Consider the following 114,288-nt stretch of genomic DNA (forward strand, 5'->3'; position numbering starts at 1 on the left):
CGGAGTCGTACACGGCCACCACAGCGTGGTGGTTGAGACCGGCGACGGACTGCGCCTCACGGGTGAAGCGGGCCTTGGAGACCGGGTCCTCGGCGAGGTCGGAGCGGAGCAGTTTGACCGCGACCGTACGTCCCAGACGTACGTCCTCGGCCGCGAACACCTCGGCCATGCCGCCCCGGCCGAGCCTGTGCGTCAGTCGGTACCGGCCGTCGCCGACGAGCCCGCCATTGCCCCACAACTCAGGCGCGTCAGACATACCGCCGCCAGTCGCCTCGGGGTCGGACGGGCCCTGAGCGCGCTGCGTCTGTGCCATCAGTCCTCGCCGTCGTTTCTGGTCGTGGTACTTAGGTACCGGGTACATCGCGATACGGGGTACTCCGTCGGCCACGCTACAGCCTTCGAACCACCCCCTGATTCGAGGTGGACCGGTCATCAAAGCCTTCCCGGGGGCTCATGCGCAAACTTGTAACGCTTCCGAGACGCTTCTTGCGCGTACGGTCACGGAACGGGCACCGAGCTTGACGTGGCATCGCCCTCGGGCAGACTTGGCCTGGAATAGCGGTAATCGATCACCAGCCGCGGAGCCGTCCGGCACCCGCGCCGATGGGGGACGCACGAGATGAGCAGCCAGGACGGCGCACAGGGGCGGTACGCGGGGCGTTCGCTGGCCGGTGGCCGCTACCAACTGCGCGACCTGCTCGGCGAGGGCGGCATGGCCTCGGTGCACCTGGCGTACGACGCCGTTCTCGATCGCCAAGTCGCGATCAAGACGCTTCACACCGAGCTCGGCCGCGAACAGTCCTTCCGTGAACGCTTCCGCCGCGAGGCCCAGTCGGTGGCGAAGCTCACTCACACGAATATCGTGTCGGTCTTCGACACGGGCGAGGACACGCTGGCCGACGGCTCCGGCGCGGCGGACGGCGGCCCGATGCCGTACATCGTCATGGAGTACGTCGAGGGCCAGCCGCTCGGCTCGGTGCTCGACACGGCGGTCCGCCAGTACGGCGCGATGCCGACCGACCAGGCGCTGAAGATCACCGCGGATGTGCTCGCGGCGCTGGAGATCAGCCACGAGATGGGCCTGGTCCACCGCGACATCAAGCCCGGCAACGTCATGATGACCAAGCGCAACGTCGTCAAGGTCATGGACTTCGGCATCGCCCGCGCCATGCAGTCGGGCGTCACGTCGATGACGCAGACCGGCATGGTCGTCGGCACCCCGCAGTACCTCTCGCCCGAACAGGCGCTCGGCCGCGGCGTCGACGCGCGCTCCGACCTCTACTCGGTCGGCATCATGCTCTTCCAACTGGTCACCGGGCGGCTGCCGTTCGAGGCGGACTCGCCGCTGGCCATAGCGTACGCACACGTCCAGGAGGAGCCGGTCGCTCCCTCCTCGATCAACCGTTCGCTGCCCCCGGCGGTCGACGCGATCGTCGCCCGCGCGCTCAAGAAGAACCCGAACGAGCGTTTCCCGACCGCCGAGTCCATGCGGGACGAGTGCCTGCGCGTGGCCCAGTCCTTCCAGGCGGCGGCCCCCAGCATCGTCCCCGGCGCCCCGACGGCGAGCGGCGCGGGCGTCGGCTCCGCGGTCTTCCCGCCGGTCGACTCCTCGCTCCCGCAGCAGGGCGGCTCGGTCCAGACCCCGTACCAGCCGAATCCTTACGGCCCGTCCACGCCGGCGCCCACGCCGGGCTACGGCTACCCGCAGCAGGGCTACCAGACCCCGACGCCGGTCAACGCCTACGCCCCCCAGCAGGGCGCGCACACCCCGCCGCCGTACAACCTCTCGCCGCAGCCCCCCACGGCAGCGTCCCCGTCGAACGGCTCGCCTGGCTCCTCCGGTTCCTCCGGCGCGTCCGGCTCGGGCAAGAAGAACATGCCGGTGGTCATCGGCTCCATCGTCGTCGCCCTCCTGGCCATCGGCGGCCTGATCACGGCGATCTCCCTCAACGGCGACGACGGCGGCAAGGAAGCCTCGGACGACAAGTCGAAGCAGCCGGTGGCGGGTTACAAGGGCCCCGACCGTAACCAGGTCATCGACAAGGAAAAGTGCACCGAGCCCGACGTGGGCTACAACGACGAGAACAAGATCAAGGTCCCCGACTTCACCTTCAGGGACTGGAAGTCGGTGCTGTCCTGCCTCCAGGCCGCCGGGTGGAACTACGACAAGCGCAAGGTCGACGAGAACGCCTACGGCAAGGACACCGTGATGCGGCAGGTCCCGAAGGAAGGCACGGAGGTCGACCCCAAGGGTCTGGACATCCAGTTCGACGTGTCCTCGGGTAATCCGGCCTAGGGCTTCGTACGTGGAAGGGCCCGGCACGCGTGACGCGTGCCGGGCCCTTCCACGTACGGATGTCCGGCCCAGGCGGCCAAGCGGACCAGACGGCCCACGTGTTCTACAGGTAGGGACCGCCCGTGCGGCCCGCGAGGCCGCCCTCGTCGTCGTCCTCGCCGCCGCCCACGCCGGGCGGCAGCGCGCGGCGCATCGACTCCAGCTGGGCCCGCGCGGCCATCTGCTGGGCGAACAGCGTCGTCTGGATCCCGTGGAAAAGGCCCTCCAGCCAGCCGACCAACTGTGCCTGCGCGATCCGCAGTTCCGCGTCGCTCGGCGTCGAGTCGTCGGTGAACGGCAGCGAGAGCCGCTCCAGCTCCTCGACGAGCTCAGGGGCCAGCCCGTCCTCCAGCTCCTTGACCGAACTTGCGTGGATTTCCTTGAGGCGGACCCTGCTCGCCTCGTCGAGAGGAGCCGCCCGCACCTCCTCGAGAAGCTGCTTGATCATGCTCCCGATGCGCATGACCTTGGCCGGCTGTTCGACCATCTCCGTCACCGGAACCTCGCGGGATTCGTCGTCTCCGCCGCCACCGAGAGCCATCCCGTCCTGGCCCACGACCAGGACCTGGGGGCTCTCCGACGACCGTTCGCTCCTCGGCATCTCCATGCCGCCATTCTCTCGTACCCGTCCCTCACTTACCGGTGGTGCCCCCATACGAAGGTGATCCACCCTCAGCCGCGCCTCAGCCGCGCCTCAGCCGCGCCGCAGCCGCAGCCCGAGGAAGCCGAGGCCGAGGCCGATGAGGAACAGGCCGCCGCCGAGCGGCAGGACGCGGAGACCGGGCAGTACGGGCCCGGCCGGCTCCCGTTCCGTGCCGCCGGGGACGGCGTCCCGGTGCGCCGCGGCGGCCGGCGGCATCTCGTGCGGGGGCACGTACGGGGACGGTTCGGGGGGCGGTGGCGGCGGATCGGGGAGCTGCGGGTTCACGCCGCCCGGCCGTTCACGGCCCTCGCCGGGGCGGCTGCCCGCACGGGCCGTCTCGTCGACGAATGTGAGCGGGCCGACGGGCGTGGGCGCGACGGCCCGCTCGGCCGGCCGCACAGCCGCTTGGGCTACCGGTTCGGTCGCGGTGGACGCGAGCACGGCGAGCAGCATGGCTGTCGCCACGGACGAGCCCCTGGCGTAGCGCATCGCGCCGACCCCCTCCCGCTGAATGGGTCGCATGGGCCGCATGGTCCATCGCGTTGGACCCTGCACCAGGATCAAGCGTCACATGACGGGATGAATCCGGCATCTTGGTCCGTCCATACGGGCGGGCGGGCAGGCGGCCGAGGGGCCGGCGCTAACGGCGGCGGGCGATCCGCTAGCGCTATCGCTGGAGCAGGACCTTCCCGATGTGGCTGCTCTCCTCAAGGATCCGGTGCGCGGCCGCCGCGTCACGCATCGGCACCGTACGGTCGACGATCGGCCGTACGTGCCCCGCGCTGATCAGCGGCCAGACGTGTTCCCGTACCGCCGCGATGATCGATGCCTTCTCGGCGGTGGGGCGGGCGCGGAGCGAGGTGGCGGTGACGGCGGCACGCTTGCTGAGCAGCGCGCCGATGTTCAGCTCACCCTTGGCCCCGCCCTGCATGCCGATGATGGCGAGCCGGCCGTTGACGGCGAGGGCCTGCACGTTGCGGTCCAGGTACTTGGCGCCCATGTTGTCGAGGATGACGTCCGCGCCGGCCCCGTCCGTGGCCCGCTCGATCTCCTCGACGAAGTCCTGCTCGCGGTAGTTGATGAGGATGTCGGCGCCCAGTTCCCCGCAGTACGCCAGCTTCTCCTTGCTGCCCGCCGTGACGGCGACCTTCGCGCCGACGGCCTTGGCCAGCTGGATGGCCATGGTGCCGATGCCGCTGGAACCGCCGTGCGCGAGCAGCGTCTCGCCGGGCCGCAGGTGAGAAATCATGAAGACGTTGGACCATACGGTCGACGTGACCTCGGGCAGCGCGGCCGCCGTCACGAGGTCGACGCCCTCGGGCACGGGAAGCAGCTGGCCTGCCGGCACGGCGACCTGCTCGGCGTAGCCACCGCCGGAGAGCAGCGCGCACACCTCGTCGCCCACCGCCCAGCCGGAGACGCCGGGGCCGAGCGCGGTGATCCGGCCGGAGCATTCGAGTCCGGGGTAGGGGGACGCGCCGGGCGGCGGGTTGTAGAAGCCCTGCCGCTGCAGCAGATCGGCGCGGTTCACGGCACCGGCCACCACCTCGACCAGCACCTCGCCCTCACCGGGCACGGGATCGGGCACCTCCGCCCACACCAGCGCTTCGGGCCCACCGGGTTCGGGGATCGTGATCGCATACATAGCTTCGAGGCTACTCCGGAGCCGGAAACCCGGGAGGGCGAGCCAAGGCGAGCCGAGGCGGGCCAGGGAGGCCCAGGACGGTTCAGGGGCGCGGGGTACCGCGCACAGAGCCACGACTCCGGGCGAGGGCCGGGAGGGACGGCGCCCAAAGCCCCCTCAGCAATCCCCTCCGTCCCCCCAGTCCCCTAAGTCCCCTCAGTCCCCCCGCAAAGGCTTGACGTCAGGCGCGACCACAGCCGTAGGCGTCGCCCTGACGATCGTGATCAGCCGGTCGGTCAACTGCAGCTTCCCGACGGCCGGATCGTCGTACCCCAGCACCCGATGCCCCCGCACCACACTCACGACGAGATCGTCCGTCTCCCGGACCCCCCGCCCCGCCTCGGCCTTTATGACCGGCCGCTCAACGAGATCGAGCCCCGTGCCCTGCTGAATGAGGTCCTCCATGACCATGCCCGCACTGGGACTGAGCACGGAAAGCCCGAGCAGCCGCCCAGCCGCACTCGCACTGGTGATGACGGCGTCGGCCCCGCTCTGCCGAAGGAGCGGCGCGTTCTCCTCCTCGCGCACCGCCGCCACGATCTTCGCGCCACGGTTCAACTGCCGCGCCGTGAGCGCGACAAGCACCGCCGTGTCGTCCCGCTGCGTCGCGATGATGATCTGCCGGGCGCGCTGCACCTCGGCCCGGAGCAGCACATCACTGCGCGTCGCGTCGCCGAGGACCCCGGCGAACCCCTCCGCCGTAGCCGCGTCGATCACCTTCGCGCTCGGGTCGACCACCACGATCTGCTCCGGCTTCAGGCCGGTCGCGCAGACGGTCTGGATCGCCGACCGGCCCTTCGTGCCGAAGCCGACGACAACAGTGTGTTCACGCAAGTTGGACCTCCAGCGGGACAGACGCCATTCCTCGCGCGTCCGTTCCGTCAGCACTTCGAGAGTGGTGCCGACCAGAATGATCAGGAAGAGCACGCGCAGCGGCGTGATCAGCAGAATGTTGGTGAGCCGCGCGCTGTCGCTGTACGGGACGATGTCGCCGTATCCCGTGGTGGAGAGCGTGACCGTCGCGTAGTAGGCGGCGTCGAGGAAGTCGACGCTCCCGTCGGAGTTGTCGTGGTACCCGCTGCGGTCCACCCACACTATGAACGTCGTCAGGGCGAGCACCAGCAAGGCCATCGCCAGACGCCGCGTGACCTGCCGCAACGGCCGCTCGACCACACGCTGCGGCAACTTGATCCGATGCGTCGTGTGGTGCTCGGCGGGGTCGCGGGCGATGGCGTCGTGTCCGGGAAGTTTCACGTGAAACACTCCGTGCCGAGCTCGCTGAGCTCGCCGAGTTCGCCGGTCACGGCCCACGGCAGGTCCAGGATCTCCAGTTCCTGCCCCTGCCGCGCCCCACCGGACGGGACCACCGCGAGCCCGTCGGCCGCCGCGATGCCCCGCAGCATGGCGGGACCGTTGAAGCGCAGGGGTACGGCGACCTCGCCGCGCAGCGTGACGGGCACGAGCCGGGTGTCGTACGGGTGACCCTGCACGGCTTCACGCACCGGAGCGGTGAACATGGCGGGGCCGCCATGTCCGAACGCCCGTCCGGTCAGCGTACGCAGCAGGGGTTCGGCCAGCGTGAGCAGACCGGAGACCGCGGCGAGCGGGTTGCCCGGCAGCCCGACGAGGTGCTGGTCCGTCCTGATACGGGCGAGCAGCATGGGGTGCCCGGGGCGTACCGCGACACCGTCCACGAGCAGCTCGGCACCGATACGGCTCAGCGTGGGGTGGACGTGGTCGACGGGACCGGCCGCGGTGCCGCCCGTCGTGACGATGAGGTCGGCCGTGGACTTCGTGATCGCCTCGTACAGCGCCTTGGCGTCATCGCCGAGCCGCCGGACCTCGGTGACCTCGGCGCCGAGCGCCCGCAGCCACGGCGGCAGCATCGGGCCGAGCGCGTCCCGGATGAGCCCTTCGTGCGGCAGCCCTTCGGTCAGCAACTCGTCACCGAGTACGAGGACTTCGGCGCGGGGCCGGCGGACGGTGGCGAGCGTGTCGTATCCGGCGGCCGCCGCCAGGCCGAGCACGGCGGGCGTGACCAGGGACCCGGACGGCAGCAGATGGTCGCCGGAACGGCACTCCTGGCCGCGTGGGCGGATGTCCTGGCCCTGCACCAGGTCACGCCGTGCGAACAGCCTGTTCTTGTCGTCGATGTGGCCGTGCTCGGTGCGCAGGACCGCGGTGGCGTCCCTCGGGATACCGGCACCCGTCGCGATGCGCACCGCCTCGCCGTCACCGAGCGGCACCGACTGACCGTCCCCGGCGAGAACCCCGTCGGCGCGTACGTCCCAGGGGCCCGGACCCGCCACCGCCCAGCCGTCCATGGCGGAGGTGTCGAAGGAGGGCAGATCGGTGAGGGCGGTGAGCGGGGTGGCCAGAACCATCCCGAGCGCCTGGGTCAGGGGCACCGAAGCGGCCTCCCCCTCGGGCGCCCGAGCGGCTCGCGCAGCCCGCGCGCGGGCCACGTCCCAGGGAGTGATGTCGCGGTGCTTGTCCTCGCCGGGGGCGTTGGGCATGGCTCCGTGCGGCGCGGGGGCTGCGGACGCCGCCCCCGCCGCCGACCCGCCCGCAGCCGATCCGCCCGCAGCCGATCCGCCCGCAGCCGTGGCGTGCGGAATGCTCCCGTGCCCCTCTCCATGCCCTCCAGGCCCGCGGTCTCCCTTCCGCCCCTCGTTCACCAGGGCAAGAGCCTGATCAAGCTCGGCATCCGCCGCCGACTGCCCACTCATTCGACGTCCGAAGGGGTCTGGGGGGTCTGGGGGGCCTGCGCCTGTGGGGCGTGGGGGGCCTGAGGGTTGCGTGGGGCCTCTGGGTCTCGCGGAGCTCGGGGCGCTTCGGGGTCCCGCGGAGCGCGCGGGGGTCGGGGCGCCTCGGGGTCTCGCGGAGCTCGGCTCGCCTCAGGGCCTGGGAACGCCTGGGAGGCTCGGGGCGCCTCAGGGTCTGGGGTCGCCTGGGGTGATGGTGGCACTTGAGGGTCCCGCCGCGCCTGGGGGCCCTGTGCTGCCTGGGAGCCTTGTGCTGCCTGGGGAGCCGACGGCGCCTGAGGGTCCCGTGGCGCCTGAGGGTCCCGTGGCGCCTGAGGCGCCGACGACGCCTGGGGTGCCGACGGCCCCTGGGGGCCCCGCGGTGCCTGCGGGTCCCGCGGCGCCTGCGGGTCCCGCGGCGCCTGCGCCTGAAGGTTTCGGGGGGCCTGCGGAGCGGCGGAGCCCGGCTTCGGGTCCTGCTGGTCCTCGTCCGCCCAGCGGGCCGCCAGCGCCGCGGCCTTGCGCGCCGCCTCGGCCACGGCTTCGGGACCGGCCGCGGGGCCGCCCCGCATGGCCGCCTGCGCCGCCGCGTAGCCGACGAGGAAGGTGGTCAGCGGTGCCGCGGGCCTGGCAACGCCGTGCGCGGCGTCGCGAGCGAGGTCGAGGAGGGTGCCGGTATCGACGTCGAGATCGATGCCCAGTTCGTCCTTGACTGCGGAAATCCATTCATCCAACACGTGCCCATGCTCCCTGATCCGCGCCCGCGCGGCGGCGATGTCGTCCCAGGTGTCGCAGTCGAAGCCCGCGACGGGGTCCGCCACCCGGGCCAGATCGAGCCGCGCGGTGAGCAACCGAAGCGGCAACCCGGAGACCCCACTCCCCTCGCCCGACCCCGCGAGCACCGCGATCTCCCGCCGCAGCGCCCCGCTCCGGTAGGCCGCGACCAGCGGCTGCTCGCGCCCCCCGGCGTCGACGAGTACGGCCCCGTCCACAGCGCCCTCGCGCGCGACGGTCAGCAACTGTCGTACCGTCCGCTCCCCGACGAACGGCAGGTCGGCGGAGAGCACCACCACGTACTCGGCCGCCGTACACCGCAGCCCCGCGTCCAGCGCGGCCAGCGGCCCGCCCCCCGGCGGCTCCTCGCGCGCCCACATCACGGGCCGCGCGGTCGGTCTCGGCTCGGCCACCACGACCGTGGTCCCCGCGCCGGAACAGGCGGCGAGGACCCGGTCGAGCAGCGCACGCCCGCCCACGCGCACGCCGGGCTTGTCGGCGCCGCCGAGCCGCGCGGCACCGCCCCCGGCGAGCACGACGACGTCGTACGCGGCACCTTCGTTCGCGGTCACCCCCCGAGTATGGGCGTACGGGGGATCATTGCCACCCCGCGGAGGGCGCTTCCGACGAGGGAGTTACATCAGCCGACCCCCGTCACACCGACCGCAGGAGCACCGCCGGCTGTTCGACGCAGTCCGCCACGTAGCGCAGGAACCCGCCCGCCGTACCGCCGTCACACACCCGGTGGTCGAAGGTGAGCGACAGCTGAACCACGTGCCGCACCGCCAACTCGCCCTGGTGCACCCACGGCTTGGGCACGATCCGGCCCACGCCCAGCATCGCGGCCTCGGGGTGGTTGATGATCGGCGTGGATCCGTCGACCCCGAACACCCCGTAGTTGTTCAGCGTGAACGTGCCCCCAGTGAGCTCGCCGGGCGTGAGCGTCCCGGCACGCGCCTCCTCCGTGAGCCGGATCAGCTCGGCGTTGATCGAGGCGGTCGTCCGCGACTGCGTGTGCCGCACCACGGGGACGACGAGCCCCCGCTCGGTCTGCGCGGCGAACCCCAGGTGGATGTCGGCGAAGCACCGCACCGCCCGCTCCTCCATGTCCACGCTGGAGTTCAGCATCGGGTAGCGCGCGAGGGCGGCCACGGTGATGCGGGCGAAGAGCGCGAGCAGCGACACCTTCTGGCCCCCGTGCCCCGGCACCGCCGCGTTCATGGCGGTGCGCGCCGCGAGCAGTTCGGTGGCGTCGGCGTCGACCCAGCAGGTGGCCTCCGGTATCTCGCGCCTGCTGCGGGACATCTTGTCCGCGACGAGGCCCCGGATACCGGTCAACGCATGCCGGGACTCGCTGCCCGCGCGCGTGGGCTCCTCTCCTGCCGCCACCTGGCGGCGCGCCTCGGCCTGCCCCAGGCGGATCAGCTCGTCGTCCTCGCGAGCCGCCGCGCCGAGCGCCGCGGCCCTGCGTGTCTCGGCCCTGTGCGTCTCGGCCCTGTGCGTCTCGGCCCTGCCCGTTTCGGCCGCCGCCTCGCTCGTCCGGCTCGATGCCGTACCGGCCTGGCGCGCGACCGAACCGCTGCCGACGCGCTCGCTCCCCGCCACGGGCGTCTGCCCCGCCGCGATGGCGGACTCCACGTCGGCCCGCGTGATCAGCCCGTCCGGTCCCGAGCCCAGGAGCTCGCGCAGCTCCACGCCGTGCTCACGGGCCAGCTTGCGTACCAGCGGAGAGATCACCGGAACCGGGCCGTCCGCGCGCGCGGGAACGGCGGGCCCACCGGCTTGCCCGGTCACCCGCGCCGTGCCGGAGGCGGTGGATGCCACAGCAGGCCGCTGCTGTCGCTGAACCGCGGCCCGCGCGGGCCGCAGCCTCCTGCGGCGGGCCGGAGCGGCTGCCGTGCCGTATCCGACCAGGACGTTGCCGGAGGAGTCCGCTGCCGCCGTCCGCAGCGCACGCTCGGCCGGCTCCTCCGGGGCAGGCACCTCGGCGGGAGCGCCCACCGCGACGGTCAGCAGAGGCGCCCCGACGGGCAGCTCGCTGCCCTCCTCGCCGAACCGGGCCGTCACCACGCCGCCGTAGGGGCAGGGCACCTCCACCATCGCCTTGGCCGTCTCGACCTCGACGACCGGCTGGTCCACCGCGACGACGTCCCCGACCTGGACGAGCCAGCGGACGATCTCGGCCTCGGTCAGTCCCTCACCGAGGTCGGGCAGCTTGAACTCAAGGACCTGCGCCATCAGCTCTCCGCCTCCCACTGCAATCGCGCCACCGTGTCGAGGATCCGGTCGACGCCCGGGAGGTGGTGCTTCTCGAGCATCGGCGGGGGATACGGGATGTCGAAGCCCGCGACCCGCAGCACCGGCGCCTCCAGGTGGTGGAAGCACCGCTCGGTGACCCGCGCGGCGATCTCTCCCCCGGGACCGCCGAAGCCGTTCGACTCGTGGACGACGACCGCCCGGCCCGTGCGCCGGACGGACGCGGCGACCGTCTCGTCGTCGAAAGGCACCAGGGAGCGCAGATCGACCACTTCGAGGTCCCAGCCCTCGGCACGCGCCGCCTCGGCGGCCTCCAGGCAGACGGGCACGGAGGGTCCGTACGTGATCAGCGTGGCGCTGCGGCCGGAGCGCCGCACCACCGCGCGTCCTATCGGTTCAACGGTCCCGGGGCTCTCCGGGTTCCAGTCGGCCTTCGACCAGTACAGCCTCTTCGGCTCCAGGAACACGACGGGGTCGTCGGAGGCGATGGACGCCCGCAGCAGGCCGTAGGCGTCGGCGACCGTGGCCGGCGTGACGACGTGCAGGCCCGGGGTCGCCATGTAGTACGCCTCGGAGGAGTCGCTGTGGTGCTCGACGCCGCCGATCCCACCGCCGTAGGGCACCCGGACGGTGATGGGCAGCGGCATCGCGCCACGGGTGCGGTTGCGCATCTTCGACACGTGCGAGAGCAGCTGCTCGAAGGCCGGGTAGGCGAACGCGTCGAACTGCATCTCGACGACGGGCCGCAGGCCGTACATCGCCATGCCCACGGCCGCCCCGAGGATGCCCGCCTCGGCGAGCGGTGTGTCCGTACAGCGGTCCTCGCCGAACTCCGCGGTGAGTCCGTCGGTGACCCGGAAGACACCGCCGAGCGCGCCGACGTCCTCCCCCAGGACATGGACGGAAGGGTCCTCGGCCATGGAGTCGCGCAGGGCGCGTCCGAGCGCCTGGGCCATGGTGGCCGGTTTGGTGGCCGGCTTCGCCGCGACCGTGGTCATCGGGCTTCCTCCCCGGCCTCTTCGGAGGCCGCTTCCAGCTCGGCCCGCAACTGTGCCGCCTGCTCGCGCAGTTGCGAGGTCTGCTCGGCGTACACGTGCGAGAAGAGGTCCATGGGGTCGAGCACGGGGTCCTGGTTCATGCCTGCGCGCAGGTCGGCCGCCATGGCCTCGGCGTCCTCGCCCACCTGCCGCTTCGTGTCGTCGTCCAGGAGCCCCCGCTCCGTCATCTCCCGCTCCAGGAGCGTGATCGGATCGTGGTCGCGCCAGGCGTCGACCTCCGCGTCGTGGCGGTACCGCGTGGCGTCGTCGGCGTTCGTGTGCGCCTCCATGCGGTAGGTGACCGCCTCGACGAGGGTCGGGCCGCCGCCCCGCCGCGCGCGGGACACCGCTTCGCTCAGGACCTCGTGCATCGCCGCCGCGTCGTTGCCGTCGACCAGGCGTCCCGGCATGCCGTACCCGACGGCCTTGTGGGCCAGGGAGGGTGCCGCGGTCTGCTTGGCGAGCGGCACGGAGATCGCGAAGCCGTTGTTCTGCACGAGGAAGACCACGGGCGCCTGCCACACGGCGGCGAAGTTCAGCGCCTCGTGGAAGTCGCCCTCGCTGGTGCCGCCGTCGCCGACCATGGCCAGCGCCACCACGTCGTCGCCCTTGAGACGCGCGGCGTGCGCGAGGCCCACGGCATGCGGGAGCTGGGTGGCGAGAGGCGTGCTCAGCGGCGCTATGCGGTGCTCACGCGGGTCGTAACCGGTGTGCCAGTCGCCGCGGAGAAGCGTCAGGGCGCGTACGGGGTCCAGGCCGCGGGCGACCACGGCGAGCGTGTCGCGGTAGCTGGGAAAGAGCCAGTCCCGCTCCTCCAGGGCCAGGGCGGCCGCCACCTCGCAGGCCTCCTGACCGGTGCTGGAGGGGTAGACCGCCAGCCTGCCCTGCTTCGTCAGAGCCGTGGCCTGCGTGTTGTAGCGGCGGCCGCGCACCAGCTCCGCGTACAGGCGGCGCAGCAGCTCGGGATCGGCCTTCGCGGCGGCCTCGGTGCCCAGGACGCGGTACGGCTCCGGGTCCGGCAGCAGCGGCACGGGGTCGGTCCTCGGTCGCCAAGCTGGGGGCGGGGTCGGCCGGTAGGCGCCCCGCTGCTCCATGACCGTCATGACGGCACCTCCTGGGGGGAAGCGGTCTCCTCGTGGGAGCGGCAATGAGGCGCAGAGCTGTGATGCGCCTCACCTACCGATTGTTCGGTCGTCAGCACATTTTGGCTACAGGCACCTCCAGGCTGTGGACAAACGGTTCTCCACAGCCTGGGATGGATGCAGTACGTCCATGGTAGGGAGGCGGGGGGACATGGCATCTGAACGAATGGCCGACCGGCCCGAGAGCGATCGCCCGGAACCGCAGCCGCCGGAACCCCGGCCTCTGGACGCCATCGACCGGGACATCCTCCAGATCCTGCATACGGACGGTCGCGCGTCGATACGGTCCGTGTCCGAGCGTGTCCACGTCTCCCGCGCCAACGCCTACGCACGCATCAACCGCCTCATCGACGACGGCGTCATCCGGGGCTTCGGGGCGCGCATCAACCACGAGCGCGCCGGGCAGGGCGCGTCCGCGTACATCACGCTCAAGATCGTCCAGAACACCTGGCGCACGGTGCGCGAGCAGTTGCGCGCACTTCCCGGTGCGTCCCACATCGCACTGGTCAGCGGTGACTTCGACGTACTGCTCCTGGTGCACACGCCGGACAACCGCGCCCTGCGGGAGCTGGTGCTCACCCGGCTCCAGTCCATCCCCGAAGTCCTCAGCACGCGTACGTTGCTGGTCTTCGAGGAGGACGACCTGGAGGCGGAGAACTAGACCCGTCGGCGGGCCACGGGCGGCCGGGCGTCCTCCGGCAGGGGGTGTACCAACGGGCGGTGTGTCAGCGGATGGTGTGTCAGCGGATGGTGCGCAGGCCCGCGAAGGCCAGTTGCACCACGGCGTCGGCGATCTGTTCGCCGTTCGCCGCGCCCCGGCTCTCCGGCCGGTACCACTCCACGATGGAGTTGATCATTCCGAAGAGCAGCCTGGTGGCGAGGCGCAGCTCGACGTCGGAGCGCAGATCTCCGTCCGCGACGGCTTCCTTCAGGAGCTCGGCCACCTGCTGGTCGAAGTCCCGCCGCCGCTCGAGGGCCCACCGCTCGGTGTCCGTGTTGCCGCGCACCCGCAGCAGCAGCGTCACGTACGGCAGTTCGGCGACGAGGACCTCCACGGTGCGGCGCGTGACGTACTCCAGACGCTCGACCGCACTGCCCACGCGCGCGTGCTCCTCGGCGAGGATGCCGAAGAGGCCGTCGATCGCCCGGCTCACCGCACGGCGCAGCAGCTCTTCCTTGCCCGTCACGTGGTGGTAGATGGAGGACTTGGAGATGCCGGCCGCCTTGGAGAGGTGCTCCATGGACGTACCGTCGTAACCGCGCTCGTTGAAGACCCGGACGGCCACGTTCAGCAGTGTCTCCGGGGTGTAGGTGTCCCGCCGGGCGGTGGTCATGAGTGTTCCTCTCGCACGGCCTGGCGCCGCAGGGCCTGGGACGGGGCGTAGCGCCCTGTGGGGTACTCCTCGTGCAACAGCTCCAGCGACCCGGCCACCCGGTACGTGGTGAGCCTGCGGCCCCATTCGACCGGGCCGAGCGGGTAGTTCACACCGAGGCGCATGGCGGTGTCGACGTCCTCGGCGTCCGCCACCCCGCGCCCGACGGCGTCCATGGCGAAGTCCACGAGCATCCATACGGTGCGGGCCACGATCATCCCCGGGGCGTACCCGATGACGCTGACCTTCTTGCCGAGCGCCTGGAAGAGGCCGATCGCCTCCTTCAGGCCCTGTTCACCCACCCTGCTCGACGGGGAGAGCGCGATGCGGGCCGCTTCCCGGTAGTCGAGCGCGAGGTCGAAGTGGATGGTCGGTTCCGCCTCGGTGTCCGCGCCGGAACCGTCCGCCAGGGCGAGCCGCGCACCGCTGGGCAGCTCGATGTGGCCGGGGTGGCTCGGCGCGTCCTCCCCGTGCCGGACCTGGATGCCCGCCTTCTCGATCAGGTCGGCCAGGGCGTCCGCGGGAAAGAGGTCGCCGTGCACGGTGATGGAGCGGGGGGCTTCGGCGGGCTCCGCGGTGTGCGGCTGCGCGTGCGGGGCGTCGTCCCCGTACGCGTACCAGCCCCGGCCCGACTTGCGTCCCAGGCGCCGCGACTCGACCAGGCGCCGCTGGGCGAGGGAGGGGGTGAACTTGGGGTCCTGGAAGAACGACTCCCACACGGAGCGCGTGACGGCTTCGTTGACGTCCTGCCCGATGAGGTCGGTGAGCTCGAAGGGGCCCATCTTGAAGCCGCCGCACTCACGCAGGACCGCGTCGATCGTGGCGGGATCCGCGACCCGCTCCTCGTACAGGCGCAGCGCTTCGGCGTAGAAGGGCCTGGCGACGCGGTTCACGATGAAGCCGGGGGTGTCCGTGCAGCGCACCGGAGTCTTGCCCCACGCCTTCGCCGTCGCGTACGCGCGCGTGGCCGCCTTCTGATCGGTCGCGAAGCCGGTGACGACCTCGACGAGGGGAAGCAGCGGCGCGGGGTTGAAGAAATGCAGTCCCACGAAGCGGCCGGGCTCCCGCAGGGCGCCGGCGATGGCGGTCACGGAGAGGGATGAGGTGTTGGTGGCCAGCAGGCAGTCCTCGGCGACGACGTCTTCGAGCTCCCGGAACAGTTGTTGCTTGACGTCCAGCTGTTCCAGTACCGCCTCGATGACCAGTCCGCAGTCGGCGAGCTCCGCGAGGTCACCGGCAGGGGTGAGCCGGGCGCCCGCGGCGGCGCGGTCCCCGGCCGTGAGCCTGCCCTTCTCGACGAGGCGGTCGAGGCGGGCACCGATCGCGTCGGCCGCCGCTTCGGCGCGGCCCGGCACGGCGTCGTACAGCCGCACGGGGTGGCCCGCCACCAGGGCGACCTGTGCGATGCCCTGCCCCATGGTTCCGGTGCCGACGACGGCAACGGCGCTGCTGAGCTCGAGTGCTGTCATGCTCGCGATCCTCCCGCACGGTCCGCCGGCCGGCGTTCCTGGGGTGGCGTGGAGAAGTTGTCCACAGGTTTGACGGACCCTCTTGTCCCGACCGATCGTTCGGTTACTCTAGCCCTGACAGACAGTCCCTGCCCACTGTTCCTGCCCCAGCTCGCCAGCTCGATGGAGAGCTGACCGACGAGGAGTTGGTCCTGCCATGGCCGTCGAACTCACCGCGCAACAGCTGATCGCGAAGCACCGGCCCACGCTCGATCAGGCGCTGGAGACCATCCGCACGCGCGCGTACTGGTCCCCCCACCCCGAGCACCCCAAGGCCTACGGCGAGGACGGCAGCCTGAGCCTGCCCGAGGGCAAGGCCGCCTTCGACGCCCTCCAGGGCGCTCGCTTCGAGCTCGACCAGCCCGGCACCGACGACTGGGTGGGCGGCGAAGTCTCGCCGTACGGACCGGAGCTGGGCATCACGTACCCCCACCCGGACATCGACACCCTGCTGCCGGCGATGCGCGCCGGAATGCGCGCCTGGCGGGACGCGGGCCCGCAGACGCGCGCGGTGGTCTGCCTGGAGATCCTGGCGCGGATCAGCGCCCGCACCCACGAGTTCGCGCACGCGGTCATGCACACCAGCGGCCAGGCCTTCATGATGGCCTTCCAGGCGGGCGGCCCGCACGCCCAGGACCGCGGCCTCGAAGCGGTTGCGTACGCGTATGCGGAGCAGGCACGCACCCCCGGCACCGCCGAGTGGAACAAGCCGCAGGGCAAGCGCGACCCCCTCGCGATGACCAAGCGGTTCACGCCCGTGGCGCGCGGCATCTCGCTCCTGATCGGCTGCAACACCTTCCCGACGTGGAATGGCTACCCCGGCCTCTTCGCCTCGCTCGCGACCGGCAACCCCGTCCTGGTCAAGCCGCACCCGCGCGCGGTGCTGCCGCTCGCCCTCACGGTGCGGATCGCCCGCGAGGTCCTCGCCGAGGCCGGTTTCGACGCGAACCTCGTGTGCCTGGCCGCGGAGCGGCGGGACGAGGGCATCGCCAAGACGCTCGCCACCCGCCCCGAAATCAAGATCATCGACTACACCGGGTCGTCGGCCTTCGGCGACTGGCTGGAGACCAACGCCCGCCAGGCGCAGGTCTACACCGAGAAGGCCGGGGTCAACACGGTCGTCGTCGAGTCGACCGACGACTACAAGGGGATGCTGGCGAACCTCGCCTTCTCCCTGTCGCTGTACAGCGGGCAGATGTGCACCACCCCGCAGAACCTGCTGATCCCGCGCGACGGCATCCAGACGGACGCCGGGGCCAAGTCCTACGACGCGGTGGTGTCCGACCTGGCCGCCTCGGTCAGCGGCCTGCTCGGCGACGACGCCCGGGCGAACGGCATCCTCGGCGCCCTGGTCAACCCGGACGTGAAGGCCCGCCTCGAAGCGGCCTCCGGGCTCGGCGAGGTGGCCCTCTCCTCCAAGGAGATCACCAACCCCGACTTCCCGGACGCCGTGGTCCGCACCCCGGTGATCGTCAAGCTGGACGGCGCGAAGCCCGACGCCGAGGCGGCCTACCTCAGCGAGTGCTTCGGCCCGGTCTCCTTCGCGGTCGCCGTCGACTCGGCGGCGGACGCGGTGCGGCTGCTCGGCCGGACGGTGCGCACCAAGGGAGCGATGACCGTGGGCGCGTACACCACGTCGGAAGAGGTCGCATCGGCCGTGGAGGAGACCTGCCTGGAGGAGTGCGCCCAGCTGTCGCTGAACCTCACGGGCGGCGTCTATGTGAACCAGACGGCGGCGTTCTCGGACTTCCACGGCTCGGGCGGCAACCCGGCGGCGAACGCCGCGCTGTGCGACAGCGCGTTCGTGGCCAACCGCTTCCGCGTGGTGGAGATCCGCAAGGACGCGTGACGCCGCCGCCGTCCGGGCCCGCGATCGGCAGGCCCGGCCGGCGGCGGGTTCAGGCCTCCGATCCGGGAGGCCTGCCCGCCGACCAGTGGAACAGCGTCATGCCCACGCTCGTCGCCAGGTTGTAGCTGGAGACCTGCGGACGCATCGGCAGCGACACCAGATGGTCCGCGCGCTCGCGCAGCGCCGCCGAAAGGCCGCTGCGTTCGGACCCGAAGGCGAGCACGGCGTCGTCGGGGAGCTTCAGTCCCCGGATGTCCTCGCCCTCGGCGTCCAGCGCGAACACCGGCCCCGGCGGCAGCGCGGTGACCTCCATCCGCTCCACGGCCGTCGCGAAGTGCAGACCCGCGCCACCGCGTACGACGGTCGGGTGCCAGGGGTCGAGCGTTCCGGTGGTGACGACACCGGTCGCCCCGAATCCGGCGGCGAGCCGGATCACGGCGCCCGCGTTGCCGAGGTTGCGGGGATCGTCGAGCACGATGACCGGCGCGGCCCTCGGCAGGCGCCCCAGCGCCTCCAGGTTGTCGGCACGTGGCGGGCGCTCGGCGAGGGCGGCGACCGCCGTGGGGTGCAGACGCGGCACCAGCGCGCGCAGCCGCTCGTCCTCGACCGGCACCACAAGGGTCTCCAGCGCCCGCCGCACATCCGGCGCCAGCTCGTCCGCGAGGGCCAGCACACCGGCCCTGTCGCTGGTCAGCGCGGCCGGAATCCGCGCGCCGAAGCGCAGTGCGTGCTTGATCGCGTGGAAGCCGTCGAGCAGCACACAGGTGTCCGCGAGCCCGCGCCAGGTACGCACGGCGTCGCCCGGGTCCGCCCCGGAAGTGCTGTTCATGGAGTGAAGCCTACGCGCGCGTGCTCAAGTGAAGCCTACGCGCGCGTGTTCAGCGGATTCCGTGCCCTGCGACCGATTCCGTGCCCTGCGACCGGTCGCCGGCCCGCTGCTCGGGCACGGCGTCACGGCGCGGAAGACGGGACGAGACACGGTCCTTCACCCCGTCACGCGCGCGTGCCGCCCAGCCGCCCAGGCGCCGCAGGAACGACGTCGGCAGGAACACCGCGTCGGCGGTGATCATCGCGAGCGAGAAGAACGGCAGCCCCAGGACGACCGCGATGACGGCGTGCTCGAACATCATCGCCGCGAGCAGGACGTTCTTGACCCGGCGGTTGAAGAGGGTGAAGGGGAAGGCCACCTGCACGATGACCGTCCCGTATGTCACGGCCAGCAGGATCAAGCCGTGGGAGGCGAGCAGCCCGGACAGGGCGGGCCACGGGGAGAAGTAGTCGAGGTTCAGCGGGTAGTAGACGGCCGTGCCGTCCTGCCAGCGGCTGCCCTGGACCTTGTACCAGCCGGCCGTCGCGTAGATGAGGCAGGCCTCGACCATGATGATGAGCAGCCCCGCGTTGTGGACGAGGTTGGCGACGACGTCGAGGAGCTTGCGGAGCTCACCGTGCGGGGCGCGCCGCCCCACGGCCCACCACAGGCCGTGCACCGCGAGGATCCCCCAGAAGATGACCAGCCAGCGGCCGCTCAGCTCGCCCATGAAGGTCACGACCGCCAGCGTGAGGCCCAGCACCGACCACAGAACGGGCCCCACCCGGTCGACCGGCACTCCGGCAGCTCGCCCAACCGCCGCCGCGTCCGTGTCCCCCTCAGCCCCCTCGTCCCGTATACGTACATGGACGCGTACACGCGCGCGTGCGGCACGCCGCGCGTCCAGGGACCAGACCTGACCGCACCGGGTGAGCACCAGGTAGGTGGCCATGAGGTGGATGACGTTGTCACCGCCGTCACCGATGAAGATGCTGCGGTTCTGCAGCGACAGCACACCGACCATGAAGAGAACGGACATGGCGCGCGTGTGCCAGCCGAGCATCAGCAGCGCACTGCTCAGCACCGCGACCGCGTAGACGATCTCGAACCAGACGCGCCCGTCCGACCACATCAGCGCGGTGAAGGCACCGTTGCCCGCGATGAGCTGCTGCGCCATGTCCCATTTCCAGGGGCTGTCCGGCCCGTACAACTCATGGCGGTGGGGGAGTTCGCGCAGCAGGAAGAAGAGCCAGGTGGCGGCGAAGCCGATGCGCACGATCGCCGTCTGGTACGGACCCAGGGCGAACCCGGTGACATTGCCGATTCCGCGCGCGAGGGGGCGTTCGATACGGGTCACCGGCCGACTCCCTTCGCAGCCGCGCGCCCACCGTCAGCGGCGTCCCTGTCGCCTGCCCCATCGGTGAGCGGCAGGTCGTCCGGGGTCACCGTCCACCACGGAAGCTGGCGGTAGACCGGCTTCGTGGACACCTTCTCCTCGCTCCACTTCGGGGGCCGCACGTTCGTCGTCCTGGAGCGCACCTGCACGCGCACGATCTTGTCGCCCTCGCCGCCCGGGCGTTCGCGGTCGAGCCGCATGTACGCGATACGGCGGACGTAGTCCTCCGAGAGCTGCCCGCGCAGGCCAAGGGGGCGATTCTGCGTGTCGTGCGAGCCGACGTAGAAGTCCCAGGCGCGGCGCAGCTCGTTCTGCTGCGTGTGGCTGGGCAGCAGATTGCCGTCGATGGCGGCGCCGTCCTGCGCCGAGAGGTCGTACCAGTCGGTGGTCGCCACCGTCCCCTCCGCCGTGTCGAGCTCCGCCCTGACCTGCACGGCGACGTTCTGCTGGAGGGGGTTGGGAGCGAACAGCTTCCAGTTCTGCTCGAACTCGGGATAGATCCACTCGTCGATCACATCGCCGTGCTGCTTGGTCGCGGTGTTCGAGGGGGCTACGTGGAGGAAGAGCATCGCCACGTGGACGCACGCGGCCACGGCGATCAACGCGAGGGCACAGGCGGCGGCGATCTGATGGCCGAGCTTGAGGCCGGCGATGCCTATGCGGGGCGGGGGGACCGGGTCAGGGGCTGGGTCTGGGCCAAGGGCTTGGGCTGGGCCTGCGGGCGGGTACGGGTGCGGGGGTTCAGGTTCCGGTTTTGAGCGCCCCACCGCCACCCATTCGGCGGACGCGCTCGACGTGGAAGCCGGTCGTGGCTCATTCGCCGAACCGGGCCCGTCAGGTCCGGCGGACCCACCGCCGGAGTCCTTGTCGTACCCGCTCATTCCGCCCCGTTCCCCGAATCCGCTCCACACCCTGCCGCCGGAACGGTACTCAGGCCTGCCCGCCGCGCACAGCGTCCGTGAAGTTATCCACAGGGTTGACACCTTATGGCGCCGCGCCGCACCATTGAATCCAACGAACCGAACGATCGGTCGGGCGGTTCGCTCAGGTCGAGGGGGACCGAAATGGTCACAGCAGCCGCACAGAAAGCGGCCGAGACGGAGCCCGCCGGGGCCGGGTCGACGGCCGCGCGCACGGCGGAGCAGCAGGCCGCCTTCGACGAGGCGGTCGCCGCCGACGAGCGCATCGAGCCGCGCGACTGGATGCCGGATGCCTACCGCGCGTCCCTGGTCAGGCAGATCGCACAGCACGCGCACTCAGAGATCATCGGCATGCAGCCGGAGGCGAACTGGATCACGCGCGCCCCCTCCCTGCGGCGCAAGGCGATCCTCATGGCCAAGGTGCAGGACGAGGCCGGACACGGCCTGTATCTCTACAGCGCGGCCGAAACCCTCGGCACCAGCCGCGACGAACTGCTCGACAAGCTGCACTCGGGCCGCCAGAAGTACTCCTCGATCTTCAACTACCCCACGCTGACCTGGGCCGACGTAGGCGCGATCGGCTGGCTCGTGGACGGCGCCGCGATCACCAACCAGGTCCCCCTGTGCCGCTGCTCGTACGGCCCCTACGCACGCGCGATGATCCGCGTCTGCAAGGAGGAGTCCTTCCACCAGCGCCAGGGGTACGAATCGCTGCTCGCCCTCAGCCGTGGCACCGAGGCCCAGCACGAGATGGCGCAGGACGCGGTGAACCGCTGGTGGTGGCCCTCGCTGATGATGTTCGGCCCGCCCGACGACGAGTCGTCGCACTCCGAGCAGTCGATGACATGGAAGATCAAACGCCACTCGAACGACGAGCTGCGCCAGCGCTTCGTGGACATATGCGTTCCCCAGGCCGAGTCGCTCGGCCTGACCCTCCCGGACCCGGACCTGGCGTGGAACGAGGCACGGGGGCACCACGACTTCGGACCCATCGACTGGACCGAGTTCTGGGACGTCCTCAAGGGCAACGGCCCCTGCAACGACCAGCGCATCACCCAGCGCAGGCAGGCCCATGAGGAAGGCGCATGGGTCAGGGATGCCGCGGCCGCGTACGCCACGAAGAAAGCGAGCGCCGCGGGTGCGGCCGCAGCCGTCATCACGCACGGAGAGGCGACAGCATGAACAGCTCGACCGACTGGCCGCTGTGGGAGGTCTTCGTCCGCTCCCGCCGAGGCCTCTCCCACACCCACGCGGGCAGCCTGCACGCGCCGGACGCCGAGATGGCCCTGCGCAACGCCCGCGACCTCTACACCCGCAGGAGCGAAGGCGTCTCCCTGTGGGTCGTGCCCTCCACCGCGATCACCGCCTCCTCGCCCGACGAGAAGGACTCCTTCTTCGAGCCGGCGGGCGACAAGCCCTACCGCCACCCGACGTTCTACGACATCCCGGAGGGAGTGAAGCACCTGTGACCACCACATCGACTCCGACGGACAGCCGGGCCGAGGCCGCAGCCCTCGCCCTGGGAGACGACGCCCTGGTGCTCTCGCACCGCCTGGGGGAGTGGGCGGGACACGCCCCCGTCCTCGAAGAAGAGGTCGCCCTGGCGAACATCGCCCTGGACCTCCTGGGCCAGGCCCGCATCCTGCTCTCCTCGGTCGGCGACGAGGACGAGCTGGCATACCTCCGCGAGGAGCGCGCCTTCCGCAACCTCCAGCTCGTCGAGCAGCCGAACGGCGACTTCGCCCACACCATCGCCCGCCAGCTCTACTTCTCCACCTACCAAACGCTGCTGTACGGGCAGTTGGCGGCTTCGGACGGCGAGCTGGCACCCCTGGCCGCGAAGGCCGTCAAAGAAGTGGCCTACCACCAGGACCACGCCGAGCAGTGGACCCTGCGCCTCGGCGACGGCACCGCCGAGAGCCACGCCCGCATGCAGCGCGGCCTCGACGCCCTGTGGCGGTTCACCGGCGAGATGTTCCAGCCCATAGCCGGCCTGGACGTCGACAGCACGGCACTGCAAGAAAGCTGGACGGCTTCGGTGACAGCGGTCATCGAGCGGGCGACACTCACCGTGCCCCCCGGACCGCAGAGCGGCGCATGGACGGCCGGCGCCGGACGCCAGGGCCTGCACACCGAGCCGTTCGGACGCATGCTCGCCGAGATGCAGCACCTGCACCGCAGCCACCCGGGGGCGTCATGGTGACCACCACGCCCACGCCCACCGCCCTGGAGGCGGAGCTCTTCGCCCTCGCGGGATCGGTGCCCGACCCGGAGCTGCCCGTGCTGTCCCTCGCCGACCTCGGCGTGGTGCGCGGAGTCAGGATCGTCGCGCCCGGCAAGGTCGACGTCGAGCTGACCCCGACGTACACCGGCTGCCCGGCGATCGAAGCCATGTCCTCCGACATCGAGCAAGTGCTGCACGAGCACGGCGTGGCCGAGGTCACGGTGCGCACCGTGCTCTCCCCCGCCTGGTCGACGGACGACATCAGCACCGAAGGCCGCCGCAAACTCGCGGAGTTCGGCATAGCGCCTCCCCGCCCGCACCCGGCGGACGGCCCCGTGCCGCTCAGCCTCTCGATCCGCTGCCCGCACTGCGGCTCCACCGACACCGAGCTGCTCAGCCGCTTCTCCTCCACCGCCTGCAAGGCGCTGCGCCGCTGCACCTCCTGCCGCGAGCCCTTCGACCACTTCAAGGAGCTGTGATGGCCCGCTTCCACCCGCTGCGGGTAGCGGCCGTCGACCGGCTCACCGACGACTCCGTGACGCTGACCTTCGACGTGCCGCCACCGCTGCGCGAGGAGTTCCGCTTCACCCCGGGCCAGCACCTCGCCCTGCGCCGCACCGCCGACGGCACGGAGATCCGGCGTACGTACTCGATCTGTTCCCCCGCCCCTCGCGCCGACGCCCCCGGCCCCGGGACACTGAAGGTCGGCGTGCGGCTCGTCGAGGACGGCGCCTTCTCCACGTACGCCTTCAAGGAGCTCGTCGTCGGCGACGAGCTGGAAGTGATGACCCCCGCGGGCCGCTTCACGCTCGACCCGGCACCCGGCCGCTATGCGGCGATAGTCGGCGGCAGCGGCATCACACCCGTGCTCTCCATCGTCACGACGCTTCTGGAGCGCGAACCGCAAGCCCAGTTCTGTCTCATACGCAGCGACCGCACCACCGCCTCGACGATGTTCCTCGAGGAGGTGGCCGACCTCAAGGACCGCTGGCCAGGACGGTTCCAACTGGTGACCGTGCTCTCCCGCGAGGAACAACAGGCGGGCCTCGACTCCGGTCGGCTCGATGAGCAGCGCCTCGCACGGCTCCTGCCGGCACTGCTGCCCGTGGCGGAGGTCGACGGCTGGTTCCTGTGCGGCCCGCTCGGCCTGGTGCAGGGCGCGGAGCGCGCTCTGCGTGATCTCGGCGTGGCCCGTCGACGCATCCACGAGGAGATATTCCACGTGGACGGAGGCGTAGCCACCGCGTCCCCCACCGCGTCGCTGACCACCGCACCCGCGCACAGCACGGTGACCGTGACCCTCGACGGCCGCTCGGGCACCTGGCCCGTCCAGGGCGGCGAGACCCTGCTCGAAACGGTGCTGCGCAACCGCGCCGACGCGCCCTACGCCTGCAAGGGCGGAGTCTGCGGGACCTGCCGTGCCTTCCGGGTCTCGGGTGAGGTCCGGATGGACCACAACTACGCACTGGAACCGGAGGAGACCGAAGCCGGGTACGTACTGGCCTGCCAGTCCCGTCCGACCACGGACACCGTGGAGCTGGACTTCGACCGCTGAACCCACCGGCCGGCGGACACGGCGGCGGTGTTCCCTTCCTCTAGAACCTGTTCTATCTTGACGACCCATCAGATAGAGGCCGGTGCGCGGAAGGACAGGCTGTGGACTTCACCTTCACCGAGGAACAGCAGGCCGTGGTCGAAGCGGCCAAAGCGGTCTTCACCGACGTCGCGCCGGACAGGGTGCCGAGCCCGGCCCTCACCCCCGGCGCCGTCGCCGAGGACTTCGACCGCGCCCTGTGGGCCAAGCTCGCCGACTCCGACCTGCTCGGCCTGCTCATCGGCACGGACCACGGCGGCGTGGACCTCGACGTCATCGCCCTGTGCCTGGCACTCCGCGAATCGGCGAAAGTACTGGCACGGATTCCGCTGCTGGAGAGCAGCGCCGCCGCGGCGACCGTACAAGCACACGGCAACGCCGAATCGCGGCAGCGGATCCTGCCCCGGGCGGCCCGCGGGGAAATCATCCTGACCGTCGCGGCCAACGGCAGTACCGGCCACGACCCGGCAGAACTCGCCACCACCGCCCAGCGCGACGGCGACACCTGGACCCTGAACGGACTACAGACAGCCGTGCCCTGGGCACACAACGCCGACCTCATCCTCACCCCCGCCCACACACCCGACGGCCACACCGTCGTCGCGCTCATCCCCCGCGACTGCGAAGGCCTCACCCTCGGCGAACAGATCTCCACCAGTGGCGAGCGCCTCGGCGAACTCCACCTGGAGGCCGTACGCCTCGGCCCCGCCGACATCATCGAAGCGGAAGGAGCCTGGGACCGGCTGCGCGACCTGCTCGCCACAGGCACCTGCGCGCTCGCCCTGGGCCTCGGCGAAGGCGTGCTCGGCATGACCAGCGCCTACACCAGCAAGCGCGAACAGTTCGGCCACCCCATCGCCACATTCCAGGCAGTAGCGGTGCAGGCCGCCGACCGCTACATCGACCTACGGGCCATGGAAGCCACCCTCTGGCAGGCCGCCTGGCGCATCAGTACCGGAGCGGACAGCGCCCTGCCCACCGCCGGAGACGTGGCGGTCGCCAAGATCTGGGCATCGGACGGCGTACGAAGAGTCGTACAGACGGCGCAACACCTGCACGGAGGCTTCGGCGCCGACACCGACTACCCCCTGCACCGCTACCACGCCTGGGCCAAACAGCTGGAGCTGTCCCTCGGCCCCGCAGCGGCCCACGAAGAAGCCCTGGGCGACCTGCTCGCCGCCCACGCACTCAGCTGACCAGCAGCCGAACTAGACGACCGAACCCGGCTCACCCTTGGCATCGACCACCGGGCGGCCCGCGGCGACCCAGGCCTCCATGCCGCCCGCGACATTCGCGGCGTCGATGCCCTGCTGCGCCAGATACATCGTGACCTGGGCGGAGCGGCCACCGGACCGGCAGATCACATTGACCCTGCCGTCCTGCGGGGCGGCCTCGGTCAACTCGCCGTAGCGGGACACGAACTCGCTCATCGGAATGTGCAGCGCACCCGCGGCGTGACCCGCCCGCCATTCGTCGTCCTCACGGACATCCAGCAGAAAATCGCCGTCCGCGAGATCGTCGACACCGACCGTGGGCACACCTGATCCAAAAGCCATACCCCGACGCTACCCGACCGAAGCCGAGCCCCGGGCAGCACTGCGCCCGAAGAAACCCACGAGCGCCGCGCTATGCGGTCAGCCGCTCCAGCTCGGTCTCGCGCTCGGCGACCTGAGCGAGGAGCTGCTCGGCGATCTCATCGAGCAGCGCGTCCGGGTCATCCGGAGCCAGCCGCAGCATCCCGCCGATCGCGCTCTCCTCCAGCTCCTTGGCGAGAACGGACAGCAGTTCCTTGCGCTGGGCGAGCCACTCCAGGCGCGCGTACAGCTCCTCACTGCGGGTGAGCCGCATCTCCTCCGGAACGGGCCCTGCGGCCCACTCCTCGGACAGCTCCCGCAGCAGCGCCGCGTCACCCCGGGCATACGCGGCGTTGACACGGGTGATGAACTCCTCGCGCCGCTGCCGCTCGTCCTCCTCCTGCGCCAGGTCGGGGTGGGCCTTGCGGGCCAGCTCGCGGTAGAGCTTGCGGGCCTCCTCGCCGGGGCGCACCCGCTGCGGCGGCCGCACGGACTGGTCGGTGAGCATCGCGGCGGCCTCGGGGTAGAGCCCCTCGCCGTCCATCCAGCCGTGGAACAGCTCCTCGACACCCGGCATGGGCATCACCCGCGCCCGCGCCTCCTCCGCCTGGCGCACGTCCTCGGGATCGCCGGTGCGCTCGGCGGTCACCTCGGCGATCCGTGCGTCCAGCTCGTCGAGGCGCGCGTACATCGGGCCGAGCTTCTGGTGGTGCAGGCGGGAGAAGTTCTCGACCTCCACCCGGAAGGTCTCCAACGCGATCTCGTACTCGATCAACGCCTGCTCAGCGGCGCGCACCGCCCGCTCCAGCCGCGCCTCAGGCCGCTCGACGGGCTCCTCCGCAGGCTCAGCCCCGGACGCGGCGGCCTGCTCCCGGCGCTCCTCGGAGCGTGCCCTGAGCCGTTCCTTGAGCTGGTCCTTGAGCCGCCCATCAGCACCCAGCTGCCGCGCTCCCTCGGTGGAGGTCTCGGGCGTCTCAGGCTGCGTAGGCTCGGCTTCCGGCGTCGTCACTCGTCCAGCCTAGGCCACGCGGCGCCCCGCCCCGGAAACACGGCCACGACAGCCGTGCAACGGCGATTGCCATCGGCGGCTGCGGCCAGCCGCAGCACCACACCGCACCACATGCGCTGGGGGGGGCTCCCCCCTCCCTCCCCCCCACCCCGTCCCCCCACCCCCATCGCGCCCTCAAACCCCCGCCTCAGCCGCCACCCGCCCTTCCTTGACGGCGCGGACGAGCAGCGTGTGGTCCTTCTCCGTGCGGTCCGCGTATGCCTTGGCGAAGCGGGTCATCGCTTCGTCCAGTTCGTCGTTCTTGCCGCAGTAGCCGGCTATGAGCCGTGGGTCCGCGCTGTGCGCGTGGGCGCGGGCCAACAGGGCTCCTGTCATGCGGCCGTAGTCGTCCACCTGGTCGGCGGACAGGGCCGCCGGGTCGACGCTGCCCTTGCGGTTCCTGAACTGCCGTACCTGGTAGGGCAGGCCGTCCACTGTGGTCCAGCCGAGCAGGAAGTCGCTGACGACCTGCATCCGCTTCTGGCCGAGCACCACGCGGTGCCCCTCGTGCATCGCCTCGGGTGCCTTGAAGCCGGCCTCGGGCAGATGCGGGGCCAGTGCTGACGTCCGCGCCTCCTTGACCTGGAGCACCAGCGGCTCGCCCCGGTGGTCGAGCAGCAGGACCACGTAGGACCGCAGGCCGACACTGCCTGTGCCCACGACGCGGAATGCCACGTCCTGTATCGCGTACCGAGCGAGCAGCGGCAGCCGGTCCTCCGTCAGCGTGCGCAGATACTCCCCGAGCGAGCCGGCCACGGCGGCGGCTTCCGCGTCCGGGACGCGTCGCAGCACGGGCGGGGCGTCGATGAAGCGCCGTCCCTCGGAACCGTCGGCGCCTTCGACCCGCTCGGTCGCTTTGGCGGCGAACCGGGCGCTCGTGTTCTGCCTGGCCTTTCCCGCGACCTTCTCCAGGGTGCCGAGCAGGTCACGAGCGTCGGTGTGCGAGACCAACTCCTCGTCGGCGATGGCGTTCCACGCGTCCAGGGCGGGGAGTTTCGCGAGCAGGCGCATGGTGCGGCGGTAGGCGCCGACGGCGTCCCGTGCGGCGGCCTCGCAGACGTCGTCGCCCGCGCCCGCCTCGCGCCCGGCCAGGACCAGGGAGGCGGCGAGGCGCTTGAGGTCCCATTCCCAGGGGCCGTGCGCCGTTTCGTCGAAGTCGTTCAGGTCGATGATGAGGCCGCCGCGCGCGTCTCCGTAGAGCCCGAAGTTCCCGGCGTGCGCGTCTCCGCATATCTGCGTGCCTATGCCGGTGTGGGGCGTGGCCACCAGGTCGTGCGCCATGAGACCGGCGGAGCCGCGCAGGAAGGCGAAAGGAGAGGCGGCCATCCTGCCGGTCCTGATGGGGGTGAGCTCGGGGAGTCTGCCGCGGTTGGTCTTCTGCACGGCGGTCACGGGGTCGGGCCGTCCGTCACGGATCTGGAACTCCGCGTGCGCACCGCGGGGCACCCGCGCTCGTATCGTTTTGCCCTCGCTCTTGGGCGACCCGGTCCCGGGTGCCGATTGCGCGGGCCACTGCGCGAACCCCGGCACGCTCGGCAGCCGTCCTGCTCGCCGCCCCCGCGGACCGGGCACCGCCCTGCCCGACCCGGTCCCGCCCGACTCGGTCCCGCCCGCCCCAGTCCCACTCGGCTCGGTCCCGGTCAACCCGGTGCCATTCACCCCGGCCCTGCTTCCGGACCCGTCCTGCTTCGCCATGTCATCGCCCCCCGCCGATCGTCCGTCGACCTGGCTTTGAAGGTACCGCCGGGCTCCGACGGCCGTCAGAGCCTGTGGATAACTCGGGTGACATACATCACGACGCCCCCGGAGGGAAGTGGCCGGGCCGTCACGAGCCCCGCCGAAGGGGCAGCCGCAGACACAAAAAGAAGCGGTCCTCCCCGGATCTTCATCCGGGGAGGACCGCTTCCTCATGGTGCGCGAGGGGGGAGTTGAACCCCCACGCCCTTTCGGGCACTGGAACCTGAATCCAGCGCGTCTGCCTATTCCGCCACCCGCGCATGGGTGTTGCCTTTGGGCCTCTCGCGGTGTGCTGCGAGCGCCTTCCGACATCCAGAAGATTAGCACGCTGCTCCGGGTGGATTCACATCCGTTCGGGGCGGGCACCTGCATCAAGGGTCCCGGCCGCGACGCGGCGGAGATGCGGCGGAGATGCGGCTCCGACCACGCCCGACGGTCCGTACTCGTCGAAAAATGTGCGAGAGATCCACACCCCCGGCCACACCTCCGACCACACCCCCGACCACAGCCCCGTCCAGAGCCACATCCGTACCTGCCTCGCCCCCTGCCCCGCCGACGGAAGGGCGCGGGACCGGCTCCACGGCCAGGTGCGGGACACTGACTCTGAGCCCCCTCTACGATCCCGGGTAAGAGGAAGCTCGAGCAGGCGTACCGAGCAGCTGCCCGGAAGGGTTCCCGGGCCCGAAAATCAGGGTTCCGTCAGGGTCCTGGGAGGATCTTCGGGGCAGGTGCGGGGAGTTCTTGTGAGAGGCGACACTCGTCGACCGTGCGGACAGGGGGAACCAGCCGATTTCCCGGCGCGTGGATACGATCAGTAAGCAGTACCAGGATGACTACGACGGAGGAGGTGCCCCATGGGAGTCCTGAAGAAGTTCGAACAGCGACTTGAAGGTCTGGTCAACGGCACCTTCGCCAAGGTGTTCAAGTCCGAGGTCCAGCCCGTCGAGATCGCCGGCGCCCTCCAGCGGGAGTGCGACAACAACGCCACGATCTGGAACCGCGAGCGGACCGTCGTCCCCAACGATTTCATCGTGGAGCTCAGCGCGCCCGACTTCGAGCGTCTCAGCCCCTACTCCGGGCAGCTCGGCGACGAGCTCTCCAGCATGGTGCGCGACTACGCCAAGCAGCAGCGCTACAGCTTCATGGGGCCCATCAAGGTCCACCTGGAGAAGGCCGACGACCTCGACACCGGTCTGTACCGCGTGCGGAGCCGGACGCTCGCCTCCAGCTCCTCCCAGTCTCCCGAGAGCCCCGCGGGCCCCGTGCCCGGCGGCGCCGCGGCCCCCGGCCGTGGTGCCGGTGGCGGCGCGGGCGGCGGCTATGGCTATCCGCAGCCGCCTTCCGGCGCTCCCGGCGCTCCTGGTGCTCCCGGCGCCGGTGCTCCTCCCATGCCGGCGGCACCGCCGCCCGGCGCGGGCCGCCCCGGCGGCCAGTCCCCGGTTCCGAGCAGGCCCGCGGGCCCCGGAGCCGGCCCCCTTCCGGGCGCCCAGGTGCGGCGCTGGATCGAGATCAACGGCAACCGCCATCAGATCTCCCGCCCGACGCTGGTGCTGGGACGCAGCACCGACGCCGATGTGCGGATCGACGACCCCGGCGTATCGCGTCGGCACTGTGAGATCCGGACCGGAACGCCCTCGACGATCCAGGATCTCGGGTCTACCAACGGCATCGTGGTAGACGGGCAGCACACCACCCGCGCTACGCTCCGCGACGGCTCGCGGATCGTCGTGGGCCAAACCACCATCGTTTATCGGCAAGCCGAAGGGTGAAGCGGGGGCAATGTCAGAGCTGACCCTGACGGTCATGCGGCTAGGTTTCCTGGCCGTTCTGTGGCTGTTCGTGATCGTGGCCGTCCAGGTCATTCGCAGCGACCTGTTCGGAACGCGTGTCACACAGCGCGGTTCGCGCCGCGAGCGGCCGCAGCAGGCCGCTCGCCAACAACAGCAAGCGGCACCAGCGCCGCAGCGCCAGCAGCAGAGCGGTGGCGGCCGCCAGCGTCGTGGCGCTCCCAGCAAGCTCGTCGTCTCCGAGGGCATCCTCGCCGGGACGACGGTCGCGCTGCAGGGGCAGACCATCACGCTGGGCCGTGCGCACGACTCCACGATCGTGCTGGACGACGACTACGCCTCCAGCAGGCATGCCAGGATCTATCCGGACCGTGACGGCCAGTGGATCGTCGAGGATCTCGGGTCCACCAACGGCACCTATCTGGACCGGACCCGACTCACCACCCCGACGCCCGTTCCGCTGGGCGCGCCGATCCGCATCGGCAAGACCGTCATCGAGCTGCGGAAGTAGTACGACAATGAGCGAGCGGAGCGAGCGAGCCGAAGCGGCTGTCCAGGCACTGGACGCCGGCGCGCTCCCGACCGGAGGGTGGGCACCGTGCGGATGTACCCGGAGCCGACGGGCGAGGTGCGCATGAGTCTGTCTTTGCGCTTCGCCGCCGGATCGCACAAAGGCATGATCCGGGAGGGGAACGAGGATTCCGGTTACGCCGGCCCTCGTCTCCTCGCCATTGCTGACGGCATGGGGGGTCAGGCCGCCGGTGAGGTGGCGAGCTCCGAGGTGATCTCGACGCTCGTCACGCTCGACGACGACGTACCGGGCTCGGACATCCTGACGTCCCTCGGCACGGCCGTGCAGCGGGCCAACGACCAGTTGCGGCTGATGGTCGAGGAGGACCCGCAGCTCGAGGGCATGGGGACGACCCTGACCGCCCTCCTGTGGACGGGGCAGCGGCTGGGCCTCGTACACGTCGGTGACTCGCGCGCGTACCTGCTGCGGGACGGGGTGCTCACGCAGATCACCCAGGACCACACCTGGGTGCAGCGTCTGGTCGACGAGGGCCGGATCACCGAGGAAGAGGCCACGACCCATCCGCAGCGCTCCTTGCTGATGCGCGCGCTGGGCAGCGGTGATCATGTCGAGCCCGATCTCTCCATCCGTGAGGTCCGCGCCGGTGACCGTTACCTGATCTGTTCGGACGGCCTCTCCGGGGTCGTTTCGCACCAGACCATGGAGGACACCCTCGCGTCCTACCAGGGCCCGCAGGAGACCGTGCAGGAGCTGATCCAGCTCGCGCTGCGCGGTGGCGGCCCCGACAACATCACTGTGATCGTCGCCGATGTCCTGGACATCGACAGTGGCGACACCCTCGCGGGCCAGCTCTCCGACACTCCGGTGGTGGTCGGCGCGGTCGCGGAGAACCAGCTCCAGTCGCAGGACGACGGCGCCATGCAGACGCCGGCGGGCCGCGCGTCCGGGCTCGGCCGTCCGGTGCCGCCGCAGCCCTCCGGAGGAGGCGGCTTCGGGCCGCCCGGAAGCGGCGACCCCGCGGGGTATGTCCCCGAGGGCAGCTTCGGGGCGTACGACGACGACGATTTCGTGAAGCCCCGCGGCGGCCGCAAGTGGATCAAGAGATCGCTCTACGCGGTACTGGCCCTTGCCGTCATCGGCGGTGGTCTCTACGGCGGCTATCGCTGGACGCAGACCCAGTACTACGTGGGTACGAAGGACGAGCACATCGCGCTCTACCGGGGCATCGACCAGGACCTGGCCTGGGTCAGTCTTTCGAAGGTCGAGAAGGACCACCCCGAGATCGAACTCAAGTACCTGCCGCCCTACCAGCGCAAGCAGGTCGAGGCCACCATTCCCGGGGGCGATCTGAGCGGGGCGCAGGGCAAGATCGACGAGCTGGGCCTTCAGGCGTCCGCGTGCAAGAAGGACGCCGAGCGCCGCGAGGTCGAGCGCGAGAACAACGCCAAGACCGGCGAGGGCGAGGCGGGTGGCTCGACCGGGCTGCGCACGGCGCCGACCCCGGACCCGACCGTCCCGTCGTCCGGCACGAACAAGGACGACAAGAACAGCACGACCGACAAGAACAAGTCCAAGACCGCACCGACTCCCACACCCGGCCCCAGCCTCTCCGAGGATGAGCAGAAGCTGGTCCCGCTGTGCGGTAAGCAGTAAGCAGCCGTTGGGGGCCTCTGCACGCCATGAGCAGTACTACACACACGTCGACGATCGGCGCGATCGGGGCGCCGAGCCGGCGCAACACCGAGCTCGCGCTGCTCGCGTTCGCGGTCGTCATCCCGCTGTTCGCCTACATCAACGTAGGCCTCGCTCTTGATGGCAAGCTGCCGTCCGGCATGCTCGGGTACGGGATGGGCCTCGGCCTGCTCGCAGGCGTCGGCCACATCGTCGTACGCAAGTTCGCCGCGTATGCGGACCCGTTGCTGCTGCCGCTGGCCACCGTGCTCAACGGCCTCGGTCTCGTGGTGATCTGGCGGCTCGACCAGTCGGAGAGGTTGCAACAGCGCGACAACTTCGTCCAGGCGGCGCCGAACCAGCTCATGTACTCGGCGATCGGCATCGCGCTCTTCGTGGCCGTGCTGATCTTCCTGAAGGACCACCGCGTCCTTCAGCGGTACACGTACATCTCCATGGTCGGCGCGATCGTCCTGCTGCTCCTGCCGCTCGTGCCGGGCCTCGGTATGAACGTGTTCGGCGCGAAGATCTGGATCAGCGTCGGCGGCTTCTCCATCCAGCCCGGTGAGTTCGCGAAGATCGTCATCGCCGTCTTCTTCGCCGGCTATCTGATGGTGAAGCGTGACGCGCTCGCTCTCGCCAGCCGCCGCTTCATGGGCCTCTACCTGCCGCGTGGCCGCGACCTCGGCCCGATCATCGTCGTCTGGGCGATGTCGATCCTCATCCTGGTCTTCGAGACCGACCTCGGTACGTCGCTGCTGTTCTTCGGCATGTTCGTCGTGATGCTGTACGTCGCCACGGAGCGCACCAGTTGGATCGTCTTCGGTCTGCTGATGTCCGCCGTCGGCGCGGTGAGTGTGGCCTCCTTCGAGCCGCACGTGCAGCAGCGTGTGGACGCCTGGCTGAACCCGTTCTCGGACACCGTGATCCAGAACAACAGTGACCAGATCGCCCAGTCCCTGATGGCCTTCGGCTCCGGCGGTGTCCTCGGCACCGGCCTCGGCCAGGGCAACTCCGACCTCATCGGCTTCGCCGCCAACTCCGACTTCATCCTCGCCACGTTCGGCGAGGAGATGGGTCTGGCCGGTGTCATGGCGATCCTGCTGATCTACGGGCTGATCGTCGAGCGCGGTGTCCGCACGGCTCTCGCCGCCCGCGACCCGTTCGGCAAGCTCCTCGCGATCGGCCTCTCCGGGGCCTTCGCCATCCAGGTCTTCGTCGTCTCCGGCGGCGTCATGGGCCTGATCCCGCTGACCGGTATGACCATGCCCTTCCTGGCGTACGGCGGTTCCTCCGTGATCGCCAACTGGGCCCTGGTCGGCATCCTGATCCGGATCAGTGACACCGCGCGCCGCCCCGCCCCGTCCCCCGCCCCGAGCCCCGATGCTGAGATGACCCAGGTGGTCCGACCGTGAACAAGCCCCTGCGCCGGATCGCGATCTTCTGCGGGCTGCTCGTCTTCGCCCTGCTCGCCCGGGACAACTGGCTCCAGTACGTCCAGGCCGACAGCCTCGCCAAGCACGAGAAGAACCGCCGCGTCACCATCGAGCGCTACTCCCAGCCGCGCGGCGACATCATCGTCGACGGCAAGCCGATCACCGGCTCCAAGGCGACGCCGGGCAGCGACCTGGAGTACAAGCGGACCTGGAAGGACGGGCCCATGTGGGCCCCCGTCACCGGTTACTCCTCGCAGCGCATAGGCGCCAACCAGCTGGAGTACATCGACGACGGCATCCTCACCGGCAACGACGACCGGCTCTTCTTCCGCCGCACGCTCGACATGCTGACCGGCGAGAAGAAGGAGGGCGGCAATGTCGTCACCACTCTCAACGGTGCCGCGCAGAAGGCGGCGTACGACGGTCTGAAGGGCCGCGGCAAGGGTGCCGTCGCCGCGCTCGACCCGTCCACGGGCGCGATCCTGGCGCTGGCCTCCACCCCTTCGTACGACCCGGGGGACTTCGCCGGCAACACCAACGACGAGGCCCAGAAGTTCCTCGACCTGGACAAGGACAAGGACAAGCCGCTGGTCAACCGCGCGCTGCGCGAGACCTACCCGCCCGGTTCCACCTTCAAGGTGGTCACGGCGGCGGCCGCCCTGGAGCACGGTCTGTACGACGACATCGACAGCAAGACGGATTCGCCGCTGCCCTGGACGATGCCGAACACCACGACGCCGCTGCCGAACGAGGGCAACATCCCCTGCAAGAACGCCTCGCTGCGTGAGGCGCTGCGGGTGTCCTGCAACACCGTCTTCGGCAAGATCGGTTCCGATCTCGGCAAGGACAAGATGCTGGAGACCGCGAAGGAGTTCGGCTTCAACTCCGAGCAGTTCGTGCCGGTCCGCTCCAACGCGTCCAACTTCCCCGAGGACATGGACAAGCCGCAGACCGCGCTGTCCTCCATCGGCCAGTTCGAGACGGCCGCGACGCCGCTGCAGATGGCCATGGTCGCCTCCGCTATCGCCAACGACGGCACGCTCATGGAGCCGTACATGGTCGATGAGCTGCAGGCCCGGAACCTGGACACCGTCGAGAAGCACTCGCCCAAGGAGATGAGCGAGCCGCTGTCGAAGGAGAACGCCCAGAAGCTCCAGGACATGATGGAGACGGTCGTCAGCGAGGGCACGGGAACCAACGCCAAGATCCCGAACGTCACTGTCGGAGGCAAGACCGGTACGGCACAGCACGGCGTCGCCAACAGCAAGAACCCCTACGCCTGGTTCATCTCGTATGCCAAGACGGATTCCGGTTCGCCGGTCGCCGTCGCCGTGGTCGTCGAGGACAGCAAGGCCAGCCGTCAGGACATCTCCGGTGGTGGCCTCGCCGCGCCCATCGCCAGGGACGTGATGAAGGCAGTCATCGACAGCAAGAAGTGACCCCTGTCACGGCGACTCCCCATCGGTGCACGTTGCGGTACCGGTCCGGTATCGGCTGACGGTGGTGTCCGGGTCACGTAAGTCGAGCCGGGTACCGTATGCCCGGACAGCACACCGCCGGACCACACAACGGTGCGGTCGGGACCGACGGAGAGGGCTGGATTAGCTATGGAAGAGCCGCGTCGCCTCGGCGGCCGGTACGAGCTGGGTCAGGTGCTCGGCCGCGGTGGGATGGCGGAGGTTTACCTCGCGCACGACACCCGCCTCGGCCGCACCGTGGCGGTGAAGACGCTGCGAGTCGACCTCGCCCGCGATCCGTCGTTCCAGGCCCGGTTCCGCCGTGAGGCCCAGTCTGCCGCCTCACTCAACCACCCGGCGATCGTCGCGGTCTACGACACCGGCGAGGACTACGTGGACGGGGTCTCCATCCCGTACATCGTGATGGAGTACGTCGACGGCTCGACCCTGCGTGAGCTGCTGCACTCCGGCCGCAAGCTGCTGCCGGAGCGGGCCATGGAGATGACGATCGGCATCCTCCAGGCCCTGGAGTACTCCCACCGCAGCGGCATCGTCCACCGTGACATCAAGCCCGCGAACGTCATGCTGACGCGCAACGGCCAGGTCAAGGTCATGGACTTCGGCATCGCCCGCGCCATGGGTGATTCCGGCATGACCATGACGCAGACGGCCGCGGTCATCGGCACGGCGCAGTACCTCTCGCCCGAGCAGGCCAAGGGCGAGCAGGTCGACGCCCGCTCCGACCTCTACTCCACGGGCTGTCTCCTCTACGAGCTGCTCACCGTGCGGCCGCCGTTCGTCGGGGACTCCCCGGTCGCGGTCGCCTACCAGCACGTACGCGAGGAGCCGCAGGCCCCCAGCGTCTTCGACGGAGAGATCACTCCGGAGATGGACGCCATCGTCCTGAAGGCCCTCACCAAGGACCCGGACTACCGCTACCAGTCGGCCGACGAGATGCGCGCCGACATCGAGGCCTGCCTGGACGGCCAGCCGGTCGCCGCCACCGCCGCCATGGGCGCGGTCGGCTACGGCGGCCACGGGGACGACCAGCAGACGGCGATGCTGCGTTCGCAGGGCGGCGGCGCCCAGACGTCCATGCTGCCGCCGGTCAACCCGGACGACGGGGGCTACGGCTACGACGAGAACGGCCGGGGCCGCCGCCAGAAGAAGAGCAACACGTCGACGTGGCTGCTGGTCATCGCGGGCATCCTCGTCCTGGTGGGCGCGATCCTCATCGGCAAGTGGGCCTTCACCGGGGACGGGGGCGGCGACGGCACGACCAAGGCCCCCGACTTCGTCGGTGAGACGGTGAAGGAGGCCAAGGAGTCGGCGAACAACGTCGGCGTCAAGATCGAGGTCGGCGAGCGCGAGCCCTGCGAGAAGTACCCGAAGGGCGAGATCTGCGAGCAGGACCCCGGAGCCCACACGAAGGTCGACAAGGGCGACACCATCACGGTGACGGTGTCGACGGGCGCGCCCAAGGTGGCGGTGCCGAACGTGATCAACACGCCGGTCGCCGAGGCCACCGAGAAGCTGAAGAGCGACAAGTACCAGTTCAACGTCGAGACGAAGTCCCGGGAGTCCACCGAGGAGAAGGGCACGGTGCTCGAAACGGACCCGGTCTTCGGTGCCGAGGTGCAGAAGGGCAGCTCGATCACGCTCTTCGTCGCCAAGGAGAAGGCACAGTCCGTCGTTCCCAGCGTCACCGGCAAGACGTGGGCAGAGGCCAAGCAGCAGATCGAGGACAGCAACCTCGTGCCGAGCCGCGAGGACGTCGCCAGTGGTGACGTCGAGGAGGGCAAGGTCATCCAGACCACGCCCACCGCCGGCTCGTCGGTCGATCCCGGTTCCACCGTGACCGTCCAGGTCGCCAAGGAGCCGGAGGAGGCCACCGTTCCGCCCCTCGCCGGGCAGAAGCTCAAGGACGCGCGCAAGGCCATCGAGGACGCCGGTCTGACGGTCGGCAACATCACCGGGCCCCAGGACGACGACGCCCTCGTGCTCATGCCCCAGCCCAACGCGGGAGAGAAGGTCGCCCCGGGCACCGCGGTCAACCTGACCACCGCGGGAGGCAACGGCAACGGTGGCGGCAACAACGGTGGCGGCGGAGACGACGGAGGCGGCGGCTTCATCGGCGGCATGTCGAACCGCGACAACAACCGCGACAAGCACGGCTGGGACGACTGACGAACCCCCGCCGAGCACGGGCACAGGCCCCGTGAGCACGACGAAGCCCCGGTGACCGCTCAGCGGCGGTCACCGGGGCTTCGTCGTACGCGGGAGGCTCCGCCGGCGGGGCGCCGCGGCTCCGCCGGCCGGCTACCGCAGCTCCGCAGGCGGCGTCCGCTTGTTGTCGACCTTCTCGATCCGCTCCAGCTCGCCCCACACGACGTAGCGGTAGTTCGAGGTGTAGACCGGCGTGCACGTCGTCAGCGTGATGTAGCGGCCCGGCTTCTTCGCGCCCGACTCCTTGGGGATGGGCTTGAGGACCTTCACGTTGTACTTCGAGGTCTCGGGCAGCGTCGCGTACACCTTGTACACGTACCACTTGTCCCGCGACTCGTAGATGATCGCGTCGCCCTTCTTGATCTTGTCTATCTTGTGGAACTTCGCGCCGTGCCCGTCGCGGTGCGCGGCCAGCGTGAAGTTGCCCTCCTTGTCCTCGGGGAGAGCGGACTTGATCGGGTCCTTGTAGTAGCCGGCGACGCCGTCGTTGAGCACCTTGTGGCTGGTGCCCTCCTTGACCAGCACCTCTCCGCCGCCCATCGCGGGTACGTGGAGGAAGCCGATGCCGTCCTTGGTGTCGATGCTGCCGGGGCCGCCCGCCCAGCGGTCGCGGACCCGGTCGCCCTGCTTGTGCGCCTCGCGGTCGGCGATGACGTTGGTCCACCACAGGGAGTAGACGACGAAGAGGCCGAGGACGATGCCCGCGGTGATGAGGAGTTCACCGAAGACGCTGACCGCCAGGGCCAGGGGACCGCGGCCCCGGCGTCGCGGCGCGGGCGCCGGAGCGGGTTCCGGTGCGGGCGCCTCGGCCTGCTTCTCGTCGTCGTCGGTCGTGGCTGCCACTGGTTCTGCCCCGTTCTCACACTTCTAGTTGACGAGCGCGCTCGGCTTGCCCTTGCTGCGCGGCCGTTCCTCGGCCATCTTGCCCCAGACGATCATCCGGTACTTACTGGTGAACTCCGGGGTGCAAGTGGTCAGTGTGATGTAGCGGCCGGGTTTCGTGAAGCCCGATCCGGGCGGGACGGGGCCGATCACCCCGGTGTTGCCCGGGCTCGTCTGCGGCAGGATGCTCGCCATCTTGTAGACGAAGTACTTGTCCTGCGTCTCGACGACGATGGGGTCGCCCGGTTCGAGGCGGTTGATGTAGCGGAACGGTTCGCCGTGGGTGTTGCGGTGGCCCGCCACCGCGAAGTTGCCCTGCTCGGCGTCCGGCATCGCCGTCTTCGTGGCGCCCTCGTTGTAGTGGCCGACCATGCCTCGGTCGAGGACGCCGTGCTTGTCGATGCCCTCGGCGACCGGCACGACGACGTCCAGCTTCGGGATGTGCAGCAGGGCGAAGCCCTGGCCCGGTTCGAACGTGCCCGGCTTGCCCTTGCCCTTGGCCCACTCGTTCTGGAGGTCCCGGGCCGCGCCGTCGGCCTGCTGGTGGGCCCGGATGTTCGTCCACCAGAGCTGGTAGGTGACGAAGAGCAGCATCAGCAGGCCCAGGGTGATGAAGACCTCGCCGAGCCCTCGGCTGATCACCGTGCCGGCCGACGGCCTGCGGGCCCGCTCGGCGCGTCGGGCCTCCACGCGGGAAAGAGGAGCGCCAGGGCTCGAACCGGCCTGTACGGGCCGTCCACCGCCCTTCTTGGCCGCCTTACGGCGCGCCGCCCGGCCTCCCGTGGGGCCGACGGTCTCCGTGAGGCGGACGGTCTCCGTGGGGCGGTCGCTCGCCGGCTCGGCCGCTCGGCGCGTGTCGGCGGTGCGCAGGCCCACCGTCTCGTCGTCGGCAGGTATCGGATCGTACGAGGCCGTCCGCGCAGGCGAGGGCGAGGGCGAGGGCGGTGTGGCGGCGGCCGGGGAGGCCTGCTGCGGGGCGTAGGCGCCGTAGAGCTGCTCGTACGTCGGTTCGGGCGTGCCCTGCGGCTCCCGCGTCCCTCGCGCCCCCCGCGGCGCCCTGGGGCGCTGATCCCCGTACCGGTCGTGCCCGTCCGGCTCCGGCGGCTCCTGCCCCTCCCCGGCCGGCTCGGGGGGCCGCGGCGCCTTGGGCGGTGGCTCCGCCGGGCCGCTGCGGAACCACGGGGAAGGGTGCTGCCCCGGCAGCGGGTCGGTCAGCGGATCGGCGAGGTCCCCGACGGCGGCTTCGAGAGCCTCGTCGTCCTGCGCGGCAGCCGCGGCGCCCCCTCGCGCACCGCCGGTGTCCCCGTACGCGGCGTTCGCGTCGTACGGGGCTCCGGAGGAGTCGCGCTCGGGGCGCAGGGCGGTCACGCCGTGGCCCTGCCCACCACCGGGGCGAGCCCGCTCGATCGCCCGACGGCACCGGTGTCGCCGCACTCCGCCAGCCAGTTGGCCAGCATGAGGTGGCCGTGCTCGGTCAGCACGGACTCCGGGTGGAACTGCACGCCTTCGACGGGGAACTCCCGGTGGCGCACGCCCATGATGATGCCGTCCTCGGTGCGCGCCGTGACCTCAAGATCGGCCGGGACGGTGGCGGGCTCCGCGGCGAGCGAGTGGTAGCGGGTGGCGGTGAACGGTGTCGGCAGGCCCGCGAAGACGCCCTTGCCCTCGTGGCGTACGAGGGAGGTCTTGCCGTGCAGCAGCTCCGGGGCGCGGCCGACCACGCCGCCGTACGCCACGGCCATCGACTGCATGCCGAGGCAGACCCCGAAGACGGGCACACCGGTGGCCGCGCAGTGGCGCACCATCTCCACGCAGACGCCCGCCTGCTCGGGGGTGCCGGGGCCCGGCGAGAGCAGGACGCCGTCGAAGCCGTCCTGCGCGTGCCTGAGCTCGACCTCGTCGTTGCGCAGGACCTCGCACTCGGCACCGAGCTGGTAGAGGTACTGGACGAGGTTGAAGACGAAGCTGTCGTAGTTGTCGACGACGAGGATGCGGCTGCGGGTGCCGCCGGCGGTGCTCACTGGCCGTCCACGGTGACGTCGTTGAAGGGCAGCAGCGGCTCGGCCCAGGGGAAGACGTACTGGAACAGCACATAGACCACGGCGAAGACGAGCATCAGCGAAATCACTGCCCTCACCCATGCGTTTCCCGGCAGATGCCGCCAGATCCAGCCGTACATGCCGTCCCTTCCGTCGCGTACGGCATCAGTCCTCCCTTGCCGTACGGCAACAGACTAACGGCGCAGTGCCTCCGGTTTCCCGGCCTCCACGGGCCGGGTCGCGTCCAGATGCGCCCAGACGATCAGCCGGTGGCTGTGGCCCCACTCCGGTTCGCAGGTGGTGAGGGTGAGGTAGCGGCCGGGGCCGTCGAAGCCGGATTTGCGCGGCACGGCGTCGATGACCCCGATGTCGCCCGGGAGCGTCCTGTAGGGCTTCCTGTCGATGCGGTACGTGAACCACGTGGCGCCGTCGGTGAGGACGACGGGGTCGCCCGGCCGCAGCTTCGGGAAGTCCTTGAAGGGGTCGCCGTAGGTGCGGCGGTGGCCGGCCACGGAGAAATTGCCCTTCTGTCCGAGGCGGGCGGTGGAGGCGTAGTGGCCGAGGCCCTTCTTCAGCACGTCGGTGCCGGTGCCCTGGAGCACGGGCTTGTTCCACGTGAAACCGAACCGCGGGATGTACATGACGGCGAAGGCCTTGCCGTCCTTGTACGGGGCGGGCTCTCCCGGGGGCCCGTCGGCGCCCCGGGTGTCCGTGGGGGCCTGGCCCCGCGCCCACCGGTCGTGCAGCTCGTCGATCTGGCTGTTCATGGCGCTGTCGGCCTTCACGCCGGTCCAGTGGACGACGTACGCCACGAAGAGCACGATGACGGCGCCGACGGTGATGCACAGCTCGCTGAACGTCCTGACCAGCACGCGCACGGACACGGGCTCCCCCAGGGGCGGCTACTCCACGGGCTTCGCGTAGTGGAGATCCACTGTGCCCGAGTAGCCGGGAAGAGTCACCGCCGAGTCGTCGTCGACTTTCCAGCCGAGCCCGTAGGCGTTGACGTACAGCATGTAGTTCTGGATCTCGGGGGAGGCGGTGAGGGCGCTCTTGAGCTTGTCGGGGTCGCCCACGGCGGTCACCTTGTACGGCGGGGAGTAGACGCGGCCCTGGAGGATGAGCGTGTTGCCGACGCAGCGCACCGCGCTCGTCGAGATCAGCCGCTGGTCCATGACCTTGATGCCCTTGGCGCCGCCCTGCCAGAGGGCGTTGACCACGGCTTGCAGGTCCTGCTGGTGGATGACCAGGTCGTTCGGCTGGGGCTCGGGGTAGCCGGGCAGCTTGGGGCCTGCGTCGGGCGGGGCGTCGGCGAGGGTGACGGTGACCGCCTGGCCGCTGAGTTTCTTGGTCCCCGCGTTCTCCTCGAGCGCCTTGAGGCGGGCGTCGTCGGCCTTGGTGCCGCCGCTGTCGCGCTGGGCCAGCGACTCGACGTCGTCGCGCAGGGATCCGTTGGACTCGTCGAGCGCGCCGTTCTTGTGGCTGCGCTCCTGAATGAGGTCGGAGAGTTTCAGCAGGGAGGCATCGGTACGGATGTTGGTGCCCTTGGCCGTGTTGAAACTGGTGAAGAAAATCAGCCCGGCGAGGGCGAAAACGGCACCCGTAAGCACCCGAACCGGACGCCACCGGGGGCGGCGACCGGCACTGTTCGGGGGGTCGGCAGAATTGCTCAACGTACCCTTATCTCCTTCAGCGCCGCGGAAGCACTACGCTAACGGACGCCTGGGGGAGGCCTCAGCTTCCCGTGGAGTCCCCGCCCGGCGCCCTATGACAGTTACCTGCGCGGCCACGCAGCGCATCGACAGGAGAGACCCTCGTGCCGAAGTCACGTATCCGCAAGAAGGCTGACGACTACACGCCTCCGCCCGCGAAGCAGGCGACGAGCATCAAGCTGACGAACCGCAGCTGGGTGGCTCCGGTGATGCTGGCGATGTTCCTCATCGGCCTCGCCTGGATCGTCGTTTTCTATGTCACCGACGGCAAGCTGCCGATCGATCCGCTCGGCAACTGGAACATCGTGGTCGGCTTCGGCTTCATCGCCGCCGGGTTCGGTGTCTCCACGCAGTGGAAGTAGGTGGTGCCGTGTGAGGCGCGTCCGCGCCTCACACACAAGGCATGGCCTTAGTTATCCACAGCGCTATCCACATGGGGAAAAGGTCTGAAGATCTGTGGATAACTCTCGGCCGGTTGACGCCGGTGTGACTGGCCCACCGGATCTTCGTCCTCCCGCACGCCCCTTGTCCTTCCTGGGGAAACCCAGGTCAGTGACAAGGGGCACTGTTGTTCCCCACAGCTTGCACAGGATCCGGTACACGCTGTGGACAACGGGGTCACCTCAGACGAGCTGGCCGGTCCGGATGACTACCATGACCACAGCCACGACCAGTACCAGAGCACAGCTTCCGTACTGGATGACGTTCCGCCGCTCGCGCGGCGCGTGCACCATGGCGTAGCCGACGATCAGGCCGCCGACGAGCCCGCCCACGTGCGCCTGCCACGCGATGTTGGGCCAGAACACCGTGATGAGCAGGTTGATCGCCAGCAGGACGAGGACCGGCCGCATGTCGTAGTTCAGCCGCCGCATCAGGATGGCGGTGGCGCCGAACAGACCGAACACGGCGCCGGACGCCCCGAGCGAGGGCTGGTTCTGCTCGGCCAGCAGGTAGGTCAGGGCGCTGCCCGCCACACCCGACGCCAGATACAGCGCGACATAACGGACCCGGCCGAGCGCCGCTTCGAGCGGGCCGCCGATCCACCACAGGCTCAGCATGTTGAAGACGACGTGCATGACGCTGCCGTGCAGGAACATCGCCGTGACCAGGCGGTAGTACTGCCCCTCGGCCACGCCCTCGATGGAACCCAGCTCGGGCACGAAGGCCCGCCCGATCAGGTCGTACTGATCGGTGAAGCGGTCCCCGACCGCCATCTGCACCAGGAACAGCACGACGTTGAGACCGACGAGGATCTTGGTGACGAGACGCGGGTCGGCGGTGACCGTGCCGCCGGCGACCGTGCGCGGCTGATTGGCCCCCGGCGCGTGCCCCGTGCCCGAGCCACCGCTGACGCACTCCGGGCACTGGAAGCCGACCGAGGCGCTGATCATGCACTCGGGGCAGATGGGACGCTCGCAGCGGGTGCACGTTATACCGGTCTCGCGGTCGGGATGCCGGTAGCAACCGCGTGGGCCCGGTGCCCCCTGCGGCTCCTGCGGGCTGCCTGGCGCCTGGTCCATGGGGTCCCCTCAATCTCCGTACGAAGGCACTGCGACGGCACACGTGGCAACGCGCCGCCCCGCCCTTCCTTTACGGACGGGCGGGGCGGTTTGGTTCCCTCGCGGGCAAGCGCTCGGGATGCGCTGACAACGCGTGGATCAGGCGTCGCGGGTCTCGATGACCACGGACTCGATGACCACGTCGTTGACCGGGCGGTCGGTGCGCGGGTTGGTCTGGGCGGCCGCGATGGCGTCCACGACCTTCTTGCCGGCCTCTCCGGTGACCTCACCGAAGATCGTGTGCTTGCCGGTCAGCCACGCGGTCGGCGACACAGTCACGAAGAACTGCGAGCCGTTGGTGCCCGGGCCGGCGTTGGCCATGGCGAGGAGGTACGGCTTGTTGAAGGCGAGGTCCGGGTGGAACTCGTCCTCGAACTCGTAGCCCGGGCCGCCGGTGCCGTTGCCCAGCGGGTCGCCGCCCTGGATCATGAAACCGCTGATGACGCGGTGGAAGACAGTGCCGTCGTAGAGACGGTCCTTGGTCTTCTGGCCGGTCTGCGGGTGGGTCCACTCGCGCTCGCCCTGGGCGAGCTCCACAAAGTTCTTGACCGTCTTCGGCGCGTGATTCGGCAGCAGCCGCACCTCGATGTCGCCGTTGTTGGTCTTCAGGGTGGCGTAAAGCTGCTCAGCCACGATCTGCCTTCCGTTGTCTTCTGTGACACCCCGATCCTGCCACGGACCGGATTGGGACGAGTAGCCGCCGAGTGGGCGCGCGCCGCGACGATCCGTGGCATTGTCGGCGAAGAGCTCATCTTGCACCGAATCAAGCGAATTGATCACCACTGCCCCACAACACCGATTGGCCGGGGTCAGGGATGACCCGGATGCCCGCCCTCTCGTGCCCGATGGCGAGCCAGAAGGCATGATCCTTGAAAGGGTGGAAAGGTGACATACGTATACGCCACCGAGGAGGAGGATCACGTGACCCGCATCGACAGCGTGTGCGCCGCGACCGGCTCGGCCAAGGACAGCGTGCGGCACGCCGCGGACGCGGTGGCACCATACGCCGACACGGCCAAGGACCGGGCCACGCAGTACGCCCATGAGGCGCGCGTACGGCTCGCACCCAAGGTGTCACTGGCGGCCGAGCAGGCCCGTGTCCAGTACGGCGCCCATGTCGCCCCCCGGATCGAGCAGGCGCGCACGCACGTGCCGCCGAAGGTCGACCACGCCGCACACGAGGCCGCCGCCCGCACCCGCAAGGCCGCGCGACAGGCCGCCGACTACTCGAAGCCCCGCATCGAGCACGCGGTGGCCGTGGCGCAGCCCGTACGGGAAGAGGCCGCGGCCCGCAGCACGGCGGCCATGGCCGCGCTGCGCGGTCAAGTCTCGCCCAAGGACGTCCACCGCCTGATCCGCAAGCAGGAGCGCCGGGCCAGGAACGGACGCGTCGCCAAGAAGGTCATTCTGCTCGGCCTGCTCGCCGGCGGAGCCGTCGCCGCCTGGAAGTGGTGGGACAAGCAGGCCAACCCGGACTGGCTCGTCGAGCCGCCCGAGGCCACCGAGGTCCCCGCCTCCACGACGCTGACCTCCGTCGACGGCAGCAGCACCCAGGACGCCCTCGACCCCGAGGTCCAGGCCAAGCAGGCCGAAGCCGAGGCCGAGGCGGCGGACCGCGACAAGCGGGGCTGACGCGCGGGGCCACCCAGCCCGTTCACCGAGTACGACGCCGTGGGGCGGGAGATCTCTACCGGTCTCCCGCCCCACGGCGTTCTCGCGTCCTCATGCCGCGATGTTTCACGTGAAACGGTGGCCGCTCCGGTCGGCCCCTTGAGAGCGCAGGGGCGCGGAGGCGGGGCCGGCCCGTTCAGGCGACGACAACAGGTTCGCCGCTCAGCGCGACGCCGGCCCGCCGCAGCTCGTCGAGTGCGGTACGCGTGGTGTCGGCGGCGACGCCGGCGGTGTAGTCGAGCAGGACCCGCACGGCGAAGCCCGCGCGGACTCCGTCCAGCGCGGTGGCCTTCACGCAGTGATCGGTTGCGATGCCGACGACGTCGATGTCGGTGACATCGCGGGCCTTCAGCCAGTCGGACAGTGCCGTGCCGTCCTGGGTGAAGCCCTCGAACCCGCTCTTCGAAGCGGAGTGCGCTCCCTTGAAGACGACCTCGTCGACGTGACCGGAGTCGACGGCGAGTGCGAAATCCGGATGGAATTCCCCTCCCTCACTGCCGACGACGCAATGCACGGGGAACGATTCCTGGAAGTCGGGATTCTCCGAGAAGTGAGCCCCCGGGTCGATGTGGTGGTCGCGGGTGGCGACGACGACGCCGTACTCCCCGTCGGACCGCTGGATCAGCTCGGCGATGGCCGCGGCCCGGCCCGCGCCGCCCTTCACCGGAATGCTTCCGCCCTCGCAGAAATCCTTCTGCACATCGACGATGATCAGTGCGCGCCGCATGGAGTGCCCTTTCCTCGGGTGAACCTCGCTTCGATGATCACCGTTCCGCTGATGGCTGTGCGCGCATCAGGCTCCGTGTCACCCGTTCGGGACGCTTATTGATCTTGACGTACCTGAAAAGCGTGAACACGGATATTGCTTCCGTTCCCTTTTCCGCCGCGCTCGTTGGCCGGGTGCGGCGTCCGCACCGGGTTCTCCTCGTGCCGTCCTCGCCGCACACATCACGTCGTCACCGCAGGAAGGAGAACCCGCATGCATCTGACGCCGCATGAGCAGGAGCGGCTCATGATCCGTGCCGCGGCCGATCTGGTCGAGCGACGCCTCATCCGGGAGCCCACCCTCGAGCTGAACTACCCGGAGGTCATGGCGCTGTTCTCGGCCTATGTACTGGAGGAGGCCCGCCACGGCACGAAGACGGTGGCCGAGCTCATGGACACCAATCTGAGTGATGTGGCGGAGCAGCTCGAAAAGCGCAGCAGCGACCTCAACGTCGCCCTCGCCTTGCCGAGAACGACGAGTACACCGGGTACGACGACCATGCCGGCCACGCAGAAGGTCCTGGGATCGTCGACCACAGCGCCCCCGGCGCCGCCGGCGTCCAGGCCGACCATCAACGTCATGCCGGGCGTGCGGGAGATGATCGGCGATGTGCAGGTCGAGGCGACGTTCAAGGACGGAACGAAGCTGGTGACCATCCCGTATCCGCTCGGCACGACGGACGACAAGAATCCGCCGTCGGTGCACCCGGGGAAATACGAACACCCGGACCGGACCCCTGTGCCGTACAACCTGGCAGGGAATCCTCCTCAGTTCCCGGCCGGGGAGAAGCTGTGGGCGGAGAACACCGCGGACCGCCCGATCCAGGTCGGCTCCCATTACCACTTGGACGACGTCAACGATTTCCTCCATTTCTACGAGGACGACAATGGCCGGCCGTCGTCCCGGAAAGCCGTCGTGACGGGTAAGCGGCTGCATATCGCGGCCGGTACTTCGGAGCGATTCGGCCCCAGCGACAAGCGTGCGGTATGGGTGGTGCCCATCCGGGGGCTGCGGCAGGTAAAGGGCCTTCGGGTCGGCAAGAACTCATCGAATTGGACGGTGTGATGATGGGCGGCCCCACCAACCGGACGGCCGGCATCGTCGGTTCGCAGCCGCCGCGTCCCAGTTTCCTCACGCGTCCCCCGGTCGAACTGGAGCGGGAGGACTACGCGACGCTGTACGGTCCGACGACCGGTGACCGGGTCAGGCTCGCCGACACCGATCTCGTCGTCGAGATCGAGGAGGACTGGTGCGGCGGCCCTGAACGCAGCGGCGACGAGATGCTTTTCGGCGGCGGCAAGGTCATGCGCGAGTCGATGGGCCAGTCACACCGCGCGCGGGACAACGACCCCGACACCCGGCCGGGCGAGGAACCGGTGGACACGGTGATCACCGGTGCGCTGATCATCGACCACTGGGGCGTGGTGAAGGCCGACGTCGGCCTGCGCGACGGGGTGATCAAGGCGATCGGCCAGGCCTACAACCCGGAGACGATGTCGCCGAAGGCCCAGAATTCGGCCAAGTCGTATGCCTCGAACTTCGTGGTGGGGCCGGAGACCGAGGCGATCTCCGGGAACGGGAAGATCCTGACCGCGGGCGGCATCGACACCCATGTGCATTTCCTGGGCCCCGGGCAGATCCACGAGGCGCTCGCCTCGGGAGTGACCACGCTCATCGGCGGCGGTACCGGCCCCGCGGACGGCAGCAGGGCCACCACCATGACGCCCGGCTGCTGGCACCTGGAGCAGACCTTCAAGGCACTGGACGCCTATCCGGTCAACATCGGTCTGTTCGGCAAGGGCGGCACGACGAACGAGAAGGCGCTGGAGGCGCAGATCAAGGCCGGCGCCATCGGTCTCAAGGTCCACGAGGACTGGGGTGCCACGCCCGGGACCATCGACGCGGCCCTGACGGTCTGCGGCACCATGGGCGCCCAAGTGGCCCTGCACGCCGACTCGATGAACGAGTCCGGTTTCGTCGAGGACACCTTCGCGGCGACCAAGGGCCGGGGCATTCACGTCTTCCATGTCGAGGGCGCCGGTGGCGGCCACGCCCCGGACATCATGAAGCTGGCCGGCAGGGACAAGGACACGGGCACGGGCGCGAACAGGGTCAGGGGCAAGGAGTACAAGAACGTGCTGCCCGCGTCGACCAACCCGACCCGGCCCCTGACGGTCAACACCGTCGCCGAGCACATGTACATGATGGTCGTCTGCCATCACCTCAACCTCAACGTCCCCGCGGACGAGGCGTACGCCGACTCGCGCATCCGGCCCTCGACCATGGCCGCTGAGGACGTGCTGCACGACATCGGCGCCATCTCGATGATGTCGTCCGACTCGCAGGCCATGGGACGCATCGGCGAGATGATCACGCGGACCTGGCAGACCGCGCACGTCATGAAGGGCCGCCGCGTTCAGCCCCTGCCCGGTGACACCGCGCGAACGGACAACTTCCGTGTCAAGCGCTACATCGCCAAGTACACGATCAACCCGGCCATCGCCCACGGCATCGACAAGTACGTCGGCTCCGTCGAGGTACCCCGCAGCGGTGAGCTCAAGATCGCGGACCTGGTGCTGTGGGAGCCGAAGTTCTTCGGCGTCAAGCCGCACATGATCATCAAGGGCGGGCAGATCGCCTACGCGCAGCTCGGTGACGCCAACGCGTCCATCCCGACACCGCAGCCGTACTTCCCCCGCCCCGTGTGGGGAGCGTGCGGCACGGCTCCGGGAGGCAACTCCTTCAACTTCGTCGTGCCCAAGGCCAACGACATCAAGAAGGACTACGCGCTGACCAAGGAGTCGAAACCGATCACGGACACCCGCGGTAGGACCAAGGCGGACATGGTGCACAACGATCAGTCACCGGAACTCGTGATCAACACCGCCACCTTCGAGATCACCATCGGTGAGGGCGGCGGCACGTACACGCGCACACCCGGAGACCCGAAGACGGGGAGAATCCCGCCCAACGCTCCGGGCGCGTACAGGGGCACGACCACGGATGCCTACACCGAGGTAGAGGGCGACCAGATGTTCGACGTGTCGAACCCGGCCCCGAAGGCGGTCCCGGCCTCGCGGCCGCCACAGGGTGATGGTCTCTACGAGACGGAACTGCCCATGGCGCAGCGGTACTTCCTCTTCTGAGCACGGCCCCGGGACGTCCCTCGCCCCGCACTCCGTACCTGCGAAAGGCAGGCCACCCATGAGCCATGCCGCCCTGCTCGTCCTGGCCGACGGCCGTTTCCCCGCCGGTGGGCACGCCCACTCCGGCGGGGTGGAGGCCGCGGTGGCCTCGGGCGGTGTCCACGACGCCGCAAGCCTGGAGGCGTTCTGCCGGGGACGCCTGCACACCGCCGGGCTGACCGCGGCCGGCCTCGCCGCCGCGGCCGCCACCGGGTACGACCCGGTGGCACTGGACGAGGCCGCCGACGCGCGCACCCCCGTACCGGCACTGCGCCAGGTCGCCCGCAAGCTCGGCCGGCAGATGCTGCGTGCGGCCCGGGCCGCCTGGCCCTGCCCCGAGCTCGACCGGATCGCCCGCTGTCTGCCGCAGGGCGCACACCAGCCCGTGGTCCTCGGCGTCGCCGCCCGCGCCGCGGGCCTGGCCCCGGCGGATGCCGCCCGGTGCGCCGCGTACGAGAGCGTCGGCGGCCCCGCGACGGCCGCGGTGCGGCTGCTGAGCCTCGACCCGCTCGACGCGACCGCCCTGCTGGCGCGCCTCGCCGGGGAGCTCGACGACGTCGCCGCCACCGCCGACCGGGCGGCGGCGCAGCTTGCCACCGACGGTGTCGGCGTCCTGCCCGCCGCGTCCTCGCCGCTGCTCGACATCACCGGTGAACAGCACGCCGCCTGGCCCATGCGGCTCTTCGCCTCCTGACCCGTCACACCACCCCCTGCCCCCCCCGCACCGATCGGATCGATCGCCCATGCACCTCGACCACGACACGACCAGGCCGCACCACCACACCCCCGGCGCCGAGGCGCTGCGCCCCGACGGCAGCCGACGTGCCCTGCGCATCGGCCTGGGCGGGCCCGTCGGATCCGGCAAGACCGCCACTGTCGCCGCGCTGTGCCGCGCACTGCGCGACCAGTTGTCCATCGCGGTCGTCACCAACGACATCTACACCCGCGAAGACGCCGAGTTCCTGCTCCGCGAAGCCGTACTGCCGCCGGAGCGCATCACCGCCGTGGAGACCGGTGCCTGTCCGCACACCGCCATCCGCGACGACATCTCCGCCAACCTCGAAGCGGTCGAACAGCTGGAGGAGACGCTGCACCCGCTGGACCTCATCCTCATCGAGTCCGGTGGCGACAACCTCACCGCGACCTTCTCCCGCGGGCTCGTCGACAACCAGGTGTTCGTCATCGACGTCTCCAGCGGTGACGACATCCCCCGCAAGGGCGGCCCCGGCATCACCACCGCCGATCTCCTCGTCATCAACAAGACCGACCTCGCCCCGTACGTCGGCGCCGACCTGGCCGCCATGGCCGCCGACGCGCACAAGCAGCGCGGCGGGCTCCCCGTCGCCTTCACCTGCCTGACCTCGGACGACGGCATCCGGCCGGTCGTCGACTGGGTCAACGGATGCCTGTCCGCCTGGCTCGCCGAGGCGGCCGCGTGACAGCCACGGCAGCCACCGCACCGAGCGGGGGCCCCGCATCCACAGCGGAACACCCCGCGTCGGCGTCGGCGCCGGTCGCCGAAGAGGGCGGGACGGGCGGCGGTCGGACGCAGGCGACACCCACCGCCGGGCGGACGCACGCCACGGACCCCGCACTCTCCGGAGTACGGGCCACCGCCTTCATCAGGGCCGTCCACGACGGCTCCACCACCACCGTCCCGCTTCTGCGCAACAGCGGCCCCTTCCACCTGAACCAGAAGCGGCCCCACGGCGACTGGGCCCGGGTCAGCGTGCTCAGCTCCATGTGCGCGCCACTCGGCGGAGACCGCCTCGCCCTCGACATCACTGTCGAGGAACACGCCAAGCTGGAGGTGTCCACGGCCACCGCCGCCATCGCGCTGCCCGGTGCCACCGCCGCCCCCGCCACCTACGACGTCCGTCTCACCGTCGCCGACCACGCCATGCTGACGTGGCTCCCCAAAGCCCTGACCAGCACCCAGGGCAGCACCCTGCACCAGACCTGCACCGTCGACCTCGCGGCCACCGCCGGCGTCATCCTGCGCGAGGAGCAACTCCTCGGGCGCATCCCCGAGCCCCCCGGCCACCTCACCACCCGCCTCACCGTGCGCCGGGGCGGCCGTCCCGTCATCGACCAGCGGACGGCCTACGGCGGGACGGCACCGGCATGGGACGGCCCCGCCGTGCTGGGCGGACACCGTGCCACCGGGCAGCTCCTCGTCGTGGACCCCCACCTCACCCCCGGACGCCCGACGGTCCTCATCGGCGAGGACCCCGAGAAGGGCCACGCCGTCCTCACCCCGCTCGCCCGGCACCCCGCCTACCTGGCCACCGCCACCGCCCCGGCCCTCCACCACGTGAGCGAGCTCCTGGACACGGCCCTCGAACACATCAGGAGCATGTAGCCGGGACCGACGTACCCGGGACCGACGTGCCCGCCGCCGGGCATGAAAAATGCCCTCCGAAACTGCGTATCCGCAGGTCGGAGGGCATTTGATAAGTGGAGCCTAGGGGAGTCGAACCCCTGACATCTGCCATGCAAAGACAGCGCTCTACCAACTGAGCTAAGGCCCCGCTAACGACGCGACCACCGGAAGAATCACTTCCCCGGCGTGCACCGGGGACCAGAGTACCGGGTCTCCCCCCTGATCCCGCAAAAGGATTGGGGCTCCCGGTCAACGACCACGCTCCGTAAGATGCACGACGTGGTTCGCGGCAGCGAAGCACGGTCTTAGGGGAAGCGATGGGGAGACGCAATGGACGCCGCACAGCAGGACACCACCGCGAGAGCACGGGAGCTCCAGCGGAACTGGTACGGGGAGCCGCTGGGGGCGCTCTTCCGTCGACTCATCGATGATCTGGGCCTGAATCAGGCGCGTCTCGCCGGAGTACTCGGTCTCTCCGCACCCATGCTGTCCCAGCTGATGAGCGGTCAGCGGGCCAAGATCGGCAACCCCGCGGTCGTCCAGCGCGTACAGCTCCTCCAGGAGCTGTCGGGCCAGGTGGCGGACGGCAGCGTGAGCGCCGCCGAGGCCACCGACCGCATGGACGAGATCAAGAAGTCCCAGGGCGGTTCCGTACTGACCAACACCTCGCAGACGGCGACCGGTTCGGGCGCGCCCACGGTCAAGCGCGTGGTGCGCGAGATCCAGTCACTGCTGCGCTCGGTGTCGGCCGCCGGTGACATCATCGATGCCGCGGACTCCCTCGCCCCCACCCACCCGGAGCTGGCAGAGTTCCTCAGGGTGTACGGCGCCGGGCGCACCGCGGACGCGGTGGCCCACTACGAGGCGCATCAGAGCTGATCCGTCGACCGGGCCACCGCGCGGCCCGGAAGGGGAGCGGAACGCGACCATGGGTGAGGTCTTCGCCGGCCGGTACGAACTGGTCGATCCGATCGGACACGGGGGAGTCGGATCGGTCTGGCGCGCCTGGGACCACCGGCGGCGCCGCTACGTGGCCGCCAAGGTGCTGCGGCAGAGCGACGCGCACTCCCTGTTGCGGTTCGTCCGGGAGCAGGCCATGCGGATCGACCATCCGCATGTGCTCGCCCCCGCCAGTTGGGCCGCCGACGACGACAAGGTCCTGTTCACCATGGACCTGGTCGCCGGCGGCTCGCTGGCGCACGTCATCGGGGACTACGGCCCGCTGCCGCTCCGCTTCGCCTGCGCACTCCTCGACCAGCTCCTCTCGGGGCTCGCGGCCGTCCATGCCGAGGGGGTCGTGCACCGCGACATCAAACCGGCCAACATCCTGCTCGAAGCCACCGGCACCGGGCGCCCGCATCTGCGCCTGTCGGACTTCGGCATATCGATGCGCAAGGGCGAGCCGCGGCTGACCGAGACCGACTATGTCGTGGGAACGCCCGGGTACTTCGCCCCCGAGCAGATGCTGGGCGCCGAACCGGACTTCACGGCGGATCTCTTCGCCGTGGGCCTTGTCGCCCTGTATCTCCTGGAGGGAGGCAAGCCGGACGCCAAGGCGTTGATCGAACGCTTTGCCGAGCAGGGGACTCCGAGCGCTCCACGGGGCGTCCCTGAGCCACTGTGGCAAGTCCTCGCCACGCTGCTCCAGCCGGACCCGCAGACCCGCTTCCGCACCGCCACCGGGGCCCGCAAGGCCCTCGCGTCGGCCGCGGAGATGCTGCCGGAGCCGGGCCCGGACGACGAACTCGTCGAAATCTTCGACCAGCTCGGACCGCTGCCCGCGAGATTCGGCCCCGCCGGCCCTCTGACCTCCACTCCCCGGCCGCCGGGAGCCACGCCCGGCCACCTGCGCACTCATCAGGCGTACGAGGTCTCCGACATGTCCTCGGTCGGACCACCGAAGCCGCCCTGGGGCCCGGCGGCGGCTGATCATGGCTCGACCTCGGGTGACGGTTTCGGCCCGGCTTCGGGCAACGGCTCGGGCAAGGCTTCGGCTGACGGTCATGGCCCGGCTTCGGGTGACGGTTTCGGCGCGGCTTCGGCTGGCGGTTCCGGTGCGGCTTCGGGTGATGGTTCTGGTGCGGCTTCGGCCGCCGGCTATGGCGCGGCTTCAGCCAGCGGCTCCGGCTCGGCTTCGGCCAACGGTCCTGGCGCAGCTCCGGCCAACGGCTCCGGCCCGGCTCCGGCTGCCGTTCATGGCGCGGCTTCGGCTACCGGATTCGACCCCGCTTCGGCACCAGCTTCGGCTCCGGCTCCGGCTGCTGGTCATGGCCCGGCCCACGCTCACGGTCACGCTCCCGGCCACGGCCACGCTCCCGGTCACGGCCCGACGCCAGGTCCCGCTCATATCCAGGCGCCCCCCACGCCTCCTACTACGCCCCCCGCACCCACGGCATCCCCAGCGGCTTCGGCTCCTGCGGCGCTTCCGGCGCAGACGACGTCACCGGTCGGCCCGGTCGGCTCCGCCAGCTCCGTCGGCTCCGATACGGGCAGCTTTCGTCTGCCTCCGCCCCTCCAGCCCCCTCGGCAACCCGATCAGCACCCCCCTCAGTGCTCCGCTCAGTGCTCCCCTCAGCAACCGCCGCAGCCAGCCACTCCCCCCGCACCGCTGCCCCTCTCGGCATCCGCCTCGGCGCCCGCGCCCGAACCCACGTACGTGCCCACCCCCCGGGTCCCCCAGGCTCCCCTCGCAGGCACGCCCTACGCCCCCGCCCCGCGTCGCCGCCCGGGACCGCCCGCGAAGGTCGCGATTCCGATGCTGCTCGCCGCGCTGGTGTGCCTCACCGTCGGTGTCTGGGCCCTGACGCGGCTCTGACCGGCGCGTCCGAAGTGGGGGCCGAAGCAGCCCCCGACGCCGCGCCCCCGGCGGCTCTGCGGCGAGCCGTCAGCGTCCACACGCCGAGTACCGCGAGCAGCGCCACCCCGGTTCCGATGCCCCCGGCCGCGACGGCCGCCATGACCGGGTCGTCACCGTCACCCGTGCCCGCGTCGTCCCCCGCAGCCGTCTCCCCCCGCCTCGCGGCCTCCGTGTCCCTTTCCGTGACGCCGAACTCCTCGGCGGGCAGCGGCGAACCCGCGTAGGAAGGGCCCGGCAGCGGGTCTCCGGCGACGTCCACGCGCAGCGTGAGCTCCAGCGGGGCCTCGCCGAACTTCTCCGCGACCTCCGGGCTGAGGTGGATCGACACGTAGTACCAGCCGGCGAACCGCATCGCGGACACCGCGTCCGCCGTGGCGAAGCGGTTCTCGTAGGCGACCGGTGCCAGCGGCTCCAGAGCCGCCGACTTCTGCTTCCCGTCGTACGCCGTATCCGCGTCTTCAACCTCGGCGCGCACCGGATTGGCCAGCGTCATGACGAGCCCGGGCGAGACGTACCCCCTCCCGCGAGGGGTCGCGGGGCCCGCTGTGCCGCGCCGGCCGCCGTCCGAGGTGCCCAGCTCCGCGCTGACGGAGAGCTGCTGTCCCCAGTCGACCGGCACGCGGTAGTAGAGGGTCTGGCCCGGCGTGACGCTGTCCCCCCATACGCCGTTCTCCAGCGCACGCGCCGTGTTGTAACTCGTGCCGCCCGCACGCCGTTTCCGCTCGCCGGACGGCGGCACGGGGGTCGCGGAGTTCCAGGTCCGCGGTGGCGCCGTCGCGCCCGGCGCTCGCAGCGCGGGTTCCGACGCGACGCGCAGCTCCAGGTCCCAGTCCTCCCGGGAGGACTCCGGAGCGCCGGTCCGCTCGACGAGCACGTAGTAGGTGCCGCCTCCCGCACAGCTCGGCTCGTCGGGCCCGGTCCGGCGCGCGGCCGTGGCCGTGATGGGGCGCGGGCTCTCCGAGGCCCCGAAGCGCGCCTTCTGCGCCTCCACGGGGCTGCAATTGTTGCCGTCGGCGTCCTGTACGGACACTTCGATGCCGTCGGCGTACGAGACGCGGGTACCGAGCCGTGGCACCGCGGTCGCCGAGACGTACGCGCTCTCCGTGGCCTTGAGGTCCATGCGGTAATAGAGCTGTCCCGCGCGCGGGAGGGAGCTTCTGTACGTGCTCCCCGGGCGCAGCCGGTGCCCCTCGACGTTGCTGCTCGCACCGTCGACCGTCTCCGCCCCCTCGGCAAAGACATACGGGCTGGGCGCCCCCACGGCCACGGCCTGCCCCGGAAACGCTGCCCCCGCGGCGAACCGCCCTGGAAACGCCGACCCCGCAGCCAGGGACCGTCCTGGAGGAACCGCCCCTGCGGCCATGGCCCGCCCTGGGAACGCCGCCCCTGCGACCACGGCCTGTCCTGAAGGAACGACCCCCGTAGCCACGGCCTGCCCCTGAAACCCCACCGCCAAGGCAGCCGACGCCACCACGACCCCCACCGACGCCACCGACGAAACCGCCCGGCTGCCCCGGCCCCCCTCAGCCGCTCCCCGGCCTCCGCCAGGCCCTCGCGCCCGACCCCGCCCCCGCCACATCACGCGCCACCCCTCGTCGCGACATCAGCTGTCCCACCCATCCCGAGCGTCCTGCCCGCCCGAACCGGCACGGACACCACCACGAGGCCGCCGACACCGCAACCGGACCCCGTCACCCATTCGCTAACGCAACCAACCAATTCGCGCCAGTGAATCCGGCTACCTCAGAAGCCCCGAGCCCGCAACACGGCCCCCGGAGCAACACAAAGCCCCGGCCGCAGAAGCGACCGGGGCTCGTGAAGTAACGGTTGTTGCTGACTCAAGAACCCGTGGGCACGGAGTCAGTCGCCTCCGTCCACAGATCCTGCTCGGCGCGATCCGCCTGGATCTGGCGGTACACGAGGAGCCCGCCGATGGCGGCCAGTGCGACCAGGAGAAGCTTCTTCACCGCGCGACCTCGTCTTTCCTTGACGTAGGAGACTTCTGGCGCCCGACTATACACACCGATCGATATCGATCGGTGACCTGGATCCACCCCCAACTACCGCACCCCGGGCAGCGATCCAAGTGGACCTCAGGACTCCGTGCGGACCGCACCCCATGTGACTTTCGCCGCTCCTGGTGCCTTTTCTCCGCCTATGGGTCCATACGGGTGGTGTTCATCGGAACATCCATGCGCCACGAGCGTCGGTCCACCGTTATCGACCCCACATACACATCATGAGGAAAGTACGCAAATCGCCCAACCCGAATTGAGGGGTCATGACCGGAAACAAGCCCATGAAGCTGTGGACCACGATCGTCACCGCCTTCCTCGCGCTCTTCGCCGCGCTGGGATTCACCACGACGGCCACGGCGGCGACGCCGGTACAGGAGGCCACGAACGAGCGCAACGCGACGGTGTGTGCGCCCACTCCGGCAATGGCCGCCATCTGGAAGGCGGCGTACGAACGGTCTCTGCCCCCGACGATGAAGCAGCGGATCCGCGCCGAGGCGCACGGTTCCTCCCCCAGCTGCCGGCACCTGCCCGCCACGGACATGGAAGCCGAGGCTGACACCAGCACACATGGGCCAGGCCTGGCGCCAGAGCCGTAACCCGCGGCCGAGCGCCCGCCTCCCAGGCCCACACAACTTCCCGAGGCCCCCAGCCACCCGGCTGGGGGCCTTCGTCGATTCACGGCGCCCCGCCCCCGTACCGCCACGGCGCCCCGCCCCCGTACCGCCTCACAAGCGCCAAACACCAAGCACCAAGCACGTCAGCACCTCACCCACAACGCAACGCAAGAACCCCCAGTCTCGGAAGACTGGGGGTTCTGATGCTGTGGGGCTAACAGGATTTGAACCTGTGGCCTCATCCTTATCAGGGATGCGCTCTAACCAACTGAGCTATAGCCCCGCCGCGCCTGCGGTGTATGTCCCGCGCGCTGACCTCTGAAGATTAGCGCACGTCCCTGCCAGTCCCAAAATCGATACCCGCGCGAGGAGAACGGCGGGCGTACAGACAGACGAAAAGGCCGCACGCAGGACGGTCGCAACCGCCGCGCACGGCCTCTACCGAGCAGAGCCTCTGCTACCTCGACCTCAGCCAAAGCCTCCGCTGCTCGACCCCAGCCAGAGCCTCCGCTACCCGCCTCGGCCGAAGCCTCCGCGCCGCGACCCCAGCCAAAGCCTCCGCTACTCGTCCTCCGCCAGCGTCAGCTCGACGCCGCCCACGAAGCCCGCGGAGAGGTTGTAGATGAAGGCGCCGAGCGTCGCCAGGGCCGTCGCCAGGATGACGTCGATGACGGCGATGATCGACGTGAACATCAGGACGCGCGGCAGCGACAGGAAGGACTGCAGGTCGAAGCCGTTGGACTCGTTCGAGCCCGTCGCCTCGGAGATCGTGCCGCCGACGGTCGAGAAGACGCCCATCGCGTCCATGACCATCCACAGGACGGCGGCCGCGACGATCGTGCAGATGCCGAGCGCGATGGAGAGCAGGAAGCTGACCTTCATCACCGACCACGGGTCGGCCTTGGCCACCCGCAGCCGCGCCTTGCGGGTGCGCGGCACCGTGCTCGCCCCCGTCCGCGGCCTGCGCACCGCGCCGGTCTTGGCCTCCTGCTGGTACGCCTGCGGCGGGTGGTACGGCTGGGACGACTGCTGCGGCTGGCGCTCCCCGGGGAGCGCACCTCCGCCGTCCTGTACGCCCTTCGCCGACCCTCGGGTGTCCGTCACAGTTCCCCCCTGGGATCCATGAGACTCATGGGAGCTCTGTGCATCAGTGGCGGAGCCACGGGCACCCTTTGTGCCGGTCGTACCGGTCCGATTCGCCCCGGCACCCGTGGCTCCACTCACGATGACTCACTCCTCGCGCTACTCGGCCGAGGAATCCGTGCCCTCGTCCGTACCGGCGACCGGCTCGCCGCCGTCCGAGTCGTCGACGACGATGTCTCCGTCGACTTCCTCGGCCTCGCGCCCGGCCTCGGCGTTACGAGCGATACCGACCACGGCATCGCGCTTGCCCAGGTTGATCAGTTGGACGCCCATGGTGTCACGGCCCGTCTCCCTGACCTCGTTGACTCGCGTACGAATCACACCGCCGCCCAGCGTGATGGCGAGAATCTCGTCCGTTTCCTCGACCACCAGGGCGCCCACGAGCTCGCCGCGGTCCTCCACGATCTTGGCGGCCTTGATACCGAGGCCACCGCGACCCTGGACGCGGTACTCGTCGACGTTGGTGCGCTTCGCGTACCCACCGTCGGTGGCGGTGAAGACGAACGTACCTGGACGGACGACATTCATCGAGAGCAGTTCGTCGCCGTCGCGGAAACTCATTCCCTTGACGCCCGACGTGGCGCGGCCCATCGGGCGCAGCGCGTCGTCCGTCGCGGTGAACCTGATCGACTGGGCCTTCTTGCTGATGAGCAGGATGTCGTCCTCGGAGGAGACCAGCTCGGCGCCAATCAGCTCGTCGTCCGAACCGTCCGCCGTCTCACGGAGGTTGATCGCGATGACACCGCCCGAGCGGGGCGAGTCGTAGTCCTTGAGCGATGTCTTCTTCACGAGGCCGCCCTTGGTGGCGAGCACCAGGTAGGGCACCGCTTCGTAGTCACGGATCGCGAGGATCTCGGCGATCTGCTCGTCCGGCTGGAAGGCGAGGAGGTTGGCCACGTGCTGGCCGCGCGCGTCGCGGCCGGCGTCGGGCAGTTCGTACGCCTTGGCGCGGTAGACGCGGCCCTTGTTCGTGAAGAACAGCAGCCAGTGGTGCGTCGTCGACACGAAGAAGTGGTCGACGATGTCGTCCTGCTTCAGCTTCGTGCCGCGCACGCCCTTGCCGCCGCGCTTCTGCGAGCGGTAGTCCTCGGTCTTGGTGCGCTTGATGTAGCCACCGCGCGTGATGGTGACGACGATGTCCTCTTCGGCGATCAGGTCCTCCATGGACATGTCGCCGTCGAAGGGCACGAGCGCCGAGCGACGGTCCTCGCCGAACTTGTCGACGATCGCCGCGAGCTCCTCGCTGATGATCTGGCGCTGCCTCTCGGGCGAGGCCAGGATCGCGTTGTACTCGTTGATCTTCGCCTGGAGCTCGTCGTGCTCGGCGACGATCTTCTGGCGCTCCAGGGCGGCGAGCCGGCGCAGCTGCATCTCGAGGATGGCGTTGGCCTGGATCTCGTCGATCGAGAGCAGGCCCATCAGGCCCTCGCGCGCGACGTCGACGGTCTGGCTGGCCCGGATGAGCGCGATGACCTCGTCGATGGCGTCCAGGGCCTTGAGGAGGCCGCGCAGGATGTGCGCCCGCTCCTCGGCCTTGCGCAGCCGGTACTTCGTGCGCCGGACGATGACCTCGACCTGGTGCGTGACCCAGTGCCGGATGAACGCGTCCAGCGACAGGGTGCGCGGCACGCCGTCGACCAGGGCCAGCATGTTGGCGCTGAAGTTCGACTGGAGGTCGGTGTGCTTGTAGAGGTTGTTCAGCACGACCTTGGCGACCGCGTCACGCTTCAGGACGATGACGAGGCGCTGGCCGGTGCGCGAGGAGGACTCGTCGCGGACGTCGGCGATGCCGCCGACCTTGCCGTCCTTGACCAGGTCGGCGATCTTCTGCGCGAGGTTGTCCGGGTTGGTCTGGTACGGCAGCTCGGTGACGACCAGGCACTGGCGGTTCTGGATCTCCTCGACCGCGACGACGGCGCGCATCGTGATGGAGCCACGGCCCGTGCGGTAGGCCTCCTCGATGCCCTTGCGGCCCACCACCAGTGCGCCGGTCGGGAAGTCCGGGCCCTTGATGCGCTCGATGAGCGCGTCGAGCAGCTCCTCGTGGGAGGCCTCGGGGTGCTCCAGGGCCCACTGGGCGCCCGCCGCGACCTCGCGGAGGTTGTGCGGCGGGATGTTGGTGGCCATGCCGACCGCGATGCCCGCCGAGCCGTTGATCAGCAGGTTCGGGAAGCGGGCGGGCAGGACCGTCGGCTCCTGGTTGCGGCCGTCGTAGTTGTCCGTGAAGTCGACGGTCTCCTCGTCGATGTCACGGACCATCTCCATGGCCAGCGGCGCCATCTTGCACTCGGTGTACCGCATGGCGGCCGCCGGGTCGTTGCCCGGGGAGCCGAAGTTGCCGTTGGAGTCCACCAGCGGCATCCGCATCGACCACGGCTGGGCGAGGCGCACCAGGGCGTCGTAGATGGAGGAGTCGCCGTGCGGGTGGTAGGTGCCCATGACGTCGCCGACGACGCGGGCGCACTTGTAGAAGCCCTTCTCGGGGCGGTAGCCGCCGTCGTACATCGCGTACAGGACGCGGCGGTGCACGGGCTTCAGGCCGTCCCGTACGTCGGGCAGCGCACGCGAGACGATGACGGACATCGCGTAGTCGAGGTAGGAGCGCTGCATCTCCGTTTCGAGCCCGACGGGCTCGACGCGCATGCCCACGCCGGGAACGGCGGGCTCCTCTTCGGGCGTCACAGGGGTGTTCTCGTCGGCCATTGCTGGTCAAAGTCCTTTCGAGGTGCGGCTTGTACGGGCCGACTCAGATGTCGAGGAAGCGGACGTCCTTGGCATTGCGCTGGATGAACGAGCGCCGTGCCTCGACGTCCTCTCCCATCAGCACCGAGAAGAGGTCGTCGGCCTGTGCCGCGTCGTCCAGGGTGACCTGGCCGAGCACGCGGTGTTCCTGGTCCATCGTCGTGATGCGCAGTTCCTCGGCGTTCATCTCGCCGAGGCCCTTGAAGCGCTGGACCGAGTCGTCCCTGATGCGCTTGCCGGCCTGGCGGCCGATCTCCACCAGGGCGTCGCGCTCACGGTCGGAGTACGCGTACTGGAAGTCGTCCCGGCTCCACTTGATCTTGTAGAGCGGCGGACGCGACAGGTAGACGTGCCCGTGCTCGACGAGCGGCCGCATGAAGCGGAACAGGAACGTCAGGAGCAGCGTGTTGATGTGCTGGCCGTCGACGTCGGCGTCCGCCATCAGGATGATCTTGTGATAGCGGAGCCGCTCGATGTCGAAGTCCTCGTGCACACCGGTGCCGAAGGCCGAGATCAGCGCCTGCACTTCCTGGTTCTGGAGGATCTTGTCGACGCGCGCCTTCTCGACGTTCAAGATCTTGCCTCGGATGGGCAGAATCGCCTGGTACTGCGGGTCACGGCCGGACTTCGCGGAGCCACCGGCCGAGTCGCCCTCGACGATGAAGATCTCGCACTTCGTCGGGTCGTTCGACTGGCAGTCGCTCAGCTTGCCCGGCAGGGACGCCGTCTCCAGGAGGCCCTTGCGGCGGGTCAGGTCGCGCGCCTTGCGGGCGGCGACGCGGGCCGTGGCGGCCTGGATGCCCTTGCGGATGATGTCCGCGGCCTCGTTGGGGTTGCGGTCGAACCAGTCCGTGAGGTGCTCGTGGACGACCTTCTGGACGAAGGTCTTGGCCTCCGTGTTGCCCAGCTTGGTCTTCGTCTGGCCCTCGAACTGGGGTTCGCCCAGCTTCACCGAGATGATCGCCGTCAGACCCTCGCGGACGTCCTCGCCCGTGAGGTTGTCGTCCTTCTCGCGCAGCAGCTTCTTCTCGCGCGCGTAGCGGTTGACCAGGCCCGTCAGCGCGGCCCTGAAGCCCTCCTCGTGCGTACCGCCCTCGTGCGTGTGGATCGTGTTCGCGAAGGAGTACACGCCCTCGGTGTACTGCGAGTTCCACTGCATCGCGATCTCGGCCGAGAGCAGGCGCTCCTTGTCCTCGGCCTCCACGTCGATGACGGTGGGGTGGATGACCTCGCCCTTGCGGGAGTTGAGGTACTTCACGAAGTCGACGATGCCGCCTTCGTAGTGGTACGTCACCGTACGGGCCTCGGCGGCCTCGTCGTCGGTCGCCTCGGCCGAGTCGGCGCCCACCGTGGCCTTGGCCGACTCGCGCTCGTCGGTGAGCTTGATCGTCAGGCCCTTGTTGAGGAAGGCCATCTCCTGGAAGCGCCGCGCGAGCGTCTCGAAGGAGTACTCGGTGGTCTCGAAGATGTCGCCGTCGGCCCAGAAGGTGACCGAGGTACCGGTCCGGTCGGTGGCCTCGTGCCGCTCCAGGGGGGCGGTCGGCGCACCCGTCTTGTAGTCCTGCGTCCAGCGGTAGCCCTCGGTCCAGATCTCGACCGACAGCTTGGTGGACAGGGCGTTCACGACGGAGACACCGACGCCGTGCAGACCACCGGAGACGGCGTAACCGCCGCCGCCGAACTTGCCGCCCGCGTGCAGCACGGTGAGCACGACCTCGACGGCCGGCTTCTTCTCGACGGGGTGGATGCCCACCGGGATGCCACGGCCGTTGTCGATCACGCGGACGGCGCCGTCGGCGAGAATCGTGACGTCGATCGCGTCCGCGTGACCGGCCAGCGCCTCGTCCACGGAGTTGTCGACGACTTCCTGCACGAGGTGGTGCAGACCGCGCTCACCGGTGGAGCCGATGTACATGCCGGGTCGCTTGCGGACCGCGTCCAGACCCTCGAGGACGGTGATCGCGCTGGCGTCGTACGAGGGCGGGGCCTCGCTGGTGACGCCGGCGGCGGTGGACGGGATGTTCTCGTTGGGGTTGCCGGAATCGGCCACGAAGCGCCCTTTCTGGCACAGCACAAGCCAAGCTCCCGGCCGTGGCCGGAGCGGCTGCGTCGTTCAGCGATAGTCAGCGTTGCTCGGTGCGACCCACAAGTGGGGCGGGATTAGCTCCCAGTCTACCGGTAGCGCTGACAGTGATGGGGGTTTGCCGGTACCTGAGTCCGCATGTGCCGTCCTGAACGGGACTCGGCCGACTCCCCATATACGGAACGGGGCTCCAAAGGGCTCACAGCGGCACTCAGCGCTTCGGGCCGTCAACCCCCAGCTACCGCCCCCGGGGGCCTCAGCCGTAGGTGTCCCCGGGGCCCGTGCTTCCCGGGGCGCGCAAGGGGCCGAAGCGGTGCGAGGGGCCCTGGGGACCGAGCACCTTGATGAGGCGGACGGTGCCGTGGCCCAGGTCCTCGTTGAGGCGCGCGACGAGCTGCGGGGCCATGAGGCGCAGCTGCGTCGCCCAGGCCGTCGAGTCGCACTGCACGGTCAGGACACGCTCGTCCTCGTCGTACTTCTGCGGCACACAGTGATTGGCCAGGTCGCCGCCGACGATCTGCGGCCAGCGGCCCATGACACCGCCGACCGCCGCCGGGGTCTCCCAGCCGCGCTCGGTGATCAGACGGTTGATGGCGGAGCCGAGCGGCAGCGGGTCGCGTCCGTCGGACCGCGCCCCGGAGCGCAGCCCGCCGCGGCGCGCCTGCTTCTTCTGCTGGGCGGCGTCCCCACGCGCGCGTGCCTGTTCCTTCGCCGCCCGCAGGGCGACCCTGGCGAGGTCGACGCCGGAGGGCTCGGGCGGCTTGGGCGCCCCCGGGTCGGCGGGGCCGCCCTTGGCGGGCTCCTCGGTGCTCATACGCGGTCCACCGCGCCGTCCGACACCACGTACCGCGTGCCGGCGAGGACGCCGGGGACGTCGTCGTCCACCGCGGCGGTGACCAGGACCTGCTCGCCCGGGGCCACCAGCTCCGCGAGCCGCTCCCTGCGGCGGGTGTCCAGCTCCGCGAAGACGTCGTCCAGGATGAGCACCGGTTCGTTGCCCTCGGCCCTGAGCAGGTCGTACGAGGCCAGGCGCAGCGCCAGGGCGTACGACCAGGACTCGCCGTGGCTCGCGTACCCCTTGGCGGGGAGCTGGCCCAGTTTGAGCAGCAGGTCGTCGCGGTGCGGGCCGACCAGGGTCACGCCGCGCTCGATCTCCTGCTTGCGGACCTCTTCGAGGGCGGCGATGAGCTGCTCGTACAGCGTCTCGCGCGTGTGGCCCTCGCCGGGCGCGGACGGCTTGTACTCCAGGGAGACGGGACCGCCGCCGGGCGCGAGCTGCTCGTACGCCTTGTCGGCGAGCGGCTGGAGCGTGGAGATGAGGTCGAGCCGCTGGGCGAGCAGCTCGGCGCCCACGCGCGCGAGGTGCTGGTCCCAGACGTCGAGCGTGGACAGGTCCATGGACCGCCCGCCGTGGCGCCGGGCGAGGGCGGCCGATTTCAGCAGGGTGTTGCGCTGCTTGAGCACCCGGTCGTAGTCGGAGCGGACGCCGGCCATGCGCGGGGAGCGCGCGGTGACCAGCTCGTCCAGGAACCGCCGCCGCTCTCCGGGGTCGCCCTTGATCAGCGCGAGGTCCTCGGGGGCGAACAGGACCGTACGCACGATGCCCAGCACGTCACGCGGTCTGACCTGCGAGGACCTGTTGATACGGGCGCGGTTGGCCTTGCCGGGGTTGAGTTCGAGCTCGATGAGCTGCTGGCGCTCGCCCTGCCGGACCGCGGCCCGCACGACGGCGCGCTCGGCGCCCATGCGGACGAGCGGCGCGTCCGAGGAGACGCGGTGGCTGCCGAGCGTGGCGAGGTAGCCGACGGCCTCGACGAGGTTGGTCTTGCCCTGGCCGTTGGGCCCCACGAACGCGGTGACGCCCGGATCGAGAGGGACCTCGACCCGGGCGTACGAGCGGAAGTCGGCCAGCGAGAGATGCGTGACGTGCATGGTGTTCGCCGACCTCCCCCGGCCTACTTCACTTGCTTCGAGGCCTGTGGGAAACCGCTGGAGTTCCCCACAGGCTGTGGATCAGTGCTCGCTCTTGGACTCCACCGCGTGGCCGCCGAACTGGTTGCGCAGCGCGGCGATCATCTTCATCTGCGGGGAGTCGTCCTGGCGCGAGGCGAAACGGGCGAAGAGCGAGGCCGTGATCGCGGGCAGCGGCACGGCGTTGTCGATGGCGGCCTCCACCGTCCACCGGCCCTCACCGGAGTCCTGCGCGAAGCCGCGCAGTCGCTCCAGGTGCTCGTCGTCGTCCAGGGCGTTGACCGCGAGGTCGAGCAGCCAGGAACGGATGACCGTGCCCTCCTGCCAGGAGCGGAAGACCTCGCGCACGTCCGTGACGGAGTCGACCTTCTCCAGGAGCTCCCAGCCCTCGGCGTAGGCCTGCATCATGGCGTACTCGATGCCGTTGTGGACCATCTTCGAGAAGTGGCCCGCGCCGACCTTGCCGGCGTGCACGGAGCCGAAGTCGCCCTCGGGCTTGAGGGCGTCGAAGACCGGCTGGACCTTCGCGATGTCGTCGGCTTCGCCGCCGTACATCAGCGCGTAGCCGTTCTCCAGGCCCCAGACGCCGCCCGAGACGCCGCAGTCGACGAAGCCGATGCCCTTGGCCTTCAGCTCCTCGGCGTGCTTCTCGTCGTCCGTCCAGCGGCTGTTGCCGCCGTCCACGACGACGTCTCCGGGCTGGAGGAGCTCGGCGAGCTCGTCGATGGTGGCCTGGGTCGCGGCCCCGGCCGGGACCATCACCCAGACGACCCGGGGGCCCTTGAGTTCGCCCACAAGCTCTTCCAGGCTGTGGACATCCGCGAGATCCGGATTGCGGTCGTATCCGATGACGGTGTGACCTGCGCGGCGGATGCGCTCGCGCATGTTGCCGCCCATCTTGCCAAGGCCGACGAGACCGAGCTCCATCAGAGGTTCCTTCACTAGCGACGTGGCGTTACGGGCACTTTCGTACCCGCGTCCGAGCCTACGCCCGGACACACGCTCACACCTGTGGGCTCAGCCGCTCAGACGTACGGGCATGATCAGGTACTTGTAGGCGTCGTCCGCCTCGGCGTCCGCGGCCGGCCTGCCGCTCAGCAGCGCGGGCTTCGTGGAGGTCGTGAACGACAGCTGGGCGACCGGGGAGTCGATCGCGCTCAGGCCGTCGAGCAGGAACGTCGGGTTGAAGGCGATCGAAACGTCGTCGCCCTCGAGCTGGGCGTCGACCCTTTCCACAGCCTGTGCGTCGTCGCTGGAACCGGCCTCCAGGATCAGCACGCCCTGCTCGAAGCTGAGCCGGACCGGGGTGTTCCGCTCGGCCACCAGGGCCACACGCTTCACGGCCTCGACGAACGGCGCGGTGTCGATGACCGCGATCGAGTTGAACTCCGTGGGGAAGAGCGTCTTGTACTTCGGCAGGTCGCCCTCGAGGAGCCGCGTCGTCGTACGCCGTCCCGCGCCCTCGAAACCGATCAGGCCCTCGCCCGCACCGGACCCGGAGAGCGCCAGGGTGACCGTGTCGCCGCTCGTGAGCGCCTTGGCGGTGTCCAGGAGCGTCTTGGCGGGCACGAGCGCCACAGCGGACGCCTCGGGGTTCTCCGGCTTCCACAGGAACTCGCGGACCGCGAAGCGGTAGCGGTCGGTGGAGGCCAGGGTGACCGTGTCGCCCTCGATCTCGATGCGTACGCCGGTCAGCACGGGCAGCGTGTCGTCGCGGCCCGCGGCGATGGCCACCTGCGCCGCGGCGGAGGCGAAGACCTCACCGGGGACGGTGCCCGTCGCGGTCGGCATCTGCGGCAGCGCGGGGTACTCCTCCACAGGAAGCGTGTGGAGTGTGAATCGCGAGGAGCCGCAGACCACCGTCGCCCGCACGCCGTCCGTGGAGATCTCCACCGGGCGGTTGGGGAGCGCGCGGCAGATGTCCGCGAGCAGCCGGCCGGACACGAGGACCGTGCCCTCTTCGTCGATCTCCGCGTCCACCGAGACGCGGGCCGAGACCTCGTAGTCGAAGCTCGACAGGCTCAGTGCGCCTTCCTCGGCCCTCAGCAGCAGGCCCGCGAGGACAGGCGCTGGCGGCCGGGCCGGGAGGCTGCGTGCCGCCCAGGCCACCGCCTCCGCGAGTACGTCGCGTTCAACCCGGATCTTCACCGTTAGCCGCCCTCCTGCTGTTGCTGGCTGCTCTCGCCCGCTGGACCTGTGGCCCTCGTCGTCTGACTCGGTGTCTCTCAGCCATGCCGTGGGAAGGACACCGGGGAACAGTCTGACGCACCGCACTGACAGTCGGTGCCTGTCGGGGTCAAGTCGTGCCGAGCGGTCTCGGGGCCTCGGAGCGAGAGTTGTGCACAGGCCCCACTTCCAAACGATTTCCCCGGACTCTCTAGTTGTCAGTAGTAGTAGGGGCTGTGGAAACCGTGGATAACCGCGAAAGCGCTGGTCAGGCCCGGTTTTTTATCCACCGCGCCTGTGGGCGGCACCCGTGGAAAACCAGGTGTTTCTGTGGACGGGCGAAAGTTCTGCACAACCGGTGCACAGGCAAGGGCCACTTCTCCCCAGCGTCGTCCCCAGTTTTTCCCGGCTTCCCCACAGGGCAACCGACCACCTCGGTGTGACGCCTTTCACTCGACCCGGTGAGGAGGCGCGTCGCGTTGCCGAACAGTGGACAGCCGTGTGGAGAAGCTGGGGAAAGCTGGGGACAACCGGCCCGCGCCTGTGGGCCGCCGGTGGACAACGTCGTGCACAGCCTGTGGAAGAAAATTTCATCCACAGGCTGTGGAGAACTTTTGTCCACGAATCCCCAGCCACTTGACCTGGTCTGATGATCTCTCAGTCGCGCCGCCTGTGGACAGCGTCTGGACAACTTCTCAGTCCCCAGGGTGTGGAAGCGAGAAAGTTCGCACATCTGTGGAGAACCCGGCCTTGAGCTGGGGAAATCGAACAGCGAGGGCTCCTCGTACGAGGGCGGTGTGCGGTCGGAGGGGGCTCGGCGCACGGGAAAACGGGCTCCACGGGGGCGTAGAAGCGGCCCTCACGCGCGCGTGGGCGACGAAAAAGCGCCCCGGGAGTCGTCCCCGGGGCGCTTCTCGACGGCGTGTCGCCGCGTACGTCAGCCGTTCTTGATGCGGTTGGTGAGCTCGGTGACCTGGTTGTAGATCGAGCGCCGCTCGGCCATCAGCGCGCGGATCTTGCGGTCCGCGTGCATGACCGTCGTGTGGTCGCGGCCGCCGAACTGCGCGCCGATCTTCGGCAGGGAGAGGTCGGTCAGCTCCCTGCACAGGTACATGGCGATCTGGCGTGCCGTCACCAGGACCCGGCTGCGGGAGGACCCGCACAGGTCGTCCACCGTCAGCCCGAAGTAGTCGGCGGTCGCCGCCATGATGGCCGTCGCCGTGATCTCCGGGGCCGCGTCCTCGCCGCCGGGGATCAGGTCCTTGAGCACGATCTCGGTGAGCCCGAGGTCCACCGGCTGACGGTTGAGCGAGGCGAACGCCGTGACGCGGATCAGCGCGCCCTCCAGCTCACGGATGTTCCGCGAGATCCGCGACGCGATGAACTCGAGCACCTCGGGGGGCGCGTTGAGCTGCTCCTGCACCGCCTTCTTACGGAGGATCGCGATACGCGTCTCCAGCTCGGGCGGCTGGACGTCGGTGATCAGACCCCACTCGAAGCGGTTGCGCAGCCGGTCCTCCAGGGTGACGAGCTGCTTGGGCGGCCGGTCGCTGGAGAGCACGATCTGCTTGTTCGCGTTGTGGAGCGTGTTGAACGTGTGGAAGAACTCCTCCTGCGTCGACTCCTTGTCCGCGAGGAACTGGATGTCGTCGACGAGCAGGATGTCCATCTCGCGGTAGCGCTTGCGGAAGCTGTCGCCCTTGCCGTCGCGGATGGAGTTGATGAACTCGTTGGTGAACTCCTCCGAGCTCACGTAACGCACGCGCGTGCCGGGGTAGAGGCTGCGGGCGTAGTGCCCGATGGCGTGCAGCAGGTGCGTCTTGCCGAGCCCGGACTCCCCGTAGATGAAGAGGGGGTTGTAGGCCTTGGCCGGCGCCTCGGCGACGGCCACCGCCGCCGCGTGCGCGAAGCGGTTCGACGCCCCGATGACGAAGGTGTCGAAGAGGTACTTGGGGTTCAGCCGCGCGGTGGGCTCGCCCGGCCCGGTCGCGGGCGCGGGCTGCGCGGCCAGCGGGCCGGGGGCGCCGCTCGACGAGGTGGGCCCGACGGGACCGCCCCGGTGCACGCCGTGGCCGCCGTGCCCGCCGCCGCGGTGGTCGCCGGGCGGTTCGGACATGTCGTGCCGATCACGCCGGTCCTGCTGCTCGCGCTGCTGCTCATAGGGGGAGCGCTCGTGCGACGGCTGGCCGCGGTAGTCGCGCTGCGGCTGCTGCACCGGGTTCGCGTACGGATCACGGTCGGGGAAGCCGAGGCGGGGCTGCTGCCAGCCGTAGTCGCTCTGCTGCTGGTGCTGCTGGTGCTGCGGCCATGCTCCGGGGCCCGGGCGCTGGTAGTCCGGGTAGGCCGGGCGGGCGGTCGGCAGCTGCTGGTCGGAGCGGGGGCCGTTCTGGTGTTCGTCCGAGGGGCGGCGCCCATAGCTGTCGTACGCGTCGCGTCCCTGGCCGGAGGCCGGCAGCTCGTGCTCTTCGTAGTGCTGTTGCTGCTGCTGCTGCTGGTGGTGCTGCTGGTGCTGGCCGGGCTGCTGCATCGGGCCCGCCGGTTCGCCGACCGAGTCGTCGACGGTGATCGCGATGCGGATCGGACGGCCGCACTCGCGGCTGAGGGTCTCGCTGACCACGGGCGCGAGCCGGCCTTCGAGTACGCCCTTGGCGAATTCGTTCGGCACGGCCAGGAGAGCGGTGTCGGCGACCAGGGCCAGGGGCTGACAGCTGCGCAGCCACCTCTCGTCCTTCGCCTCGACGCCCTGCCCGCGCCCTTCCCCCAGCAGATGCTCCAGAACTCGTGGCCACACTGCGGCAAGATCGGCAGGTACGTCAGCCACAGGGCACGCTCTCTCACGGGGTCCCACGAAGGTGTGGTTCCGGGGACGGAAATCGGGATGGGGAGGTGGAAGGGAACGAATCGGAGTTGAGCCACGGTAGTCAGGGCGACGGCTGCGGTTCAAGTTGTTGTCCACAGGCTGTGCACAGTGTCTCCCCCCGAAGGCCGGTTTGACCGCGTGGCGCAGCCCCGCGTACCGTGACCAGGTCGAGTTGTCGATGGCTGCTGCCGCCTGCCTCCGATGGGCAAAGATCACGATCTGTGATTGTGAAGCGGTGCACTCGGTGCGTATACGCGAGCTTCTCGTGGGCGCACGGTGACAGCCAGGCGATGTCCCGCCACCAAACGATCATTTCTGGAGCCCCCGAGTGAGCAAGCGCACCTTCCAGCCGAACAACCGTCGTCGTGCCAAGACCCACGGCTTCCGCCTGCGGATGCGCACCCGTGCCGGTCGCGCGATTCTCGCGAACCGTCGTGGCAAGGGTCGCGCCAGCCTTTCCGCCTGATAACAGTCAGGTCATGACGTCGTGCTGCCTACCGAGCATCGGCTGAGGCGGCGCGAAGACTTCGCGACCGCGGTACGCCGAGGACGCCGGGCCGGACGCCCGCTTCTCGTCGTCCATCTACGCAGCGGCGCAACGGACCCGCACGTGCCTGGGGAGACCCTTCCCCCGACACGTGCGGGTTTCGTCGTCAGCAAGGCCGTGGGCAACGCGGTCGTACGGAACACGGTGAAGCGCAGGCTTCGCCATCTCATGCGCGACCGGCTGGCCTCCGTGCCCCCCGGTAGCCTGGTAGTCGTACGAGCGCTGCCCGGAGCGGGCGACGCCGACCATGCACAGCTGGCCCGAGACCTGGACACCGCCTTGCAGCGGCTGCTGGGAGGGGGCGCGCGATGAAGTACCCGCTGCTGGCCCTGATCAAGCTGTACCAGTGGACGATCAGTCCACTGCTGGGCCCGGTGTGCAAGTACTACCCGTCGTGTTCCCGCTACGGCTACCTGGCCATCGACCGGCACGGTGCGCTCAAGGGAACGGCGCTGACGGCCTGGCGCATCCTGCGGTGCAATCCGTGGTCGCTCGGTGGTGTCGACCATGTGCCGCCGCGCAAGCGTCCGCGGTGGCACGAGATGCTGCGCGCCTCATGGCGCGGGCGCAAGGGCGGGACCTCCGCCGCAGGCGCGCCGACCGGGGTTCTCCCTCCGGACACGGCCGCCGAGACCGAGACCCCGTCCCATGCTCAAGGAGCCTGATTAGTGGACACGATTGCCAGTCTCTTCAGCTTTATCACGACACCAGTTTCGTGGGTCATCGTCCAGTTCCACTCGGTGTACGGGAAGATCTTCGGTCCCGACACGGGCTGGGCCTGGGGCCTGTCCATCGTGTCCCTGGTGATCCTGATCCGCATCTGTCTGATCCCGCTCTTCGTGAAGCAGATCAAGGCCACTCGGGCGATGCAGACGCTCCAGCCCGAGATGAAGAAGATCCAGGAGCGCTACAAGAGCGACAAGCAGCGCCAGTCCGAAGAGATGATGAAGCTGTACAAGGAGTCGGGTACCAACCCGCTCTCCTCGTGCCTTCCCATCCTGGCGCAGTCTCCGTTCTTCTTCGCCCTGTACCACGTGCTGAACGGCATCGCGACGGGCAAGACGATCGGCGTCATCGACGATCAGCTGCTGGAGAGCGCGCGTAAGGCGCACATCATCGGCGCACCGCTCGCCGCCAAGTTCACCGACAGCGCCGACAAGGTCGCCTCCCTCAGCGCCACGCTGACGGACGTCCGCGTGGTCACCGCGATCATGATCATCCTGATGTCGGCCTCGCAGTTCTTCACCCAGCGCCAGCTGATGACGAAGAACGTGGACACCACGGTCAAGACGCCGTTCATGCAGCAGCAGAAGATGCTGATGTACGTCTTCCCGATCATGTTCGCCGTCTTCGGCATCAACTTCCCCGTCGGTGTCCTCGTCTACTGGCTGACCACCAACGTGTGGACCATGGGCCAGCAGATGTTCGTCATCCGCAGGAACCCGACGCCGGGTTCCAAGGCTCAGGCCTCGTTCCTGGAGCGCCTGCAGAAGCAGATCACGCACAACAAGAAGGTGCGGGGGCGTGGCAACACGAACGTCATCAAGGCGATCGTCGCCAAGGGCCGGGACCGCAACGAGTTCGAGCGCAAGTTCATCAACGGTCTGACCAAGGCGGGCCTCGCGGCCCAGGCCGACGGCACCGTGGTGGAGAGCGAGACCACGGTCGTCGCCGACAGCGAAGAGGGCGGCACCCCCGCGGGCGGCCCCAAGCGCCAGCAGCCCAAGCGGCAGAGCAAGGCCAAGCGCCAGTCCGCCACGGCGCAGGGCGCCGCCAAGGCGGACGACGAGGCGGAACCCAAGATGTCGCTGGAGAAGGCCCAGGACCAGCCTGAGGACGCTGCCCCGAAGACCACGCCGGCGGGCAGCAGCACGACGGGCAACAAGCCCGGCTCCGGTACCCGCAGCAAAGCCAAGTCGGGACAGCAGCGCAAGGGCCAGCAGCGGCCCAAGCACCCGTCCTCCAAGAAGTAGAAGGAGCCCCTCCCGTGACGGAAGGCACCACCACCTCCGCCGAGGCCGAGACTGAGATCGAGGCCGAGGCCGGCGACACCCTCACCCGCCTCGAGCAGGAGGGGGAGATCGCGGCGGACTACCTCGAGGGTCTGCTCGACATCGCCGATCTCGACGGCGACATCGACATGGACGTCGAGGCCGACCGGGCCGCTGTCTCGATCATCAGTGACACCGCGACCCGCGACCTGCAGAAGCTGGTCGGCCGGGACGGGGAGGTCCTGGAGGCGCTTCAGGAGCTCACGCGTCTCGCCGTGCACCGCGAGACCGGTGACCGCAGCCGCCTCATGCTGGACATCGCGGGCTACCGTGCCAAGAAGCGCGAGGAGCTCTCGGAGCTCGGCGCCGAGGCCGCGGCCGAGGTGAAGAGCTCCGGTGAGTCGCTCAAGCTCAAGGCCATGACGCCGTTCGAGCGCAAGGTCGTGCACGACGCGGTCAAGGCCGCCGGCCTGCGCAGCGAGTCCGAGGGCGAGGAGCCGCAGCGCTTCGTCGTCGTCCTCCCCGCCTGAGCGGCATTCGCGTACCTCCGGCCCCGTCTGTTCGCAGGCGGGGCCGGTCTTTGTCAGCCCGATAGTCAGCCACCCCAGTGCGGTACGGAAGGACGGTCCCCGTGACGGAGGCAGCGGAGCTCCCCCCGGCGCCTGAAGAGGCCCGGACTGTATTCGGCGATCGCTTTCCGGACGCGGTCCGGTATGCGGAGCTGCTCGCCGAGGCGGGGGTACAGCGTGGCCTGATCGGCCCTCGCGAGGTGCCCCGGCTCTGGGAGCGGCACATGCTCAACTGCGCGGTGCTGTCCGAGGTCGTGCCTGAGGGCGTGACCGTGTGCGACGTCGGCTCGGGCGCCGGGCTCCCCGGCATCCCGCTCGCTCTCGTCCGCTCGGACCTGAAGATCACGCTCCTTGAGCCCCTGCTGCGGCGCACGAACTTTCTCACCGAGGTCGTCGAACTGCTCGGCCTCGACCATGTGACGGTCGTGCGGGGCCGCGCGGAGGAAGTCCTCGGCAAGCTGCCGCCCGTCCATGTCGTCACGGCCCGGGCCGTCGCTCCCCTGGATCGCCTCGCGGCCTGGGGTGTGCCTCTGCTGCGGCCGTACGGAGAGATGCTGCTCCTCAAGGGCGACACCGCCGAGGAAGAGGTCAAGGGGGCAGGGGCCGCCCTGAGCAAGCTCGGGGCAGTGGACACCTCGGTCCTCCATGTCGGCGAGGGCGTGGTGGACCCGCTGTCCACCGTCGTGCGCGTCGAGGTCGGGGAGAGCCCCGGCGGTGTGCGCTTCGCCGCGAAGCGCGCCAAGGCGGCCAGGACCGGTCGCGTGCGGCGACGCCGCTGACGGAGGCCGTCTGCTCGGGCTCGCCGCCACTGATCCGTCCTGGCGACAGGCCGTGTGCCACACAAGCCGCCATACGTACGCACACCGGGGTGTCGCACCAGCGGCACCCCGGCTGCCGTGCATCGTGTTTCACGTGAAACGTCGCTCACTGCTGCATGGCATCATCAATCGCGGCCGCGCTGCGGAACCTCGCGACCGCCGCCCACTCGGTTCCCTCGACAGGGGAACCGAGTTGTCCACAGAGGTGGATTCGTCCACAGAAGACCGGGCCTCGCTGGTTCATGACCCCGAAAGCATGGGAGGCTCTGTTCATTGCGAGCCTGATGTCGAGGAGAGTGAATCCTTGCGGTCCGACGCCAACATCGCGGGACCGATGACCGATCCGGTCCCCGGCCCCCGTACCGAATCGGCGGGGGAGGATGTTTCACGTGAAACACCGCCCCCGATGGACGACACACCCATTGGTCGTGCTGCCCAACTGGCGGTAGAAGCCCTGGGTCGCGCGGGCGAAGGCCTGCCGCGTCCTGAGCAGACCCGCGTCATGGTGGTCGCCAACCAGAAGGGCGGGGTGGGCAAGACAACGACGACCGTCAATCTCGCCGCCTCGCTCGCTCTGCACGGCGCGCGCGTTCTGGTGGTGGACCTCGACCCACAGGGCAACGCCTCCACAGCCCTCGGCATCGATCACCACGCCGAGGTTCCCTCCATCTACGACGTCCTGGTCGAGAGCAAGCCGCTCTCCGATGTCGTCCAGCCGGTGTTGGACGTCGAGGGACTCTTCTGCGCCCCGGCCACCATCGATCTCGCCGGTGCGGAGATCGAGCTGGTGTCGCTGGTGGCACGGGAGAGCCGGCTCCAGCGGGCGATCCAGGCGTACGAGCAGCCGCTGGACTACATCCTCATCGACTGCCCGCCGTCCCTGGGTCTGCTGACGGTCAACGCTCTGGTGGCGGGCGCGGAGGTCCTCATCCCCATTCAGTGCGAGTACTACGCGCTGGAAGGACTCGGTCAGCTCCTGCGCAACGTCGACCTGGTCCGGGGACACCTCAATCCGAACCTGCATGTGTCGACGATCCTGCTGACCATGTACGACGGCAGAACCCGCCTCGCCTCACAGGTGGCCGAGGAGGTCCGCAGCCACTTCGGCGAAGAGGTCCTGCGGACGAGCATTCCGCGGTCGGTCCGTATCTCCGAGGCGCCGAGCTACGGCCAGACGGTGCTCACCTACGACCCGGGATCCAGTGGCGCCCTCTCCTACTTCGAAGCGGCACGCGAGATCGCGCTGCGCGGAGTCGGGGTTCGCTACGAGGTCCAGCACGCCCCGCAGATGGGCACCCAGAACGACCAGCACAGCATGACGGAGGGGATGCAGTGAGTGAGCGACGGAGAGGACTGGGTCGGGGCCTTGGTGCCCTGATCCCCGCGGCCCCTACGGAGAAGCAGGTTCCACAGAGCACGACGGGAGCCACGGCCTCGCCCTCGGCCGTGCCCGTGCTCACCGCCGAGCGTGGCGTGGCGGCCGCGAAGGTGACCGCGCTGTCGCGGACCCCTGTTTCACGTGAAACGGAGCAGAACCCTGTTTCACGTGAAACAGAGGAGCAGCATCAGCAAGCCGCGGAGCCCACGCCGGAGGCCGCGCCCGTCGCCGGCGCGTACTTCGCCGAGCTGCCGCTCGACTACATCTCCCCCAACCCCCGGCAGCCGCGCGAAGTGTTCGACGAGGACGCGCTCGCCGAGCTCGTCACCTCCATCAAGGAGGTCGGGCTTCTCCAGCCGGTCGTCGTACGCCAGCTCGGCCCCACGCGCTACGAGCTCATCATGGGCGAGCGGCGCTGGCGGGCCTGTCGTGAGGCGGGCCTGGAGCGCATCCCGGCGATCGTGCGTGCCACGGACGACGAGAAGCTCCTCCTGGACGCACTCCTGGAGAACCTTCACCGGGCGCAGCTCAACCCGCTGGAAGAGGCTGCCGCCTACGACCAGCTGCTCAAGGACTTCAACTGCACGCATGATCAGTTGGCGGACCGTATCGGCCGGTCCCGCCCGCAGGTCTCCAACACGCTGCGGCTGCTGAAGCTCTCACCGGCGGTGCAGCGCAGGGTGGCCGCAGGGGTTCTCTCCGCGGGTCACGCCCGGGCCCTGCTCTCGGTGGACGACTCGGAGGAGCAGGACCGCCTCGCCCACCGGATCGTGGCCGAGGGGCTCTCGGTCCGTGCCGTGGAGGAGATCGTGACCCTCATGGGCTCGCGACCGCAGAGCGCTCCGAAGGCCAAGGGGCCGCGGGCCGGTGCCCGGGTCTCGCCCGCCCTCACGGAGCTGGCCACGCGGCTCTCCGACCGCTTCGAGACGCGGGTGCGGGTCGACCTGGGTCAGAAGAAGGGCAAGATCGTCGTCGACTTCGCCTCTCTCGAGGACCTGGAGCGCATCCTGAGCACGCTGGCGCCGGGCGAGGGCCCCGTCCTCCAGAACGGGTCGGCCGAGGACTCGGAGGAGCCGTCGGGGGACGACGAGGACTGAGTCAGCAGGGTAGCCACCGCGAGAGCGGGCGGTGTCCGGTCTGTACCGGAACACCGCCCGCTCTTTGCTTTCTTACGCTTTAGATGCAATCTCATCGCGGATACGATGCGTACAGGTATGGCACATCCACCTGACGGCACCTCTTAGGGGAGGCGGGGGCCATGCGATCGGTGAGCCGCACCGGACTGATGACCGCGGGCCTGGGACTGGGAGCGGTCGGCGGCTTCGTCGGCAGCCTGCTCAGGGAACGCGGAGCTCTGACAGCCGCCCGCGGCGCAGCGGGCGTGGAAAGTGAGGATTCGCCTTCATGGGGCGTCGGCTCGTACCGCTCACGCTGGACAACCTCCCGGACCTTCCCGCGCGCTGCCGCACCTGTGTCTTCTGGGAGCTCGACCCGGTCAGCGGCCAAGCCGCGGTAAAGGCCGGGACCGCGGAGCTGGAGAAGGAGTCGTGGATCTCCGCCGTCCTGCTGGAGTGGGGGTCCTGCGGCCGAGTCGTCTATGTCGACGACCTGCCGGTGGGCTTCGTGCTCTACGCCCCTCCCGCGTATGTCCCGCGCTCGACCGCGTTCCCCACGAGCCCGGTCTCCTCGGATGCCGTGCAGTTGATGACGGCCTGGATCATGCCCGGCTATCAGGGGCAGGGGCTCGGACGCGTGATCGTCCAGACGGTGGCGAAGGACCTGCTGCGCCGGGGGTTCAAAGCCATCGAAGCCTTCGGGGACGCACGGTGGGAGAAGCCGGCGTGCGTGCTGCCCGCGGATCACCTGCTGGCGGTGGGCTTCAAGACGGTCCGCCCGCACCCCAGCCATCCACGGCTGCGGCTGGAGCTGCGGACGACGCTGTCGTGGAAAGAGGACGTCGAGATGGCGCTGGACCGGCTGTTGGGCGCGGTGCAGAAGGAACCCGCGCTCCGGCCTCTCTGAGCCCGGTGAAACCGCGAATGGACCAGCCCCCGGAGGGACTGGTCCATTCGTGTTTCACGTGAAACATCGCCACTGACTACTCGGCGATGAAGTCCTCGAGGTCACGCACGATCGCGGCCTTCGGCTTGGCGCCGACGATGGTCTTGGCGACCTCGCCACCCTGGTACACGTTCAGGGTCGGGATGGACATGACGCCGTACTTGGCGGCCGTCCCGGGGTTCTCGTCGATGTTGAGCTTCACGATCTCGATCTTGTCGCCGTGCTCCGCCGCGATCGCCTCGAGGGAGGGGGCGATCTGACGGCACGGGCCGCACCAGGCGGCCCAGAAGTCCACCAGTACGGGCTTGTCGTTCTTGAGGACGTCCTCCTCGAAGGAGGCGTCGGTCACGTTCTTGAGGGTGCCGGCCACGGCAGTCTCCTTAACTTGATGCGGTGGGAAGAGAGGGTCAGACGGTGGCGGCCGTGGCCGTCTCACTGTCGGCGAGAGCAGCGAGGTAGCGCTCGGCGTCGAGGGCGGCGGAGCAGCCGGTGCCGGCGGCCGTGATCGCCTGACGGTAGGTGTGGTCGACGACGTCACCGGCGCCGAAGACTCCGGTGAGGTTCGTCCGCGTCGAGGGGGCCGTGACCCTCAGGTAGCCCTCGTCGTCCAGGTCGAGCTGGCCCTTGAAGAGCTCGGTGCGCGGGTCATGGCCGATGGCGATGAAGAGGCCGGTCACCGGCAGCTCGGCCGTCTCGCCGGTCTTGAGGTTGCGGAGCGTCAGACCGGAGAGCTTCTGCTCGCCCTTGATCTCGGCGACCTCGCTGTCCCAGATGAACTTGATCTTCGGGTCGGCGAAGGCACGCTCCTGCATCGCCTTGGAGGCGCGCAGGCTGTCGCGACGGTGGACGATCGTCACGGACTTGGCGAAGCGGGAGAGGAAGGTAGCCTCCTCCATCGCGGTGTCACCGCCGCCGATCACGGCGATGTCCTGGTCCTTGAAGAAGAACCCGTCACAGGTGGCGCACCAGGAGACGCCGCGTCCGGAGAGGGCGTCCTCGTTCGGCAGGCCGAGCTTGCGGTGCTGGGAGCCGGTCGTGACGATGACGGCCTTCGCGCGGTGCACGGTGCCCGCGGTGTCCGTCACGGTCTTGATCTCGCCGCTGAGGTCGACGGCGACGATGTCGTCCGGCACGAGCTCGGCGCCGAAGCGCTCGGCCTGGGCGCGCATGTTGTCCATGAGCTCAGGACCCATGACCCCGTCCTGGAAGCCGGGGAAGTTCTCCACCTCGGTGGTGTTCATCAGCGCACCGCCGGCGGTGACGGCGCCCTCGAACACCAGCGGCTTCAGCGACGCGCGCGCGGTGTAGAGCGCCGCCGTGTAGCCGGCGGGCCCGGAGCCGATGATGATCACGTTACGGACGTCGGTCACGGCTTGATTCCTCGTCTCTGGGGACTGCTGCGTACTGCTGGTGGGGGCCCGTCTCAGGACTCTCACCCCACCCAACGGATCCTACGGGGCATGCATTCCCGGTCGTGTCCGCGTGTAGGGGAGCAAGTCGGGGCCGGGGAGTGCGGTCGGCCACAGGACCGCCTCGGCTGTCAGCCCTGAGGGTAGGAGTGCGTCAGCAGAACCTTGCCCGCCGGGGGCGAGGACTTGCCCACACAGGCGGCGTCGACGACGTACGCGGACACCTGGGTGGCGTCGGAGTCATGCGGCACCACGACGAGGTAGGCGCGCTTGCCCTCGTACGACCCCTCTTCGGCGGCGAGGGGGGTCCGGTCGCCGATGCCGCGCTGGATGCACTCCGGCACGGGGGCCGTGGTCGCGCGCATCGGTGAGTCCTCCGGGGACTCCGGGCTGGAGCGCGGGCCGAAGGATTGCTGTGAACCGTCCGACTTCTCGCGGCCCGACTCCTTGGTGGAGTTCTTGGCGAGGAGATCGGCCACCTGTCCCTTGAGCCCCTCCTTGGTGATGGAGTCCGCCGAGTCATGCCGTCCCGCGGTGGCGGATGTTCCGCCGTCGTCGCCGATGGCCTGCATCAGCAGGGAGCCGAGGCCGATGGCGGCCGCTGTGAAGACGGCTCCGAACACGGCGGTACGGCGGCGTGAGCGACGGGGCTGCTTCCCTCGGCCGGGGCCGGTGGCGGCACGCGGACGCCCGGCGGGGCGATCGGCCGGTGTTCCGGTGCTTGAGGCCGGCGATGTTTCACGTGAAACATGCGCGGTGGAGGGCGTGGCGGAGGACTCCACAGCGGGCTCGTGTGCCGCTGCGTCCGGGTCGCCGAATTCGTGGTCGTGGGGCGTCGTGGAGTTCAGCAGCGCCTCGACGGCCAGCGCGGCATCGATGCGGCCCGCGATGTCGGCGGGCATGCGTTGCGGCTCCGGCAGGGTGCCGAGTGTGCCGCGGATCTCCTCCAGCGAGGCGTAGACGTCGGCGCAGAGCTCACAGCCGTCCAGATGCCGTCGCACGGCGCTCGTGCGCGACGGAGAAAGGAGACCCTCGGTCAGCTCGGAGATCTCGGTGACCTCCGGGTGCCCGGCCGAGTCGGTCGTGGCTGTCACGCTCGCCCACCTCCGCCCTTCACGGCAGCTGAATCGCTTGGTCCTGCATCGCCCGGTCCTGCATCGCTCGGTCCCGCATCTCTTGGTCCCGCTGCCGGTGGGACGGATGTCCCCTGCGTCCGGTTCCTTTCCGTGGCGGGCTTCTTGCCCCCGCTGCCGTCGCCGCTCTTGGCTGCCTGCGCGCGCGTCTCCGTACGCAGGTGGGTGAGGAGCGGCAGAAGTCTGGCTCTGCCTCGGGCACAGCGGCTCTTGACGGTGCCGCTGGGGACATCGAGGACCCGTGCCGCCTCGGCCACCGGATAGCCCTGCATGTCGACCAGGACGAGGGCGGCTCGCTGATCGTGCGGGAGGGTGCCCAGCGCCTCCACCAGCTCCCGGTGGAGGTCGCCGCGCTCGACCGGAGCGGCCGCGGATTCCTCGGGCTCCAGGAGCTGCTCAAGACGCTCGGTGTCGTCGATCGGCGAGGTCTTGCGGGAGGCCGCCTTGCGCGCACGGTCGAGGCAGGCGTTCACGGTGATGCGGTGCAGCCACGTCGTCACGGCGGACTGCCCGCGGAAGGTGTGCGCCGCCCGGTAGGCGGAGACGAGGGCGTCCTGCACCGCGTCGGCCGCCTCCTCGCGGTCCCCGAGGGTACGCAGGGCCACGGCCCACAGCCGGTCGCGATGGCGCCGGACGATCTCACCGAAGGAGTCCTTGTCGCCGGCGACATGGCGGGCGAGGAGGTCCTTGTCGCTCATGTCGCCGTGCGCGGTGTCGTCCACCGTCGAACCCCCTCCCCCCAGTGCGCTTCGCCGAGCCGATCCCTCAGCCCTTGAACTGCACGTCCGTGATGGCCTGCTTGTAACCGGCCCTGTAGTAACCGTCGGGACCGGAGTTCGGCAGGGCGGTCAGCCACAGGAGCACGTACCGCGACTTCACCGGCTTCTTGGCCGAGATCTTCGCGGTGGTGCCCGACGTGGTGGCGCCACCGATCTTCTTCATCGAATCGATCGGCGCCGAGGGCGTCAAGGAGTCCGTGGCATAAAGCGAGACCGTGGTGTGGGAACCGCCGTATTTGAGAGCTATCGACGCGGCCGAGACGTCCTTGGCCGAGCCGAGGTCGTAGACGATACCGACACCGGGCTTGTACGGGGCGATCTCAGGACCGTCGTTGAACGACTTGGTCCGCCACAGCGAGGAGCTGTCCTTGTCGTAGGTGTTCCGCACGTCCTCCGGGGCCTGGGGGCTGCCCTCGAGGACGTACTCCCGCGCGTCCTGGACGCCGATCGGCTTCTTGGGCCTGGGCTGGTCCTTGTCGCCGCCATCGGTGGTCTGCGTCGTGCCGTCGGAGTCCCCGGAGTTCTCGCGGTCCATCAGGGCGTCCGCGAGCTGCCAGCTGCCGAGGCCGAGCGCAGCGATGAGCAGCGCGGACACGGCCCACTTGAGGGCCTTGCCCGTACGGCTCTGCAGCGGGGGCGGCGGGGGTGCGATGGGCTGGGTGAGGCCGGGGTGGGCCGCAGGGCGGCCGTACGAGCCCTGTTGGTACGTGGTGCGCTGGTACTCGGGGGGCGCGGTGAAGGCGGGCTCCGGCGGGCGGATGCGGGGCATCTCGCCGATGGCCTTGACCAGCTCCTCGGGGGTCGTGCAGGGCGGGTCCTGACGGGACGCGGTCGCCCCGTCGTTGACGAGGGCCCGCATGGCGAGCTCGGAGAGGCCGCGGTGGACTCCGGCGCGCACCTGGTCGGGGGCGATGAGGCCCACGTCCTTGGGCAGGCCCGAGAGGCCGTAGGCGTCATCCTCGTAGGGCCAGCGCTGTGTCAGGGCCGCGTACAGGAGAGCGCCGAGCGCTTCCGTGTCCGTGCGCTGCGGCGTCTCGGACTCGATGCCGCGCAGCGCGGCGTTCACCGCGAGGCCGCGGATGCGGTACTGACCGGTTGAGGTGCGCAGGACGGCCCCCGGGGTCAGCCGCAGATGTGCGAGGCCTTCCCGGTGAGCGGCGGCCATGGCCTGGGACACCTGGCTGACGAGCTGGTACGCCTCGTGTGCCTCCAGCGGGCCCGCCGCGAGGACCGCGGTGAGCTCCGTGGCGTCCGGAAGCCACTCGTGGACGACGTAGACGAGGTCGTTCTCCTCGACGGCGTCCAGGACCTGCACGAAGCGCGGGTCCCCGAGAAGGGCCGAGGAACGCGCCGCGGCCAGCACCGAGCGGGCCCGCGGATGGTCCGCGGGCAGCAGGTGCACGCCGACGGCACGGCGGAGCTTCTCGTCCACCGCACGCCAGCTGCTGAAACCGTCCAGACGGGTGACGCACTCTTCGAGTCGATAGCGTCTGGCGAGCTTGTGACCACTGTGCAGCTCTGGGGGTGAGGTTGTCCCTCGGCTCGTGGGCTCGTCGGTCTCCGCCCCGTCATCGTCAGCTGCCGTGTCCCGCTCCCGGGTCTGGGCCGCCCCGTCGGCCGTGGCCTTCTCCGCCTTGGCGGTCAGCGGCTCGTCACCACTGTTGTCTGCCACGTCGACGGCAGCCGTGCTCCGTTCCGCCACCGTCGTTCCTGCCTCCCCATCCGTTGCGCTTCGTCAGACGCCAAAGCCAATTGTGCCCACAGTCCGGTGCTATGCACGACACGCGGTAGCGAACGATGGTTGTGCGGTAGCGCTCATCTCAGCGTCCGAGACGCCCGCGGACCATGCCGACCATCGAGTTGAGCTCCGCAATCCGCATCTTTCGGGCGGCCACGAAGAACACACCGATGAGTGCGACACCACCCGCGACCAGCGCCACCAGGGAGCTGAGCGCCCCCGTGCCCATGGTCCGCAGGATCGCGAACCCGACGGCACCGCCCACCAGGGCCGCCGGGAGCGACGCCCCGATGAGCCGGGTGTACGTACGTGCCACCTGTGCGCCGTCCAGATCGCCCCCCAGCCGTGCGCGCAGGCGGCGCCATGCCACACCCACTCCGACCACGTAGGCGAGGCCGTAGGCGGCTCCCATGCCGACGACGGCCCACCGGGCGGGCAGGACGAAGAAGCAGAGCGCCGAGGCCGCCGCGTTGACCGCGGCCACGATGACGGTGTTGTAGAACGGCGTGCGCGTGTCCTCGTAGGCGTAGAAGCCGCGCAGGACGACGTACTGGACCGAGTACGGAATAAGGCCGAGTCCGAAGGCCATCAGGGTGTAGCCGATGTTCTGCGCGCCTGAGCCGGAGCCCGCGTACAGCAGCGTCGCCATCGGGACGCCGAGGGCGAGGAAGGCGAAGGCGCACGGCACGATCGCCACCGCCGAGGTGCGCAGCCCGTACGAGATGTCGTCACGGACGGCGGCGGGGTCGCCGTCGTTCGCGGAGCGGGAGATGCGCGGCAGGACGGCGGTCATGACCGAGACCGTGATGATGGCCTGCGGCATCTGCCACAGGAGCAGCGCGTAGTTGTACGCGGTGATGCCCGTGCCGGAGTGGCCCTGGTCGGAGGCGGTCGTGCCGGCGCTGGTGGCCAGCTGGGTGACGACGACCATGCCGATCTGGTTGGCGAGGACGAAGAAGAAGGTCCACTTCGCGAGCCGCGCGGCCTTGCCGAGGCCGTGCCCGCGCCAGTCGAAGCGCAGGCGCAGCTTGAAGCCGGCCTCGCGCAGGTACGGGAGCATGGCCAGCGACTGCACGACGAGGCCGAGCAGCGTGCCGAGGCCGAGGAGGCGGACGCCGTCCGGCGTGATGTTGGCGGGGGCGACGCCCGAGTCGGTGAAGCTGCCGAAGGCCCAGATGAAGGCGCCGAAGGTGGTGATGACCACGATGTTGTTGAGGACCGGGGTCCACATCATGGCGCCGAAGCGGCCGCGGGCGTTGAGGATCTGCCCGAGCACGACGTGCACGCCCATGAAGAACATGGTCGGGATGCAGAAGCGCGCGAACGTGACGGTGACTTCCATGCGGACGGGGTTGTCCGCGATCGTCGGCGACATCAGCCGCACGAACATCGGGGCCGCCACCACACAGATGACGGTGACACCGGCGAGCAGCACCATGACCAGGGTGAGCAGCCGGTTGGCGTAGCCCTCGCCGCCGTCCTCGTCCTTCTTCATGGCGCGTACGAGCTGCGGGATGAACACCGCGTTCAGGGCGCCGCCGCCGACCAGGACGTAGATCATCGTCGGCAGGGTGTTCGCGACCTGGTACGAGTCGTTGAGCGTGGCGACGCCGATCGCTGCCGCCATGACGAGCGTGCGCAGGAAGCCGGTGAGGCGGGAGACGATCGTGCCCGCCGCCATCAGGGCGCTCGACTTCAGCAGGCTCGACGCCCGGCCGCCCGACTTCGCGGCGGGTGCCTGTGCGGGCGCCGGGGCCGGGTCCGGCGCGGGGGCGGGGACGATCGGCTGGTCGGCGGGTGCGTAGCCGCCGTCGAGGGGCTGCTGGTAGCCGCCGCCCTGGGGGTAGCCCTCCTGGTGCCCGTTGCCCTGCTGGTATCCGTTGCCCTGGGGATAGCCCTGGCCCTGGCCCTGCGGGTATCCGTGGCCCTGCGGGTAGTTGCCGTCCTGCTGGTAACCGGCCTGCTGGTAACCGCCCTGCTGATGTCCGCCCTGCTGGTACGCGCCCTGCTGGTAACCGCCCTGCTGGTACTCGGCCTGCTGGTATTCGGTCTGTCGGCCGTGGTACCCGCTGGGCTGCTGGTCGCGGTAGAGATGAGCGAAGGCGTCCGGCTCGTGGTACTCCTCGCCGGCCTGGGTGACCAGGTCGTCGACGCCCACGAACTGCGTCGTACGGGCGTCGTCGCCGTACGGGAGGTGCTGCGTCGGGCCCTCCGGCTCGGGGGCCGGGGGCTGCGCCCAGACACGGGGGTCCGGCGCGTGCTCCGAGACGGGCGGCCGGCCGTAGAGCGGCTGCTGGGGGTAGGTGCCGGGCGGCGGCGGGGGGTGTGCCGCGCGGTCGTAGAGCGCTTCGGCCACCGGGTCCTGGGCGGAGAGGTCCTGCCCGCGGTAGGGATCCTGGTCGTAGGCGTCCTGGAGGTACGTGTCGGGCGCGGGCTGCGGGGGGATCTGCTGCCCGTGGTCGCCGGAGCCCGGGGGCGGGCCGTCGGCCGGGTCAGAGCCACCCGAGCCCTGGCCACGGTCACCGTTGTACGGCGCGTTCATGGATTACCCCACCTCATCGTCCCCGGGCCCACCGGCCACGACATCGCTCAACGGTCCACTCTCTCACCCGTGTCCGATGGGGCGGTGCTTTCCGGAGCGGTGTCCGGTGTCGGGTCACTCGGCTGCTCGGGGTCGCCCTCTCCGGGCGCGGTCCCGTTCCCGTCCTCGGGCCCCTCGTCCGGGCCGTTCTCGGGTCCTTCGTCGGGACCTTCCTCGGATCCCGCGTCCGGGCCCTCCGCGGCCCGCTTGCGCGCCGCGCGCTTGCGCTGCGTGTACATCCGGAACCCGGCGAGCACGAGGAGCAGCAGGCCACCGGCGATGACCAGCATGACCGCGAGGGTGAACTCGGTGACGTTGACCTCGAAGTGCACGGCGTCGCCGTAGGGCTGCCCGTCCTCCGTGTAGAGCTGGGCGTAGACCGGGACCGGGCCGTTGGCCTTGGTCGTGGTGGTGAACTTCACCGACTGGGAGTGCCCGCCGTCGATCTTGACCTGCTTCTCCTCGTACCGCCCGTCACCGATCTTCAGACGGGTGGGATTCGTCGAGTACAGCCGCAGGGTCAGGTGCTCCACGCCCTGCACCAGGTTGTTCTGTACGGACACCGGGATCGTCGCGCTGCGTCCGGAGAGTTTCGCGTCGGACCTCGCGATCAGCGAGACCTGTCCGGTGAGGTCCTCCAGATAGTCCTGGACACCGTCGCGGTACGTGGTGGCCTCCGCCGGGCGGCCGCGCCAGGACGTGGACATCCCGCGGTCTATGGCCCGCCTGAACGGGGTGACCACACGGTCCTTCTTGGTGAGGATCACCTGGAAGCGTTCCAGCATGCCCTGCGTGTCACGGATGGTCGTGAAGGCCGACTGCGGCAGCTCCCGCTTGCGCAGCGCGGCCGGGTACGACGCCGCGGACGGCACCCGGGTCGTGGCCTGCGGGTCCGGCGTCGCCTTCGCCGCGGCGGTCAGCCCCTGAGGCTGTGTCCACGTGCCTTCCTGGAGGGCCGTAAGACCCTTGGCCATCGCCTGGGCCTGGCTGGCCGTGGGCATGCGCTGCGGAGCGATCACGATGCTGCGCTGCTTGCCCGGGACCTGCTGGTTGAGCATGAGGCTCTGGGAGACGAATTTCTGCACGGCGAGCGTGGAGTTCTCGGCCACCGTCATGTCGCCCTCGAACGCGGTGGACAGGCGCGCGTCGGCCACCACCGCCGTCGTACCGCCGCCGATCGGCCTGGCCGCGGTCGGCGCGTACGGAAGGGCCGTGCTCTCCCGCAGGCTGTCGCTGCGGGCGATCACCGTATGGGCGCCCGCCGAGGTGGAGACGTCCACGATCGACGGGTCGACGGCTCCCTCGGCGGGCCACGCGAAGTCCGTGCTCGGCGTGGTGTGCAGAATCCCCTCCACCGCGCTGACACCGGCTTCGGTGGCCTCCTTGAGGTGGCTGAGGGAGCCGGTGACGGTCTTGCCGGTGTGCGCGAGCGACGCGAGGTCGGGGTCGGCGAAGGGGAGGGCGACGACCTTCTTGTCCTTGACGGCGGCTTCGAGGTCGTTCAGCCACTGCTTGGCGACGGCCTGGTGCTTGCCCGCCCTGGTGGTCTTCCCGTCGGAGTTCCGGATCCGATAGCTCTCCGTCATCGCCTCGACCGAGGCGAGCGTGTCCGGGTCGATCACCCACGTGACGTCGAGGTCGCTGCCGAGCGCGAGCAACTGCTGAAGACGTCCGCCCGCGGCCAGCTCGTCGGCCAGTTCATCGTTCTTGAAGACGGGCGTCTGCTGTTCGTCGGACCCGGTCTCCGCGGTGAGATGCGTCTCGGAGATGAGCGGCCAGAGATACGTCGTCTTCGTCTTGGTCTCGGCGGCATCGGGCTGCCACGGCAGAAAGGTGCGCTGAATGCCGAGCACCTGGGGGTAGGGCTGCGCGGCGCTCTGACCGGTGAGGGTCACACCGAGCTGATAGACGCCGTCCGCCCCCAGGTCGAGCGCCTTGACCGGTACGGAGATGCTGAAGTCCGTCCGCACGCCGGGCACGAGCTTGGCGATCTTGTCGACGTACTTGCCGCCCACCTCGGTGCCGTCGGCCCCCGGCTGGAAGCTCTCACGCTTCGCGGCGCTGTCGATGGCGCTCCGGCCGTTGAGAGGCGGTCCGACGCGCAGCCCGACCTTCCCCCCGGTCACCGTCTGCTTGCCGGTGTTGGTGACCGTGCCGGAGACCGTCACCGTGTCGCCCTCGCCGGGAGCGGCGGGGGTGAGCTCGTCCAGCGAGACGTCGACGGGGCCGGAATCAGTGGCGGCGGCCACCGGCGCGCTCGGCACCGCGGCATCCGCGGCCGGACTCACCGGGGCCTGAAGGAGGCCGGCCAGCAAAGGGGTACCCACCAGCAGTGCTGCGGTGCGCCGCAGCCACCGGCGGGCAGGTGTGGGGCTTGTCCCCGGGAAATCTGCCGCCTCGGCCACGCGTTCGCCTATCCCTCGTCGTCAGTGGTCGTCGGTTGTGCGTCCACGCATGGTAACGATGCGCGCTGTGGCGAAGTGCCGCGGACTGGTCCACGTGATCGGAAGAGGTGGCCCCGGCGCCGGAGCGCGCCCTGTACGCCCGTCGGACCCGGCAGGAATCGGTTCGGCTCAGGTGGCCCGGTGCACGTACCCTTTTCTGTTGTGCCGAACGCCAATGAAGACAATCCCAGCGCACTGAGCCAGGTGCAGCGCCGCGCGGTCAGCGAACTGCTGCGGGTGTCCCCTGTCGCGGACGAGCTCGCCCGCCGATTCCAGGAGGCCGGGTTCTCTCTCGCCCTGGTCGGCGGCTCGGTCAGGGACGCCCTCCTTGGCCGGCTCGGCAACGACCTGGACTTCACGACGGACGCCCGCCCCGAGGACGTGCTGAAGATCGTGCGGCCCTGGGCCGACGCCGTATGGGAGGTAGGGATCGCCTTCGGCACGGTCGGCTGCCAGAAGGAGGCCCGCGTCGGAGACACCGACCAGAGCTTCGAGATCGAGGTCACGACCTACCGGTCGGAGGCGTACGACAGGACCTCCCGCAAGCCCGAGGTGTCCTACGGCGACTCCATCGAGGAGGACCTCGTCCGCCGCGACTTCACCGTGAACGCGATGGCCGTGGCGCTGCCCGAGAAGGAGTTCGTCGACCCGCACGGCGGCCTCCAGGACCTGTCGGGGCGTGTCCTGCGCACCCCTGGGACCCCCGAGGAGTCCTTCTCGGACGACCCGCTGCGGATGTTGCGGGCCGCGCGCTTCGCCGCGCAGCTCGACTTCGAGGTGGCGCCCGAGGTCGTCTCCGCGATGAAGGCCATGGCCGAGCGCATCGACATCGTCTCCGCGGAGCGCGTGCGGGACGAGCTCAACAAACTGATCCTCTCCGCGCACCCGCGCCAGGGCCTCGCTCTCCTCGTCGACACCGGCCTCGCGGAGCGGGTTCTGCCGGAGCTGCCCGCGCTCCGGCTGGAGCGGGACGAGCACCACCGCCACAAGGACGTCTACGACCACTCGCTGATCGTCCTGGAGCAGGCGATCGCGCTGGAGACGGACGGCCCCGACCTGACGCTTCGGCTCGCCGCGCTGCTGCATGACATCGGCAAGCCGAAGACCCGGCGCTTCGAGGACGACGGCCGGGTCTCCTTCCACCACCACGAGGTGGTCGGCGCCAAGATGGTCAAGAAGCGCATGACGGCACTCAAGTACTCCAACGAGCTCGTCAAGGACGTTTCACGCCTGGTCGAGCTGCACCTGCGCTTCCACGGCTACGGCACCGGCGAGTGGACGGACTCGGCCGTACGGCGCTACGTGCGCGACGCCGGGCCGCTGCTGGAGCGCCTGCACAAGCTGACCCGCTCGGACTGCACGACGCGCAACAAGCGCAAGGCGAACGCGCTGTCGCACGCGTACGACGGTCTGGAGGAGCGCATCGCCCGGCTCCAGGAGCAGGAGGAGCTGGATTCCATCCGCCCCGATCTCGACGGCAACGAGATCATGGAGGTCCTGGACGTGCGTCCCGGTCCGGTGATCGGCCAGGCCTACAAGTTCCTGCTGGAGCTGAGGCTGGAGAACGGGCCGATGGAGCGGGAGGCGGCGGAGGCGGCGCTCAAGGAATGGTGGGCCGCGCAGAGCTGACCGGGCCCCGGTCGGTGTGTTTCACGTGAAACACACCACCGGTCCCATATACACCGAGGGGCACTGTTTCACGTGAAACAGTGCCCCTCGGCATGAAACCTGTGAACCCTGCGTCAGGTCAGACGCCCTTGGTGCAGAGCAGGAACTCGTCGCCCTTGCCGGTCTCCGCGTAGAAGCCGGTGGCGCCTTCCACCTTGCGGCACTCGGACTCCGCGGTGAGCTGCGTGAAGTGGCCGTCGATCTTCTTGATGACCTTGGACTCCGCCTCGGATGACGAGCAGTCCACGACCTCCATGCGCTGCGAGGAGGAAGAGGCGGCCTTCAGGCAGTCGCCGACCGCCGCGGTCTCCGCGTCATCCCGGCTGGACCACCAGCCGAACGCGATGAGGATCACGACGACCACCGCTCCGGCGGCCCGCAGGTAGGTCTTGATGGGGCGGCGCCGCGGCTGGGGCGGAGGCACCGGCCCGCCCTGGTTGAAGCCCGGATACGGCTGCTGCGGGACGCCGGGCTGGCCCTGCTGCGGAGGGTAAGGGGCGCCGCCCTGCGGCTGACCGTAGGGGTTCTGGCCCTGCGGCTGGCCATAGGGGTTCTGACCCTGGGGCGGGTAAGGAGCTTGGCCCTGGGGCGGCGGCGGAGTGGTCACTTTGGGAATCCCCCTAGAACGAGAGCGCGATGGCGCGGATACGACGTCCGTAAGTTACCGAGGCGGGGTGGCCTCTCAGAAGCCGAGAGAGGCTCTGTGGCACTGATGTGACACTTACTGCACGTCAAACCGGGCCATAGACGCAGCAACCGCTGCGTAGAGCAGCGCCACCCCGATGACCAGTGGGGCCGATCGTCCGTCCGGGGGCAGGACCAGCGCCGCCACCGCGGCCGCTCCCACGAAGGCGACGTTGAAGAGGACGTCGTAGAGGGAGAAGATCCGGCCACGGAAGCCGTCGTCCACCGTGGACTGCACCACCGTGTCCGTGGCGATCTTCGCGCCCTGGGTCGTCAGGCCGAGGGCGAAGGCGGCGACCAGGAGGGGTGCGGGCGCGAAGAACAGGCCGAGTGCCGGTTCCAGGACCGCTGCCGAGCCCGCGCAGACGACGATCCAGCCGCCGGCCCCGAAGCGTCCCACCGCGGCCGGTGTGACCACGGCCGCCACGAAGAAGCCCGCCCCGGAGACGCCGAGGGCGAGCCCGAGCAGCGCGAGCCCCTCGGACTCCGATGACGACCAGGCGTACCGGCACAGCATCAGGACCATGACCGTCAGGGCGCCGTAGCAGAACCGCAGCACCGTCATGGCGGCGAGCGCGCGCAGGGCCGCCGGGCGTTGCCGCAGGTGCCGGAGGCCAGAGCTGAGCCCGCGGGCCGTGCCGGCGAGCGCCGCCGCGAGCCGTGGCCGGGCCGGGCCGGGATCGGGGCCGAGCAGTTCGCGGGCCATGCGCAGCGAGGCGAACGCGGCACACAGGTAGAGGGTTGCCGCGAGGAGGACCACCGCCGCGTCGGAGTCCGACGCCACCAGACGTACGACGAAGGCGAGGCCACCGCCCGCGGTCGCGGCGAGGGTCCCCGCGGTCGGCGAGAGGGAATTGGCGATGACCAGGCGGTCCGTGTCGACCACACGGGGAAGGGCGGCGGAAAGACCGGCCAGGACGAAGCGGTTGACGGCCGTGACGCAGAGCGCGGAGGCGTAGAAGAGCCAGTCGGGTACGCCGCTGAGCATCAGCACGGCGGTCAGCGCGGCGAGCGCGGTCCGCAGGAGGTTGCCGTACAGGAAGACCTGGCGGCGCTGCCAGCGGTCGAGCAGGACCCCGGCGAAGGGTCCGACCAGCGAGTACGGGAGGAGCAGCACGGCCATGGCCGAGGCGATCGCCCCTGGTGAGGCCTGTTTCTCGGGGGAGAAGACGACGTAGGTGGCGAGCGCGACCTGGTAGACCCCGTCGGCGCTCTGGGAGACCAGCCGTACGGCGAGCAGACGTCGGAAGTCCCGCAGGCGCAGAAGGACACGCAGGTCACCGACGACAGCCATGGGACTCACCCTCGTATTAGGACTCACATGCGAGGAGGGCCCCCGAGCGCAATGCCCGGGGACCCTCGACGCGCGGCAAGGAAGGGGCGCTTAGCGCTCGACCTCGCCCTTGATGAACTTCTCGACGTTGTCGTACGCCTCGTCGTCGAAGTACTGGACCGGCGGGGACTTCATGAAGTACGAGGACGCGGAGAGGATCGGGCCGCCGACACCGCGGTCCTTGGCGATCTTCGCGGCGCGCAGGGCGTCGATGATGACACCCGCCGAGTTCGGGGAGTCCCAGACCTCGAGCTTGTACTCCAGGTTCAGCGGGACGTCACCGAAGGCGCGGCCTTCGAGGCGGACGTACGCCCACTTGCGGTCGTCGAGCCACGCGACGTAGTCCGACGGGCCGATGTGGACGTTGTCCTCGCCCAGGTCGCGGTCGCGGATCTGCGACGTGACGGCCTGCGTCTTCGAGATCTTCTTCGACTCGAGGCGGTCGCGCTCCAACATGTTCTTGAAGTCCATGTTGCCGCCGACGTTCAGCTGCATGGTGCGCTCGAGGCGGACACCGCGGTCCTCGAACAGCTTCGCCATCACACGGTGCGTGATGGTGGCGCCGACCTGCGACTTGATGTCGTCGCCGACGATCGGGACACCGGCCTCGGTGAACTTGTCCGCCCACTCCTTGGTGCCGGCGATGAAGACCGGCAGAGCGTTGACGAACGCGACCTTGGCGTCGATGGCGCACTGCGCGTAGAACTTCGCGGCGTCCTCGGACCCGACGGGCAGGTAGCAGACGAGGACGTCGACCTTGCGGTCCTTGAGGATCTGGACGATGTCGACCGGAGCCTCGTCGGACTCCTCGATGGTCTGGCGGTAGTACTTGCCCAGGCCGTCGAGGGTGTGGCCGCGCTGGACGGAGACGCCCTTGCTCGGCACGTCGCAGATCTTGATGGTGTTGTTCTCGCTGGCGCCGATGGCGTCCGAAAGGTCGAGGCCGACCTTCTTCGCGTCGACGTCGAAGGCGGCGACGAACTCGACGTCACCGACGTGGTACTCGCCGAACTGGACGTGCATCAGGCCCGGGACCTTGGCGTCCGGGTCGGCGTCCTTGTAGTACTCGACGCCTTGGACCAGCGAGGCGGCGCAGTTGCCCACGCCGACGATGGCTACGCGAACCGAACCCATTCCGGTTGCTCCCTGTGTGATCTCGGTATTCCGGATGAGACCCGGCGGAATGCTGGGTCTCACTTGGTGGGGTCATCGGACGGATCCGGCGGCGGGTCGTTCTCCCGCCGCCGGGGCAGGCCCGCCGACTCCCCGGATGTGCTGTCCTGCTGAGCGGAACCCTGGGAGGCGGACCGTTGCTGGTCCCGCCCCGCGCGTTCGCTCTCGATGAGCTCGTTCAGCCAGCGCACTTCGCGCTCCACGGACTCCATGCCGTGCCGCTGCAGCTCAAGCGTGTAGTCGTCGAGGCGCTCCCGGGTACGGGCCAGGGAGGCGCGCATCTTCTCCAGACGCTCTTCGAGGCGGCTGCGGCGGCCCTCGAGCACCCGCATGCGTACGTCCCGCGAGGTCTGGCCGAAGAAGGCGAAGCGGGCGGCGAAGTGCTCGTCCTCGTACGCGTCGGGGCCGGTCTGCGAGAGCAGGTCCTCGAAGTGTTCCTTACCTTCCGCCGTCAACCGATAGACGATCTTGGCGCGACGCCCTGTGAGTGGAGCGGCGAGGGCGTCCTCGGAAGTGCTGCCCGTTTCCTCGATCAACCAGCCGTTGGCGACCAGCGTCTTGAGGCAGGGGTAGAGCGTCCCGTAGCTGAAGGCGCGGAACACTCCCAGCGATGTATTGAGGCGTTTCCGCAGCTCATAGCCGTGCATCGGGGACTCGCGGAGCAGTCCGAGGACGGCGAATTCCAGGATGCCGGAGCGCCTGCTCATCTTCGCCTCCCGTCTGCCGCGGTCCTTCAGTACGGCCTTTATGCCGAGCTGATGTATCGACTCGATACATCGAGACGATAGAACGGTGACCGGGCTGAGACAAGAGGGGGCACGGTGAACGGCGTCACATCACCGATTCGTAGGAAGGAACTTGCCTGATTTGGGGTGAACTTCGGCTCTAGGAGGTTTTGACGGTGCGTAGTCTGTGCGCCATGTATGCCACCGGGAACCATGTGACGCCAGGGAGCGTCGTCGTCCCTGGTGTAGTGCGGGTGGGCGCCAGAATGGGCGCATCCGCACTTCGGGGGGACCGGAAACCAGCCGCCGTTTCCAGGCGCGGACAGCTGCGCCTGCCCGAGGAGTAATCGTTCGATGAGCGAGCACCGTCGCAAACCGCCGCAGCCGCAGGGCGGCGGACGCGCCGCGGCCAGGCGTGGCGCCCCAGGAGTGCCGTCGGGCCGCCGCGCGGCCCCGCGAGATGCCACCGGATCGCCTTCTTCCTCCCATGAGCCGCACGGATCCGGGACCGGAGACGGCGCAGACCGTCCCTACGGCGGCCGGGCCGAGGCCCGGCGCGCCGCCCAGCGCAGCGGCTCGGTCGGTGCGAACGTCGGCCGCCGCCGGGCTGCCGACGGCGCCGGCGGCGGGCGCGGCGGTGGCGGCGGCCGTCGTGGTGGCGGCGGAGCCGGGGGCGCCGGTGGGGCCGGGCGCGGCAGGGGCCGTGGTCCGCAGCCGCCCGGCAAGAAGCGGTTCATCGACTATCCGCGCGCGGGCAGGCGGGGCGCACGGCGCTGGGTGCCGTCGTGGCGCCTGGTCTCCGGCCTGTTCATCGGCTTCCTCGGCAGCTTGATGGCGGTCGCCGGCATCTCGTACGCCCTGGTGGAGGTGCCGGAGGTCGACAAGGCCGCCACGGCCCAGAACAACGTCTACTTCTGGGACGACAACACGCAGATGGTCGCGACGGGCGGTGAGCGCAACCGGCAGATCATCGACTACGACGACATCCCCGAAGAGATGCGCTACGCCGTCATGTCGGCGGAGAACAAGACGTTCGAGGACGACAAGGGCGTCGACCCCATGGGCATCACGCGTGCCCTGGTCAACATGGCCAAGGGCGGGCAGACCCAGGGTGGCTCCACGATCACCCAGCAGTACGTGAAGAACGCGCGCCTGGGCGACCAGTCGCAGACGTTCAGCCGTAAGTTCAAAGAGCTCTTCATCTCCATAAAGGTCGGCCGGACCGTCTCCAAGGAAGCCATCATGGCCGGCTACCTCAACACCGCCTATTACGGGCGTGGGGCGTACGGCATCCAGGCGGCCGCCCGGGCGTACTTCGACAAGGAAGCCAAGGAGCTCAACCCGAGCGAGTGCGCTCTCCTCGCGACGGTGCTCAAGGGCGCCACGTACTACGACCCCGCCGGTGCCCCCGAGATCGATCCCGCGGCCAGCAAGGAAGACAACACCGCGCGCGCCAAGAAGCGGTGGAAGTGGATCCTCGACGAAGAGGTCAAGGACGGCCATCTGACGGCGGAGCGGCGGAACAAGTACACGACGTTCCCCAAGCTCCAGAACCCGCGGTCCAACATCGACCTGGCCGGCCAGACCGGCTACCTCGTGGACCTGGCCAAGGCGTACGTCATAAAGAACACCGACATCACCGACGAGCAGCTCCGGCAGGGCGGCTACGAGATCCACACGACCTTCAACAAGGAGAAGGTCAAGGCGCTCGAGAAGTCGGTGAACAAGGTCCGCGAGGCGAAGATCAAGCCGAAGCTGCGGCCGGACAAGGACACGCACGTCCAGTTCGGCGGCGCCTCCGTGGATCCGAAGGACGGCGCGATCAAGGCCATCTACGGCGGTGAGGACGCGACGAAGCACTTCACCAACAACGCCGACCAGACCGGTGCGCAGGTCGGTTCGACGTACAAGCCGTTCGTGCTGGCCGCGGCCTTCAAGCACGGTGTGCGCGACCCCGACGGCCCCGAGGAGCAGGGCGACGCCCAGCGCACGGTCGTCAACCCGAAGAGCCTGTACAGCGGCAAGAACGAGCTGAAGATCCAGAACTACGACGGAAGCGTCTGGACCGACCGCGACGGCAAGCAGTGGAACCAGAAGAACGACGGTGACCAGTCGTACAACCGGCCGACCTACCAGATCGACCTGCGTGAGGCGATGCGGGAGTCGGTCAACTCGGCGTATGTGCAGCTGGGCATGGACGTCGGCCTGGACAAGGTCAAGCAGACGGCCATCGAGGCCGGCCTCAAGGACGACACCTCCATGGCCAGCGCCAACTACCCGTCGTTCTCGCTCGGCACCTCCTCACCGAGCGCGATCCGCATGGCCGGGGCGTACTCGACGTTCGCGGCCAGCGGCAAGCAGAACGAGCCGTACTCGGTCTCCGAGGTCCAGCACAAGGGCAACTCGGTCTACGAGCACCCGAGCAAGACCCAGCAGGCCTTCTCCCCGGAGGTGGCCGACAACGTCACCGACGTGCTGAGGACCGTCGTGGAGAAGGGCACCGGCACCTCGGCCCAGCTCGGCAACCGGCAGGTGGCCGGCAAGACCGGTACGACGGACGGCAACAAGTCCGCCTGGTTCGTCGGATACACCCCCCAGCTGTCGACGGCGGTCAGCATGTACCGGCTCGACGACGACGAGACCAACAAGAAGCGCCAGTTCCTGGAGATGTTCGGCACGGGTGGCGAGGCGAAGATCCACGGCGCCTCGTTCCCCGCGCAGATCTGGCAGGACTACATGAAGCAGGCGCTCAAGGGCGTTCCTCCGAAGCCCTTCCCGGTGCCGGAACCGATCGGCGACATCGTCGGTGAGACGCCGCCTCCGCCGCCGTCCCCGTCCGCGACCGAGGAGGAGACGAAGGAGCCTACGTCGGCACCGCCCTCGGAGACCGAGACGACGAAACCGCCCACGAAGTCCCCCGAGCCCAGCGATACCTGCGACCAGTTCGACTGGGACTGCAACCACAACGGTGGCGCGGACGGTGGAGGCGACGACGGCGGTCCGGGTGGCGGACCGGGTGGTGGCCCGGGCGATGAGTCGTCACCGGCCACACAGGATCCGCCGGGCCAAGAGGACGGCGGAGGGATCTTCGACTGACGCCGGCCTGACCGTCGGGTCGAGCGAGCCCCGCCGGATGTTTCACGTGAAACGAGGACCGTCGCACCGACCGGTGCGGCGGTCCTCTCCGCGTTCTCAGTCGTGTACGGCAGGATGGCGGGCATGCCCAGTGCAGACCCCAGCGCCGGCCCCGGCGCAGAGACACCGAGCACGAGCGCGTACGAACCCGTGCGACCGCAGGAGCCGGAGCCGGTACGGCCGACGAAGGAGGACGAGGTCGCCCGGGCCGGCAGCGAGCTGATCGGCGGCCCCATCGGCCGGAGAGTGCTGTACGCGGCGACCCGGTGGTCCCCGGTGCGCATCATCGCGCTGGTCGCGATCGGGATGTTCGCGCTCGGCATGGTCCAGAAGATGCCGTGCTACAACGGCGCATGGTTCGTCGGAGCCAGCTCCCAGTACACGCACGCGTGCTACTCCGACATCCCGCACCTCTACCAGGGACGCGGCTTCGCCGACGGCCTCGTGCCGTACTTCGACAAGCTCCCCGGTGACATGGAGTACCTCGAGTATCCGGTCCTGACCGGGGCCTTCATGGAGGTGGCCTCCTGGGTGACGCCCGGCAGCGGCTCCATGCAGCACCAGGAGAAGATCTACTGGATGGTCAACGCCGGGATACTGATGGCCTGCGTGGCGGTCGTCGCCGTCTGTGTCGCGCGTACTCACCGGCGCCGTCCCTGGGACGCGCTCCTGGTCGCCCTCGCCCCGGCACTGGCGCTGACGGCCACCATCAACTGGGATCTGCTCGCCGTCGCCTTCTCGTCCGCGGCGATGCTGATGTGGTCACGCTCGCGCGCCCTGGCCTTCGGTGTGCTGCTCGGGCTCGCCACAGCCGCCAAGCTGTACCCCTTCCTGCTCCTGGGCCCCCTGCTGATCCTCTGCTGGCGTGCGGGGCGCTGGCGGGAGTTCGGGGCCGCGCTGTTCGGTACCGCGGGGATCTGGCTGGTGGTCAACCTGCCGGTGATGCTGTTCGCGGGCGACGGCTGGTCGAAGTTCTACTCCTTCAGCAAGGAGCGCCCCGTCGACTTCGGCTCGTTCTGGCTGATCCTCTCCCAGCGCATGGACTCGCCGCTGAGCACCGAGACGGTCAACACCCTCGCCATGGCGTTGATGCTGCTTGCCTGCCTGGGCGTCGGTGCGCTCGGGCTGACCGCGCCGCGCAGGCCGCGCTTCGCGCAGCTCGCCTTCCTGCTGGTGGCCGCCTTCATCCTCACCAACAAGGTCTACTCACCGCAGTACGTCCTGTGGCTCATTCCTCTCGCCGCGCTCGCCAGGCCACGCTGGCGCGACTTCCTGATCTGGCAGGCGTGCGAGGTCGCGTACTTCCTCGGGATCTGGATGTACCTCGCGTACACGACCAGCGGAGACGCCCACAAGGGGCTGCCCACCGAGGGCTACCAGGCGGTGATCGCCGTCCATCTGCTGGGGACGCTGTACCTGTGCGCCGTGGTCGTACGGGACATCCTGATGCCAGAGCGGGACGTGGTCCGGCGGAGCGGGGACGACGACCCTTCGGGCGGTGTCCTGGACGGCGCCGAGGACGTCTTCGTGCTGGGGGCCGCGGCCTATCCGGCGCGGACCATGGCGCACTCCACCACGGGACCCACCGTGAAGTGGGGAACGGCCACCGATCTGTCCCGCTGAACGGCTCACGGACGAAGGGGCCGGACGCGACGTGAGTCGTGTCCGGCCCCTTCGGCGTACCTACGGGGTGTCCTGGAGCCTCAGCGGTCGACCATCCGGTCGAACTGCGTCGTGGTGTGCCGCAGATGGGCCACCAGCTCCTCACCGACCTTCGGCTCCGGCGCGTCGGAGGGCACGAAGAGGATGGACACCTGCATGTGCGGCGGCTCCGCGAACCAGCGCTGCTTCCCCGCCCAGACGAACGGCGAGAGGTTGCGGTTGACGGTCGCGAGGCCCGCGCGGGCCACGCCCTTGGCGCGCGGCATCATGCCGTGCAGCGCCTTCGGGGCCTCCAGGCCGACGCCGTGCGAGGTGCCGCCCGCGACGACGACCAGCCAGCCGTCGGAGGCCGCCTTCTGCTGGCGGTAGCCGAAGCGGTCCCCCTTGGCGACCGCGGTGACGTCGAGGACGGCGCCGCGGTACTCGGTGGCCTCGTGGTCGCCGAGCCAGAGGTTCGTGCCGATGCGCGCGCGGAAGCGGGTCTGCGGGAACTGCTGCTGGAGGCGGACCAGTTCACCGGCCTTGAGGTGGCTGACGAACATCGTGTGCAGCGGAAGACGCGCCGCGCGCAGGCGGTCCATCCAGCCGATGACCTCCTCGACGGCGTCCGAGCCGTCGGTGCGGTCCAGCGGCAGGTGGAGGGCGAAGCCCTCGAGCCGTACGTCCTCGATGGCGGCGTGCAGCTGCGGCAGGTCCTGCTCGCTGACGCCGTGGCGCTTCATCGAGGACATGACCTCGATGACCACGCGGGCGCCCACGAGGCCGTGCACGCCGTCGAGCGACGAGACGGAGCGGATGACGCGGTCGGGCAGCGGCACGGGCTCCTCGCCCCGCCGGAACGGCGTCAGGACCAGCAGGTCACCGCCGAACCAGTCCTTGATCCGGGCCGCTTCGTAGGTGGTGCCCACGGCGAGGATGTCGGAGCCGAAGCGCGTGGCTTCCTCGGCCAGGCGCTCATGCCCGAAGCCGTAGCCGTTGCCCTTGCAGACCGGGACGATGCCCGGAAACTGCTCCAGCACGTGCTTGTGGTGTGCCCGCCAGCGCGCGGTGTCGACATAGAGCGTGAGCGCCATGGCTGGATCCCGGACCTTTCTCGTGTCTGCGGTCTAGTCAGAGGTGTGGAAGGGAATTGTGCGGGATCAGCGGCGTGACATGTAGATGTCGAGCGCCTTGTGCAGCAGCTTGTTGAGCGGGAAGTCCCACTCGCCGATGTACTCGGCGGCCTCACCGCCGGTGCCCACCTTGAACTGGATCAGGCCGAAGAGGTGGTCCGTCTCGTCCAGGGAGTCGGAGATGCCGCGCAGGTCGTAGACCGTCGCCCCCATGGCGTACGCGTCGCGGAGCATCCGCCACTGCATCGCGTTCGAGGGCCTGACCTCACGCCCGATGTTGTCCGAGGCGCCGTAGGAGTACCAGACGTGTCCGCCGACGACGAGCATCGTGGCGGCCGAGAGGTTCACGCCGTTGTGCCGCGCGAAGTACAGCCGCATGCGGTTGGGGTCCTCGGAGTTGAGGGCCTGCCACATCTGCTGGAAGTAGCCGAGGGGCCGCGGGCGGAACTTGTCGCGGATGGCCGTGATCTCGTAGAGACGCTGCCACTCGGCGAGGTCCTGGTAGCCGCCCTGGACGACCTCGACGCCGGCCTTCTCGGCCTTCTTGATGTTCCGTCGCCAGAGCTGGTTGAAGCCCTTCTGGACCTCGTCCAGGGAGCGGTTGGCCAGCGGCACCTGGAAGACGAAGCGGGGCTGTACGTCGCCGAATCCGGCGTCGCCGTCCTCGCCCTGCTGCCAGCCCATGCGGCGCAGCCGGTCGGAGACCTCGAAGGCGCGCGGCTCGATGTGCGTCGCCTCGGTGTCGCGGAGGCGCTTCACGTCCGGGTTCTGGATGCCCGCCTTGATCGCCGGGGCGTCCCAGCGGCGGATCACGACGGGCGGGCCCATCTTCACGGAGAAGGCACCCTGCTGCTTGAGGTGCGCCAGCATCGGCTGGAGCCACTCGTCCAGGTTCGGGGCGTACCAGTTGATGACCGGGCCCTCGGGGAGGTACGCGAGATAGCGCTTCAGCTTGGGCAGCTGTCGGTAGAGCACCAGGCCCGCGCCGACCAGCTGGCCGGTCCTGTCGTCGAACCAGCCCAGGTTCTCCGAGCGCCATTCGCTCTTCACGTCAGCCCATGCCGGGACCTGGCAATGACTCGCCGACGGCAGCGTCTGGATATAGGCCAGATGCTGCTCGCGACTGATGGTCCTCAGGGTCAGACTCATTCGGGGCGCTCCTCGGGCTGGTGTGTCCCCATGGGTTCAGGGGCTCCGGCTCTCGCGCCGAAGCCTACTGCGCCCCGGGAGCGCCCCGTCTGGCTGTACACGACCTCGACCCCCGGCCCGCCCGGACCGGGGGTCCCGTGAGGCCGTTCAGGCGCCCAGGACTCCGCCGAAGAGCCCGCCGTGCGCCATGCCGAGGAAGAAGCCCATCGCCGAGGCGCCGAGGCCCAGGATCAGGCCGAAGCGCTCGCGGGTCGTCTCGGAGATGTACTGGCCGTACAGGCCCGTGGCCATACCGATCAGGCCTGCCCACGAGCTGAGCAGGTGCAGGTGGTGGAACATCGCCGTCACGAAGGCGACCACTCCGAGCACCAGAGTCACGGCCATGAGTGTGTCCTGCAGCGGATGGGCCTTGCCGTCCGTGGAGAACAGGGAAGTCGCGGCGTGGGGTCGCATTGCCTGTGCCATGTGAGGCACCTCCTGCGGAAAGACGGCGCATCGTAGCGCCATAGACACCCGATGTGTACAGATTCTCCCCTTCCACCGCCGGATTTCAACCGGAAGCCTTGGTGCGGGTAGTCTGTACCGTCTGCACCGGTGTCTGCCTTGGCCCACGGCATGAGCTCCCGCTCGCGGGAGCCGATTGTCAGTGGCGGCCGATACCGTTGCGTACGCATCACGACCCTCCTGCCACGGAACGACCGTGGCCGCTGAGTCCAAAGGAGGTGGGTTCCACATGCGTCACTACGAAGTGATGGTCATCCTCGACCCCGATCTCGAGGAGCGCGCTGTCTCCCCGTTGATCGAGAACTTCCTCTCCGTCGTCCGTGAGGGCAACGGAAAGGTCGAGAAGGTCGACACCTGGGGCCGTCGTCGTCTGTCCTACGAGATCAAGAAGAAGCCCGAGGGCATCTACTCGGTCATCGACCTTCAGGCCGAGCCTGCGGTCGTCAAGGAGCTCGACCGGCAGATGAACCTGAACGAGTCGGTCCTCCGGACCAAGGTCCTCCGTCCCGAGATGCACTGAGCTTCCTAGCTCAGCGGCACCCGGGAACCGAGCAGCAGCAACAAGCAGCCAGCAGCAAACCCGCCGAGAGGTACCCCCATGGCAGGCGAGACCGTCATCACGGTCGTCGGCAATCTTGTCGACGACCCCGAGCTGCGCTTCACCCCCTCCGGTGCGGCGGTCGCGAAGTTCCGTGTCGCGTCCACCCCCCGCATCTTCGACAAGCAGACCAATGAGTGGAAGGACGGCGAAGGCCTGTTCCTCACCTGCTCGGTCTGGCGTCAGGCGGCGGAGAACGTCGCGGAGTCGCTCCAGCGAGGCATGCGCGTCGTCGTGCAGGGCCGGTTGAAGCAGCGGTCCTACGAGGACCGTGAGGGCATCAAGCGCACGGTCTATGAGCTGGACGTCGAGGAAGTCGGCGCCAGTTTGAAGAACGCCACGGCCAAGGTCACCAAGACCACCGGTCGAGGCGGCCAGGGTGGTTACGGCGGCGGCGGTGGCGGCGGCCAGCAGGGCGGCAACTGGGGCGGAAGCTCCGGTGGCGGTCAGCAGCAGGGTGGCGGTGGCGGTGCTCCCGCCGACGACCCCTGGGCGACCGGTGCGCCGGCCGGTGGCGGCCAGCAGCAGGGCGGCTCCGGTGGCGGCTGGGGCGGAAGCTCCGGCGGCTCCGGTGGCGGCTACTCGGACGAGCCCCCCTTCTAAGCCTCGGGGCCTTCGGGCCACGGGCGAGGGTGGGCCGTAACCCCACTTCTTGATCACACAGGAGATACACCATGGCGAAGCCGCCTGTGCGCAAGCCGAAGAAAAAGGTCTGCGCTTTCTGCAAGGACAAGGTCACGTACGTGGACTACAAGGACACGAACATGCTGCGGAAGTTCATTTCCGACCGCGGCAAGATCCGTGCCCGCCGCGTGACCGGCAACTGCACGCAGCACCAGCGTGACGTCGCCACGGCCGTGAAGAACAGCCGTGAGATGGCGCTGCTGCCCTACACGTCCACCGCGCGATAAGGGAAGGGTGACCGACTAATGAAGATCATCCTCACCCACGAGGTCTCCGGCCTCGGCGCCGCCGGCGAGGTCGTAGACGTCAAGGACGGCTACGCCCGCAACTACCTGATCCCGCGGAACTTCGCGATCCGCTGGACCAAGGGTGGCGAGAAGGACGTCGCGCAGATCCGTCGCGCGCGCAAGATCCACGAGATCGCGACCATCGAGCAGGCCAACGAGGTCAAGGCCCGGCTCGAGGGCGTCAAGGTCCGTCTGGCCGTCCGCTCCGGCGACGCCGGTCGTCTCTTCGGTTCCGTCACCCCGGCCGACGTCGCTTCGGCGATCGAGGCTGCCGGTGGCCCGAAGATCGACAAGCGCCGCGTCGAGCTGGGCTCGCCGATCAAGACCCTGGGCGCCCACGCGACGTCCGTGCGTCTGCACCCCGAGGTTGACGCGAAGGTCAACATCGAGGTTGTCTCCGCCTGAGCACTGCTCTCGGCAGGACTGAGTGAAGGGGCCGCACCCGTTCGGGTGCGGCCCCTTCCTTTCGGCCAGGCGCCCCGATGTTTCACGTGAAACACCGTGAAACGGTCAGCGCGTGGCTCCCGTGACGAGCCAGCGGCCGGAGCGGGAGCGCGACCACAGGGTCAGCATGCGCACCGCCATCATCACGGACATCGCCCCCCACACGGCGGTGAGCCCACCGCCCAGCGTGGGCACCAGCAGGGCGATGGGCGTGAAGACCGCGAGGGTGATCAGCATGGCCCACGCGAGATACGGTCCGTCGCCCGCGCCCATCAGGACACCGTCGAGCACGAAGACGATGCCGCAGATCGGCTGGGCGAGAGCCACCACCACCAGGGCGGGCAGTGCCGCGTCCTGGACGGCGGCATCGCCGGTGAAGAGCGGGATGAACAGCGGCCGGGCGAGAACGATCAACAGGCCGAGTACGACGCCCGAGGCGACGCCCCACTGCACCATGCGACGGCAGACGGCGCGCGCGCCCGCCGGGTCGTCGGCGCCGAGGTACCGTCCGATGATCGCCTGACCGGCGATGGCGATGGCGTCCAGCGCGAAGGCCATCAAACTCCACAGGGACAGAATGATCTGGTGGGCGGCCACGTCGGCGTCACCGAGCCGGGCTGCCACGGCCGTCGCGATCATCAGGATGGCCCGCAGGGAGAGCGTGCGGACCAGGAGCGGCGCTCCCGCCTGGGCGCACGCTCGGATTCCGGCGGCATCGGGGCGCAGCGAGGCACCGTGGCGCCGGGCGCCGCGTACGACGACGAAGAGGTACACGGCGGCCATGCCGCACTGGGCGATGACGGTGCCCCAGGCGGAGCCGGCGATGCCGAGGTCCGCTCCGTAGACCAGGCCGACGTTCAGGGCGCCGTTGGCGATGAAGCCGCCGATCGCGACGTACAACGGGGTCCTGGTGTCCTGGAGGCCGCGCAGCACGCCGGTGGCGGCGAGCACCACGAGCATGGCGGGGATGCCGAGCGAGGAGATCCGCAGATACGTGACGGCGTACGGGGCCGCGGTGTCCGAGGCGCCGAAGAGGTCGACGAGCGCGGGTGCGCCGGGGAGCACGACGGCGATGACCGCCGCGCCGAGCAGCAGCGCGAGCCAGATGCCGTCCATGCCCTGTCGGATGGCGGCCGGGAGGTCTCCGGCACCCACGCGCCGCGCGACGGCGGCGGTGGTGGCGTAGGCGAGGAAGACGAAGATGCTCACCGCGGTCGTGAGGAGGGCCGAGGCGACGCCGAGTCCGGCCAGTTGCGCGGTGCCGAGATGGCCGACGATGGCGCTGTCGGCGAGTACGAAAAGGGGTTCGGCGACCAGCGCGCCGAAGGCGGGTACGGCGAGCGCGATGATCTCTCGGTCGTGCCTGCGTCGGTCGGCCTTGGGCGCGGCGGAAGCCTGTGTCATGAGCACCAATCTAATCTTCCACAGGTAAGAGATGCAACGTCTCTAAGCCCCTTACTTTGACCCGGCGTGAACGCTCCGTGGCAGGCCGTTCGCAAGGAACTTCGCCATACCGGGAAACTTTTTCTCCTGCACAGCCGGTGGACGGGAAAGACGCAGGTCAGGCGGGTGTTTTCCGAGAGGCTGAGTGCTTGTTCACAGGGCTGTCCACCGAGCCGTGCACAGGTTTCCCCGAGTTCTCCACAGCAACGGGCCCGTCATCCACACCGCCTGTGGATAACCAGATTGGCTGACGGTGCCCGCGGGCCTACCGTGGTCCGGCGCCCGCCTCGTCGGACGACCTCGGAAACCCCGCGAAATCAACGCGTCAGAACCGGAGTCGGGCCCCCTTATTTGTCAGTGTCGTGCCTTAGGAAAGAGGGGCACGGCGAGGTCCGCTCGGCGGACGGGAGGAGGTGGCCCGGTGAGTATCTCCGAGCCTTTGGACGACCCCTGGGCCGACAGCGGTCCCAGTGACCGTCTGCCCGTCTCCCGCCAGCGCCGCGACGGAGGCCGAAGCCGCGACGAGCAGCATGAGCGGGGCCGCGAGAGCGGCTGGGACGGCGGCTCGTCCTTCGAGCGCGTCCCCCCGCAGGACCTCGACGCCGAGCAGTCCGTGCTCGGCGGCATGCTGCTCTCCAAGGACGCCATCGCCGACGTCGTCGAGGTCCTCAAGGGCCATGACTTCTACCGCCCGGCGCACGAGACGATCTACGCCTCGATCCTCGATCTGTACGCGAAGGGCGAGCCGGCCGACCCGATCACGGTCGCGGCCGACCTCACCAAGCGCGGGGAGATCACCAAGGTCGGTGGCGCATCGTATCTGCACACGTTGGTGCAGACGGTCCCGACCGCGGCGAACGCCGAGTACTACGCGGAAATCGTCCACGAGCGCGCGGTGTTGCGCCGCCTCGTGGAGGCCGGCACCCGCATCACCCAGATGGGATACGCGGCCGACGGCGACGTCGACGAGATCGTCAACAGCGCCCAGGCCGAGATCTACGCGGTCACCGAGCAGCGCACCGCCGAGGACTATCTGCCGCTCGGCGACATCATGGAGGGCGCCCTCGACGAGATCGAGGCGATCGGTTCGCGGTCCGGGGAGATGACCGGTGTGCCGACCGGCTTCACGGACCTCGATCAGCTCACCAACGGTCTGCACCCGGGCCAGATGATCATCATTGCCGCGCGTCCCGCCATGGGTAAGTCGACGCTGGCGCTGGACTTCGCGCGGGCCTGCTCGATCAAGCACAACATGCCGAGCGTGATCTTCTCGCTCGAAATGGGGCGCAATGAGATCGCGATGCGTCTGCTGTCCGCCGAGGCCCGGGTGGCGCTGCACCACATGCGGTCCGGGACGATGACGGACGAGGACTGGACCCGGCTCGCCCGCCGCATGCCGGACGTCTCGGCCGCCCCGCTCTACATCGACGACTCCCCGAACCTGTCGATGATGGAGATCCGCGCGAAGTGCCGCCGGCTCAAGCAGCGCAATGACCTGAAGCTCGTCGTCATCGACTACCTCCAGCTGATGCAGTCCGGCGGGTCCAAGCGGTCCGAGAGCCGGCAGCAGGAGGTTTCCGACATGTCGCGAAACCTGAAGCTCCTGGCCAAGGAGCTGGAGCTGCCGGTGATCGCGCTCTCCCAGCTGAACCGTGGCCCCGAGCAGCGTACGGACAAGAAGCCCATGGTCTCCGACCTGCGTGAATCCGGTTCGATCGAGCAGGACGCCGACATGGTGATCCTGCTGCACCGCGAGGACGCGTACGAGAAGGAATCACCGCGCGCCGGTGAGGCCGACATCATCGTGGGCAAGCACCGTAACGGCCCGACGGCGACGATCACGGTCGCCTTCCAGGGCCACTACTCCCGTTTCGTGGACATGGCACAGACCTGATCCACTGTCGGCGCTTCGCCCGTTGAGCACCCCTTCCGTCCCGGAGAAACACTGCCGAGCAAGTCCCCGCGCTCCGGGGTGTGTTACACAGGCAGTAATCAAAGGGGTATTTTGCAGCAGCTCAAGCTCGGAATCATGTCGCAGACCCGTAAAGAGAACGAGCACCGTCTGCCGATCCACCCAGCGCACTTCGAACGCATCGACGCCGACCTCCGGGCGAGCATCTACCTGCAGACCGGTTACGGCGAGCACTTCGGTGTTCCGGACCACCAGCTCGCACCGTGGGTCGCCGGTTTCCGCACACGCGAGGAGCTGATCGCGGAGTGTGACGTCATCCTGCTGGCCAAACCGCTGCACGAGGACTTGGCGGAGCTGCGGGACGGGCAGGTGCTGTGGGGGTGGCCGCACTGCGTGCAGGACGAGAAGGTCACGCAGGCCGCCATCGACCGCAGGCTCACGCTGATCGCCTTCGAGGCGATGAACCACTGGACCCGGGAGGGCTGGTTCAGCCTGCACGTCTTCCACAAGAACAACGAGCTGGCCGGCTACTCGTCGGTGCTGCACGCCATGCAGCTGACCGGGGCGACCGGTGACTACGGGCGTCGGCGGCGTGCGGTGGTGATGGGCTTCGGTGCCACCGCGCGCGGCGCGGTGACCGCGCTCAGCGCGCTGGGCGTTCACGACGTGGACGTGCTGACTGCCCGCGGCGTCGCCGCTGTCAGCTCGCCGATCCACTCGGCACGGATCGTGCGGTTCGACCACGATGTGGCCGACGGCACCCTCGACCCGCGGCGCAGCATGGCGCTGACCGAGGACGGCCCGGAGCCGCTGGCCGAGTTCCTCGCCGGACACGACATCATCGTCAACTGCGTGCTCCAGGACACCGCGGCGCCGCTGATGTTCCTGATAGAGGAGGACCTGCCGAAGCTCGCGCCCGGCACCCTCGTCATCGATGTCTCCTGCGACGAGGGCATGGGCTTCGCCTGGGCCCGGCCCACCACCTTCATTGAGCCGATGTTCACCGTCGGCGACCACGTCAACTACTACGCGGTGGACCACAGCCCCTCCTATCTGTGGGACGCGGCGACCTGGGAGAACAGCCAGGCGCTGATCCCGTTCCTGCGGTCGGTCCTCGAAGGGCCGACCGGCTGGGACGGTGACCGCACGATTCAGCGAGCGATCGAGATCCGCGACGGCAAGGTCCAGAACCCCGCGGTCCTGGCGTTCCAGCACCGCGCCGAGCAGTATCCGCACGCGCTGCTCTGAGCCGACGCCGACCGGCCGGCGCCGTACCCACCCGGGTACGCCGCCGACCGGAAGGCGGCCCACGGCAAGGTGGTCACCTACGGCGGCCGTCCGAGTGACGGGGCGGCGGTCGGCCTCCGGGCGCCGCCCGAATTCGCTCGACGTGGAAGCGGCTCCCAGGTGGACTGGTCCCATGACGAATCCCCTTGAAGAACTTCTCCCCGCCACCCGCCGGGCCCTGCTGCACCGCATCGCCACCGAACAGACGCAGGGCCGTGCGCCCTCGCTGGTCGCCTCGGTGGGCCGGGACGGCGAGCTGGTGTGGAGCGGCGGCCGCAGCATGGTGGACGGGCACGCGCCGGACGAGGACGTCCAGTACCGCATCGGCTCGATCACCAAGACCTTCACCGCCGTACTGGTGATGAGGCTGCGGGACGAGGGCCTGCTGAGCCTGGGGGATCCTCTGGAGAAGCACGTGCCCGATACCGGCGCGGGGGAGGTCACGATCGCCGAACTCCTCGCACACACCGGCGGTCTGGCGGCGGAGACCCCGGGTGAGTGGTGGGAGCGCACGCCGGGCTCGACGCGTCCGAAGCTCTCCGACGTCCTGGGCGAGCAACCCTTCAAGCACCCCGCGGGCCGGCTCCACCACTACTCCAACCCCGGCTATACGTTGCTGGGAGCTCTCGTGGAGGAGCTGCGGGGCGAACCCTGGGCGGAGGTGCTGCGGCGCGAGGTCCTCGTGCCGCTGGGGCTGAACCGTACGAGCGCGCAGGCCGAGGCGCCGCACGCCGGGGGTTTTGCCGTACATCCGTGGGCCGACGTGATGATGCCGGAGCCGGTGGAGGACCTCGGACTGATGGCCCCGGCCGGGCAGCTGTGGTCCACGACGGCTGACCTGGTGCGCTTCGGAAGCTTCCTGGCGAAGGGCGACGACCGGGTCCTGAGCGCCGATTCCGTGCGCGAAATGCGCACCCCGTCGGCGCCGTCGCAGCCGGAGAGCCGGGAGAGGGCCTACGGTCTGGGTCTCGACCTGCTGACGTACGACGGGATCGACCTGGCGGGCCATACGGGTTCGCTGCCGGGCTTCCTGGCGGGGCTCTGGGTGAGCGAGCGGGACGGGGTGACCGCGGTCGCGCTCGCCAACTGCACCTCGGGGCCGCTGGTGGCCAAGCTCGCCGCGGACCTGGTGAAGATCGTCGCTGAGGCCGAGCCGCGCATCCCCGCCCCATGGCGGCCGCTGTCCGAAGTCGACGAGAAGGTCCTGGAGCTGGCCGGGCCCTGGTACTGGGGAACTCAGGTCCTCGCGCTCCGGCTCACGGCCGACGGCGGCGTGGAGCTGGGCCCGCTGTCCGGGGCGGGGCGCCAGGCGCGGTTCCGCGCCAACGGTGACGGCACGTGGACGGGGCTCAACGGCTACTACGCGGGGGAGCTGTTGCAGGCGGTGCGCACCGCGGACGGCTCGGTGAGCCATCTCGACCTGGGGTCGTTCATCTTCACGCGCGAGCCGTACGACACGGGGGCACCGGTCCCCGGCGGCGTGGACCCGCAGGGGTGGCGCGGCTTCTGACCACGCTGACCAACCTCAATGCGCCGGTTGGCCTCGGGCGAGGGAGCGTTTCACGTGAAACAGCAGTACATGTTTCACGTGAAACAGCTCATCACCTGACCCGGCGCGCTTGTAACGGCAGCCGTCTCAGAGCTGAAGCTTGAATCCCACATGCGATGCGGTGAACCCGAGCCGTTCATAGAAACGGTGGGCATCGGTACGAGTGGCGTCAGAGGTCAGCTGGACCAACTGGCAGCCCTGGCGGCGCGATTCGTCGACGGCCCACTCGATGAAGCGGGTGCCGAGCCCGCTGCCTCGCTCATCGGCGTGGACACGCACTCCCTCGATGATCGACCGCGTCGCCCCCTTGCGGGAGAGGCCCGGCACGATCGTGAGCTGGAGTGTGCCGACCACGCGCCCTTCGCGCACGGCAACGACCAGGTGCTGATTCGGGTCGACGTCCAGACGCTCGAATGCCGTGACGTACGGAGTGAGGTCGTCCGGCGATTCACGCGTTGCGCCCAGGGGGTCGTCGGCGAGCATGGCCACGATGGCTGACAGGTCGCCGACGACGGCTGGGCGTATCTCAAGATCTCCCATGGGCGCAGCCTATGTGGAGGCGTGCCGGCCCGGGGCGGCCCAGAGGGGCGGCCGTTCGCCCCTCTAGGCCGGTGCGCGGAGGGTCTCGACGGCCCTGACCAGCGGGGCGAGCTCCGGATTCTGTGCCGCCTCGTCGAGCGCCTCGCGCAGGGCCGCGTCGTTGGTCGGGCGCGCCTCGGCGAGGAGTGCGATGCCTGACTCGCTGACGTCCGTGTAGATGCCGCGACGGTCGGTGGGGCACAGGTAGCGGGCGAGGAGTCCGCGGTCCTCAAGGCGGGTGACCAGGCGAGTGGTGGCGCTCTGGCTGAGCACCACGGCGTCCGCGACCTGCTTCATCTGAAGGTGCCCGCCCTCACCGTCGTGCTGGCGGCTGAGGACGTCGAGCAGGGAGTACTCGCGCACGCTCAGCCCGTGCTCGGCCTGGAGTGCGCGCTCGATGTGGGTCTCGATCTGCCCGTGGAGCAGGGAGAGCGCGCACCAGCCCTGAGCGAGGCCGGTGAGTGCGGGGTCGGTCGCTGTCATGGCTCTTCATTCCTCCGTCCCGGAGTGGCTACGACCCAGGGTAGTCCACGGACGCAATATACGGCGCTTGCATTTAGCCCGCGTCTGCAATTATTGTTGCCGCACGTTAAGCGCACCTGCAATCGTTTGGAAGGTAGATCCATGCCTCTCGCGCTACTGGCCCTCGCGATCGGGGCCTTTGGAATCGGGACCACGGAGTTCGTGATCATGGGGCTCCTGCCCGAGGTCGCGGGAGACTTCGGTGTCTCCATCCCGACCGCCGGCTTCCTCGTGACCGGCTACGCCCTGGGCGTGGTCCTCGGCGCCCCGCTGATGACCGTGCTCGGCACCAAGATCTCGCGCAAGCGGATGCTGATGCTGCTGATGGGCCTGTTCGTCATCGGCAACCTCCTCTCCGCCGTCGCACCCGTCTTCGGCGTGATGCTGGCGGGCCGCGTCGTGGCCTCCCTCGCCCACGGTGCCTTCTTCGGCATCGGCTCCGTCGTCGCGGCCGAGCTGGTCGCCCCGGAGAAGAAGGCCGGCGCGATCGCCATGATGTTCACCGGCCTGACCGTGGCCAACGTCGTCGGTGTGCCGCTGGGCACCCTCGTCGGACAGACGCTCGGCTGGCGCATGACCTTCACGATCGTCGCCGCTCTCGGCGTCATCGGCCTCGCGGGCATCGCCAAGCTCGTCCCGGACCTGCCCAAGCCCGAAGGCGGGCGGCTCCGCCACGAACTGGCGGCCTTCCGCAACGTACAGGTGCTCCTGGCCATGGCGATGACGGTCCTCGGCTTCGGCGGGGTCTTCGCGGCCGTCACCTACCTGGCGCCGATGATGACGGACGTCGCGGGTTACGCGGACTCCTCCGTGACCTGGCTGCTCGTCCTCTTCGGCCTCGGCATGGTCGCGGGCAACCTGATCGGCGGGAAGTTCGCCGACCGCGCGCTGATGCCCCTGCTCTTCATCTCGCTGGGCGGCCTGGCCGTCGTGCTGGCTCTCTTCACGTTCACCGCGCACAACAAGATCGCCGCCGCCGTGACGATCGCGCTGATCGGCGCCCTGGGCTTCGCGACCGTACCGCCGCTCCAGAAGCGCGTCCTCGACCAGGCGTCCGGAGCCCCCACCCTCGCCTCGGCCGTCAACATCGGCGCCTTCAACCTCGGCAACGCCCTGGCCGCCTGGCTCGGCGGCATCGTCATCGCCGCGGGCCTCGGATACACCGCCCCCAACTGGGTGGGCGCCGCCCTCGCAGGCTCGGCCCTGCTCCTCGCCATCCTCTCGGCCGTGCTGGAGCGCCGCTCCACCGCTGCCCTCCCGAGCCTGGTCGTGACCGGCGCGGCACCCGTCGAACAGGCGACGCCCGTCCACCACTGATCACCCCATCCCCCCACCAGCGCCATCCCTGAAGGAGAAACACCCATGAGCACCACCGCTGTCGCCCCGCTGACCACCGAGGACGCAGAGTCGCTCGTCGGCGCGGCACGTCGCGCGGCCGATGCGGCCGGTGTCACCGTCGCCGTCACCGTCCTCGACGCGGGCGGCCACCTCCTCGCCTTCCGGCGTGACGACCGGGCCGTGCTGATCTCCGGCGAGACCAGCACCCGCAAGGCGTACACCGCCCTCCAGCTGAACTCCCCGACCGCCGACCTGGTCGACGCGGTCCAGCCCGGCGGCCTCTTCCACACCCTCCCCACCGCTCTGGACCGGCCGCTGCTCTTCATCGCGGGCGGCGTACCGGTCCACCGCGAGGGCCGACTGATCGGCGCGATCGGTGTCGGCGGCGGTGCGCCGGAGCAGGACCACGGCTTCGCGACGGCGGCCGTGGACGTCCTCGCGTAACCCACGAGCGGGCGCGAACAGACAGGCCCGCCCTCGGATGCCGGTGATTCCCGGCGTTCGAGGGCGGGCCTATCTATGTCATGCGGGTCGCGTCAGCCGGCCGCCACCGTCAGCGGCGCGAAGCGGCGGGTCCAGTCGCCGGGCAGCTCCGGGATGCCGTGGGCCATCACCGTGTTGAAGGCGATGGATTCGAGACCGCTCTCCTTCACCCACGCCAGGAGCTCTTCGTGCCGTACGTCGATGTCGGTGCGCAGCGGACGGTCGCTGTGGGCGCCGAGCGAGGCGATGAGCGCCTTCGCGGTCTCGGTGTCACGGGCGATGAGCGGACCGACGACATGGGTCTCCATGTTCGGCCAGGCGCCCGCGTACCCGATGATCTCGCCGTCGGACACCGCGACCCGCAACTGGTCGGTGAAGGCAGGCAGCCGGGTGATCACGTGGGTGCGGTCGTGGCCGAAAACCTCGGTGTCGAGCCGCAGGATGGCGCTCAGATCCTCCGCGGTGGCAGGGCGGGTGTCCACGGCGGGGAGTGGGCCCGCGGGAGCGAAGCGGCCGCGGACCATCTCGGCCCGCCCGATCACCTTGAAGCCGAGCTGCTCGTAGAGCGGCCGCCCGTACGGTGTCGCGTGCAGGGTCAGCGGTGTGGTGGCCTCCGCCTCGACGGCGTACCGCATCAGGCGGCGTCCGATGCCTCGGCGGGCATATCGCTCGGCGACGAGGACCATGCCGATCGCCGCGAGATCGGGGCGCTCCAGTGGACCGTACCGGGTCACGACGTAGGCACCGATGAGGCCGTCGCCGTCGGGGTCGTCGATGCCGTAGCCCGTTCCGGCCGACAACAGATGGCCCCACTTGTGTTCTTCGCGAGGCCAGCCCCGGTCCTCGGAGAGATCGGCGCAGAACGTCACATCGCGGAGGGAGAGCCGGCGGATGGGCAGAGCGGAGAGGGAAGGTGTCGACACCCGGATCAGGCTGTCTGACGTACGACCTCGGCGTCCACCCGTTTGTGGGCAGAACCACGTTGTTTTCCACGTTGCTTCCGCCCACGTCGGGTGAGACCCCAGGGCTTGAGCACCGAAAGGACCGTCATGAACATATAGGCGGCGAGGGAGACGAGCGGGCCGGCGATCAGATCGGCCGCGTCGGCGATCGGCTCACCCGCGGCCACGGTCGCGACCGCTTCGTTGATGCCGGGGCGCAGTGCGAAGGCGGAGGCGGCGGTGGTGATCAAGGTCAGCCAGAACTTCGTGTAGACCCAGCGGTGCCTGGCGAGGCCCCATGGCGTGCCCAGGGAGAGCAGCAGCCCGCTCAGCAGCGTGAGCAGAGCGAGCGGCACCACGAGCCAGTCGGAGAAGACCTTCATGGAGCGCACGGCGGCCTCGGTGGCCGCGGGGGACTCCGTCGAGAACGCGGTGAGGGCGAGAGCGGCCAGGCCGAGCGTGAGCCCGAGCCAGCCGGCTGCGCCGACTACATGGACGACCAGGGTGGCCCGACGAGCGGGGCGGCTTAGTTTCACGTGAAACACGGTGCCGACCGCGGCGGAATCCGGCGTCTGACCGCAGGAGTAATCGCGGGTACTAGCCTCGGCGTACATGGCACGCCTTCACCTCTTCGACCTGGACGGGACGCTGCTGCACGGCACAGCCGCTCCCGTACTGATCTCGCGGCAGCTCGGCCTGGACGCGGAGATCGCCGCACTTGAGCGCGGATTCGTCGCGGGACACATCGATTCGCCGGAGTACGCGGTGCGGGTGCACGCCCTGTGGGCGGAGCTCACGGACGTGCATGTGACGGCCGCCTTCGAGGGCGCGCCCTGGCTGTCCGGGATCCGGGAGACGTGGACCGAGATCCGGGAGGGCGGGGACTACTGCGCAGTGGTGTCCCTCTCGCCGTCCTTCTTCGTCGAACGGCTCACCGAGTGGGGAGCGCATGCCGCGCACGGCTCGCGCTTCCCCGCCGTGCCGTTCACGGAGCCGGTGGAGCCGACGGGCATTCTCAACGCGGCCGCCAAGGTGGAGATCGCGAACCGCCTCTGTGCGGACTTCGGAGTGAGCATCAGCGACTGTGTCGCGTACGGGGACTCGCTCTCCGACCTGGAACTGTTCGCCGCCGTGCCGGTGTCGGTCGCCGTCAACGCCGATCCACGGCTGGCGAGCCTGGCGACCCACACCTATGTCGGCCAGGACCTCCGCAAGGCATACG

The 114,288-nt window shown here is 69.6% G+C and carries 101 protein-coding genes, 3 tRNA genes and 1 pseudogene (2 of these 105 running past the window's edge); 47 read left to right on the forward strand and 58 right to left on the reverse strand.

The annotated features are described in order from the left end of the window. Positions 1–313 carry the beginning of a protein kinase domain-containing protein gene (locus tag ACZ6JY_RS05560; RefSeq protein WP_469192524.1) on the reverse strand. The gene continues 1,250 nt to the left of window position 1, outside the view, so only the first 313 of its 1,563 coding nucleotides appear in the window; its start codon is at positions 311–313; its stop codon lies off the left edge, out of view. A gap of 306 nt (positions 314–619) precedes the next feature. Between ACZ6JY_RS05560 and ACZ6JY_RS05565 the strand changes: the two genes are divergently transcribed. Then, on the forward strand, positions 620–2,296 hold the full coding sequence (locus ACZ6JY_RS05565) for a protein kinase domain-containing protein (protein ID WP_469192526.1): 1,677 nt from the start codon (positions 620–622) through the stop codon (positions 2,294–2,296). Positions 2,297–2,399: 103 nt separating this feature from the next. Here ACZ6JY_RS05565 and ACZ6JY_RS05570 read toward each other — a convergent pair whose 3' ends face one another. The 9 genes and pseudogenes from ACZ6JY_RS05570 to pdhA form a co-directional block, all read right to left on the reverse strand. Further along, a complete protein-coding gene (locus ACZ6JY_RS05570) occupies positions 2,400–2,942 on the reverse strand; it encodes a bacterial proteasome activator family protein (RefSeq protein ID WP_469192528.1) in 543 nt (180 codons plus the stop codon). Between the two features lie 87 nt (positions 2,943–3,029). Continuing rightward, entirely contained in the window at positions 3,030–3,500 is a 471-nt protein-coding gene (locus tag ACZ6JY_RS05575; RefSeq protein ID WP_469192529.1) for a hypothetical protein, read from the reverse strand. A 145-nt stretch (positions 3,501–3,645) separates the two neighbouring features. Further along, a complete protein-coding gene (locus tag ACZ6JY_RS05580) occupies positions 3,646–4,623 on the reverse strand; it encodes an NAD(P)H-quinone oxidoreductase (RefSeq protein ID WP_469192530.1) in 978 nt (325 codons plus the stop codon). A 195-nt stretch (positions 4,624–4,818) separates the two neighbouring features. Next, a complete protein-coding gene (locus tag ACZ6JY_RS05585; protein ID WP_469192532.1) occupies positions 4,819–5,916 on the reverse strand; it encodes a potassium channel family protein in 1,098 nt (365 codons plus the stop codon). Beyond that, entirely contained in the window at positions 5,913–7,391 is a 1,479-nt protein-coding gene (locus ACZ6JY_RS05590; protein ID WP_469192534.1) for a molybdopterin molybdotransferase MoeA, read from the reverse strand. The genes ACZ6JY_RS05585 and ACZ6JY_RS05590 overlap by 4 nt, the downstream gene beginning before the upstream one ends. 470 nt (positions 7,392–7,861) lie before the next feature. Then, positions 7,862–8,752 (reverse strand): annotated as a pseudogene (locus tag ACZ6JY_RS05595) (NTP transferase domain-containing protein); the annotation flags it as partial. 82 nt (positions 8,753–8,834) lie between these two features. Continuing rightward, positions 8,835–10,418: a dihydrolipoamide acetyltransferase family protein gene (locus ACZ6JY_RS05600; RefSeq protein WP_469192536.1), complete on the reverse strand. Its 1,584-nt coding sequence runs from the start codon at positions 10,416–10,418 to the stop codon at positions 8,835–8,837. Further along, a complete protein-coding gene (locus ACZ6JY_RS05605) occupies positions 10,418–11,434 on the reverse strand; it encodes an alpha-ketoacid dehydrogenase subunit beta (protein ID WP_469192538.1) in 1,017 nt (338 codons plus the stop codon). Before ACZ6JY_RS05605 ends, ACZ6JY_RS05600 begins: the two co-directional genes overlap by 1 nt. Further along, positions 11,431–12,576 carry a pyruvate dehydrogenase (acetyl-transferring) E1 component subunit alpha gene (gene pdhA, locus ACZ6JY_RS05610; RefSeq protein ID WP_469192540.1) on the reverse strand — a complete coding sequence of 382 codons (1,146 nt, stop codon included), beginning with the start codon at positions 12,574–12,576 and terminating at the stop codon, positions 11,431–11,433. Before pdhA ends, ACZ6JY_RS05605 begins: the two co-directional genes overlap by 4 nt. A 190-nt stretch (positions 12,577–12,766) precedes the next feature. Between pdhA and ACZ6JY_RS05615 the strand changes: the two genes are divergently transcribed. Continuing rightward, positions 12,767–13,276 carry an Lrp/AsnC family transcriptional regulator gene (locus ACZ6JY_RS05615; RefSeq protein ID WP_469192542.1) on the forward strand — a complete coding sequence of 170 codons (510 nt, stop codon included), beginning with the start codon at positions 12,767–12,769 and terminating at the stop codon, positions 13,274–13,276. 79 nt (positions 13,277–13,355) lie between these two features. Here the strand turns inward: ACZ6JY_RS05615 and ACZ6JY_RS05620 are convergent, their stop codons facing one another. After that, on the reverse strand, positions 13,356–13,949 hold the full coding sequence (locus tag ACZ6JY_RS05620) for a TetR/AcrR family transcriptional regulator (RefSeq protein ID WP_469192544.1): 594 nt from the start codon (positions 13,947–13,949) through the stop codon (positions 13,356–13,358). Further along, entirely contained in the window at positions 13,946–15,457 is a 1,512-nt protein-coding gene (locus ACZ6JY_RS05625; RefSeq protein WP_469192545.1) for a 3-hydroxyacyl-CoA dehydrogenase, read from the reverse strand. The genes ACZ6JY_RS05620 and ACZ6JY_RS05625 overlap by 4 nt, the downstream gene beginning before the upstream one ends. 196 nt (positions 15,458–15,653) lie before the next feature. On the opposite strand from ACZ6JY_RS05625, the gene paaN reads away from it, so the two are divergent. Continuing rightward, positions 15,654–17,345 carry a phenylacetic acid degradation protein PaaN gene (gene paaN, locus ACZ6JY_RS05630; RefSeq protein WP_469192547.1) on the forward strand — a complete coding sequence of 564 codons (1,692 nt, stop codon included), beginning with the start codon at positions 15,654–15,656 and terminating at the stop codon, positions 17,343–17,345. Between the two features lie 49 nt (positions 17,346–17,394). Here the strand turns inward: paaN and ACZ6JY_RS05635 are convergent, their stop codons facing one another. From ACZ6JY_RS05635 to ACZ6JY_RS05645, 3 genes are read right to left on the reverse strand one after another with little or no spacing between them, the layout of a single operon-like run. Next, positions 17,395–18,174, reverse strand: a complete 780-nt coding sequence (locus tag ACZ6JY_RS05635) for a TrmH family RNA methyltransferase (RefSeq protein ID WP_469192549.1) — start codon at positions 18,172–18,174, stop codon at positions 17,395–17,397. Positions 18,175–18,223: 49 nt separating this feature from the next. Further along, positions 18,224–19,510, reverse strand: coding sequence for an HTTM domain-containing protein (locus ACZ6JY_RS05640; RefSeq protein WP_469192551.1), 1,287 nt, complete (start codon positions 19,508–19,510; stop codon positions 18,224–18,226). After that, the gene (locus ACZ6JY_RS05645) at positions 19,507–20,430 is read right to left on the reverse strand and encodes a DUF5819 family protein (protein ID WP_469192553.1); all 924 of its coding nucleotides are present in this window, start codon (positions 20,428–20,430) and stop codon (positions 19,507–19,509) included. The genes ACZ6JY_RS05640 and ACZ6JY_RS05645 overlap by 4 nt, the downstream gene beginning before the upstream one ends. Positions 20,431–20,613: 183 nt before the next feature. On the opposite strand from ACZ6JY_RS05645, the gene paaA reads away from it, so the two are divergent. From paaA to ACZ6JY_RS05675, 6 genes are all read left to right on the forward strand, one after another. Next, positions 20,614–21,651 carry a 1,2-phenylacetyl-CoA epoxidase subunit PaaA gene (gene paaA, locus ACZ6JY_RS05650; protein ID WP_469192555.1) on the forward strand — a complete coding sequence of 346 codons (1,038 nt, stop codon included), beginning with the start codon at positions 20,614–20,616 and terminating at the stop codon, positions 21,649–21,651. Beyond that, on the forward strand, positions 21,648–21,938 hold the full coding sequence (gene paaB / locus ACZ6JY_RS05655; RefSeq protein ID WP_447038461.1) for a 1,2-phenylacetyl-CoA epoxidase subunit PaaB: 291 nt from the start codon (positions 21,648–21,650) through the stop codon (positions 21,936–21,938). The genes paaA and paaB overlap by 4 nt, the downstream gene beginning before the upstream one ends. Then, positions 21,935–22,672: a 1,2-phenylacetyl-CoA epoxidase subunit PaaC gene (gene paaC, locus ACZ6JY_RS05660; RefSeq protein ID WP_469192557.1), complete on the forward strand. Its 738-nt coding sequence runs from the start codon at positions 21,935–21,937 to the stop codon at positions 22,670–22,672. Before paaB ends, paaC begins: the two co-directional genes overlap by 4 nt. After that, positions 22,666–23,172 carry a 1,2-phenylacetyl-CoA epoxidase subunit PaaD gene (gene paaD, locus ACZ6JY_RS05665; RefSeq protein WP_469192559.1) on the forward strand — a complete coding sequence of 169 codons (507 nt, stop codon included), beginning with the start codon at positions 22,666–22,668 and terminating at the stop codon, positions 23,170–23,172. Before paaC ends, paaD begins: the two co-directional genes overlap by 7 nt. Continuing rightward, positions 23,172–24,248 carry a 2Fe-2S iron-sulfur cluster-binding protein gene (locus ACZ6JY_RS05670; RefSeq protein ID WP_469192561.1) on the forward strand — a complete coding sequence of 359 codons (1,077 nt, stop codon included), beginning with the start codon at positions 23,172–23,174 and terminating at the stop codon, positions 24,246–24,248. Before paaD ends, ACZ6JY_RS05670 begins: the two co-directional genes overlap by 1 nt. Positions 24,249–24,349: 101 nt before the next feature. Beyond that, positions 24,350–25,483, forward strand: coding sequence for an acyl-CoA dehydrogenase family protein (locus ACZ6JY_RS05675; protein WP_469192563.1), 1,134 nt, complete (start codon positions 24,350–24,352; stop codon positions 25,481–25,483). A 12-nt stretch (positions 25,484–25,495) separates the two neighbouring features. Here the strand turns inward: ACZ6JY_RS05675 and ACZ6JY_RS05680 are convergent, their stop codons facing one another. From ACZ6JY_RS05680 to ACZ6JY_RS05695, 4 genes are all read right to left on the reverse strand, one after another. Then, a complete protein-coding gene (locus ACZ6JY_RS05680) occupies positions 25,496–25,843 on the reverse strand; it encodes a rhodanese-like domain-containing protein (RefSeq protein ID WP_469192565.1) in 348 nt (115 codons plus the stop codon). 70 nt (positions 25,844–25,913) lie between these two features. Then, the gene (locus ACZ6JY_RS05685; protein ID WP_469193009.1) at positions 25,914–26,669 is read right to left on the reverse strand and encodes a hypothetical protein; all 756 of its coding nucleotides are present in this window, start codon (positions 26,667–26,669) and stop codon (positions 25,914–25,916) included. A 375-nt stretch (positions 26,670–27,044) separates the two neighbouring features. After that, a complete protein-coding gene (locus ACZ6JY_RS05690; RefSeq protein WP_469192567.1) occupies positions 27,045–28,604 on the reverse strand; it encodes a DUF2252 domain-containing protein in 1,560 nt (519 codons plus the stop codon). Positions 28,605–28,819: 215 nt separating this feature from the next. Continuing rightward, positions 28,820–28,906, reverse strand: a tRNA-Leu gene (locus ACZ6JY_RS05695). A 594-nt stretch (positions 28,907–29,500) separates the two neighbouring features. Between ACZ6JY_RS05695 and ACZ6JY_RS05700 the strand changes: the two genes are divergently transcribed. The 6 genes from ACZ6JY_RS05700 to pknB all read left to right on the forward strand — a co-directional run bounded on the left by ACZ6JY_RS05700 (position 29,501) and on the right by pknB (position 37,716). After that, positions 29,501–30,415, forward strand: a complete 915-nt coding sequence (locus ACZ6JY_RS05700) for an FhaA domain-containing protein (protein ID WP_469192568.1) — start codon at positions 29,501–29,503, stop codon at positions 30,413–30,415. Positions 30,416–30,425: 10 nt separating this feature from the next. Continuing rightward, complete coding sequence (locus ACZ6JY_RS05705) at positions 30,426–30,944, forward strand: FHA domain-containing protein FhaB/FipA (protein ID WP_469192570.1); 519 nt, start codon at positions 30,426–30,428, stop codon at positions 30,942–30,944. A gap of 123 nt (positions 30,945–31,067) precedes the next feature. Next, positions 31,068–32,618: a Stp1/IreP family PP2C-type Ser/Thr phosphatase gene (locus ACZ6JY_RS05710; RefSeq protein ID WP_469192572.1), complete on the forward strand. Its 1,551-nt coding sequence runs from the start codon at positions 31,068–31,070 to the stop codon at positions 32,616–32,618. 26 nt (positions 32,619–32,644) lie between these two features. Next, positions 32,645–34,051, forward strand: a complete 1,407-nt coding sequence (locus ACZ6JY_RS05715; RefSeq protein ID WP_469192574.1) for an FtsW/RodA/SpoVE family cell cycle protein — start codon at positions 32,645–32,647, stop codon at positions 34,049–34,051. Next, positions 34,048–35,511 (forward strand): peptidoglycan D,D-transpeptidase FtsI family protein, encoded by a 1,464-nt coding sequence (locus tag ACZ6JY_RS05720; protein ID WP_469192576.1) that lies wholly within the window; start codon positions 34,048–34,050, stop codon positions 35,509–35,511. Before ACZ6JY_RS05715 ends, ACZ6JY_RS05720 begins: the two co-directional genes overlap by 4 nt. 168 nt (positions 35,512–35,679) lie before the next feature. Beyond that, positions 35,680–37,716 carry a Stk1 family PASTA domain-containing Ser/Thr kinase gene (gene pknB, locus ACZ6JY_RS05725; RefSeq protein ID WP_469192578.1) on the forward strand — a complete coding sequence of 679 codons (2,037 nt, stop codon included), beginning with the start codon at positions 35,680–35,682 and terminating at the stop codon, positions 37,714–37,716. 132 nt (positions 37,717–37,848) lie between these two features. Here pknB and ACZ6JY_RS05730 read toward each other — a convergent pair whose 3' ends face one another. The 5 genes from ACZ6JY_RS05730 to ACZ6JY_RS05750 form a co-directional block, all read right to left on the reverse strand. After that, positions 37,849–38,598, reverse strand: a complete 750-nt coding sequence (locus ACZ6JY_RS05730; protein ID WP_469192580.1) for a class E sortase — start codon at positions 38,596–38,598, stop codon at positions 37,849–37,851. A 24-nt stretch (positions 38,599–38,622) separates the two neighbouring features. Continuing rightward, positions 38,623–40,005: a class E sortase gene (locus tag ACZ6JY_RS05735; protein ID WP_469192582.1), complete on the reverse strand. Its 1,383-nt coding sequence runs from the start codon at positions 40,003–40,005 to the stop codon at positions 38,623–38,625. Further along, on the reverse strand, positions 40,002–40,658 hold the full coding sequence (locus ACZ6JY_RS05740) for an aminodeoxychorismate/anthranilate synthase component II (protein WP_469192584.1): 657 nt from the start codon (positions 40,656–40,658) through the stop codon (positions 40,002–40,004). Before ACZ6JY_RS05740 ends, ACZ6JY_RS05735 begins: the two co-directional genes overlap by 4 nt. 212 nt (positions 40,659–40,870) lie before the next feature. Continuing rightward, on the reverse strand, positions 40,871–41,554 hold the full coding sequence (locus tag ACZ6JY_RS05745) for a class E sortase (protein WP_469193011.1): 684 nt from the start codon (positions 41,552–41,554) through the stop codon (positions 40,871–40,873). 24 nt (positions 41,555–41,578) lie between these two features. Then, positions 41,579–42,349, reverse strand: a complete 771-nt coding sequence (locus ACZ6JY_RS05750) for a DUF881 domain-containing protein (protein ID WP_469192586.1) — start codon at positions 42,347–42,349, stop codon at positions 41,579–41,581. 143 nt (positions 42,350–42,492) lie between these two features. On the opposite strand from ACZ6JY_RS05750, the gene crgA reads away from it, so the two are divergent. Beyond that, on the forward strand, positions 42,493–42,750 hold the full coding sequence (gene crgA, locus ACZ6JY_RS05755; RefSeq protein WP_447038481.1) for a cell division protein CrgA: 258 nt from the start codon (positions 42,493–42,495) through the stop codon (positions 42,748–42,750). A 261-nt stretch (positions 42,751–43,011) separates the two neighbouring features. Here the strand turns inward: crgA and ACZ6JY_RS05760 are convergent, their stop codons facing one another. Both ACZ6JY_RS05760 and ACZ6JY_RS05765 read right to left on the reverse strand, forming a co-directional pair. Next, entirely contained in the window at positions 43,012–43,908 is an 897-nt protein-coding gene (locus ACZ6JY_RS05760; protein WP_469192588.1) for a rhomboid family intramembrane serine protease, read from the reverse strand. A 138-nt stretch (positions 43,909–44,046) separates the two neighbouring features. Then, complete coding sequence (locus ACZ6JY_RS05765) at positions 44,047–44,580, reverse strand: peptidylprolyl isomerase (RefSeq protein WP_469192590.1); 534 nt, start codon at positions 44,578–44,580, stop codon at positions 44,047–44,049. 288 nt (positions 44,581–44,868) lie between these two features. Between ACZ6JY_RS05765 and ACZ6JY_RS05770 the strand changes: the two genes are divergently transcribed. After that, on the forward strand, positions 44,869–45,579 hold the full coding sequence (locus tag ACZ6JY_RS05770) for a DUF5324 family protein (RefSeq protein ID WP_469193013.1): 711 nt from the start codon (positions 44,869–44,871) through the stop codon (positions 45,577–45,579). A gap of 175 nt (positions 45,580–45,754) precedes the next feature. Here ACZ6JY_RS05770 and ACZ6JY_RS05775 read toward each other — a convergent pair whose 3' ends face one another. Next, a complete protein-coding gene (locus ACZ6JY_RS05775; protein ID WP_469192592.1) occupies positions 45,755–46,345 on the reverse strand; it encodes an isochorismatase family protein in 591 nt (196 codons plus the stop codon). A 252-nt stretch (positions 46,346–46,597) separates the two neighbouring features. Here ACZ6JY_RS05775 and ACZ6JY_RS05780 point away from each other — a divergent pair, with 252 nt between their 5' ends. From ACZ6JY_RS05780 to ACZ6JY_RS05800, 5 genes are read left to right on the forward strand one after another with little or no spacing between them, the layout of a single operon-like run. Next, entirely contained in the window at positions 46,598–47,449 is an 852-nt protein-coding gene (locus ACZ6JY_RS05780) for an urease subunit gamma (protein WP_469192594.1), read from the forward strand. 2 nt (positions 47,450–47,451) lie between these two features. Next, positions 47,452–49,530, forward strand: a complete 2,079-nt coding sequence (gene ureC, locus ACZ6JY_RS05785) for an urease subunit alpha (RefSeq protein ID WP_469193015.1) — start codon at positions 47,452–47,454, stop codon at positions 49,528–49,530. A gap of 58 nt (positions 49,531–49,588) precedes the next feature. After that, the gene (locus ACZ6JY_RS05790; RefSeq protein WP_469192596.1) at positions 49,589–50,263 is read left to right on the forward strand and encodes an urease accessory protein UreF; all 675 of its coding nucleotides are present in this window, start codon (positions 49,589–49,591) and stop codon (positions 50,261–50,263) included. A 49-nt stretch (positions 50,264–50,312) separates the two neighbouring features. Continuing rightward, a complete protein-coding gene (ureG, locus tag ACZ6JY_RS05795) occupies positions 50,313–51,008 on the forward strand; it encodes an urease accessory protein UreG (RefSeq protein WP_469192598.1) in 696 nt (231 codons plus the stop codon). Next, on the forward strand, positions 51,005–51,931 hold the full coding sequence (locus tag ACZ6JY_RS05800) for an urease accessory protein UreD (protein ID WP_469192600.1): 927 nt from the start codon (positions 51,005–51,007) through the stop codon (positions 51,929–51,931). The genes ureG and ACZ6JY_RS05800 overlap by 4 nt, the downstream gene beginning before the upstream one ends. A 96-nt stretch (positions 51,932–52,027) precedes the next feature. Here the strand turns inward: ACZ6JY_RS05800 and ACZ6JY_RS05805 are convergent. Beyond that, positions 52,028–52,100 (reverse strand) — tRNA-Ala (locus ACZ6JY_RS05805). A gap of 182 nt (positions 52,101–52,282) precedes the next feature. Here ACZ6JY_RS05805 and ACZ6JY_RS05810 point away from each other — a divergent pair. Together ACZ6JY_RS05810 and ACZ6JY_RS05815 are read left to right on the forward strand one after the other, a co-directional pair. Beyond that, on the forward strand, positions 52,283–52,831 hold the full coding sequence (locus tag ACZ6JY_RS05810; protein WP_469192601.1) for a helix-turn-helix domain-containing protein: 549 nt from the start codon (positions 52,283–52,285) through the stop codon (positions 52,829–52,831). Positions 52,832–52,880: 49 nt separating this feature from the next. Then, positions 52,881–54,767, forward strand: coding sequence for a serine/threonine-protein kinase (locus tag ACZ6JY_RS05815; protein WP_469192603.1), 1,887 nt, complete (start codon positions 52,881–52,883; stop codon positions 54,765–54,767). Here the strand turns inward: ACZ6JY_RS05815 and ACZ6JY_RS05820 are convergent. Then, a complete protein-coding gene (locus ACZ6JY_RS05820) occupies positions 54,733–56,070 on the reverse strand; it encodes a hypothetical protein (RefSeq protein WP_469192605.1) in 1,338 nt (445 codons plus the stop codon). The two genes, ACZ6JY_RS05815 and ACZ6JY_RS05820, sit on opposite strands and share 35 nt — an antisense overlap. 577 nt (positions 56,071–56,647) lie before the next feature. Further along, positions 56,648–56,776 (reverse strand): DLW-39 family protein, encoded by a 129-nt coding sequence (locus tag ACZ6JY_RS05825; RefSeq protein ID WP_003999697.1) that lies wholly within the window; start codon positions 56,774–56,776, stop codon positions 56,648–56,650. A 314-nt stretch (positions 56,777–57,090) separates the two neighbouring features. Between ACZ6JY_RS05825 and ACZ6JY_RS05830 the strand changes: the two genes are divergently transcribed. Then, positions 57,091–57,423, forward strand: coding sequence for a DUF6344 domain-containing protein (locus tag ACZ6JY_RS05830; protein ID WP_469192607.1), 333 nt, complete (start codon positions 57,091–57,093; stop codon positions 57,421–57,423). A 227-nt stretch (positions 57,424–57,650) separates the two neighbouring features. Here the strand turns inward: ACZ6JY_RS05830 and ACZ6JY_RS05835 are convergent. The 9 genes from ACZ6JY_RS05835 to dnaA all read right to left on the reverse strand — a co-directional run bounded on the left by ACZ6JY_RS05835 (position 57,651) and on the right by dnaA (position 70,367). Beyond that, positions 57,651–57,724 (reverse strand) — tRNA-Ile (locus tag ACZ6JY_RS05835). A 278-nt stretch (positions 57,725–58,002) separates the two neighbouring features. Beyond that, positions 58,003–58,665 carry a DUF3566 domain-containing protein gene (locus ACZ6JY_RS05840; RefSeq protein ID WP_469192608.1) on the reverse strand — a complete coding sequence of 221 codons (663 nt, stop codon included), beginning with the start codon at positions 58,663–58,665 and terminating at the stop codon, positions 58,003–58,005. An 18-nt stretch (positions 58,666–58,683) separates the two neighbouring features. Continuing rightward, entirely contained in the window at positions 58,684–61,287 is a 2,604-nt protein-coding gene (gene gyrA, locus ACZ6JY_RS05845; protein WP_469192611.1) for a DNA gyrase subunit A, read from the reverse strand. Between the two features lie 43 nt (positions 61,288–61,330). Continuing rightward, positions 61,331–63,400 carry a DNA topoisomerase (ATP-hydrolyzing) subunit B gene (gene gyrB / locus ACZ6JY_RS05850; RefSeq protein ID WP_469192613.1) on the reverse strand — a complete coding sequence of 690 codons (2,070 nt, stop codon included), beginning with the start codon at positions 63,398–63,400 and terminating at the stop codon, positions 61,331–61,333. A gap of 265 nt (positions 63,401–63,665) precedes the next feature. Then, the gene (locus ACZ6JY_RS05855) at positions 63,666–64,223 is read right to left on the reverse strand and encodes a DciA family protein (RefSeq protein WP_469192615.1); all 558 of its coding nucleotides are present in this window, start codon (positions 64,221–64,223) and stop codon (positions 63,666–63,668) included. After that, a complete protein-coding gene (gene recF, locus ACZ6JY_RS05860) occupies positions 64,220–65,341 on the reverse strand; it encodes a DNA replication/repair protein RecF (protein ID WP_469192617.1) in 1,122 nt (373 codons plus the stop codon). Before recF ends, ACZ6JY_RS05855 begins: the two co-directional genes overlap by 4 nt. 81 nt (positions 65,342–65,422) lie before the next feature. Next, a complete protein-coding gene (gene gnd / locus ACZ6JY_RS05865; protein ID WP_469192619.1) occupies positions 65,423–66,307 on the reverse strand; it encodes a phosphogluconate dehydrogenase (NAD(+)-dependent, decarboxylating) in 885 nt (294 codons plus the stop codon). A gap of 90 nt (positions 66,308–66,397) precedes the next feature. Next, a complete protein-coding gene (gene dnaN / locus ACZ6JY_RS05870) occupies positions 66,398–67,528 on the reverse strand; it encodes a DNA polymerase III subunit beta (protein ID WP_469192621.1) in 1,131 nt (376 codons plus the stop codon). Positions 67,529–68,483: 955 nt separating this feature from the next. Continuing rightward, entirely contained in the window at positions 68,484–70,367 is a 1,884-nt protein-coding gene (gene dnaA / locus ACZ6JY_RS05875) for a chromosomal replication initiator protein DnaA (protein WP_469192623.1), read from the reverse strand. A 367-nt stretch (positions 70,368–70,734) separates the two neighbouring features. Between dnaA and rpmH the strand changes: the two genes are divergently transcribed. From rpmH to ACZ6JY_RS05920, 9 genes are all read left to right on the forward strand, one after another. Continuing rightward, entirely contained in the window at positions 70,735–70,872 is a 138-nt protein-coding gene (gene rpmH / locus ACZ6JY_RS05880) for a 50S ribosomal protein L34 (protein ID WP_006381191.1), read from the forward strand. 21 nt (positions 70,873–70,893) lie between these two features. After that, on the forward strand, positions 70,894–71,265 hold the full coding sequence (rnpA, locus tag ACZ6JY_RS05885) for a ribonuclease P protein component (protein ID WP_447038550.1): 372 nt from the start codon (positions 70,894–70,896) through the stop codon (positions 71,263–71,265). Further along, complete coding sequence (gene yidD / locus ACZ6JY_RS05890; RefSeq protein ID WP_447038551.1) at positions 71,262–71,618, forward strand: membrane protein insertion efficiency factor YidD; 357 nt, start codon at positions 71,262–71,264, stop codon at positions 71,616–71,618. Before rnpA ends, yidD begins: the two co-directional genes overlap by 4 nt. A gap of 3 nt (positions 71,619–71,621) precedes the next feature. Further along, positions 71,622–72,926 carry a membrane protein insertase YidC gene (yidC, locus tag ACZ6JY_RS05895; protein ID WP_469192625.1) on the forward strand — a complete coding sequence of 435 codons (1,305 nt, stop codon included), beginning with the start codon at positions 71,622–71,624 and terminating at the stop codon, positions 72,924–72,926. Between the two features lie 14 nt (positions 72,927–72,940). After that, on the forward strand, positions 72,941–73,474 hold the full coding sequence (locus ACZ6JY_RS05900) for a Jag family protein (RefSeq protein ID WP_469192627.1): 534 nt from the start codon (positions 72,941–72,943) through the stop codon (positions 73,472–73,474). A 101-nt stretch (positions 73,475–73,575) separates the two neighbouring features. Continuing rightward, positions 73,576–74,292 carry a 16S rRNA (guanine(527)-N(7))-methyltransferase RsmG gene (gene rsmG / locus ACZ6JY_RS05905; protein ID WP_469192629.1) on the forward strand — a complete coding sequence of 239 codons (717 nt, stop codon included), beginning with the start codon at positions 73,576–73,578 and terminating at the stop codon, positions 74,290–74,292. 295 nt (positions 74,293–74,587) lie between these two features. Continuing rightward, positions 74,588–75,667: a ParA family protein gene (locus tag ACZ6JY_RS05910; protein WP_469193017.1), complete on the forward strand. Its 1,080-nt coding sequence runs from the start codon at positions 74,588–74,590 to the stop codon at positions 75,665–75,667. Then, a complete protein-coding gene (locus ACZ6JY_RS05915; protein WP_469192631.1) occupies positions 75,664–76,806 on the forward strand; it encodes a ParB/RepB/Spo0J family partition protein in 1,143 nt (380 codons plus the stop codon). The genes ACZ6JY_RS05910 and ACZ6JY_RS05915 overlap by 4 nt, the downstream gene beginning before the upstream one ends. A 307-nt stretch (positions 76,807–77,113) precedes the next feature. Next, on the forward strand, positions 77,114–77,731 hold the full coding sequence (locus ACZ6JY_RS05920; protein ID WP_469192633.1) for a GNAT family N-acetyltransferase: 618 nt from the start codon (positions 77,114–77,116) through the stop codon (positions 77,729–77,731). A gap of 76 nt (positions 77,732–77,807) precedes the next feature. On the opposite strand, the gene trxA is transcribed toward ACZ6JY_RS05920, so the two are convergent. The 7 genes from trxA to ACZ6JY_RS05955 all read right to left on the reverse strand — a co-directional run bounded on the left by trxA (position 77,808) and on the right by ACZ6JY_RS05955 (position 87,815). Continuing rightward, the gene (gene trxA, locus ACZ6JY_RS05925) at positions 77,808–78,140 is read right to left on the reverse strand and encodes a thioredoxin (RefSeq protein ID WP_469192635.1); all 333 of its coding nucleotides are present in this window, start codon (positions 78,138–78,140) and stop codon (positions 77,808–77,810) included. Positions 78,141–78,177: 37 nt separating this feature from the next. After that, complete coding sequence (trxB, locus tag ACZ6JY_RS05930) at positions 78,178–79,140, reverse strand: thioredoxin-disulfide reductase (RefSeq protein WP_469192637.1); 963 nt, start codon at positions 79,138–79,140, stop codon at positions 78,178–78,180. Between the two features lie 170 nt (positions 79,141–79,310). Further along, positions 79,311–80,273 carry an anti-sigma factor family protein gene (locus ACZ6JY_RS05935; protein WP_469192639.1) on the reverse strand — a complete coding sequence of 321 codons (963 nt, stop codon included), beginning with the start codon at positions 80,271–80,273 and terminating at the stop codon, positions 79,311–79,313. After that, positions 80,270–81,010, reverse strand: a complete 741-nt coding sequence (gene sigM, locus ACZ6JY_RS05940) for an RNA polymerase sigma factor SigM (protein ID WP_469193019.1) — start codon at positions 81,008–81,010, stop codon at positions 80,270–80,272. The genes ACZ6JY_RS05935 and sigM overlap by 4 nt, the downstream gene beginning before the upstream one ends. Positions 81,011–81,077: 67 nt before the next feature. Then, positions 81,078–82,793, reverse strand: coding sequence for a protein kinase family protein (locus ACZ6JY_RS05945; protein WP_469192640.1), 1,716 nt, complete (start codon positions 82,791–82,793; stop codon positions 81,078–81,080). A 118-nt stretch (positions 82,794–82,911) separates the two neighbouring features. Further along, positions 82,912–85,371: a murein biosynthesis integral membrane protein MurJ gene (murJ, locus tag ACZ6JY_RS05950; RefSeq protein WP_469192642.1), complete on the reverse strand. Its 2,460-nt coding sequence runs from the start codon at positions 85,369–85,371 to the stop codon at positions 82,912–82,914. Positions 85,372–85,418: 47 nt separating this feature from the next. Next, entirely contained in the window at positions 85,419–87,815 is a 2,397-nt protein-coding gene (locus ACZ6JY_RS05955) for a DUF6049 family protein (RefSeq protein WP_469192644.1), read from the reverse strand. A gap of 201 nt (positions 87,816–88,016) precedes the next feature. On the opposite strand from ACZ6JY_RS05955, the gene ACZ6JY_RS05960 reads away from it, so the two are divergent. Then, the gene (locus ACZ6JY_RS05960; protein ID WP_469192645.1) at positions 88,017–89,483 is read left to right on the forward strand and encodes a CCA tRNA nucleotidyltransferase; all 1,467 of its coding nucleotides are present in this window, start codon (positions 88,017–88,019) and stop codon (positions 89,481–89,483) included. Positions 89,484–89,601: 118 nt separating this feature from the next. On the opposite strand, the gene ACZ6JY_RS05965 is transcribed toward ACZ6JY_RS05960, so the two are convergent. The 4 genes from ACZ6JY_RS05965 to ACZ6JY_RS05980 all read right to left on the reverse strand — a co-directional run bounded on the left by ACZ6JY_RS05965 (position 89,602) and on the right by ACZ6JY_RS05980 (position 93,419). Then, positions 89,602–90,129: an LppU/SCO3897 family protein gene (locus ACZ6JY_RS05965; protein WP_469192647.1), complete on the reverse strand. Its 528-nt coding sequence runs from the start codon at positions 90,127–90,129 to the stop codon at positions 89,602–89,604. A 114-nt stretch (positions 90,130–90,243) separates the two neighbouring features. Continuing rightward, on the reverse strand, positions 90,244–91,500 hold the full coding sequence (locus ACZ6JY_RS05970) for an MFS transporter (RefSeq protein WP_469192649.1): 1,257 nt from the start codon (positions 91,498–91,500) through the stop codon (positions 90,244–90,246). A 90-nt stretch (positions 91,501–91,590) separates the two neighbouring features. After that, positions 91,591–92,673 carry an inositol-3-phosphate synthase gene (locus ACZ6JY_RS05975; protein ID WP_469192651.1) on the reverse strand — a complete coding sequence of 361 codons (1,083 nt, stop codon included), beginning with the start codon at positions 92,671–92,673 and terminating at the stop codon, positions 91,591–91,593. A gap of 59 nt (positions 92,674–92,732) precedes the next feature. Further along, the gene (locus ACZ6JY_RS05980; RefSeq protein ID WP_469192653.1) at positions 92,733–93,419 is read right to left on the reverse strand and encodes a PadR family transcriptional regulator; all 687 of its coding nucleotides are present in this window, start codon (positions 93,417–93,419) and stop codon (positions 92,733–92,735) included. Positions 93,420–93,791: 372 nt separating this feature from the next. Here ACZ6JY_RS05980 and ACZ6JY_RS05985 point away from each other — a divergent pair, with 372 nt between their 5' ends. Both ACZ6JY_RS05985 and ACZ6JY_RS05990 read left to right on the forward strand, forming a co-directional pair. Continuing rightward, complete coding sequence (locus tag ACZ6JY_RS05985; protein ID WP_469192655.1) at positions 93,792–96,533, forward strand: transglycosylase domain-containing protein; 2,742 nt, start codon at positions 93,792–93,794, stop codon at positions 96,531–96,533. A gap of 114 nt (positions 96,534–96,647) precedes the next feature. Then, entirely contained in the window at positions 96,648–98,195 is a 1,548-nt protein-coding gene (locus ACZ6JY_RS05990; protein WP_469193021.1) for a glycosyltransferase family 87 protein, read from the forward strand. 80 nt (positions 98,196–98,275) lie between these two features. Here the strand turns inward: ACZ6JY_RS05990 and ACZ6JY_RS05995 are convergent, their stop codons facing one another. From ACZ6JY_RS05995 to ACZ6JY_RS06005, 3 genes are all read right to left on the reverse strand, one after another. Next, positions 98,276–99,307: an alanine racemase gene (locus ACZ6JY_RS05995; protein ID WP_469192657.1), complete on the reverse strand. Its 1,032-nt coding sequence runs from the start codon at positions 99,305–99,307 to the stop codon at positions 98,276–98,278. 66 nt (positions 99,308–99,373) lie between these two features. Next, complete coding sequence (locus ACZ6JY_RS06000; RefSeq protein ID WP_469192659.1) at positions 99,374–100,495, reverse strand: lipid II:glycine glycyltransferase FemX; 1,122 nt, start codon at positions 100,493–100,495, stop codon at positions 99,374–99,376. A gap of 147 nt (positions 100,496–100,642) precedes the next feature. After that, positions 100,643–100,960, reverse strand: coding sequence for a hypothetical protein (locus ACZ6JY_RS06005; RefSeq protein ID WP_469192661.1), 318 nt, complete (start codon positions 100,958–100,960; stop codon positions 100,643–100,645). A 268-nt stretch (positions 100,961–101,228) separates the two neighbouring features. On the opposite strand from ACZ6JY_RS06005, the gene rpsF reads away from it, so the two are divergent. The 4 genes from rpsF (at position 101,229) to rplI (ending at position 102,973) form a co-directional block, all read left to right on the forward strand. Next, entirely contained in the window at positions 101,229–101,519 is a 291-nt protein-coding gene (gene rpsF, locus ACZ6JY_RS06010) for a 30S ribosomal protein S6 (RefSeq protein ID WP_016644628.1), read from the forward strand. Positions 101,520–101,597: 78 nt separating this feature from the next. Next, on the forward strand, positions 101,598–102,200 hold the full coding sequence (locus ACZ6JY_RS06015; RefSeq protein ID WP_469192663.1) for a single-stranded DNA-binding protein: 603 nt from the start codon (positions 101,598–101,600) through the stop codon (positions 102,198–102,200). 71 nt (positions 102,201–102,271) lie between these two features. Next, positions 102,272–102,508: a 30S ribosomal protein S18 gene (gene rpsR, locus ACZ6JY_RS06020; protein WP_003949403.1), complete on the forward strand. Its 237-nt coding sequence runs from the start codon at positions 102,272–102,274 to the stop codon at positions 102,506–102,508. Positions 102,509–102,526: 18 nt separating this feature from the next. Further along, positions 102,527–102,973 (forward strand): 50S ribosomal protein L9, encoded by a 447-nt coding sequence (gene rplI / locus ACZ6JY_RS06025; RefSeq protein WP_469192665.1) that lies wholly within the window; start codon positions 102,527–102,529, stop codon positions 102,971–102,973. Positions 102,974–103,078: 105 nt separating this feature from the next. Here rplI and ACZ6JY_RS06030 read toward each other — a convergent pair whose 3' ends face one another. Beyond that, positions 103,079–104,416 (reverse strand): MATE family efflux transporter, encoded by a 1,338-nt coding sequence (locus ACZ6JY_RS06030; RefSeq protein WP_469192667.1) that lies wholly within the window; start codon positions 104,414–104,416, stop codon positions 103,079–103,081. A gap of 460 nt (positions 104,417–104,876) precedes the next feature. Between ACZ6JY_RS06030 and dnaB the strand changes: the two genes are divergently transcribed. The 3 genes from dnaB to ACZ6JY_RS06045 all read left to right on the forward strand — a co-directional run bounded on the left by dnaB (position 104,877) and on the right by ACZ6JY_RS06045 (position 109,164). Beyond that, a complete protein-coding gene (gene dnaB / locus ACZ6JY_RS06035) occupies positions 104,877–106,349 on the forward strand; it encodes a replicative DNA helicase (RefSeq protein WP_469192669.1) in 1,473 nt (490 codons plus the stop codon). Positions 106,350–106,460: 111 nt separating this feature from the next. Further along, positions 106,461–107,615, forward strand: coding sequence for a N(5)-(carboxyethyl)ornithine synthase (locus tag ACZ6JY_RS06040; RefSeq protein ID WP_469192671.1), 1,155 nt, complete (start codon positions 106,461–106,463; stop codon positions 107,613–107,615). A 172-nt stretch (positions 107,616–107,787) separates the two neighbouring features. After that, complete coding sequence (locus ACZ6JY_RS06045) at positions 107,788–109,164, forward strand: serine hydrolase domain-containing protein (protein WP_469192673.1); 1,377 nt, start codon at positions 107,788–107,790, stop codon at positions 109,162–109,164. Between the two features lie 126 nt (positions 109,165–109,290). On the opposite strand, the gene ACZ6JY_RS06050 is transcribed toward ACZ6JY_RS06045, so the two are convergent. Both ACZ6JY_RS06050 and ACZ6JY_RS06055 read right to left on the reverse strand, forming a co-directional pair. After that, positions 109,291–109,743: a GNAT family N-acetyltransferase gene (locus ACZ6JY_RS06050; protein WP_447038582.1), complete on the reverse strand. Its 453-nt coding sequence runs from the start codon at positions 109,741–109,743 to the stop codon at positions 109,291–109,293. 63 nt (positions 109,744–109,806) lie between these two features. Continuing rightward, positions 109,807–110,265, reverse strand: a complete 459-nt coding sequence (locus ACZ6JY_RS06055) for a MarR family winged helix-turn-helix transcriptional regulator (protein ID WP_469192675.1) — start codon at positions 110,263–110,265, stop codon at positions 109,807–109,809. Between the two features lie 141 nt (positions 110,266–110,406). On the opposite strand from ACZ6JY_RS06055, the gene ACZ6JY_RS06060 reads away from it, so the two are divergent. Together ACZ6JY_RS06060 and ACZ6JY_RS06065 are read left to right on the forward strand one after the other, a co-directional pair. After that, complete coding sequence (locus ACZ6JY_RS06060) at positions 110,407–111,621, forward strand: MFS transporter (protein WP_469192677.1); 1,215 nt, start codon at positions 110,407–110,409, stop codon at positions 111,619–111,621. Between the two features lie 45 nt (positions 111,622–111,666). Next, on the forward strand, positions 111,667–112,086 hold the full coding sequence (locus ACZ6JY_RS06065; protein ID WP_469192679.1) for a GlcG/HbpS family heme-binding protein: 420 nt from the start codon (positions 111,667–111,669) through the stop codon (positions 112,084–112,086). 92 nt (positions 112,087–112,178) lie between these two features. Here ACZ6JY_RS06065 and ACZ6JY_RS06070 read toward each other — a convergent pair whose 3' ends face one another. Both ACZ6JY_RS06070 and ACZ6JY_RS06075 read right to left on the reverse strand, forming a co-directional pair. Continuing rightward, the gene (locus ACZ6JY_RS06070) at positions 112,179–113,048 is read right to left on the reverse strand and encodes a GNAT family N-acetyltransferase (protein ID WP_469192681.1); all 870 of its coding nucleotides are present in this window, start codon (positions 113,046–113,048) and stop codon (positions 112,179–112,181) included. 5 nt (positions 113,049–113,053) lie between these two features. Then, positions 113,054–113,602, reverse strand: coding sequence for a DUF2269 domain-containing protein (locus ACZ6JY_RS06075; RefSeq protein WP_469192683.1), 549 nt, complete (start codon positions 113,600–113,602; stop codon positions 113,054–113,056). Between the two features lie 76 nt (positions 113,603–113,678). On the opposite strand from ACZ6JY_RS06075, the gene ACZ6JY_RS06080 reads away from it, so the two are divergent. Further along, on the forward strand, positions 113,679–114,288 hold the 5' portion of the coding sequence (locus ACZ6JY_RS06080; RefSeq protein ID WP_469192685.1) for an HAD family hydrolase. The gene runs 26 nt beyond the window's last position; 610 of the gene's 636 nt are visible here — the first part of the coding sequence; the start codon lies at positions 113,679–113,681; the stop codon falls past the right edge of the window.

This window comes from Streptomyces sp. NPDC046335, from assembly GCF_055587985.1.

What these genes read in the sequence shown, in the direction of transcription:
- ACZ6JY_RS05600 (WP_469192536.1), bottom strand. Translation starts at nt 10,418, where the DNA reads ATGGCGCAGGTCCTTGAGTTCAAGCTGCCCGACCTCGGTGAGGGACTG.
- ACZ6JY_RS05565 (WP_469192526.1), top strand. Translation starts at nt 620, where the DNA reads ATGAGCAGCCAGGACGGCGCACAGGGGCGGTACGCGGGGCGTTCGCTG.
- ACZ6JY_RS05710 (WP_469192572.1), top strand. Translation starts at nt 31,068, where the DNA reads ATGAGTCTGTCTTTGCGCTTCGCCGCCGGATCGCACAAAGGCATGATC.
- rpsR (WP_003949403.1), top strand. Translation starts at nt 102,272, where the DNA reads ATGGCGAAGCCGCCTGTGCGCAAGCCGAAGAAAAAGGTCTGCGCTTTC.
- pknB (WP_469192578.1), top strand. Translation starts at nt 35,680, where the DNA reads ATGGAAGAGCCGCGTCGCCTCGGCGGCCGGTACGAGCTGGGTCAGGTG.
- ACZ6JY_RS05620 (WP_469192544.1), bottom strand. Translation starts at nt 13,949, where the DNA reads ATGACCACCGCCCGGCGGGACACCTACACCCCGGAGACACTGCTGAAC.
- paaA (WP_469192555.1), top strand. Translation starts at nt 20,614, where the DNA reads ATGGTCACAGCAGCCGCACAGAAAGCGGCCGAGACGGAGCCCGCCGGG.
- ACZ6JY_RS05590 (WP_469192534.1), bottom strand. Translation starts at nt 7,391, where the DNA reads ATGAGTGGGCAGTCGGCGGCGGATGCCGAGCTTGATCAGGCTCTTGCC.
- sigM (WP_469193019.1), bottom strand. Translation starts at nt 81,010, where the DNA reads ATGAGCGACAAGGACCTCCTCGCCCGCCATGTCGCCGGCGACAAGGAC.
- ACZ6JY_RS06050 (WP_447038582.1), bottom strand. Translation starts at nt 109,743, where the DNA reads ATGGGAGATCTTGAGATACGCCCAGCCGTCGTCGGCGACCTGTCAGCC.
- ACZ6JY_RS06030 (WP_469192667.1), bottom strand. Translation starts at nt 104,416, where the DNA reads ATGACACAGGCTTCCGCCGCGCCCAAGGCCGACCGACGCAGGCACGAC.
- ACZ6JY_RS05910 (WP_469193017.1), top strand. Translation starts at nt 74,588, where the DNA reads ATGGGAGGCTCTGTTCATTGCGAGCCTGATGTCGAGGAGAGTGAATCC.
- ACZ6JY_RS06000 (WP_469192659.1), bottom strand. Translation starts at nt 100,495, where the DNA reads ATGAGTCTGACCCTGAGGACCATCAGTCGCGAGCAGCATCTGGCCTAT.
- murJ (WP_469192642.1), bottom strand. Translation starts at nt 85,371, where the DNA reads ATGAACGCGCCGTACAACGGTGACCGTGGCCAGGGCTCGGGTGGCTCT.
- ACZ6JY_RS05680 (WP_469192565.1), bottom strand. Translation starts at nt 25,843, where the DNA reads ATGGCTTTTGGATCAGGTGTGCCCACGGTCGGTGTCGACGATCTCGCG.
- ACZ6JY_RS05790 (WP_469192596.1), top strand. Translation starts at nt 49,589, where the DNA reads ATGAGCCATGCCGCCCTGCTCGTCCTGGCCGACGGCCGTTTCCCCGCC.
- ACZ6JY_RS05715 (WP_469192574.1), top strand. Translation starts at nt 32,645, where the DNA reads ATGAGCAGTACTACACACACGTCGACGATCGGCGCGATCGGGGCGCCG.
- paaB (WP_447038461.1), top strand. Translation starts at nt 21,648, where the DNA reads ATGAACAGCTCGACCGACTGGCCGCTGTGGGAGGTCTTCGTCCGCTCC.
- ACZ6JY_RS05580 (WP_469192530.1), bottom strand. Translation starts at nt 4,623, where the DNA reads ATGTATGCGATCACGATCCCCGAACCCGGTGGGCCCGAAGCGCTGGTG.
- gnd (WP_469192619.1), bottom strand. Translation starts at nt 66,307, where the DNA reads ATGGAGCTCGGTCTCGTCGGCCTTGGCAAGATGGGCGGCAACATGCGC.
- ACZ6JY_RS05975 (WP_469192651.1), bottom strand. Translation starts at nt 92,673, where the DNA reads ATGGGTTCGGTTCGCGTAGCCATCGTCGGCGTGGGCAACTGCGCCGCC.
- rpsF (WP_016644628.1), top strand. Translation starts at nt 101,229, where the DNA reads ATGCGTCACTACGAAGTGATGGTCATCCTCGACCCCGATCTCGAGGAG.
- ACZ6JY_RS05920 (WP_469192633.1), top strand. Translation starts at nt 77,114, where the DNA reads ATGGGGCGTCGGCTCGTACCGCTCACGCTGGACAACCTCCCGGACCTT.
- ACZ6JY_RS06055 (WP_469192675.1), bottom strand. Translation starts at nt 110,265, where the DNA reads ATGACAGCGACCGACCCCGCACTCACCGGCCTCGCTCAGGGCTGGTGC.
- ACZ6JY_RS05635 (WP_469192549.1), bottom strand. Translation starts at nt 18,174, where the DNA reads ATGAACAGCACTTCCGGGGCGGACCCGGGCGACGCCGTGCGTACCTGG.
- ACZ6JY_RS05995 (WP_469192657.1), bottom strand. Translation starts at nt 99,307, where the DNA reads ATGGCGCTCACGCTCTATGTCGACACCGCGCGCTGGCGGGCACACCAC.
- ACZ6JY_RS05980 (WP_469192653.1), bottom strand. Translation starts at nt 93,419, where the DNA reads ATGAGCAGGCGCTCCGGCATCCTGGAATTCGCCGTCCTCGGACTGCTC.
- ACZ6JY_RS05780 (WP_469192594.1), top strand. Translation starts at nt 46,598, where the DNA reads ATGCATCTGACGCCGCATGAGCAGGAGCGGCTCATGATCCGTGCCGCG.
- ACZ6JY_RS05700 (WP_469192568.1), top strand. Translation starts at nt 29,501, where the DNA reads ATGGGAGTCCTGAAGAAGTTCGAACAGCGACTTGAAGGTCTGGTCAAC.
- recF (WP_469192617.1), bottom strand. Translation starts at nt 65,341, where the DNA reads ATGCACGTCACGCATCTCTCGCTGGCCGACTTCCGCTCGTACGCCCGG.
- ACZ6JY_RS06065 (WP_469192679.1), top strand. Translation starts at nt 111,667, where the DNA reads ATGAGCACCACCGCTGTCGCCCCGCTGACCACCGAGGACGCAGAGTCG.
- ACZ6JY_RS05705 (WP_469192570.1), top strand. Translation starts at nt 30,426, where the DNA reads ATGTCAGAGCTGACCCTGACGGTCATGCGGCTAGGTTTCCTGGCCGTT.
- ACZ6JY_RS05690 (WP_469192567.1), bottom strand. Translation starts at nt 28,604, where the DNA reads ATGGCGAAGCAGGACGGGTCCGGAAGCAGGGCCGGGGTGAATGGCACC.
- ACZ6JY_RS05830 (WP_469192607.1), top strand. Translation starts at nt 57,091, where the DNA reads ATGACCGGAAACAAGCCCATGAAGCTGTGGACCACGATCGTCACCGCC.
- ACZ6JY_RS05605 (WP_469192538.1), bottom strand. Translation starts at nt 11,434, where the DNA reads ATGACCACGGTCGCGGCGAAGCCGGCCACCAAACCGGCCACCATGGCC.
- ACZ6JY_RS05990 (WP_469193021.1), top strand. Translation starts at nt 96,648, where the DNA reads ATGGCGGGCATGCCCAGTGCAGACCCCAGCGCCGGCCCCGGCGCAGAG.
- ureG (WP_469192598.1), top strand. Translation starts at nt 50,313, where the DNA reads ATGCACCTCGACCACGACACGACCAGGCCGCACCACCACACCCCCGGC.
- ACZ6JY_RS05810 (WP_469192601.1), top strand. Translation starts at nt 52,283, where the DNA reads ATGGACGCCGCACAGCAGGACACCACCGCGAGAGCACGGGAGCTCCAG.
- ACZ6JY_RS05625 (WP_469192545.1), bottom strand. Translation starts at nt 15,457, where the DNA reads ATGACAGCACTCGAGCTCAGCAGCGCCGTTGCCGTCGTCGGCACCGGA.
- ACZ6JY_RS06045 (WP_469192673.1), top strand. Translation starts at nt 107,788, where the DNA reads ATGACGAATCCCCTTGAAGAACTTCTCCCCGCCACCCGCCGGGCCCTG.
- pdhA (WP_469192540.1), bottom strand. Translation starts at nt 12,576, where the DNA reads ATGACGGTCATGGAGCAGCGGGGCGCCTACCGGCCGACCCCGCCCCCA.
- ACZ6JY_RS06005 (WP_469192661.1), bottom strand. Translation starts at nt 100,960, where the DNA reads ATGGCACAGGCAATGCGACCCCACGCCGCGACTTCCCTGTTCTCCACG.
- ACZ6JY_RS05575 (WP_469192529.1), bottom strand. Translation starts at nt 3,500, where the DNA reads ATGCGACCCATTCAGCGGGAGGGGGTCGGCGCGATGCGCTACGCCAGG.
- ACZ6JY_RS05970 (WP_469192649.1), bottom strand. Translation starts at nt 91,500, where the DNA reads ATGGCTGTCGTCGGTGACCTGCGTGTCCTTCTGCGCCTGCGGGACTTC.
- ureC (WP_469193015.1), top strand. Translation starts at nt 47,452, where the DNA reads ATGGGCGGCCCCACCAACCGGACGGCCGGCATCGTCGGTTCGCAGCCG.
- ACZ6JY_RS05760 (WP_469192588.1), bottom strand. Translation starts at nt 43,908, where the DNA reads ATGGACCAGGCGCCAGGCAGCCCGCAGGAGCCGCAGGGGGCACCGGGC.
- ACZ6JY_RS05985 (WP_469192655.1), top strand. Translation starts at nt 93,792, where the DNA reads ATGAGCGAGCACCGTCGCAAACCGCCGCAGCCGCAGGGCGGCGGACGC.
- ACZ6JY_RS06060 (WP_469192677.1), top strand. Translation starts at nt 110,407, where the DNA reads ATGCCTCTCGCGCTACTGGCCCTCGCGATCGGGGCCTTTGGAATCGGG.
- rplI (WP_469192665.1), top strand. Translation starts at nt 102,527, where the DNA reads ATGAAGATCATCCTCACCCACGAGGTCTCCGGCCTCGGCGCCGCCGGC.
- ACZ6JY_RS05615 (WP_469192542.1), top strand. Translation starts at nt 12,767, where the DNA reads ATGGCATCTGAACGAATGGCCGACCGGCCCGAGAGCGATCGCCCGGAA.
- ACZ6JY_RS05775 (WP_469192592.1), bottom strand. Translation starts at nt 46,345, where the DNA reads ATGCGGCGCGCACTGATCATCGTCGATGTGCAGAAGGATTTCTGCGAG.
- gyrA (WP_469192611.1), bottom strand. Translation starts at nt 61,287, where the DNA reads ATGGCCGACGAGAACACCCCTGTGACGCCCGAAGAGGAGCCCGCCGTT.
- yidD (WP_447038551.1), top strand. Translation starts at nt 71,262, where the DNA reads ATGAAGTACCCGCTGCTGGCCCTGATCAAGCTGTACCAGTGGACGATC.
- ACZ6JY_RS05670 (WP_469192561.1), top strand. Translation starts at nt 23,172, where the DNA reads ATGGCCCGCTTCCACCCGCTGCGGGTAGCGGCCGTCGACCGGCTCACC.
- ACZ6JY_RS05645 (WP_469192553.1), bottom strand. Translation starts at nt 20,430, where the DNA reads ATGAGCGGGTACGACAAGGACTCCGGCGGTGGGTCCGCCGGACCTGAC.
- ACZ6JY_RS05855 (WP_469192615.1), bottom strand. Translation starts at nt 64,223, where the DNA reads ATGAGCACCGAGGAGCCCGCCAAGGGCGGCCCCGCCGACCCGGGGGCG.
- ACZ6JY_RS05815 (WP_469192603.1), top strand. Translation starts at nt 52,881, where the DNA reads ATGGGTGAGGTCTTCGCCGGCCGGTACGAACTGGTCGATCCGATCGGA.
- paaN (WP_469192547.1), top strand. Translation starts at nt 15,654, where the DNA reads ATGGCCGTCGAACTCACCGCGCAACAGCTGATCGCGAAGCACCGGCCC.
- ACZ6JY_RS06015 (WP_469192663.1), top strand. Translation starts at nt 101,598, where the DNA reads ATGGCAGGCGAGACCGTCATCACGGTCGTCGGCAATCTTGTCGACGAC.
- ACZ6JY_RS05570 (WP_469192528.1), bottom strand. Translation starts at nt 2,942, where the DNA reads ATGGAGATGCCGAGGAGCGAACGGTCGTCGGAGAGCCCCCAGGTCCTG.
- paaD (WP_469192559.1), top strand. Translation starts at nt 22,666, where the DNA reads ATGGTGACCACCACGCCCACGCCCACCGCCCTGGAGGCGGAGCTCTTC.